Here is a 115,343-nt window from a genome sequence, read left to right as displayed (position 1 = left end):
ACAGAGTTGGGCAAGTCTCAGAAAGAAGTTGGGCAACGTGTCAGTCAGAGATTGGATACTATCTGTTACAAAGGATTTTCAGAGGAAGAAATTCGCCAATTTGAAGCTTTTCAAGAAAGAATTTTGGCTAATCTGAAAGAGCAGGAAAATGAGGTTTAGAATGGGGTAAATTAGTTATTAAAAGTTTGGTAACTTGACCAACCGAGGAAAATTTTAAATTGAGGACAAAGAATGATTGAATACAAAAATGTAGCGCTACGCTATACAGAAAAAGATGTCTTGAGAGATGTCAATTTACAGATTGAGAATGGGGAGTTCATGGTTTTAGTTGGGCCTTCTGGGTCAGGTAAGACGACCATGATTAAGATGATTAACCGTCTCTTGGAACCAACTGATGGAAATATTTATATGGATGGCAAGCGTATCAAAGACTATGATGAACGTGAACTTCGTCTTTCTACTGGATATGTTTTACAGGCTATTGCTCTCTTTCCAAATCTAACGGTTGAGGAGAATATTGCTCTGATTCCTGAAATGAAGGGTTGGACTAAGGAAAAAATTGCTCAGAAAACAGAAGAGCTTTTGGCAAAAGTTGGATTGCCAGTAGCAGAGTATGGGCATCGACTTCCTAGTGAATTATCTGGTGGAGAACAGCAGCGAGTTGGTATTGTTCGAGCTATGATTGGTCAGCCTAAGATTTTGCTCATGGATGAACCCTTTTCAGCCTTGGATGCTATTTCGAGAAAACAGTTGCAGGTTCTGACTAAAGAATTGCATAAAGAGTTTGGGATGACAACGATATTTGTGACCCATGATACGGATGAAGCCTTGAAGTTGGCGGACCGTATTGCCGTTTTGCAGGATGGAGAGATTCGTCAGGTGGCGAATTCTGAGACTATTTTAAAAGCTCCTGCAACAGACTTTGTTGCAGACTTGTTTGGAGGTAGTATTCATGACTAATTTAATTGCAACTTTTCAGGATCGTTTTGGTGATTGGTTGACAGCCCTATCTCAACATTTGCAGTTGTCACTTTTGACCCTGTTACTAGCTATTTTTATCGCGATTCCTTTGGCTGTTTATCTTCGCTATCATGAGAAATTGGCGGATTGGGTCTTACAGATTGCAGGGATTTTCCAGACCATCCCGTCTATGGCCTTGTTGGGGCTCTTTATCCCCTTGATGGGAATTGGAACCTTGCCGGCTTTGACAGCACTAGTGATTTATGCGATCTTTCCGATTTTACAGAATACCATCACTGGGCTGAAGGGAATTGATCCGAGTCTGCAAGAGGCTGGGATTGCCTTTGGGATGACTAAGTGGGAGCGTCTCAAGAAGTTTGAAATTCCACTTGCCATGCCTGTTATCATGTCTGGGATTCGGACGGCAGCGGTCTTAATTATCGGTACAGCTACCTTGGCGGCCTTGATTGGGGCAGGGGGACTCGGTTCCTTTATCCTTTTGGGGATTGACCGTCATAATGCCAGTCTGATTTTGATTGGGGCCCTTTCTTCTGCAGTGCTGGCCATTGGCTTTAACTTCCTACTAAAAGTAATGGAAAAAGCGAAATTGCGGACGATTTTCTCTGGTTTTGCCTTGGTTACGCTATTGCTTGGTCTGTCTTATAGTCCAGCCCTTTTGGCTCAAAAAGAGAAAGAGAACCTGGTTATTGCTGGGAAAATAGGTCCAGAACCAGAAATTTTGGCCAATATGTATAAATTGCTGATTGAAGAAAATACCAGCATGACTGCGACTGTTAAACCAAATTTTGGGAAAACAAGCTTTCTTTATGAAGCTTTGAAAAAAGGCGATATTGACATCTATCCTGAATTTACAGGAACGGTGACTGAAAGTTTGCTTCAGCCATCACCGAAAGTGAGTCATGAGCCAGAGCAGGTTTATGATGTAGCGCGTGATGGCATTGCCAAACAGGATCATCTAGCCTATCTCAAACCCATGTCTTATCAAAATACCTACGCTGTAGCTGTTCCGAAAAAAATTGCTCAAGAATATGGCTTGAAGACCATTTCGGACTTGAAAAAAGTGGAAGGGCAGCTGAAGGCAGGTTTTACACTTGAGTTCAATGACCGTGAAGATGGAAATAAGGGCTTGCAGTCAATGTATGGTCTCAATCTCAATGTGGCGACCATGGAACCAGCCCTTCGCTATCAGGCAATTCAGTCAGGTGATATTCAAATCACGGACGCTTATTCGACTGATGCAGAGTTGGCGCGTTATGATTTGCAGGTCTTGGAAGATGACAAGCAACTCTTCCCACCTTATCAAGGGGCTCCACTAATGAAAGAAGCTCTTCTCAAGAAACGTCCAGAGTTGGAAACAGTTCTCAATAAATTGGCTGGTAAAATTACTGAAAGCCAGATGAGCCAGCTCAACTACCAAGTCGGTGTTGAAGGCAAGTCAGCAGAGCAAGTAGCCAAGGAGTTTCTACAAGAACAAGGTTTGTTGAAGAAATAGTTTGAAAATGTCAAACTCAACTTTGTTAAACTACTATATAAAATAATGCTCAGACAATGCCGTCTGGGCTTTTTTGATTGTTGAAGAGATAAAAAACTCAGTAACCTAGAAATAAGGTAGCTGAGTTCTACTCTGTATTCAATTTTTAGGAATAAGAAGGTCTAGATAAAATTGCACAACTTCCTGGTCTGTGAAGTCTTGCCCTTTTTTGAGCCACCAGGTCAATGTCTCGATAAAGTTTGTTACGACCAAGTGTTGGAGGTAAGAAGTAGGCAGACTTGGGTGAGCTTCTCTTAAATCATCAGCCATCACGGAATAGACATGGTGTTCTAGCTCTCTCTGGAGTTGACGGAGGAAGTAGTCATTTTTGGAAAATAGCAGACTGGTGATATGGTCTTGATTCTTCTGAAAATGGAGAAAGAGGTGGGCGAGGTAATTGTCGGTTGAAATGGACTCCTCTCTTTCAAAGAGGTGATGGAAGAGGTAGCGGCAAAGCTCGTCCAGAAGTAGTTCCTTACTCTCATAGTGACAGTAAAAGGTGGAACGTCCCACATCTGCGAGGTCAATGATATCCTGAACTGTAGTGGATTCGTAGCCCTTATCGTTCAAAAGTTGTAGAAAAGCTTGATAGATGGCTTTTTTTGTTTTGCTGATACGGCGGTCAATGTTAGTCATATGGACACTTGAGGCAAATTGTTCAGAACTGAATAAAGCTGACGTTTTGCTTCTATCCTTTCTTTGAGTTTTAGTGGATAATGATAATGAACAAGGTGTTCATAAATCTATTATAACAAAGGAATGAGAAAGATGAAGGCAAAATATACTGTTTGGGTAGCTTTTTTCTTAAATTTAAGCTATGCTATTGTTGAGTTTATCGCAGGAGGAATCTTTGGTTCGAGTGCTGTTCTTGCTGATTCTGTCCATGACTTGGGAGATGCTATAGCTATTGGCATATCGGCCTTTTTAGAAATAATCTCAAATAGAGAAGAAGATAGGCAGTACACCTTGGGTTACAAGCGATTTAGTCTTTTAGGAGCACTAGTGACTGCTGTGATTCTTATCACAGGATCCATTCTAGTGATCTTGGAAAATATAACTAAACTTTTTAATCCACAGCCCGTTAATGACGAAGGCGTCCTCTGGCTAGGAATTATTGCAGTCAGTATCAATGTGCTAGCTAGTCTAGTAGTTCGTAAGGGAAAGACAAAGAACGAGTCAATTCTGAGCCTGCACTTTTTGGAAGATACTCTAGGTTGGTTGGCTGTCATTCTAATGGCGATTATCCTCCGATTTACAGATTGGTATATCCTTGATCCGCTCTTATCGCTTGTCATTTCCATCTTCATTCTAACAAAAGCTATTCCTCGATTTTGGAGCGCACTCAAGATTTTCCTGGATGCTGTGCCAGAAGGACTAGAGACAGGTGATTTGGAGAAGGATTTGGAGGCTCTGGCCAATGTCAAAAGTGTCAATCAACTTAGCATTTGGTCCATGGATGGTCTGGAAAATAATGCTATTATCCATCTCTGTTTAGAAGATTGGGATCAGATGACGGAAACAAAGAATTAAGTACGTCAGCTCTTAGAAGAAAGAGGAATTCAGAATATTACCATTGAAGTGGACACCAGTCAAAGCAATCATGCGCAACATAAACGTAGGGTAACAGCCTTAGAGCAACCCTATGGGCATCAACATTAGAAAAGAGGTTGGGACAAAACTTAATTTCAAGAGAAAATGAAGTAATTCTTCACAAAAAACGCATAGTATCAAGGATTTTCAGTGCCTGATACTATGCGAGTTTTGCTTTTAAAGACACTTTTCCCAACCTCTTTGTTTAAACGATGAAAAGGTATGCTAATAAGAGAACTGATAATGATAAAAATTTTTTCGATTATGTGCAAAATGCTTGACTTGGAGTCAACTCAAAGTTATATAATAAGATAAGTGAGTTAAAGTAGCGTAAACTCAGTGAATAAAATGAGAGGAGATTAGCCTATGAATATTAAATCTGCTAGTGATTTGTTGGGAATTTCAGCGGATACGATTCGGTACTATGAACGGGTTGGTCTTGTGCCACCGATTACTCGTACCGCTACTGGGATTCGTGATTTTCAAGACCAGGATATAGAAGCGCTGGAATTTATTAAGTGTTTTCGTTCGGCGGGGGTCTCTGTAGACAGTTTAGTTGACTATATGTCGCTCTACCAAAAGGGGGATGAAACGAGAGAAGAAAGGCTTGGTATTTTAGAAAAGGAACAGAAAAAATTAGAGGAACGCTTGTCTCAGTTGCAGACAGCTTTAAATCGCTTAAATCTCAAAATTAAACTTTATAAGGAAGGAAAATATTAAATGAAATCAGCAGTATATACAAAAGCAGGCCAGGTTGGACTTGCTACAATTGAACGTCCGCAAATTATAGAAGCAGATGATGCTATTATCAAGATAGTACGTACTTGCGTTTGTGGTTCGGATCTCTGGAGTTACCGTAACCCAGACATTGAAGGAGGACATAGAAATAGTGGTCATGAGGCAATCGGGATTGTCGAAGAAGTTGGTGAGAACGTTACTACAGTAAAATCTGGTGACTTTGTCATAGCTCCGTTTACACATGGTTGTGGTCAGTGTGATGCCTGTCGTGCCGGTTTTGATGGCTCGTGTGATAATCATCCAGGAAATAACTGGTCGGGTGGTGTTCAGGCGGAATATATCCGATTCCACTATGCAAACTGGGCGCTGGTTAAAATCCCTGGGCAACCTTCAGATTATAGCGAAGGTATGCTCAAATCCCTATTGACTCTTGCTGATGTTATGCCAACAGGCTATCATGCGGCGCGTGTTGCTAATGTTCAAAAAGGGGATAAGGTTGTGGTCATTGGTGATGGAGCTGTTGGTCAATGTGCTGTCATCGCAGCTAAAATGCGTGGAGCATCGCAAATTATCCTTATGAGCCGTCATGAAGACCGTCAAAAGATGGCTATGGAGTCAGGTGCAACAGCTGTTGTTGCAGAACGTGGTCAAGAAGGAATTACCAAGGTGCGTGAAATCCTCGGTGGAGGAGCAGACGCAGCACTTGAATGTGTTGGAACAGAAGCAGCGATTGATCAAGCACTTGGTGTTCTCCATAATGGAGGGCGCATGGGCTTTGTTGGTGTACCGCACTATGAAAATCGAGCCATTGGCTCAACCTTTGGTCAAAATACAATAATCGGTGGTGGCCCAGCTTCTGTCACAACCTACGATAAGCAATTTTTACTAAAAGCCGTTCTTGATGGCGATATCAACCCAGGCCGTGTCTTTACTTCAAGTTATAAACTGGAAGATATCGACCAGGCTTATAAAGACATGGATGAACGTAAGACCATTAAGTCTATGATTGTGATGGACTAAAAAAGAGAATCCTAATGGAGATTTGAGACTCTCTATTAGGATTTTTTGTCATGTTTAATTTGTGGAGTTATGGCAGAGTACTCTCTCTCAATGTCAGTCTGGTTCCCAGCATAGTCAGGCTAGGTATTTTGCGACCATGGAGGACTTCCTTGTTAAGAATATCCATACCTGCTCGGCCCATTTCTTCAGTATAGACGGTGATGCTAGAGAGGGGAGGATAGACCTGTTTGGTCAGACTAGTGTCGTTAAAGGAAATGAGGCTGACGCTGTCTGGTAGACTGATTCCAGCTTCTTGGAGGGCACGGAGGGCACCAATGGCTAAACTATCACTAGCAGCAAAAAATGCTGGTGGCAGTTGGTCTCCTAAGCTCTGAATGGCCTCCTTCATCAAGTCATAGCCAGATTGGGCAGTAAAGCTTCCTTGAAAGACCAGTTCATCATGATAGATTCCCTTTGTTTGACTGTAGTTCCTAAAATTTTCAAGTCGCTTGTCCTGAATGATTTCTTCTTGGTCAGTTGTCTCCTCAAGACCTGTTAGAATCCCGATACGGTCCATTCCTTGGCTGAGGAAATAATCGACAACCTGTTTCATAGCAGTGAAAAAGTCTGTAATAATGCAGGTATGTCCCATGGAAAGTGTATCACTGTCCAGAAAGACCAGGGGTTTTTGGTATTCTTCAAAGGCAGAAATCTGAGCTCGACTAAACTTTCCGATACAGAGAATCCCAATCACTTCCTCGCTTAATGTAAAAGGATGGTCATTGAAATAGCGCAAGATATCATAGTCCAGTTCTTGGGCTCTTTTTTCAATACCTAGACGAATCTGGTAGTAGTAGAGGTCGTCTAGCTCCCCCTGTTCGCTGACCCATTGGATAATGGCAATCTTTTGCTTGGGTTTGTGAGACTCGCCTGTCTTGAGGTGCTTGGTGTAGCCCAACTCTTCAGCAACGGTTAAAATACGGTGTCTGGTTTCTTCTGTAACAGATAGGCTCTGGTCGCGGTTTAGAACACGGGATACGGTCGCGATAGAGACAGAGGCTAGCTGTGCAATGTCTTTTAAGGTAGCCATAAATCCTCCTTGATTAGATTAGTATATCATATTTTTCTGCTTTTTACTGATAGTTTAGTAAAAGTTTAGTAAAAAGGATTGACCTTGGGAAATCCCTTGGATACAATAGAAGAAAACGATTACACGTTAAGGTGACTTAACGGACAGTCAAAGGAGAAATCATATGACACAACATCTTACTGCAGAAGCACTTCGTAAAGACTTTCTTGCCGTTTTTGGTCAAGAAGCAGACCAAACCTTCTTTTCACCAGGTCGTATCAACTTGATTGGTGAACACACGGACTACAACGGTGGACATGTTTTCCCAGCAGCTATTTCTTTGGGAACTTATGGGGCAGCTCGCAAGCGTGACGACCAAGTCTTGCGTTTCTACTCAGCCAACTTTGAAGACAAGGGCATCATTGAAGTTCCTCTTGCTGACCTCAAGTTTGAAAAAGAGCACAACTGGACCAACTATCCAAAAGGAGTTCTTCATTTCTTGCAAGAAGCAGACCATGTGATTGACAAAGGTTTTGATTTTTATGTTTATGGGAATATCCCAAATGGTGCTGGTTTGTCTTCTTCAGCATCCTTGGAACTTTTGACAGGAGTCGTGGCAGAGCATCTCTTTGATTTAAAATTAGAGCGTCTCGATTTGGTTAAAATCGGTAAACAAACAGAAAACAACTTTATCGGCGTAAATTCTGGTATCATGGATCAGTTTGCTATCGGTATGGGGGCTGACCAACGTGCTATTTACCTAGATACTAATACTCTAGAATACGACTTGGTGCCACTTGATTTGAAGGACAATGTCGTTGTTATCATGAACACCAACAAACGCCGTGAATTGGCGGACTCTAAATACAATGAACGCCGTGCTGAGTGTGAAAAAGCAGTAGAAGAACTACAAATGGCTTTGGACATTCAAACCCTGGGTGAATTGGACGAGTGGGCCTTTGATCAATATAGCTACCTGATTAAAGATGAAAATCGTTTGAAACGTGCTCGTCATGCTGTGCTTGAAAATCAACGTACCCTTAAAGCGCAAGTAGCCCTTCAAGCAGGAGATTTGGAAACATTTGGTCGTTTGATGAATGCGTCACACGTTTCCCTAGAGCATGACTATGAAGTAACTGGTTTGGAATTGGATACTCTTGTTCATACAGCTTGGGCACAAGAAGGAGTTCTCGGTGCACGTATGACAGGGGCTGGTTTTGGCGGCTGTGCCATTGCCTTGGTGCAAAAAGATACTGTTGAGGCCTTTAAAGAAGCTGTAGGCAAACACTACGAGGAAGTAGTTGGATATGCTCCAAGCTTCTATATCGCTGAAGTAGCAGGTGGCACTCGAGTCCTTGACTAGTCAAAAGGAGACTCTATAGTGACCTTAGTAGATGAATTTGTAACACATATCATTTCTGAAAGTTCATTTGAGGAAATGGATCGAATCTACCTGACCAATCGTGTCTTGGCACGAGTGGGAGACGGTGTTTTGGAAGTTGAGACTAATCTGGATAAAGTGATTGACCTCAAGGACCAGCTGGTTGAGGAAGCCGTTCGATTAGAAACAATTGAGGATGGTCAGACTGCACGTGAAATCCTCGGTGCTGAACTGATGGACTTGGCGACCCCTTGTCCAAGTCAGGTTAATCGTGACTTCTGGGCAACCTATGCCCAATCTCCTGAGCAAGCGATAGCGGATTTCTACCAACTCAGTCAGAAAAATGACTACATCAAACTCAAGGCCATTGCTAAAAATATCGCTTATCGTGTTTCTTCTGATTACGGAGAACTTGAAATTACCATCAATCTCTCTAAGCCTGAAAAGGATCCCAAAGAGATTGCGGCAGCCAAGTTGGTGCAAGCTAGTAATTATCCCCAGTGTCAGCTTTGTCTAGAGAATGAAGGCTACCATGGTCGGGTCAACCACCCAGCTCGTAGCAACCACCGTATTATCCGTTTTGAAATGGCTGGTCAGGAGTGGGGCTTCCAGTATTCGCCCTATGCCTACTTTAATGAGCACTGTATTTTCTTAGATGGTCAGCATCATCCCATGGCCATTAGTCGTCAGAGTTTTGAACGTCTTCTGGCTATCGTAGAGCAGTTTCCAGGATATTTTGCAGGCTCTAATGCCGATCTGCCGATTGTGGGGGGCTCTATTCTAACTCATGATCACTATCAGGGGGGACGACATGTTTTCCCTATGGAATTAGCTCCTCTGCAAAAGACATTCCGCTTTGCTGATTTTGAGCAGGTTAAGGCTGGTATTGTCAAGTGGCCAATGTCAGTGTTGCGTTTGACTTCGGATTCCAAAGAAGATTTGCTCAACTTGGCTGATAAGATTTTGCGAGAATGGCGCCAGTATTCAGATCCTAGTGTGCAGATTTTGGCAGAGACAGACGGGACACCGCATCACACCATTACACCCATTGCCCGCAAACGCGATGGCCAGTTTGAGTTGGACTTGGTCTTGCGGGACAATCAGACTTCTGCAGAACATCCTGATGGCATCTATCATCCTCACAAGGATGTCCAACATATCAAGAAGGAAAATATCGGCTTGATTGAGGTCATGGGCTTGGCAATCTTGCCACCACGTCTGAAAGAAGAAGTAGAGCAAGTCGCTAGCTATCTTGTAGGAGAAGCTGATACAGTTGCCGCTTATCATCAGGAATGGGTAGACCAACTAAAATCCCACCATCCAGACCTAACAGATAAAGAAAAAGCCCTTGAAATCGTCAAGGACTCTGTTGGTGCTATCTTTGCACGTGTGCTGGAGGATGCAGGAGTTTATAAGCAGACGGATCAAGGACAAGCATCCTTTATGCGCTTTGTGGAGCAGGTCGGAATTTTGCCAGACTAGGAGCTTTCTCCTTGCACAGTCCTATAAAAAGTAGTATCATAGTGTCGTTTGAAATATCAGGAGGAAACGATGAAAGATTTTCATTTTGACGCTATATCTGCCTTTGAAAATTACGAAATTGAACAAATGAGAGATGGTCACGTTGTGGTGACGACCAAAGTAGTGGACTCGTCGCTCAACTACTATGGCAATGCCCATGGTGGCTATCTCTTTACCCTTTGCGACCAGATCAGTGGTTTGGTGGTCATATCTCTGGGACTTGATGGAGTGACACTCCAATCCTCTATCAACTACCTTAAGGCAGGAAAACTCGACGATGTGCTGACTATTAAAGGAGAATGCGTCCATCAAGGTCGCACAACCTGTGTCGTGGATGTCGATATCACCAATCAAGAGGGCAGAAATGTCTGTAAAGCAACCTTTACCATGTTTGTCACAGGCCAGCGGTCAGAAGAAAGACAGGTAAGGATATAGAGAAAGGTGAGTGGGATAAATTTATCTCACTCATTTTTAATTTATGAGATATGTTAGAAGGAAATATAAAAGAGAGTGGTGAAATACAAATGTAATAGGTACATATTGTGGTATACTAGTTATAGTAGATTTTAATTGATTATATCGAGTGAATTCTCATATTAGTGAGGAATTTTTAAATGGAATTACACTTTAATTTAGAATTAGTAGAAACCTATAAAAGTAATAGCCAAAAGGCACGTATCTTAACGGAGGATTGGGTTTATCGTCAGTCTTATTGCCCTAATTGTGGGAACAATCCCTTAAATCATTTTGAAAATAATCGGCCTGTAGCAGATTTTTACTGTAATCATTGTAGTGAGGAGTTTGAACTAAAGAGCAAAAAAGGAAATTTTTCATCAACAATCAATGATGGTGCTTATGCAACGATGATGGAGCGTGTTCAGGCAGATAATAATCCTAATTTCTTTTTTTTAACTTATACAAAAAATTTTGAGGTAAATAATTTTCTGGTTCTTCCAAAGCAATTTGTTACACCGAAATCAATTATTCAAAGGAAGCCACTTGCGCCAACTGCTAGACGAGCAGGTTGGATTGGTTGTAACATTGATTTATCACAAGTACCTTCTAAAGGAAGGATATTTCTTGTGAAAAATGGACAAGTTAGGGATCCAGAAAAAGTTACAAAAGAATTTAAGCAAAGTTTATTTTTAAGGAAGAACTCTCTTTCAGTAAGAGGTTGGACAATAGAAATTCTAAATTGTATAGATAAGATAGAGGGTTCAGAATTTACCCTTGAAGATATGTATCGTTTTGAAAGTGACCTAAAAAATATCTTTGTTAAGAACAATCATATCAAAGAAAAGATTAGGCAACAGCTTCAAATATTAAGAGACAAAGAAATAATAGAATTTAAAGGTAGAGGAAAGTATCGGAAATTATGAAAACGAAACAATTTGTTGCATCAGAAGAGGTGTATGATTTCTTAAAAGTCATCTGGCCTGATTATGAAACAGAGAGTAATTATGAAAACTTGTGTGTAATGGTTTATACTTTATCAGACCCTGATTGTGTGAGGTGGTTATCTGAAAATATGGAGTTTGGTGATGAGAAACAACTTTCTTTATTGAATAAAAAATATAGCTGGGAATATGGAGATGAATTACCAGAGTGGTTGGAAAGTACAAAACATAGATTATTGCTAATAAGTGAGTTATTGGAGAGAAACTTAAGATGAAAAAGTATACAGTAGAAATTACAGAAACTCTAACCCGTTTAGTAAGCATAGAGGCTGAAAATCCAGATGAAGCCGAACGACTTGTAAGAGAAAAGTATAAGAGTTGTGAAATTGTTCTTGATGCAGATGATTTTCAGGACTATGAGACTAATATATATGAGTAGATGTTTTTATTTTGTCACACAAAAAAGAGGCTCACACCTCTTTTTTGTTTCAGATAAATCAATCACAATCAATTTCTTTAATAAAATTAGCAATTTGTTTTACAATCTCAGTAACTAAAGCATTTCCCATAAAAAACATTCTCATTTTATCAGATACCTCTACAATAGAACCGTCAGATAGTTTCTTTTTAGCTGTCCAATCATCTGGGAAATCCTGAAGGCGTTCAGCTTCAATGGGGGTAATTAATCTATATTTATTGTTTACAAATAATAAATGTGTGGAACGATTAACAGTTCCTTCGGATGTAAGCATTGTTCGTCCTGGAAGGTTTAAATCATCATAAGGGGACATTCCTCCTTCTGAATAGATGTATTGATGTCCGTCAGAGGATGTTCGCTCAATTTTTTTAGGTCCTCTAAGATATTGAAATTTTTCTAGTTTAGCCTGATCAGTTAAAAAATATTTTTCAGGTACTTCGGATTCATCTTGAAGAATTTCTCCTAGAGTAATCGGATTACCATTGTAGTTAGGTTCTGTATCAATAGAATAGTATTTTCCATGTCTCATAATTCCTGTATTCCAAACAGTACCAGTAAAAGTATCTGAAACTTCAACTATATCATTTGGTAACTCATAAAATACATGACGATTTTTAATTGCTATAGGTTTAATAGGAAATTGTTTCGCAAATAGACCTTGATTGAAAATATAGTCATCATACCTATTATCTTCAAAGATTTCTTCATTTTTTTCGTAAAGATTGTCAATTTTTTGGGCAAAGACGGTATCATTTCGATATACGAAAAAGAATACACGACGTCTTCGTTGGCTTCTGCCATACTCAGCAGCATTAATAACTCTCCACTCAACAGAATATCCGAGATTATTAAAAGCTGTGAGCATGATTGCAAAATCGCGTCCTCTTTGTTTTGAAGGTGCTTTTAAAAGTCTATCTACATTTTCTAGAATTAAGTATTTGGGTTTAATGATTTCTGTTGCTCTAATAATCTCCCAAAATAAAACTCCTTTTTTTCCTTCAATACCTTTCTCATTTTTCTTGCTACGTGCAACAGAGTAATCTTGGCAAGGAAAACCACCGACAATCATATCGGCATCCATTTTGGAAAATTGTTCGTCTGTTATATCAGAGATACTAATATTGATGTTTTCGCTATTGGGGAAGTGATAGTCATAGACCTCAAATGCGTCTTGAGATTTACGAGATGGTTCCCATTGGTTTGCCCATTTTGTTTTAAAGAGTTGCTTATCGGCATTTTCTAATCCTATCCGAAAACCGCCAACTCCAGCAAATAGTTCGAGAACTTTCATCTTTTCTCCTTCATTTTTTTACAGTTTAATCCATTATATACTATTTTCAATGATTGATCAAGTATTAATGTTTGCTTTAGTTTAATTTGATATAATATAAAAGATAGGAGAAGAAAATGGATCAAAACTTATTTAACTATAACGATGAAGATATCGATAGTGTTATTGAATATTCTCACAAACTATTAAATAGAAAATTTTCCGATGTTATGGAAGAGTATAATCGTTCGCTTTATAAATCATATGACGATTATAATGATAGAGTAGTCTCTGAGGTACAAGATAAAGCAATTAGTATGAAGTCAAAAGGGCAATATGGAAATTATATTGAAAAATATTTCTATGGCTACCAGCCAAATAGTGATTCGGAAGCTGACTTTGAAAAAATAGGTGTAGAATTAAAAGTTACTCCTTTTAAGATAAACAAAAATGGGACACTTAGTGCAAAAGAACGACTTGTATTAACAATACTAAACTATATGGAGGAAAATTTAGAGGATTTTTACTCCACTCATTTATGGAAAAAATGTGCAAAGATTTTGTTATTGTTTTACAATGGCTTAATTCCTAATCAAACAATGAAGGACTATGTCATTGAAAAAATATTTTTATATGAATGGTTTGAGGAGGATATGGCAGTCATCCTTGAAGACTATCAGAAAATTACAGATAAAATTAAAAATGGAAGGGCGCATGAATTATCAGAATCAGATGGAAACTATTTATCAACTTGTACAAAAGGAGCAGGTAAAGGAAAGGATTTAAGACAACAACCTTTTAGTCATGAATTAGCCAAACAAAGAGCTTGGGAATTAAAATCAAGTTATATGACCTATCTGATTAATCATAAAATCTTTAACCAATCAGATCAAGAAAGTGTTCTGGCTAATTTTAGGGGTGAGAAAAAATCATTTACTGAGGTTATTGCAGAGAAGATTCTTTCCTACAAAGGTTTTTCTGAACAAGAGTTATATGATAGATTTGAAGTGAATTCCAAAGCAAAAGGTAAGAATAGTACTCTGATTAGAAAAATTTTAGGCTTAACAGGGGATTTAGATAAGACAAAAGAATTTCAAAAAGCAAACATGAATTTGAGAGTTATTCGAGTAGATAAGAATAATTTACCTAAGGAAGACTCTCCATTTAAAACTTATTGTTTTAAAGAACTAGCAGCAACAGATAGTTGGGAATCATCACATGTTTATAATGAAATTTATAATAAACGATTCCTCTTCGTTATTTTTAAGGAAATTGAACCTAAGCTATTTGTATTAGATTCTATCAAATTTTGGGGATTTCAGGATAGACAATTAGAAGAAATCCAAAGAGTGTGGCAGGAAACTAGACAAATTATTTCTGACGGAGTTAAATTAACTCAAAATGGTAATAAAGTTTCAACTAATTTCCCTCAAAGTAAGATAAATAGAATCCTATTTACGAAATTACATGCTACCAATGCTTATTATGAAATTGAAAAAGGAAAATTTGTTGGGAAAGGCTCATTATCTGATACAGATGAACTTCCAGATGGACGTAGGATTACAAAACACTCCTTTTGGATGCCTAAGAAGTTTATAAAAGAAATATTAGATGGGAATTGGGATTGATTGTATTTATAATCAATTTGTGATAAACAAAAAAGAGGCTCGCACCTCTTTTTCTTATTTCTTTTTATGATTTAATATGGCATTGAGGACAATGGCGAGTAGGCTGGCTACGACGATTCCGTTTGAGAAGAACATTTGGAAGGCTGTCGGCATGCTGACAAAGAGATTACTGTTATTGAGTCCGACACCTGCAGCGATTGATACAGCTGCGATAAGGAAGTTGTGTTCATTGTTAGCAAAGTCAACACGGGCAAGGATTTGCATCCCTTGAATAGATACAAAACCAAACATCACCAGCATAGCACCACCGAGGACAGGGCTTGGAATGATTTGGGCAAGGGCACCAAACTTAGGAAGGAGTCCAAGGAGAACCAGGAAACCAGCCGCGTAGTAGATTGGCAGGCGAGTCTTGATACCTGATAATTTAACCAAACCAACGTTTTGTGAAAATCCTGTGTAAGGGAAGGTATTAAAGATTCCTCCGAGAAGTACGGCCAAGCCTTCTGCGCGGTAACCGTTGCGAAGGCGAGTGCTGTCGATTGGATCCTTTGTGATATCAGACAAGGCTAGATAAACACCAGTCGACTCAACCATAGACACCGTTGCGATGATACACATCATGACAATAGATGAGATTTCAAAGCTTGGCATCCCAAAGTAGAGTGGAGTTGGGACATGGACAAGCGGTGCTGCCGCAACTGGAGAGAAGTCAACCAAGCCCATGCTAGCAGCAATGGCAGTTCCAACAACCAGACCAATCAAAATGGAGATAGACTTGATAAATCCTTTGGTAAAGATGTTAATCAAGAGGATAATCAGAACAGTGATAGCTGCAAGCAAGAGACTTTGACCAGTTGGCTCTGGAACGTTATTTCCCATATTTCCAATAGCGACAGGAATCAAGGTTAAACCAATCGTGGTAATTACAGAACCTGTTACGATAGATGGGAAGAGATTGGCCACTTTTGAGAAGATGCCTGAAACAAGAACCACGTAAATCCCTGATGCAATAAGGGCACCAAACATAGCTCCACTACCATGGCTTTGTCCAATCATAATCAAGGGGGCTACCGACTGAAAGGCAACTCCAAGAACGACTGGGAGTCCAATCCCAAAGTATTTGTTGAGTTGAAGTTGGAGGAAGGTTGCCACCCCACACATGAAGATATCTGTAGAAATCAGGTAGGTTAACTGCTCAGCCGAATAGCCAAGGGCTGTCGCAATCATGATGGGAACCAGGATGGATCCTGAGTACATGGCTAGTAAGTGCTGCAAGCCAAGAACGGCTGCTTGCGAGTGTTTTTCTTGAGTTTGCATTAGAGATCTGCCTCCTTAAAAATAACTTGACCATTTTCAAAACGATCCAAACGAGCGAGTGATAGAACAGGGTAGCCTGCTTTTTCAAGCAAATCACGGCCATCTTGGAAGGATTTTTCAATCACAATACCGATAGCTTCGACTGTGGCTCCAGCCTGTTCGATGATTTGAATCAAGCCTTTGGCAGCTTGGCCATTAGCAAGGAAATCGTCGATAATCAAGACCTTGTCCTCTGGTGAGAGGAATTTTCCAGCGATAGAAACGGTGCTGGTTACCTGCTTGGTAAAGGAGTAAACTTCGGCAGTTAAGATTCCTTCGTTCATAGTGATGTTTTTAGCTTTTTTGGCGAAAATCATAGGGACATTTAAGGCTTCAGCTGTAAAAACAGCTGGGACAATACCCGACGCTTCAATGGTTACGACTTTGGTAATGCCAGCAGAAGCAAATTTTTCCGCAAAAACCTTACCAATTTCTCGCATCAGGCTAAAGTCAACTTGGTGGGTTAAAAAGGAATCCACCTTGAGAATGTTATCACCCAAGATATGCCCATCCTTGAGGATGCGCTCTTCTAATAATTTCATAAGACCTCCTAAAGTCTAAAAGCCAATCCATTTTCTTGTTTCAGATTTCTACCCAGTAAAACGGATAGAAAAAGGACCTACTTAATCTCTAAGTAAGTCCCCAAAATAGGCATGGCAAAAACGACCATACCTCACTCTGACTTACTTATTGTTAGGTGTTCCGGCACCTTGTAGAAACGTCGTGCCAATTCACGACATAAACAAGTAAAATGATATTCAATTTAACATAGGCTTGTGCTAATGTTTTTATTTTACACTAAATAGCTTTAAAAATCAAATGTTTTGTTAGTGTTTTACTTAAAAAACGAACATATATAATAAAAATGGGTAAAAAATCAGTTATTGGCTAACATTTAGAAGATTTTCCCATCATAAAAGGCATATTATCAAGATTTTTCAAGACCTGACAATATGCCTTTTTCTGATTTTAAAGACTTTACCCAGTCTCTATTATTCTACTCGCTAAATCTTAAAAAATAGCCATCTGGATCCAAAACTGCAAATTCATGGGGATATATAAAGCTATCTCCTACTCGAAATTCTCTTTTTGTCAGGGGACGATGGATGGGATAGTTAGCTGACAGCAGATTTTGGTAGAGCTGGGGGACATCTGCAATGCCAAAGGAAATATTGACACCGCACCCGAAAGGATAGGTCAGCTGAGCTAATTCTTCTGCGCTGCCTTCTTCTAGCATAAGTTGGCAGTCTTCAAGCGAGAGGAAGAGAAATTTCTCCTCGGGACGCTCGTATTCGACAGAGAATCCCAACAAGTCGCAGTAAAAGTGGCGCGACTGTTCGAGGTCAGATACCACAAATTCGGGAATGACAGGCTGATAGTCCATATAGAAAATCCTTACAGGTCAATTTCCAAGACAATCGGTGTGTGGTCTTGGCGAGCACCGGAGTCAATCATATCAGACTTAGTCACCTTGTCAGCGATGCGGTTACTTGTGAGCCAGTAGTCGATTCTCCAGCCTGTATTGTTGATTTTAGAAGTCTTGCTGCGTTGTGCCCACCAAGTGTAACGTTCCGGCACATCGCCGTGAATATGACGGAAGGTGTCTGTAAATCCAGTTGCCAAGAGATTGGTAAATCCAGCACGTTCCTCGTCTGTAAACCCTGGTGAACGGCGGTTGCTAGCAGGATTTGCAAGGTCGATTTCATTGTGGGCTACGTTGTAATCACCTGTTGCAAGGACTGGTTTGTCTTTGTCTAGTTCAGCCAAGTACTCTGCATATTTGACATCCCAGACTTGGCGTTCTTCCAAGCGTTTGAGTCCATCGCCAGCATTTGGTGTGTAAACTTGGGTTACGAAAAATTCATCAAATTCTAGAGTAATGATACGGCCTTCCAAGTCCATGGTAGAAGGGGCACCGATTTCTGGAAAAGTGACAGTGGGTGTGAGTTCTTTCTTATAGAGGAACATGGTACCAGCGTATCCTTTACGGGCAGGCTCTTGGGAAGAGCGCCAGGTGTTTTCGTAGCCTGGAAAGAGTTCTTCTAAAATTTCCAGATGTTTCTTTGTAGGCCCCTTGGCAGAAAGCTTTGTTTCTTGGATAGCGATAATATCAGCATTTTCAGCGACCAAGGTTTGTAGGACTTCTTGGGATAATTTGGCACGAGCTGAGTCACTCGTTAGGGCTGCGTTGAGGGAATCAATATTCCATGAGATAAGTTTCATAAAGTTACCTTTTTCATTCAGATTATAGATTTTATTATACCAAAAAAAGGTCTATTTCCCCAACGTATGGCTTGAAAAATCACTCTCTTTCGTTTATAATGAAGAATGATTTTATGAAAGGGAGTGAAAATAAATGAAATTTTACTCATATGACTATGTACTTAGCCAAATCAGTCAGCAAAATGGCATCATGATTGGCTTTGGGATTGTGCTCCTAGCTATCACAGGATTTTTTGCTTTTAAGGCTTATCGTGATAAAAAGGGAACTAAGTTTCGTGAATTGGTCATGATTTTGGCCTTGACTTTGGTAGCCATGCTTTTGGTAACAATCTCAAAATACCAGACCAATCAAGCCTCTAACAATCAATTTCAAACTTCCCTTCATTTCATAGAGGTCATTTCTAAAGACTTGGGAGTGGATAAATCAGAAGTTTATGTCAATACTTCAGCTGCCACTGATGGAGCACTTATCAAGGTAGGTTCAAATTTCTATCGTGCCATGAACGGGAGCCAACCAGACAAGTATCTTTTAGAGAAATTAGAATTGCATCAAACAGATGCTATTGAATTGGTGGAGGTAAACAAATGACACTCAACTACATGGAAATTTTAATCAAACTGGCCTTGGGTCTTTTCTCGCTTGTTTTTGTTATCAATGTGACAGGAAAGGGGAATCTAGCACCTAACTCTGCTACAGACCAAATTCAGAACTATGTTCTCGGTGGTATCATTGGTGGGGTGATTTACAATAGTTCTATCAGCATTCTCCAGTATGCAGTGATTTTGATGATGTGGACGATTTTGGTCTTGACCCTCAAATGGCTCAATAACAATGTTCGTTTTGTCAAACGCTTGATTGATGGGAAACCGACTCTGCTCATCAAAAATGGGCAGATTGACCCAGAAGCCTGTCGTTCAGTTGGTTTGTCTGCGGCAGATGTTGCTCTCAAACTTCGTAGCCAAGGAATTTTCCAGATGAAGCAAGTTAAACGAGCTGTGCAAGAGCAAAATGGCCAACTCATCGTGGTCCAAATGGGAGATGAAAATCCTAAGTATCCAGTTGTGACTGACGGTGTGATCCAAGTAGATGTTTTGGAATCGATTGGTCGTAGCGAAGAGTGGTTGCTTGATAACCTCAACAAGCAAGGACATGACAATGTAGCTAATATCTTTATCGCTGAGTATGACAAGGGTGCCGTTACAGTCGTAACCTATGAATAAGAAAAACCTGGGGTCTTGGCCTCAGGTTTCTATTTGCAATCAGAAAGGGATTTTATGTCCATTATTCAAAAACTTTGGTGGTTTTTCAAGTTAGAAAAACGCCGTTATCTAGTCGGAATTGTGGCCCTGGTCTTGGTTTCCGTCCTCAATCTCATTCCACCTATGGTTATGGGGCGGGTCATTGATGCTATCACATCGGGGCAATTAACCCAGCAGGACCTCCTTCTTGACCTATTTTATTTGCTGCTTGCGGCCTTTGGGATGTACTATCTGCGCTATGTTTGGCGTATGTATATCCTTGGAACTTCTTACCGTTTGGGGCAGATTATGCGGTCTCGCTTGTTTGAGCATTTCACAAAAATGTCTCCAGCCTTTTATCAGACTTATCGGACGGGGGACCTGATGGCGCACGCAACCAACGATATCAATGCTTTGACTCGTCTGGCAGGTGGTGGTGTCATGTCAGCGGTGGATGCCTCTATCACGGCTCTAGTGACTTTGCTGACCATGCTCTTTAGCATTTCCTGGCAGATGACTCTGGTTGCCATTTTGCCCCTACCTTTCATGGCTTATGCAACTAGTCGTTTAGGCAGAAAGAGTCACAAGGCTTTTGGCGAATCCCAAGCTGCCTTTTCCGAACTCAATAACAAGGTGCAGGAGTCTGTATCAGGTATCAAAGTGACCAAGTCTTTCGGTTATCAGTCGGATGAGCTTAAGTCCTTTCAGGCAGTCAATGAATTAACCTTCCAAAAGAACCTGCAAACCATGAAATACGATAGTCTCTTTGATCCCATGGTTCTCTTGTTTGTTGGTTCCTCCTATGTTTTAACGCTTTTGGTTGGTTCCTTGATGGTTCAGGAAGGGCAGATTACGGTTGGTAATCTGGTCACCTTTATCAGCTACTTGGATATGCTGGTTTGGCCTCTTATGGCTATTGGTTTCCTCTTTAATATTACTCAGCGAGGCAAGGTTTCCTACCAGCGGATTGAGGAACTGTTGTCTCAGAAATCACCTGTACAAGACCCCGAGTTTCCTTTAGATGGCATTGAAAATGGGCGCTTGGAGTACAATATTGATAGTTTTGCTTTTGAAGATGATGAAACATTGACGGATATCCACTTTAGTTTAGAAAAAGGGGAAACTTTGGGCTTGGTTGGTCAGACAGGCTCTGGAAAAACGTCCTTGATCAAGCTTCTCTTGCGTGAATACGATGTGGATAAGGGTGCTATTTACCTAAACGGTCACGATATTCGCGATTATCGTTTGACAGACCTTCGCAGTCTTATGGGCTATGTTCCTCAGGACCAGTTTCTCTTTGCGACATCGATTTTAGACAATATTCGCTTTGGAAATCCTGATTTGCCTCTTTCAGCAGTCGAGGAAGTGACCAAGTTAGCCCAAGTTTATCAAGATATTGTAGCCATGCCCCAAGGATTTGATACGTTGATTGGTGAAAAGGGAGTCAGTCTCTCAGGTGGTCAAAAGCAACGTCTGGCCATGAGTCGGGCCATGATTTTAGACCCTGATATCTTGATTTTAGATGATTCTTTGTCGGCTGTAGATGCTAAGACAGAGTATGCCATTATTGACAACCTCAAGGAGACGCGAAAGGACAAGACAACCATTATCACTGCCCATCGCCTCAGTGCGGTTGTTCATGCAGATCTGATCTTGGTTCTACAAAATGGTCAAATTATCGAACGGGGTACGCATGAAGATCTGCTAGCCATGGATGGCTGGTATGCCCAAACCTACCAGTCTCAGCAGTTGGAAATGAAAGGAGAAGAAGATGCAGAAGAAGATGCAGAATAAGAAAGAACAATGGGCTGTATTGAAGCGCTTGATGTCCTATCTTAAGCCCTATGGACTCCTGACCTTTTTAGCACTTAGTTTTCTCCTAGCGACTACGGTCATTAAAAGCGTTATTCCCCTTGTGGCTTCCCACTTCATTGACCAGTATCTGAGCAATCTCAACCAACTTGCTGTGACAGTTTTACTAGTCTACTACGGCCTTTATATCCTACAAACTCTGGTCCAGTATGTCGGTAATCTTCTCTTTGCACGGGTGTCCTACAGTATTGTTAGGGATATTCGTCGTGATGCCTTTGCCAATATGGAAAAACTGGGTATGTCTTATTTTGATAAGACGCCAGCAGGCTCTATCGTCTCTCGTTTGACAAATGACACCGAGACTATTAGTGATATGTTTTCGGGGATTTTATCTAGCTTTATCTCAGCAGTTTTCATCTTTCTGACAACTCTTTATACCATGTTGGTGTTGGATTTTCGTTTGACAGCATTAGTCTTGCTCTTTCTCCCCTTGATTTTCCTTTTGGTCAATCTCTATCGGAAAAAATCAGTGAAAATCATTGAGAAAACCAGAAGTCTTTTGTCGGATATCAATAGTAAGCTGGCCGAAAACATCGAGGGAATTAGGATTATCCAGGCCTTTAATCAAGAGAAGCGCCTAAAGTCAGAGTTTGATGAAATCAACCAAGAACACTTGGTCTATGCCAACCGTTCTGTAGCCTTGGATGCCCTCTTTTTGCGCCCTGCCATGAGTTTGCTGAAACTCCTAGGCTATGCAGTTTTAATGGCCTATTTTGGCTACCGTGGACTTTATCTGGGAATAACAGCAGGAACCATGTATGCCTTTATCCAGTACATCAATCGTCTCTTTGACCCCTTGATTGAAGTGACGCAAAACTTTTCAACCCTTCAAACATCCATGGTTTCTGCGGGCCGTGTCTTTGCCTTAATCGATGAGAGGAACTATGAACCCCTTCAAGAAAATGGGCAAGCTGAGATCAAAGAAGGCAATATCCGTTTTGAACACGTATGTTTCTCATATGATGGCAAACATCCGATTCTGGATGATATTTCTTTCTCTGTTAATAAGGGTGAAACCATTGCCTTTGTGGGTCATACAGGTTCTGGAAAATCGTCTATTATCAATGTTCTCATGCGCTTTTATGAATTCCAGTCAGGCCGAGTTCTCTTGGATGATGTGGATATTAGGAACTACAGTCAAGAAGAGCTGAGAAAGAACATAGGGCTGGTCTTGCAGGATCCCTTCCTCTATCATGGAACCATCAAATCCAATATCGCCATGTACCAAAATCTTAGTGATGAGCAGGTACAGGTTGCAGCTAGCTTCGTGGATGCAGATTCCTTTATTCAAGAACTTCCTCTGGGCTATGATGCTCCTGTGTCTGAGCGTGGTTCGAGCTTCTCTACTGGGCAACGCCAGCTTCTTGCCTTTGCTAGAACAGTCGCCAGTCAGCCTAAAATCTTGATTTTGGATGAAGCGACAGCTAATATTGACTCTGAAACAGAAAGTCTGGTTCAAGCTTCTCTGGCTAAGATGAGACAGGGGCGGACGACCATTGCTATCGCTCACCGCCTTTCTACCATCCAGGATGCCAACTGTATCTATGTTTTGGACAAGGGGCGCATCATCGAGAGCGGAACCCATGAGGAACTCTTGGCTCTGGGTGGAACCTACCACAAGATGTATAGCTTGCAGGCAGGGGCCATGTCTTAATATTCTTTGAAAATCTCTTAAAACCATGTCAGCTTTATCTGCAATCTCAAAGCTGTACATTGATCAGCCTGCGGCTAGCTCTTTGATTTTCATTGAGCATAAGAAGGAAATCCTTCAAATTACAGATTTCTTTCACCGCCTTTTCCATTTTGTGGTATAATGAAAAATGTTGACAAATAGTATAATAAAAACAAAGGAGAAACAGCATGCTGAAATGGGAAGACTTGCCCGTGGAAATGAAATCAAGCGAGGTTGAGTCTTACTACCAGCTTGTCTCTAAAAGGAAGGGTTCGCTGATTTTCAAGCGTTGCTTGGACTGGGTTCTAGCCTTGGTCTTACTAGTTCTAACCTCTCCTATCTTTCTCATCTTGAGCATTTGGATCAAGTTGGATAGCAAGGGGCCAGTGATTTACAAGCAAGAGCGCGTGACCCAGTACAATCGACCTTTCAAGATTTGGAAGTTCCGTACCATGGTGACGGATGCAGACAAAAAAGGAAGTTTAGTGACTTCTGCTAATGATAGTCGCATTACCAAGGTTGGCAATTTTATCCGCCGTGTGCGTTTGGACGAACTGCCTCAACTGGTCAATGTTCTTAAAGGCGAAATGTCCTTTGTCGGTACACGACCTGAAGTGCCACGCTACACAGAGCAGTATAGCCCTGAAATGATGGCGACCCTGCTCTTGCCAGCAGGAATTACCTCTCCAGCCAGCATCAACTATAAGGATGAGGATACTATCATCAGTCAAATGACCGAAAAAGGCCTGTCAGTTGACCAAGCCTATGTCGAACACGTTCTTCCTGAAAAGATGCGCTATAACCTTGCCTATCTCCGAGAATTTAGTTTCTTTGGAGACATCAAAATCATGTTTCAAACCGTGTTTGAAGTGCTAAAATAAAGTAGTCATGAGAAAATGAGTTCAGATAAAAGGAGCAAATAAATGCCAAATTACAATATTCCATTTTCACCACCCGATATTACGGAAGCAGAAATTGCTGAAGTAGCGGATACCCTGCGTTCTGGTTGGATCACAACAGGTCCTAAGACAAAAGAACTAGAGCGCCGCTTGTCTCAATATACACAGACACCTAAGACTGTCTGCCTCAATTCTGCAACTGCGGCTCTTGAGTTGATTTTGCGCGTCTTGGAAGTGGGACCTGGTGATGAAGTCATCGTTCCAGCCATGACTTATACAGCTTCATGTAGTGTCATCACTCACGTAGGGGCGACTCCTGTCATGGTGGATATCCAAGCAGATACGTTTGAGATGGACTATGACTTGCTTGAGCAAGCCATCACTGAAAATACTAAGGTTATCATCCCAGTAGAGCTTGCAGGGATTGTTTGCGACTATGACCGTTTGTTCCAAGTTGTGGAGAAGAAACGTGATCTCTTTACTGCTTCAAGCAAGTGGCAAAAGGCCTTTAACCGTATCGTGATAGTTTCTGATAGTGCTCATGCTTTGGGATCTACTTATAAAGGACAACCAGCTGGTTCTATCGCTGACTTTACTTCTTTCTCATTCCACGCAGTTAAGAATTTTACAACTGCAGAAGGTGGAAGTGCCACTTGGAAAGCCAATCTAGCGATTGATGACGAAGAGATGTACAAGGAATTTCAAATCCTTTCCCTTCACGGTCAAACTAAGGATGCTCTTGCCAAGATGCAACTAGGCTCATGGGAATACGATATCGTGACACCAGCCTACAAGTGCAACATGACCGATATCATGGCATCGCTTGGTTTGGTGCAATTGGACCGCTATCCAAGTTTGTTGCAACGTCGTAAGGACATTGTGGACCGCTATGATCGTGGTTTTGCAGGTTCTCGCATCCATCCTTTGGCACACAAGACTGAAACTGTCGAATCTTCACGTCACCTCTACATTACCCATGTAGAAGGAGCAAGCTTAGAAGAACGCAATCTTATCATCCAAGAATTGGCCAAAGCAGGCATTGCAAGTAACGTCCACTACAAACCGCTTCCGCTCTTGACAGCCTATAAGAATCTTGGTTTTGACATGGCGAACTATCCTAAGGCCTATGCCTTCTTTGAAAATGAAATTACCCTTCCTCTTCACACTAAATTAAGTGATGAAGAAGTGGACTATATCATTGAGACTTTCAAAACAGTTTCTGAAAAAGTTCTAACTTTATCAAAAAAATCGTAAAAAAGTCTTGACAAAGAAAAAACAAAGTATTAAAATAAGTTCAACAAATCAGAAAAGTAACTATTTTTGATCTCCAGGGAGCCTGTGGTTATTGTGAACAGGTGGTTGGGAGTAGTGAAAGTGGGCTGATTTTAAAAATGAATTTGAAACAATGAAAATTCGGTGCGCACACCTTACAGTGCAACTTGTTGTTAGACAAGGCAGAGATGTAAAGGGAAATAGTCCCTTTATAATTGAGGTGGCACCGCGTTACCAACGCCCTCACACGGAAGTAAATTCTGTGTGTGGGCCTTTTTCATATCTTGAAATCAATACAAAATGAGGAAAAAATTATGACAACTAAAGGATATTTTGGACAATTTGGTGGTAGTTTTGTACCAGAGCCTATTCAGGCTTTGTTGGATGAGTTGGAAGTGACATTTGACAAGTACAAGGATGATCCAGAGTTTTTGGCAGAATTTCGTCATTACTTGAAGGACTATTCAGGTCGCGAAACACCGCTTTATTTTGCAGAAAGTTTGACAGACCACTTAGGTGGAGCTAAGATTTATCTCAAGCGCGAAGACCTTAACCACCTTGGTTCTCACAAACTCAACAACGTTTTAGGGCAAATTCTTCTGGCTAAACGTATGGGCAAAAAACGGGTTATTGCAGAAACAGGAGCTGGTCAGCACGGGGTTGCGACTGCAGCTGCTGCAGCTAAGTTTGGTATGGCCTGTGATGTCTACATGGGGGCAGAAGATGTGGAGCGTCAACGTCTCAATGTTTTCCGTATGGAGATGATGGGAGCAACTGTTCATGCAGTTGAAACGGGGACACGAACTCTTAAAGATGCAGTTGATGCAGCCTTTGGAGCATGGATGAATGACCTTGAAGCCTTCTACGTTTTGGGATCTGCTGTGGGTCCTCACCCATATCCAACCATTGTCCACGAGTTCCAAAAGGTCATCAGTGAAGAGTCTCGTCGTCAAATCTTGGAAAAAGAAGGCCGTTTACCAGACTACGTTATTGCCTGTGTAGGTGGTGGTTCCAATGCCATCGGTGCTTTTTCTCAGTATGTGGCTGATGAAGAAGTCAAATTGGTTGGGGTTGAAGCTGCTGGTCACGGACTTGATACAGACAAGCACGCAGCTACTATGACAAAAGGCAGTATCGGAATTGTCGACGGCATGAAGACCTATGCAGTCTTTAAAGAAGATGGAGAGCTGGCTCCAGTTTACTCTATCTCAGCTGGTTTGGACTATCCAGGTGTTGGCCCAGAACACGCCTACTTCAAAGACTCAGGTCGCGTGGAATATGTCGCTGCGACGGATGAAGAAGCTGTTCAATCCCTGCTCCTTCTCAGCAAGACTGAAGGGATTATCCCAGCGATTGAAAGCTCACATGCTATCGCAGAAGCAGTTAAACGTGCACCGAAACTAAGTAAAGACGACATTATCATCATCAATGTCTCTGGTCGTGGAGATAAGGACGTAGCTGCGATTGCAGACTACCTAGAAGCTAAAAAATAAAAGATGGAAAAATTACAGTCCTTTCTCTCACAGAGAGCTTGTGGTTGCTGGAAACAAGCAGAGAAAGCTGTAAGGTTGGGTCCATCTGAAACGAGGGAAGAAAACATAATTCTCAAGGAAGTGCCCTTTATCGCACAGCCTGTTACAGGAGGTATCTGAGACAGGAATGAGAGATAGGAGAAATCCTATAATTGAGGTGGCACCGCGAATTTCGTCCTCACGCAAGTTGTTTTGCGTGGGGATTTTTTATACAGTCGCCACCAACTAGAATTAGAACTGAAAGGGAAATTACAATGGAACGAATCATTCATGGAGATGTCTTATCACCAATCTTGGCTTATATGCGCCTAAAGGGGCAACACAAGGTTATCTTAGAGAGTATTCCGAGAGACAAGGAAACAGCTCGTTTTTCTATCCTAGCCTATAATCCAGTTTTTGAGATTAAGTTTGAAAATGGGGTCCTTTATCAAAATGGGCAAGTGATTGATCGTGATCCTTTGGATTTCCTTTATGAAGTGACTCATAAGAGCAAACACTATTCAGAACTACCTTTTGGTGGAGGAGCCATTGGATTTGTGGGTTACGATATGATTTCGCTTTACGAAGAAATTGGTCAAATTCCTGAAGATACAATTGGAACGCCAGACATGCATTTCTTCGTCTATGAGAGTTACATGGTCTTTGACCACAAGAAGGAAAAAATCCATGTTATCGAGGATGCTCTTTATAGTGAGCGTAGTCAAGAAGACTTGGAAAAAGCCTTGAACCAAGTGCTTGAGGAATTACGCATTCCTGCTCCAAATGAATTTGAAGACTTGTATCTATCGCCGTTAGACTTCAAACCCCATATCGCTCCTCAGAAGTTTGAGGAAATGGTGGAAACAGCTCGTGACTTGATTCGTAACGGGGATATGTTCCAATGTGTACTTAGCCAGCGTTTCTCAGCAGAAGTGACTGGAAATCCATTTGACTTCTACAGAAATCTCCGCGTGACTAATCCTTCTAATTACCTTTATTTCTATGATTTTGGGGATTATCAAATCATCGGTGCCAGTCCAGAAAGTTTGGTTTCTGTCAAAAATGGCATCGTGACAACCAATCCGATTGCAGGGACACGACCAAGAGGCGCTACGGATGAAGAAGACAAGGCTTTGGCGACAGACCTACTTTCGGATGAGAAGGAAACAGCAGAGCATCGGATGTTAGTAGACTTGGGTCGTAACGATATTGGACGTATCTCTGAAACAGCCAGTGTCCAAGTCACCAAGTATATGGAAGTGGAGCTCTTCCGCTATGTTATGCATTTGACCAGTGTGGTCAAGGGGCGTTTGCTTCCAGAACTCACTGCTATGGATGCCTTGAAAGCAACACTTCCAGCTGGAACAGTTTCTGGAGCACCAAAGATTCGAGCTATGAGACGTATCTATGAACTGGAAACAGAAAAACGGGGCGTATACGCCGGAGCAATCGGCTACTTGTCTGCGACAGGTGATATGGATTTCGCCATTGCGATCCGAACCATGATTCTCAAAAATCAAACAGCCTATGTGCAGGCTGGGGCAGGGATTGTCTATGACTCTATCGCCCAAAACGAATACCAAGAAACCATTAACAAAGCAAAATCTATGACTAGAATTGGAGAACTAAGACCATGATTTTATTGATTGACAACTATGATTCTTTTACCTATAACTTGGCTCAATACATTGGAAATTTTGCAGAAGTTCAGGTCTTGAGAAATGATGATCCTAAGCTGTATGAAGAAGCTGAAAAAGCAGATGGTCTGGTCTTTTCTCCAGGTCCTGGTTGGCCGGTTGATGCTGGAAAGATGGAAGATATGATTCGTGATTTTGCTGGCAAAAAGCCGATTCTTGGGATTTGTTTGGGACACCAAGCCATTGCAGAAGTCTTTGGTGGTAAGTTGGGTTTGGCTCCAAAAGTCATGCATGGGAAACAGAGCAATATCAGCTTTGAAGCGCCATCTGTTTTGTATCAAGGCATTGAGGACGGCCGTGCGGTCATGCGTTACCACAGTATTTTGATTGAAGACATGCCAGAAGACTTTGAAGTGACAGCTCGTTCGACTGATGACCAAGCTATTATGGGGATTCAACACAAAACTCTTCCAATTTATGGCTTCCAGTACCATCCAGAAAGTATCGGAACGCCAGATGGCTTGTCTTCTATTCGGAATTTTATCGAGAAGGTTGTAAAGTGAGGAAACTAGGATGAAAGAGATTATTGAAAAACTAGCAAAATTTGAAAATTTATCAGGTGTGGAAATGACGGATGTCATTGAGCGTATCGTAACTGGCCGTGTAACCGAAGCGCAGATTGCTTCTCTCCTCTTGGCCCTTAAGATGAAGGGAGAAACACCTGAAGAACGCACAGCCATTGCCCAAGTCATGAGAGGACATGCCCAACATATTCCAACTGAGATTCATGATGCCATGGACAACTGTGGTACAGGTGGAGACAAATCCTTCAGCTTTAACATTTCCACAACCTCAGCCTTTGTCTTGGCTGGTGGTGGTGTTCATATGGCCAAACACGGTAACCGCTCGATTTCTTCTAAATCTGGTTCTGCAGATGTCCTTGAAGCCTTGGGTATCAACCTAGACCTCAAACCGACTGAACTAGGTAAGGTCTTTGATAAAACTGGCATCGTCTTTCTCTTTGCCAAAAATATGCATCCAGCTATGAAATACATCATGCCAGCTCGTTTGGAATTGGGAATTCCAACCATTATGAACTTGACTGGTCCCCTGATTCACCCAATGGCCTTGGAAACACAGCTTCTTGGAATTAGTCGTCCCGAACTTCTAGAAAGTACAGCTCAGGTTTTGAAAAATATGGGTCGCAAACGTGCCATCGTGGTTGCTGGGCCAGAAGGACTGGATGAAGCTGGTTTGAATGGAACAACCAAGATTGCTCTTCTTGAAAATGGCGAAATCACCTTGTCAAGCTTTACTCCAGAGGATTTGGGGATGGAAGGCTATGCTATCGAAGATATTCGTGGAGGAAATGCTCAGGAAAATGCAGAAATTTTGCTTAGTGTTCTGAAAAACGAACCAAGTCCATTCTTGGAAACTACAGTTTTAAATGCTGGTCTTGGTTTCTATGCTAATGGTAAGGTAGCTAGTATTAAAGAAGGAGTTGCCTTGGCTCGTCAAGTGATTGCTAGTGGCAAGGCCCTTGAAAAACTTAGACTGTTACAGGAGTACCAAAAATGAGTCAGGAATTTTTAGCACGAATCTTGGAGCAGAAGGCGCGTGAGGTCAAGCAGATGGAGCTGGAAGAAATCCAGCCCTTACGCCAGGCCTATCGCTTGGCTGACTTTTTGAAGAACCATCAAGATCGCTTGCAGGTAATCGCTGAAGTCAAGAAAGCTAGCCCTAGTCTGGGAGATATCAATCTCGATGTGGATATCGTACAACAGGCCCAGACTTATGAGGCTAACGGAGCAGTTATGATTTCTGTTCTGACAGATGAGGTTTTCTTTAAAGGTCATTTGGATTATCTGCGAGAGATTTCTAGTCAGGTACAGATCCCGACACTGAATAAGGATTTTATTATCGATGAAAAGCAAATCATCCGTGCTCGCAATGCAGGTGCAACAGTTATCTTGCTCATCGTGGCAGCCTTGTCCGAAGAACGCCTCAAGGAACTTTATGACTACGCGACAGAGCTTGGTCTGGAAGTTTTAGTGGAAACTCACAATCTAGCTGAACTAGAAGTAGCCCACAGACTTGGTGCCCAGATTATCGGGGTCAATAACCGCAACTTGACCACCTTTGAAGTTGACTTGCAGACCAGTGTAGATTTGGCTAAACATTTCAAAGATGATTGCTTGTATATTTCTGAATCTGCTATTTTCACAGGGCAGGATGCGGAACGAGTAGCACCATACTTTAACGGCATTTTAGTGGGGACAGCTCTCATGCAGGCAGAAGATGTAGCTCAGAGAATCAAGGAGTTGCAGATTGACAAAGGTTAAAATTTGCGGATTATCGACCAAGGAAGCGGTGGAAACAGCCGTTTCAGCAGGAGCGGACTACATCGGTTTTGTCTTTGCACCTAGTAAAAGACAAGTGACCTTGGATCAGGCTTCCGAGTTAGCTGAAATCATTCCTGCAGATGTAAAAAAGGTTGGGGTATTTGTTTCACCAAGTCGGGCAGAACTGCTAGAAGTCATTGATAAAGTTAGCTTGGACTTGGTTCAAGTTCACGGTCAGGTGGCGGATGATGTGTTTGAGGATTTGCCTTGTGCTAGCATTCAGGCTGTGCAGGTAGATGGAGAGGGTCATGTGCCCAATTCTCAGGCAGACTATCTACTCTTTGATGCCCCTGTGGCTGGGAGTGGACAGACCTTTGACTGGGCTCAACTGGATACGACTGGACTCGCTCAGCCCTTCTTTATCGCAGGTGGGCTTAAGGAAGACAATGTAGTACAAGCAATTCAACACTTTACTCCCTATGCAGTAGATGTATCGAGCGGAGTGGAGACAGATGGACAAAAAGATCATGAAAAGATTAGAAGATTTATAGAGAGGGTAAAGCATGGCATATCAGGAACCAAATAAAGATGGATTTTACGGAAAATTCGGAGGACGTTTCGTCCCAGAAACATTGATGACAGCAGTTTTGGAGTTGGAGAAGGCCTACCGTGAAAGTCAGGCAGATCCAAGTTTCCAAGAGGAATTAAACCAACTCTTGCGTCAGTACGTGGGACGTGAAACTCCTCTTTACTATGCAAAAAATTTGACCCAGCATATTGGCGGAGCCAAGATTTATCTCAAACGGGAAGACCTTAACCATACAGGAGCCCACAAGATTAACAATGCCTTGGGACAAGTTTTGCTTGCCAAACGCATGGGTAAAAAGAAAATTATCGCAGAAACAGGTGCTGGTCAGCACGGTGTGGCAACTGCAACAGCTGCAGCCCTCTTTAACATGGAATGTACTATCTATATGGGTGAAGAGGATGTTAAACGCCAAGCCCTTAATGTGTTCCGTATGGAGCTTTTGGGAGCAAAGGTTGAGTCAGTGACAGATGGTTCGCGCGTGCTCAAGGATGCGGTCAATGCAGCCCTTCGTTCATGGGTGGCCAATATCGATGATACTCACTATATCCTAGGTTCTGCCTTGGGGCCTCATCCTTTCCCAGAAATCGTTCGTGACTTCCAAAGTGTCATCGGTCGAGAAGCTAAACAACAGTACCGCGACTTGACAGGTCAAGATTTGCCAGATGCCCTAGTAGCCTGTGTTGGTGGTGGTTCTAATGCCATCGGTCTCTTCCATCCATTTGTGGAAGATGAGTCTGTAGCTATGTATGGAGCTGAAGCAGCAGGACTTGGTGTGGATACAGAGCACCACGCAGCAACCTTGACCAAGGGTCGTCCAGGTGTTCTTCACGGTTCCCTTATGGATGTGCTCCAAGATGCCCATGGTCAAATTCTTGAAGCCTTCTCTATCTCAGCAGGTTTGGACTATCCTGGTATCGGTCCAGAACATTCTCACTACCACGATATTAAACGTGCCAGCTATGTTCCTGTGACTGACGAAGAAGCCTTGGAAGGATTCCAACTCTTGTCTCGTGTGGAAGGAATTATCCCAGCCTTAGAATCTAGTCATGCTATCGCCTTTGCGGTGAAATTGGCCAAAGAACTGGGACCAGACAAATCCATGATTGTTTGTCTATCAGGTCGTGGAGACAAGGATGTGGTTCAAGTTAAAAATCGCTTGGAAGCAGACGCAGCAAAGAAGGGAGAAGATCATGCCTAAGACATTAACAGAAAAATTGAACGCTATTAAAGCAGCTGGGAAAGGAATTTTTGTTCCCTATATCATGGCTGGAGACCATGAGAAAGGTTTGGATGGACTCGGAGAAACAATCCACTTTTTAGAAGATTTGGGTGTCTCTGCCATTGAAGTGGGCATTCCCTTTTCAGATCCAGTTGCAGACGGACCTGTTATCGAAGAAGCTGGCTTGCGCAGTCTAGCTCATGGTACTTCGACACAAGCTTTGGTTGAAACCTTGAAAACCATTGAAACAGAAGTACCACTTGTCATCATGACCTACTTTAATCCCCTCTTTCAGTACGGTGTGGAGAATTTTGTCAAAGATTTGGCAGATACAGCGGTTAAGGGCTTGATTATCCCAGACCTGCCTCATGAGCATGCCAACTTTGTAGAACCATTTCTGGCAGACACAGACATCGCCTTGATTCCTTTAGTAAGCTTGACCACAGGGATTGAGCGCCAGAAAGAGTTGATTAAAGGGGCAGAAGGCTTTGTCTATGCCGTTGCTATCAATGGAGTGACAGGGAAATCTGGCAATTATCGCGCAGACTTGGACAAGCACTTGGCACAATTGCATCAAGTGGCCGATATCCCAGTCTTGACAGGTTTTGGCGTATCTAGTCAAGCCGATGTAGAACGCTTCAATGCGGTGTCAGATGGCGTTATCGTTGGTTCGAAAATTGTAAAAGCCCTCCACCAAGGAGAGCCGATTCAGGACTTTATCAAACAAGCAGTAGCTTACCAAAAATAATCACACAAGCAGCGAGCAAGAGGAAAGGCACGAAAGGAAGTCTTTCCTTTTTCTTTTTCAGGAGAAAGGCTAGAATCCCTGTCGCAGAAGCAAACTGAATCAAGATGAGTAATTCGGTTGCGCTAAAGACGAGAGCACAAGAAGCTAAAAAGAGGAAATCCCCTGCTCCCATGCGGATATCGATAAAATGAGCCAAAATTCCAAGAGCAAGGAAGAAGACCATGACTAGATTCCAGCCAGAAGAAGCCATGAGGATTAGGTGGAAAGTCATCCAGACCAGTAAGGGATATTCCTGATGGCGCAAGTCGTAGATACCCAAGGTCAAACCAGTAGTGATTAGGATGACTTGCTCCAAGGAAAGCAATTCCCAAGACCAAGTCAGAAAGATGAGTCCTAAGCCTAGTTCAAAGAGGACATACCAGACTGGATAAGGAGCCTTGCAGTAGCGACAGCGAAAGCGATTGAAGACCTGTGAGAGAATCGGAATCAAATCTAAGGGACGCAAGCGAGTCTGACAGGAATCGCAGTGACTAGCAGGTTGGATAATGGATTGCTCTGGAAAACGGTCAATGACCAAACCAAGAAAAGAAGCGAGAATGCTCCCGACAAGAAAAAAATAAAAATCAATCATACTTATCTATTCGTAAAAAATGGGAGAAGTAGTATAATGGAGAAACATAGATAAGATGGTGAGGCAAAGATGATAATTCGTTTTGAAGAAAAGGTGAGTACAGAAAACGCTCAGCTCGTATGCCAATGGTCCAACTTCCTTGGCAAATCCTTTCAAGAACAATGGATGGGAACAATGATTCCTTTTCCCTTGACAATTCAAGTTTTGCAAGATTTGGAAGGAATCTTTTCAATCTTTGAAGGACAAGAGTTTGTGGGGCTTATCCAGAAAATCAGGCAAGAAGACAGTAATCTTCATATTGGAAGATTTTTTATCAACCCCCAGAAACAGGGGCAAGGCTTAGGTAGCCAGGCTTTAAGGAAATTTGTTAGTTTGGCCTTTGAAAATGGAGACATAGATAGTATTTCTCTAAATGTCTACGAGGCAAATCAAAGAGCTCAGAATCTTTACCGAAAAGAAGGATTTGAAATCGTTCAGATGGTTGAAACACCTATACGAAAATACATCATGAAAAAGGGGAGATAGAAAGCAAAAAGCCTTGGTTCCCAAAGCTTTTTTAATCTTATAAACTCATTAAAATAACTCCCAGTTAGATTTGGAATATTTTTTATTCTGTGTCATATAAAAATAAATAAAATGAATGGCTATAGCTAGAGCTAAAATGGTTGTTATACTCACTACTATTATAGGATTAGAAGCAAAGATTAAAGAGAGAATCAAGGCAGCCAGATAGAGTGTCGCTTGGACATAGTAGTAACTTTTCGAATAGCGAAGATAATGTTTGTTATAGGGCCCATTTACTAGGACAGCAGCTTGAAAGAAGCCAAATCCGATATAAGAGAAGCTGGTTGCAAAGAGACGATTAGCTTCAGGATTCAGAAGAAAACTCATCGATACAGTCATCATCATAAGCCCAATGAAAATAGGATAGTGACTGTAAATTAGAAATAGCCCCTTTTGATTAGATTTTTCATCAATAGCATGGTCGAATTGACCAAAATAAAACAAGAACAGAGAAATCATAATAATGAAATAAAGAACCGAATAAATCGAGAAATTCTCGATTGTAAAGAAGTTAGCTAGCTCCGTAATCATCTCTCCAAACATAATAATGACAAGAAGGGAGATGCGCTCGATTAAATGGGGGAGATTTACCTGGTAATGCTTATCTTTATTAAGCAAGATACTTGGCATAATAAATGTTAGCAGAATACTAACAAATAAGATATAGACTCTAAGGTAAATAGGAAGAAGAGCTGTTAGATAGACTCCTAAACTTCCTAGACCTGTTATCCATAGAAAACCTTTGATACTTTCCCGATTAGCATCATCGGTTGATTTTCTAAAAAATTCAACCAAATATTGAAAAAATAAGGTAAGGGTTAATGTACCAATAGCCCAACAGAGATAATGAAAATATTGTTGCCAATCAGGTCCAATCATATTGGCTATAAAGAGTAAAATTCCCATTTTGATAAACATGATTACTATGTTAAATAAAGAGTTCTTTCCATAGCGATTGGTATAATCGGTTTGAATCATCCAGGAATCGATGAGAACCAAAGTAGCAATGAAAAAATCAAGGAAAGAATTCCAAGTCAAAATACCGTTATGAAGATGGTCAATTAAAGTAGTTACTTTTGAAATTGCAAAAACAAAAACTAAGTCATAAAAAAGTTCTGAAAATTCTACACGTTTATGTTTAATAAGAGTTGTCATCTTAAGACCTTTCTATTTTAGAAGTACAATTTATTATAACAGAAAATGGTAATGAGAGAAAAGGATATGCTTAAATAACTTTATGTGACGCGAATGAACTGCGCCACAAAAGTTAGGTTTTTTCTGTCTAACTTTTGGGGTGCAGTTCAGAAGGGGTGTTTTTTCTATCGTTTTTTAGTGCTAAGACTACACAAAAAAGCCTTGATTCCAAGGCTTTTTCCTGTTGTATTTAGATGCCCCCTACAGGGATTTGGAAAGGACTTTCATATTGAGAGCAATTAAAAATATTGAAATATAAGTGATTTTAGGTATTTTCAATGTCATGATTTAAAAATGGGACAAAAGTGGGGCAAAAACCATACAGATTCTAAACTGTATGGTTCTTTTTTTATCTAACCAAGAAAGGTTAAAACTTATTAAAACAAATGCAATCAACTGTTGAAAACTTTTTAGTCCGTGTAATATAAAAACAAGTAAAAAGTTGAACTATAGGGAATATTGTGTCATAATAGGTAATAGATGAATAATTAATAGATTGGAAATAATGCTTTCTTACCTTAACAAGTTGAATTGGTTATACATTTTTTCGTCGCAATTGTGTCTATCTCTCGAGTTTAGCTAGTTTTTATAAGCTCTGGTTTCTAATCAATATAACAAATTTTAGAAGTGCATAAGACAAGATGGTGACATTACTACAGTCATTTCTAGTCACCATATGTTGCTGGCACAGGCTGTTTGTAGTGTTGGCTATTTACTAGTCAGTTTAATCGGAGTGTTTAATTTTTATTGTTGAAAGGTTTTTATATGGCGAAAATTCTATCTTTAGGTCTGACAGGTAAGAAATTACTTGCTCAGGGGTTCTTGTTTGTTCTGCTAGGTCTCATCTTGATGGTCACGGGGACTTGGTTGCCAGTAACAGTTATTCGCCTGGTTCTGTTTTTAGCTTGGATAGCAACGGTCGTAGATTTGCTATTAAGAGTTTTCAAAAAAAGCCAGTCAACGGATACCTTGGGAGTTGCACTGGTTAAATTGTTAGTGCTGGGATATTTGCTAGGTTCTAATCTTGCGACTGATATACCGATTTATATTTTGGCTCTTGTGATTGGAGTTTATCAGATTTTTCATGCTAGTATTAACCTTGTCACCTATGTTCTCTACCGCAAAAACAAAATTCGACCTCGTTTTCGTCTCTTACTAGATGGTATTCTACTAGTTTTTCTTGGTGGAGCTAGTCTTTTGTCCTCTACGGGAAATTCTGTCTTTCAACTCTTTGTTTTAGGGGCTTATTTTTTCCTTTATGGTCTGTCCAATATCCGTGACGGTTTCTTATTTGAAGGGGAAATTGGGAAAAACCATCTCAAACGTCGCATTAGAATTAGCTTACCTATTGTCCTAGCCGCTCTCATCCCTGCAAGAACTTTAGCAAAAGTTAACAAATTTATGCAGGAAAATGCTGATGAGAGAGAGGATATCCATCTTGGAATGGTGAAGTCTGGTAAGACAGCGGAGCTTGAAATTTTTGTTCATACAGCTGAGACCTCTCTGTTTTCGGCAATTGGTCATGTGGATATCTGCTATCAAGGCCGTGTTATTTCTTATGGCAACTATGATCCGTCTTCTGAGACCTTATTTGGCATGGTAGGAGATGGTGTCTTATATTTCTGTGATCGTGACAAGTACATTGACCTATGTAAACGTGAGAGTCAAAAAACGCTTTTTGGTTATGGGATAGATTTGACGCCTGAAATGGAAAAAGCAGTTCAGAAAAAGTTGGCTGAATTGAAACAACTGACGATTCCATGGGAGCCAAGTGCAGATAAAATCATGACAGGTGATGGTAAGGAAGACTACACCTACGCTTATAAAATCAGACATGAGACAGATGGGGAACTTTATAAATTTATCAAATCTAAGTTTAAATCCTACTTTGTCTTATCTACAAACTGTGTGCTCTTGGCTGATACCATAGTCGGTCAGGCTGGCACCGATATCCTCTCACCCAAAGGATTTATCGCTCCAGGAACTTACCAAGCCTACCTTAATCGAGAGTTTGAAAAACCAAATAGTATAGTCGTATCTAAACATGTTTATTAAGGAGAATTTATGAACTTAGTAAAAAAATACACCCCGTTAATACTTTTTATAGGGCTGGTTGCTCTTGTAATTCTGAATGCATCGAGCTTTATATCAGGAGCAATCTCTCTCTTTGATGTAATATCAACCTTGATTTATGGTGCTGTTATTGCTTTTGTGCTTAATGTTCCTATGAAAAAAATTGAACAGTACTTAGTTAAATTGAAGGTAAAGGCAGAGTTGCGTCGTCCGATTGCCATGGTACTTGTTTTCCTAGCTCTTATCTTAATCGTGATTGCTCTTTTGGTTTTGGTGCTGCCAACCCTAGCCCAGACTATTAGTCAGCTGGGAACAGTCCTTTCAACAGTCCTTACTCAACTTGGGAAATTGCTAGGCAGCTCGGAATTTGTAACCAAAGACATGTTGTCAACTATCGTATCAGGCATACAGGGACAATCTAGTTCTATTAGCCAAGCTTTGATAGGTTTTTTATCAGGTCTGACTAGTAATATCGGCAATATTTTTTCAAGTTTGATGAATGCCTTTTTGATTATAGTCTTCACCTTTTTATTTTTATCCAGTAAGGAACATTTGGCAGCGATGACGAGTCGACTTCTAAAAGTTTTTCTTCCAGAGAAGGTGGTGATAAAGTTGACTTACATTGGACAAGTAGCACTAGAGACTTATGACCAATTTTTGATGAGTCAGCTGATTGAAGCAGTTATCATAGGAGTTATGATAGCGGTTGGTTACAGCGTGTTTGGGATACCCTATGGAGTAATGACAGGTATCTTTGCAGGAGTGCTATCGTTCATTCCTTATGTAGGGCCTATGATTGCTTGTGTTGTGGGAGCGATTTTTATCTTCACAGTGAGTCCTACTCAAGCCTTACTTTCTCTTCTTCTATATCAAGTTATACAGCTGATTGAAGGAAACCTTATTTATCCTAGAGTTGTAGGTCAGTCTATTGGTTTGCCAGCTATTTTCACGCTTGCGGCTGCTAGTATTGGAGGCAATCTCTTTGGCTTACTTGGGATGATATTCTTTACACCGATATTTGCTGTTATCTATCGACTGGTTAAAGAATTTGTCGTTGCAAAGGAAAATCAGGTAGATTAAGAAAAACTAAATTTAATAAGATATACTGAGAAGAGAGTGAGAGATTCTCTTCTCTTTTATTTTTAAATACTTTTCTACAAAAAGCTATTAGACGTTAAAAAAAGCCTTGGTTTCAAGGCTTATTTCTGTTGATTTAGATGCCCCCTGCAGGGCTCGAACCTGCGCCCCATAGCTTAAGAGTCTAACTGAGCTAAGGAGGCAACAGAAAAAGCTGAGAATGTAACTTCCCAGCTTTTTTAATATGCCCAAAATGGCAACTAGATTATTTACGAAAGGCATCAAGGATATAGGTGAAACCAACAATTAAAAATGCAAAGGCAACGACATAAACGACAAAGACACTTGTAGCTACTGGATTGAACAAAATCACTAGACCTAGTAAAAATGCAAGCAACGCTATCCACATGATATGGTTGCCAATAATAGGGAAAATCAAACCCAGACGATTGCCTTTAAAGAAAGCTATAATGGCTTCTACAATTAACCAAATTCCTAAAATAGTTGGAATGACAACTGGTAGCGTCACAAAGCCATAGGCAACGAGGTAAAGAGCCAAGAGAAGATTAACAATCCCTTGGAAAAGATGAGCTGGTGAGCGAAGCTCTTTTGGTGCAGAGAAATAGCCTAAAATAGCTGCTATAGAAGAAACCAGTAAACCAAATGCAATCCACCAGCTGTAAACAACAAGATTAGCTACTGGGTTTGTAAATAGGAAAAGTCCTAAAAGGACAAAAACAACTCCTGCAAGGAATAGCAGTAAACGATTAGAAAATTTCATTTCAATACCCCCTATATAGTATAGTATAGTTTGATAATAAAAATATTATACACCTTTTTAGAGGAAATGTCAATAAAATAAATAAACAATTTGGAAGTTTCAGTTTTTATCATTTTGAAAATAAAAAGAGAAGATAAAATTTGTCTTCTCTACATGAAAATATTGTATGGCATCAAAGCAAAAGTAACTGGCTTTACACTATTTGTTAAGATGTAATTTGATTCAAAAAGAAAAGATAGATTTAAAATGTGGGACAAATGATGGGGTAAATCAGTTATAGACAAGCAAAAAAAGCCTTGATTTACAAGGCTTTTTCCTGTTGTATTTAGATGCCCCCTACAGGGATCGAACCTGTGACCCACGGATTAAGAGTCCGCTGCTCTGCCAGCTGAGCTAAGGAGGCAAAGAAAAAAGCTGTATTGGTGCCGAAACTTCACGGTTTGTATTGAACCCGCGCAATTAAGCAGGTGGGCAACTCGCTCTAACTGAAGCTGTTTCCGTGTGAGACGGCCTACATGCTGTTAGAAGACTTTTGTTTCCCTAATAATACAAAAAATAGTCGGTCAACACTTAAGTGTGAAGTCGTACACCACAGCGTTTCTATGTTTATATGATACCACTTTTTCAAAAAAAATCAAGAGGAAAGTGCAATTTTTTGAAAAGGATTTCAGATTTTTCGCAAACGGTCGATAGCTTCCTTTCTTTGAGCCAAAGCCCGTTCATATTTACCAGTATCTTTTGCTTGGAAATAGTGATGATTACGAATTTTTTCTGGTAGATAGTCTTGCTTGACCCAATTTCCAGGATAGTTGTGTGGATAGAGATAGTCTTGGGCATTCCCCAGTTCCTTGCTTCCGCTGTAGTGCCCATCACGCAGGTGTCGCGGAATAGGCAAGTGCCCTGATGTTTTGAGGTCGGCAAGAGCCTTGTCCATAGCCACATAGGCTGAGTTGGATTTTGGAGAAAGGGCCAAATCAATCACGACATTGGCAATGAGAATACGGGCTTCTGGGAAACCAATCTTCTGGGCAGCATCCAGAGCAGTCACGGTGTGAATCTGGGCTTCAGGATTGGCCAAACCGATATCTTCATAAGCGATAACAGTCAAACGACGAGCGAGACTTGGCAAATCACCAGCCTCAATCAAGCGGGCAGCATAGTGAAGACTGGCATCAACATCTGAGCCACGGATAGACTTTTGCAGGGCTGAGAGGACATCGTAGTGGCCATCTCCATCCTTATCCATAGTGATGTAGCTTCGCTGCAGGCTATTTTCCATGATGTCTAGAGTGATATGGCGGATGCCCTTGTCATTTTCGGGAGTAGAAAGAACAGCCAAGTCAAGTGAGTTGAAGGCAGAGCGAAGGTCTCCGTTTGTAGAGGTAGCAATGAAATCCAGCGCATCCTCATCTAGTTCTACTGGAAAATCAAAACCACGCTCAGGGTTACTTAGAGCTATCTGCAGGGCCTCTTTGACGTCTTGGTTAGACAGAGGTTCCAACTCAAAAATTTGAACACGGCTACGAATGGCAGGAGTGACAGAAAAGAAAGGATTTTCAGTTGTAGCCCCAATCATGATGACTAGTCCACTTTCCAAAAGAGGCAAGAGGAAATCTTGCTTGGTTTTATCTAGTCTATGAATCTCGTCTAGTAATAGGACGAGACCACCAGAGAATTTCGCCTCTTCCGCGATTTCTTGGAGTCTTTTTTTACTATCTACTGTCGCATTGAAAGTTCGAAAGGTATACTTGGTCGTCCCTGCGATGGCAGAGGCAATACTGGTCTTGCCGATTCCCGGAGGTCCATAAAGAATCATGGAGGACAGGCGGTTGGCTTCCACCATGCGGCGGATAATTTTTCCAGGTCCGACCAGATGCTCCTGACCGATGACCTGGTCAATAGTTTTAGGGCGCATGCGAAGCGCGAGATTATCTGGCATAGCAGTCCTTTCTAACGTGGATTTTCTGATGTATATGTGGTAAGATGGTAGTATCTATTTTAGCATATTTCCGAGCAATCGGGGCGATTAAAGAGTCGCATAGAAAGAGGACAAAATGGCAACATACGGATTTTTAGATGTTTTAGAGGAAGAGTTGGAGAAGAATTTTCCTTTTGACTTTGAGATTAGTTGGGATAAGCGCAACCACGCGGTTGAAGTGAGTTTTTTGTTAGAAGCGCAAAATGCTGCAGGCGTGGAGATGGTGGATGAAGACGGAGAGGTTTCATCAGAAGATATCCTCTTTGAAGAAGCAGTGCTTTTTTACAATCCTGCTAAATCAACAGTCAATGAGGAAGACTATTTGACTGTCATTCCTTACTTGCCTAAAAAAGGATTTTCCCGCGAATTCTTAGCTTATTTTGCGCTATTCCTTAAAGATACTGCCGAGGTTGGACTAGATGCCCTCATGGACTTTTTGGAAGACCCAGAAGCAGAAGAATTTGTCATGGAATGGAACCAAGAAGTCTTTGAAGAAGGAAAAGTAGGCTTGGAAGAGGGAGAGTTTTATCCATATCCGAGATACTAGGAGTTTGACATGGAAATAGAGATTTCTGATTTCACAGGCTGTAAGATTGCATTGTTTTGTGGGGATAAGCTCTTGACTATCTTACGCGATGATAAGGCAAGCATTCCCTGGCCCAATATGTGGGAACTGCCCGGTGGGGGACGCGAGGAGGATGAAAGTCCTTTTGAGTGCGTGGCGCGTGAAGTTTATGAAGAACTGGGAATTCATTTGACTGAGGATTGTCTGCTTTGGAGTAAGGTTTATCCAAGTATGCTTTTTGCGGATAAACAATCTGTATTTCTAGTCGGTCAGTTAACACAGAACCAGTTTGACAATATCACCTTTGGTGATGAAGGGCAGGGCTATCAGCTCATGAATGTCAAGGAATTTCTTAGCTCCAGTCAAGTTGTACCTCATTTGCAAGAGAGATTAAAAGATTATTTAAAAGTAAGTGATTAGAAAGGATGGTTCGGTTAAATTTCTAAACTGAACCCGCCCTAAACACTGTGCCAAAAAGATAAACTTCTCATAGACACAAGCGTCTTCAGAGAAGTTTCTATTTTGGCTTTGTGTTTTACGGGCTTGGTATCTTAAATATGGAAACATGGCAAGAGTTAAAAGTAACGGTTAAGCGTGAGGGAGAGGAGTTGGTTTCCAATCTCTTGATTGAGCTGGGAGCGCAAGGTGTTGCGATCGAAGATAGTATGGACTATGTGGGAAATGTTGACCGCTTCGGCGAGATTTTCCCAGAGGTTGAGCAGCAAGAAGAAATCGTAGTGACAGCCTACTACCCTGATACGGTTGATGTAGCAACGGTTGAGGCAGACTTGCAGGCCCGTCTCGCGGAACTAACTGATTTTATGGACTTGGGAGAGGTCAAGATGGGGACGACTGCCTTGGCTGAGGAAGACTGGGCAGACAACTGGAAGAAATACTATGAACCAGCTCGTATCACTCATGATTTGACCATCGTGCCGTCTTGGACGGACTATGAGGCGACTGCTGGGGAAAAGATTATCAAGCTGGATCCAGGTATGGCTTTTGGTACGGGGACCCATCCAACCACTAAGATGAGCCTCTTTGCCTTGGAGCAGGTTCTTCGTGGTGGGGAAACAGTGCTAGATGTGGGGACTGGTTCAGGGGTTCTCTCTATTGCCAGCTCGCTACTTGGTGCCAAGGAAATCTTTGCCTACGACCTGGATGATGTGGCAGTTCGTGTTGCTCAGGAAAATATTGAGCTCAACCCTGGTATGGAAAACATTCATGTAGCAGCAGGAGACTTGCTTAAGGGAGTTGAGATTGAGGCAGATGTGATTGTGGCTAATATCTTGGCGGATATCCTTATTCATTTGACGGATGATGCTTACCGCTTGGTCAAGGATGAAGGCTACCTCATCATGAGTGGCATTATCAAGGACAAGTGGGACATGGTGCGCGAGTCGGCTGAGTCAGCTGGATTTTTCCTCGAAACTCACATGGTTCAAGGGGAATGGAATGCCTGTGTCTTCAAGAAAACCAAGGATATTTCTGGTGTGATTGGAGGCTAGCATGCAGCAGTATTTTGTCAAAGGCAGTGCTATCTCTCCTGTCACCATCGAGGACAAGGAGACCAGCAAACATATGTTTCAAGTTATGCGCTTGAAAGAAGATGATGAGGTGACCTTAGTCTTTGATGATAGAATTAAGCGTTTGGCGCGTGTGCTGGATGTGGAAGCTCGTCAGTTTGAATTGGTAGAAGAACTAGATGACAATGTGGAACTGCCAGTCCAAGTGACCATTGCATCCGGCTTTCCCAAGGGGGACAAGCTGGAGTTTATCACTCAAAAAGTAACCGAACTGGGTGCCAGCCAAATCTGGGCCTTTCCTGCAGATTGGTCGGTCGCCAAATGGGATGGCAAAAAATTGGGTAAAAAGGTTGAAAAACTAGAAAAAATTGCCCTTGGAGCAGCAGAACAAAGCAAGCGAAATCGTGTCCCAAGTATCCAGCTTTTCGAGAAAAAATCAGACTTTCTAGCTCAACTTGACCAATTTGACCGAATCGTAGTGGCTTATGAAAAGTCGGCAAAAGAAGGAGAATCCGCTGCGCTTTTACAAGCAGTCGCTGGTCTTGAAAAAGGAGCAAAACTGCTCTTTATCTTTGGTCCAGAAGGTGGCCTGTCACCTGCAGAAATTGAGAGTTTCGAAACTAAGGGAGCAGTCTTAGCAGGACTTGGTCCTCGTATTTTGCGAGCAGAAACAGCACCACTTTACGCTTTATCAGCCCTTAGTGTTTTATTAGAATTAGAGAAATAAGAGGAAGAAAATGGAACAAAAACACCGTTCAGAATTTCCAGAAAAGGAACTCTGGGACTTAACAGCCCTATACCAAGACCGTGAGGATTTCTTGCGTGCAATCGAGAAAGCTCGCGAAGACATCAACCAATTTAGCCGTGACTACAAGGGTAATCTTCATACTTTTGAGGATTTTGAAAAGGCCTTTGGGGAATTGGAGCAAATCTACATCCAGATGAGCCATATTGGTAACTATGGTTTTATGCCTCAGACGACAGACTATAGCAATGACGAATTTGCTAATATTGCCCAAGCTGGGATGGAATTTGAAACAGACGCCAGCGTAGCCTTGACCTTCTTTGACGATGCTCTGGTGGCAGCAGAAGAGGAAGTCTTAGAACGTTTGGGTGAATTGCCTCACTTGACGGCAGCCATTCGTCAGGCCAAAATCAAAAAAGCCCATTACCTTGGGGCGGATGTGGAGAAGGCCTTGACCAATCTGGGTGAAGTTTTCTACAGTCCGCAGGATATTTACACTAAGATGCGAGCTGGGGATTTTGAAATGGCTGACTTTGAAGTCAATGGCAAAACCTACAAAAACAGCTTTGTCACCTATGAGAATTTCTACCAAAACCACGAGGATGCTGAAGTTCGTGAGAAATCCTTCCGTTCCTTCTCAGAGGGACTTCGTAAGCACCAAAATACGGCTGCGGCAGCCTATTTAGCCCAAGTCAAGTCTGAAAAACTATTGGCAGATATGAAGGGATATGATTCCGTTTTTGATTATCTTCTAGCCGAACAAGAAGTGGACCGTGCCATGTTTGACCGTCAGATTGACCTTATCATGAAGGATTTTGCCCCAGTTGCTCAGAGATACCTCAAGCATGTTGCCAAGGTCAATGGTCTTGAAAAGATGACTTTTGCAGACTGGAAATTGGACTTGGATAGCGCTCTTAATCCTCAAGTGACCATTGACGACGCCTATGATTTAGTCATGAAGTCAGTAGAACCTTTGGGACAAGAATATTGTCAGGAAGTTGCTCGCTATCAAGAAGAGCGCTGGGTGGACTTTGCTGCTAATAGTGGCAAGGATTCTGGCGGTTATGCGGCGGATCCATATCGTGTCCACCCTTATGTCCTTATGAGCTGGACAGGTCGTTTGAGCGATGTCTATACCTTGATTCATGAAATCGGTCATTCTGGTCAATTCATCTTTTCTGACAATCACCAAAGCTATTTCAACGCCCACATGTCTACCTACTATGTTGAAGCACCGTCAACCTTCAATGAACTGCTTTTAAGTGATTATTTGGAACACCAATCTGACGACCTACGTCAAAAACGCTTCGCTCTTGCCCATCGATTGACAGACACCTACTTCCATAACTTTATCACTCATCTCCTGGAAGCAGCCTTCCAGCGTAAGGTTTATACACTGATTGAAGAAGGAGAAACCTTCGGAGCAAGCAAACTCAATAGTATTATGAAGGAAGTATTGACGGATTTTTGGGGAGATGCCATTGAAATTGACGACGATGCGGCCTTGACTTGGATGCGCCAAGCTCACTACTACATGGGCTTGTATAGTTATACTTACTCAGCAGGCCTTGTGATTTCGACAGCTGGTTACCTCCATCTTAAAAACTCAGAAACCGGAGCTGAAGACTGGCTCAATCTCCTCAAATCAGGTGGTAGCAAGACACCACTTGAGTCAGCTATGATTATCGGTGCTGATATTTCAACAGACAAACCACTCCGTGATACCATCCAGTTCTTATCAGATACAGTTGACCAGATTATCTCCTACAGCGCCCAGTTGGGAGAGTAAGGGGAATAGAAAGGTTGTTCTAGAATGATGTTTATGAGTTTGTTAAGCGTCATTCTATTTAGCTTAACTATAGCTATTTTCAAAAATGTCGTTGAAGGTCGTGATGTTAAATTTGAACTTGCTATAGAACTAGTATTGATAGTTAATTACTTCATTTTCTATCAGATTGTATTTAATTGAGAGAGCAAGCTATAAAGAAAATTGAATCTATTTATGGCTAGAGAAGATTATTTGTAAAATATAAATAATATGATTTGTATAGATAAGGTAAATATTTTAAAGAAAGGGTGATTTTATGAAAAAGGAACAAGTGTTGATTGGTTTGGGCGTTGCAACTGCAATGGTAACTGCTTTTAATGGTCATGCACAAGCTGATGAGGTTGTAAATAAACATTCGACTAAGTCAACTGTTAACCAATCAGAAACTAAAAAGGATGCTGACGTTTCAGAATCTGATGTAAAAAATGCGGAAATAAAACTGAATCAAACAATTGAGGAAGAAAAAAATGCTCAGAAGCTTGTTGATAAAATGCAACAAGAGTATACATCTACTGTCACAAATAAGAACAAAGCTGATGATGCTTTGAAACAAGCACAAAAATTTGCTAAACAAGCTAGTCCTGAAAAAATTAAAAATGTAGAAAAGGATCTTGTAGCCAAACAAGTAACTGTCAAGAAAACTGAAGATAGGTTGGCAGGGGCAAAACAAGATGAGAAACAAGCCCAAGCAAGTGTTGAAAAACAAGAAACAGTTGTTAATAAGGCAAAAACTCAAGTTGCTCAGAGAGCAGTTGATGTAAAAAAAGCACAAAATAAAGTAACAGAAGCAGAGAAAGCTTTTGATTGGAATACACTACGCGAGATTCAACAAGCAACTGAGAAATTGGATGCGAAAGTGAAAGCCAACCAAAATAAAGTAAGTTCTTTAGCGAGTTCAGTATCAAAAACAGAGCAAGAACGAAAAGCGCTTATAGAAAGAGGAAATAAGACACGTTCTACTCTTGAAAAGAATTTAAAATCTGCTGGGGATGAGTTCCATACAGTAACGGTTTCTCATGAGATTAAATCAAATTCTGTTAGTGAAAGTGAGTCTAAGACTCCTCCACTTGATGAAAAAACTTTCGTAGGAAGAGATGGTAAGACCAATTATGTTGCTGCGAACGAAGATGTGAATTTTAGTGGTGAAAGAACAGAAACAATTGTTGTAAAATCTAAGGATGATATCCATACTCCTCATGTGGTTGATTATAAGAAAGTTTCTGAATACGTTCGTAACTACTTAATCGAGTTGCGGAGAATAAATGGCATTGATATTCCAGTGCCACCTGTGACTGAAAAGGCTTTGAAATATGGAAAAGCTAGGGCAGATGAAATGGTGGCAAATGATAAACTGTCACATGATACAAAACTAAAAAATCAAGATTTTGGTTTTAAGGATGCAACAGAAAATGCTACAGCTGGTTCAGTTCCAGAAAAGAGTCGATTGAGTGAAAAAGAACTTGCTTATAAAGAGCTTCTATCTTACTTTAATGATTATAGTAATGCATCATTATATGGCGCATCAACTCCGAAAGAAGCAAATACTTTTAACTATGGCCATAGAATTCCCTTGCTTGCTGCATCAGGGACTGGATTTGCTCTTGGAGCATCGTCAAGTAAAAAAACAACTTTTGGAAATTATGGTGTAATGACTTTCATTAGTGAAGCAAAAGGTGTTTATGATACATTACCAACAGTGATTAGCCCATCTGAAAAAAGAAGCTATGTTTATAACGGTAAGACCTATTATTATAATCCAAGCAGTTCATATTTTTTAGCAAGAGCAGAAAATAAAGATGGTGATCCAGACCATAGTGAATTTTATTTTAATGGCAAACGTGTAAAATTCTTACCGAAGACAACTTTCCGTTATGTTTGGAATGAAATCACATATCCTAAAAATCCAGCTTATACAAAAGCTAAAGAGGCTCTGGATAGTTTCAATCGAAAACAAAAAAACGAAGAAACTTTAATGAGGGATAAAATTTCATCACTAAACAAAAATCTTACAATTGCTAAAACAACATTGAATACAGATCAAAAAAATCTGGATAAAACTAAAAAACGTCTTGCAGACTTAACAAAACAAAATCAGTCTAAGTTAAACGTTTTAAAATCTGCTCAATCTGAGTTGAGTAAACAACAAACTGCGTTAAATATTGCTAAATCTGAACTTTCGAAGCAAGAATCTCAATTAAATCGATTGAAAGCAATCAAAAATAATAAATCTCATGCTAGTAAGAATGCGGAACAGTCATTAGTCAATGCTAAAAATGATTTGTTGAAGGCGAAACAACATGTCCTTGCTCTCAAAAATGCTCCAAGAAAACTCGAGGAAGCTAAAAAAAGTTTGATGATCGCTAAACAGAAGCTTGAGGAATTTAAAAAAGCACTTGAAAATGCAAATGCTAAACTAAAAAATGCAAAAGTTAAAAAGGAAAATGCTAAGAAAGAATACATCAAAGTATCTGAAGCATTAAAAGTAAGACTTGCTTCCAAAGGAAGTTGGATTCAATCATCTGGTCGTTGGTGGTATAGACATAACAATGGTTCCTATACATCCAATGGATGGGAACTAATTAATGGAAAATGGTATCATTTTGATCGCTCGGGCTGGATGCAGACTGGATGGGTTCAATCAGGTAGTTCGTGGTATTATCTCAGTGGTTCAGGGGATATGCAAACAGGATGGGTCAAATCAAGTGGCTCATGGTACTATTTGAATAACTCAGGCTCTATGCAAACAGGATGGTTCGCTGTTTCAGGGAAATGGTATTATGCTTACAGTTCTGGTGCTTTAGCAGTCAATACAACTACACCTGATGGATATCATGTCAATTACAATGGGGAATGGATTAAATAGAGAGTTCTGTGCTTTTTAAAAAGATTAATATAAACTCCTATTTTATTCAGTATAGTATAACCATCAAATATAGAGATTTACAACTAATTGCAATACATTAAAAATATACAATTTTTGAAAACAGTATTGCAACTGATACGAAATTTCCAATCAATTTTCTTGAAACCCTTTCCCTCTTTTGATAGACTAGTATCTAGTTTTGAAAAAAGGAGAAAGAGAATGAAAAAATTTGTCGCTGAGTTAATCGGTACGTTCATGCTTGTGTTCATTGGGACAGGAGCCGTTGTTTTTGGAAATGGCCTTGGTCACCTAGGGATTGCCTTTGCCTTTGGTCTGGCAATCGTGGTTGCAGCTTTCTCAATCGGAACTGTTTCAGGGGCTCACTTGAACCCAGCTGTTTCGATTGCTATGTTTGTAAACAAACGCTTGTCATCAAAAGACCTTGTCAACTACATCCTTGGACAAGTTGTTGGAGCCTTCATCGCTTCTGGCGCGGTATTCTTCCTCTTGGCTAACTCAGGTATGTCAACTGATAGTCTTGGTGAAAATGCCTTGGCAAACGGTGTCACTGTCTTTGGTGGTTTCTTGTTTGAAGTAATCGCAACTTTCTTGTTTGTCTTGGTTATCATGACTGTGACATCAGCAAGCAAGGGCAATGGTGCGATTGCTGGTTTGGTAATCGGTTTGTCCTTGATGGCGATGATTCTTGTGGGATTGAACATTACTGGACTTTCAGTAAACCCAGCTCGTAGCTTGGCACCAGCTGTCTTGGTAGGTGGCGCAGCCCTTCAACAAGTTTGGATTTTCATCCTTGCCCCAATCGTTGGTGGAGTTCTTGCAGCCCTTGTTGCGAAAAACTTCCTTGGAACAGAAGAATAATTGAAACTCAAAAAGCCTTGCTCCTCATGATGAGGAACAGGGCTTTTTCGTATCTGTTTATATTCAATGAAAATCAAAGAGCAAACTAGGAAACTAGCCGCAGGCTATACTTGAGTACAGCAAAGCGATGTTGACGTGGTTTAAAGAGTATTAACGGTTGTCAATTTTTTCTGGATAGAGATCGTGTTGGAAGAGGCGTTGTTCTGCCAAGCCTTCATATTTAGTTCCTGGCTTACCGTAGTTGTAGTAGGGGTCGATTGAAATGCCACCGCGAGGAGTGAATTTTCCCCAAACCTCCAAATAGCGAGGGTCTAGCAAGTTGACCAAGTCTTTCCCAATGGTGTTGATACAGTTTTCGTGGAAATCTCCGTGGTTTCGGTAGCTAAAGAGGTAGAGTTTGAGGGATTTTGACTCGACACAGAGCTTGTCAGGGATGTAGGAAATATAGATAGTTGCAAAGTCTGGCTGAGCAGTGATTGGGCAAAGTGAGGTGAATTCAGGACAGTTAAATTTGATAAAATAGTCATTTTCCACATGACGATTGTCAAAGGATTCCAGGACTTCTGGTTGATATTCGAAAATGTAGTTGGTTTCTTTGTTGCCGAGGAGGCTTAGGTTTTTCATTTCTTCTTGTTGTGACATGATTTTTTCTTTCTAATTTTAAACACCACGTTGGTTATCGTAGAGGAGTGTATGGAGTTGAGGAAGGACGCGGACATTGCCCCAGCTATCGTCAGCAGCAACGCGTTCCCAGAGTTCTTTGAGGCGGTCCAGTTGATCTTGGACAATATTGCCTGTAGCCTTGGGCTCAGGATTTCCTGCTGATAAGAAGAGAACATCTGGTTGGTAGCGTTCTTGAATTCCTTTGGCAAAGGCCAAATCGGCATCGTCAAAGACAGGGATTTTAAAGGTGACCTTGTCTGGATCCAATTGGGAAACGATAAAGTCCAAGGTCTCAAAGTTGACTTCCATTTTGGATGAAGGAGGTTTGGGGCTCAGAGTGACTTGGTCGATATCTTTTAACCAATTTTGCCAGCGAGAGCCTTGGGTCTCAACAGCAAGGGTGACACCACGTTCCTTGAGCTTGGTGACCAGTTCAGCCATGTTGGCTGCTAGGATAGCAGGATTTCCGCCAGACAAGGTAACGTAGTCGTAGCTCCCCAATTTATCTAACTCAGCAATGACCTCGTCAGCTGTCATGCGAGTTGGTTTTTCAGAACCATCCCAAGTAAAGGCAGAATCGCACCAGTCGCAGTGGTAGTCACAACCAGCAGTGCGGACAAACATGGTTTTCTGACCAATTGCACGACCTTCACCTTGAAAAGTTGGGCCGAAAATTTCCAGAACTGGTAGTTTGAGGACACGTTCCCTAGTCATCTAACCACTCCCGTCTAAACTCTGCAAAGGCAGTCGGAGTTTCATAGAGGCGAACGTATTCCAAACGGAGACCACGTTCGTCTGGCAACTCTTGACTCATGGTTTGGAAAATCCAGTAAACCATATTTTCAGCAGTCGTGTTCATATAGGGAAGAGTTTCGTTTAGATAGCGATGATCCAAGTGGGGCTCTAAGTAGTTCTTGTAGATCGCTTTGATGTCTCCAAAATCGTAGGTCATACCACGTTCATCTAAAAATCCACTGACAGCAATCTGCAAATGATAGGTGTGACCATGAAGGGATTTGCATTTTCCATCATAGTGAAAGAGGTGGTGGGCAGCATCGAAAGTAAACTCTTTTGATACCAAGGTTCTGTGAGGATTGTAGACAAGAGACTCCCCGGTTTCCTGTTTGATTTCTTTGGGTGCAAAAAACATTAGTCCTCTCCTTTCTGTGAGAGATAAACATCTAAACCATGTTGACGTAGGTGGCAGGCTGGGCAATCTCCACAGCCACTTCCGATAATCCCGTTGTAGCAGGTTAAGGTCTTTTCACGAACATAGTCAAAGGCACCGAGTTGGTCGGATAATTCCCAAGTTTCAGCCTTATCTAGCCACATGAGAGGTGTTTGGATAACAAAGTCGTAATCCATGGCAAGGTTGAGGGTAACATTAAGGGATTTGACAAAGACATCTCGACAATCGGGGTAGCCTGAGAAGTCTGTCTCGCAGACACCTGTCACGATATCTTTAATGCCTCGTTGCTTAGCAAGAACTGCCGCAAAGGATAGAAAGAGGTGGTTGCGACCGTCAACAAAAGTATTGGGAACCTCTCCCTCTTTTTGCTCAATCTCTAGATCAGAAGTCAAGGCGTTTTCAGTGATTTGCCCCAGCAGAGACATATCTAGGATATGATGACGAATCCCCTGTTCCTTGGCGATTTCTCTAGCAACTTGAATTTCGAGATGATGGCGTTGGCCGTAGGCAAAGGTAACGGCTTCAACGGTTTCATAGTGTTCTTTAGCCCAAAAGAGGCAGGTTGTAGAATCTTGACCGCCACTAAAGACGACCAAGGCTGATTGACGTTTCATAGTACTCCTTCCAAAATGGGGAATGTTCAGAGCACGCAAAAAGCTCCCTTGAGGGAGCTAAAAAATACCAAGTAGAGGTTTTTTTTAGCGATGGCATGTCCCAAACATCGTAATATTCTATCTACAGTCTAGCATATTTTTTGAAAAATGGCAAAGGGCAAGAAAAAAGAGACCAAAGAAAGTACTTGGTCTCTCGTTTGATTAGCTCAATTCAGCAACGATGGCCTTGATTTGTTCTGCTGTGTGAACACCAGCAACTTGTTTCACAACTTGGCCGTCTTTTTTGAAGAGAAGAGTTGGGATAGACATGATTCCAAAAGCACGAGCTGTGTTTGGATTTTCATCAACGTCCATTTTAACGATTTTCAAGACATCTTCTGAAAGTTCTTCAGACAATTTGTCCAAGATTGGACCTTGCATACGACATGGACCACACCAAGTTGCCCAGAAGTCTACCAAGACCAAACCGTCTTTTGTTTCTTGTTCGAATGTTGCATCTGTAATTGCTTTTGCCATTGTATTTCTCCTTTTTTAGTTATATTGGCTTAAATCTTGTTTCATGAGATAGAAGAAGACATCTCCATAAGTCCCATGGTAGTCCAAATCATGACCGTTGTAAGTTAATTTTTGGACAGGGTAGTAGTCTGCGACGCCGATAAGGCAAGCTTGTTGTGAACGATCAAAGTCTTCATAAGATTCGAAAGTTACAGTTCTTTCGTTCTTGCTGGCATCTAGATAGGTAATTTCAATCATTTTAAAAACTCCTTTGTTTAATGATGACTTTATTTTACTCCTTGTAAAAGAGAATGTCAAGAAAAATGATTGCGCACGCAACTTTTTTCTAAAATCATCTTAAATCAAGAAATCTAAACCAGTTTCCAAGCTTGCTTCGACAGCCTTTTGTAGAGAGGCCAGTGTCTTTTGCCCATCACTTGTCAGGCAGATAAAGCTAGAGCGTCTATCTTGAACACAACACCTGCGACTAAGTAGACCGCAATTTTTGGCTTCCAAGCGAGCCACCATCCGAGAAACAGCGCTCGGGCTCAGATGAAGTTTATCTGGCAGGTCAATCTGGCGTAGAGATTTTTCTTGAGCCAAGTCCAGATAGTAGAGCAGGTAGAACTCTTTCAAGGTCAGACTTTGCTCGCTCTGCTGGGCAATAGTCTCTTCCAAGTGACTTTCAATTTCTTTCTGACGACGATTGAAGTCAAACCATTTTTCCAAATGGGTCATAGTATCTCCTTTCTTTTTAGAGTTGTAAATAGAAGAAAGTCCATTCACGGACAATCTCTGCATCATAAGATGATTGCGCATGCAATAATTATACTACTTTTCAAGAAAGCTGGCAAGAAGGACGCTGGCATCTCTTATCCTAAATCATGCCTGTTTTCACAAGTCAAGAATTGTTTGTATCCCCTTTCCTCTCTAATTTTTAATGACTCTTGTGCATTTCCTTGAAATTTTCTGAAAAAAGAGTAAACTGGTAAGCAAGAAGTCTATTTCGTGGAGTTTAGGATGAAATTATATGTTCAATTAATGATTCTCTTTGTGATTTCTCTAATCGGAGAGGGGATCTCTAGTTTCTTTCATTTGCCCATACCCGGCAGTATTATCGGTTTGATTATTCTTTTTCTAGCCCTACAATTCAAGTGGTTGAGAACCAGGCATGTCAACATGGTGGGGAATTTCTTGCTGGCCAATATGACCATTCTCTTTTTGCCGCCAGCAGTGGGAATCATGGAAAAGTTTGATGTGATTGCTCCCTATCTTTTGCCAATTGTTTTGATTGTCTTTTTTGCAGCAGTCATCAATATTATCCTCATAGCCTTGGTAGTTCAGTTTATCAAACGACGGTTTGAGGGAGATTATGAGAAAGGAGATGCCAAATGAGTGAATTTGTTTCCAATCCCCTATTTGGGCTGGCCCTGTCTATCTTAGACTATCTAGTGGGAATGCTGATTTACAGACGTTTTCCCCATCCATTGACAACGCCCTTGCTTTTGTCAGCTGTTTTCATTATCATCTTTCTAAAGGTGACAGGTATTTCTTACCAAGATTACTACCAAGGTGGTGTCTATCTGAACAACTTGATTGTCCCATCGACCGTGGCTCTAGGGATTCCGCTTTATAAGAGTTTTCACCTGATGAAGCACCATGCTCGGAGTATTCTCTTTGGTAGTCTGTTAGCAGTAGTGGTCAATACCTCTTTCACAGCCCTTGTGGCTAAGATTTTTGGCATGGACTTTTTCCTAGCCATTTCTCTCTTTCCCAAGTCAGTGACAACCGCCATGGCAGTGGGAATCACAGAAAAATTGCAAGGTTTGACGACTGTGACCTTGGTCGTTGTAGTCGCAACTGGTATTTTAACCAGTGTGATCGGACCAACCCTTTTGAAGTGGTTGAAAATTGACGACCCAGTAGCTGTTGGTCTTTCCCTTGGAGGAACAGGCCATGCAGTCGGAACAGGGACAGCCTTTCGATATGGCTCTGTAGCAGGAGCCATGGGTGGTTTGGCTATCGGTGTTACCGGTATTCTCTATGTCTTTGTCAGCCCTATCGTAGCCAGTTTGATATTGAGTTAAAAAGCAAGGAATTAGGGTTCCTTGCTTTTTCAAATCGTATGTTATAGACTATTACTTTTCTTTGCTTAAGTGAATGACTTGGTCATAGTGTTTTAAGTCTTCTTCCGTGTAGTGATGAATGACTTCAATGACTGTTTGAGGTAGGGAGAAGAGCAAGTTGCTAATTTTTCTGCTATTTTCCGAGTCAAGATTGGCCTTAATCTCATCTGCTAAGATGAGTTGGCTATCATGGTAGAGGGCGCGAGCGATTTCTAGGCGTTGTTTCTCGCCACCAGACAGACTATCATTTCTGAGCGTTCGATTTTTCAAATGTTCTAATCCTGTTTTTTGGAGGATATGATTTAAAGTCTCTTTATTTTTATTCAATCCCAGAAGGATATTGTCTTCCAGAGATAGCGTGTCAAAGTAATGGCTATCTTGGAGAATATAGGAACTAATACTTGTGATTTCTTGACGTGACAGGTTCTGACCAGCAAAGCTAACCTGTCCACTTGTCGGTGTCTCTTCTCCATGAATGATATTGAGCAGGGTTGTCTTACCAGAGCCACTTTCCCCGATAATGGCAATTTTTTCTCCTTGTTTGATGTGCATGGAAGTCGGAGACAGGAGGCTATTTCCATCTTTTTCAAGGGAGATGGTATCAAGTTGGATAGGGAAAATGTTTTCTATGCTTCTAGGCGAGATGAAGTTAGACTGGCCCAAAAGTTTTTGGTATTTATTGAGAAGAGTTCGATTCGCTTTTCGGGTGTTGGTAAAGTAAGCCAACTCTTGGAATTGATAGTCGATATTATGGGAAACTAGATAGATGGCCACAAAACTCGCCGCATCTAAATAATTATAGTAGGTCATAAAGCCACCGATGACGATTGGTGTGACAGAACAAAAGGCATCGATGCTATTGATCAAGAGACTGTTTAAAGTTCGTTGCTTTTCATAGTTAATTTCGGTATCTAGACTGGTTTGTAATTGCTTTTGATAGCGAGCAAAAAAGTAGTCTTGCCCCTGATAATGGCGAATTTGTTGGCTACCACCAATAAAATTTGTCAAGCTTGCTAAGTAGCTCTGGTTAACAGTGGACCGCTTTTCAGAAAGTGAATCCAAACGCTTTGATCCGATAGCACTGCAGAGGACAGGAAAGGAGTAGAAGAGGATGAAAATCAAGCCCAAGTAAAAATTGGTCCATAGGGCATAGAGAATGGACACAGTTGTGAAGCCAAGAGAAGAAATGATGATGACCGTTGGCTCAATATAGTTTTCTTCTAGTTGCTTGACGTCGTTTTCTAGGTCAGACAAAATATCCTTTTCATCAATCTCATAACTGTTTAAAAATCGCTTGAAAATAGCACTCTTGATTCCATATTTGAAGTCAGTAATCAAACGAGCGTAGTAATAGCGTTTCCCAGCCAAACCTAGTAAGAGAGTGAGATTACCAAGTATTCCTAGAATTAATACTTTCCAAAGAAGGCCTAGTTCTTGATTGGTAAAACTAGCAACAATATTTTGAACAAGGGCTGGTGTGATAATCGCTTCCAGCCAAGTAATGGCAATAGAAAAGAAGTAAAGTACGAGGTGCTTCTTAGTAACAAATCTTTTCAGCATAAAGAGTTGACCTCCTTATAGATATACATGTAATCAGTTTTAAAGTCATTATACTCCTTTTTATTAAATACTTCATATAAAAATGTAAATCTTGAGGTCGAAAAAAGCCTAGCGAGTTATTGTCGCTAGACTCTAAGATTATTGCAAATTAACCTTATTTTTCAAGATGTAGTAGGTTCCGAGGTAAAAAATAGCTATGAAAATGAGTTCTTCAACAATGCCTACGCTTGCTCCCATATAGAAATTATCATTGAATCCTGCAAGTGAATTGACATAGAAGTTAGTACTGGTATTGAAGAAGACTTCTACAAATCCAATGACGATTTGGATACCGATATAAGCTACAATGGCTAGTGCGGTACGGTATTCATTGAAAAGTTGTCCGATGGAAATAGCCAAGTAGATGCAGAGGATTCCTGAAATGGTATTTAGTAGGAAGGATACCCCCATAAGAGAGAGTTGAGGAAGGAATGTTCCTACAAGTGGAATCAACTCAGAATTTGATATCCATTCTGGAACCGTTATGGTAACAATAATAAAAGCGCTTAGAGCTAGTACAGTGGAGCTAAGGATAGACCAAATGAAGGCTCCAACTAATTTGGCTGTGATGATATGGTGTTCAGAAACTGGCAAGGTCAAAGTCAGATAGCCTTGTCGGTCATAGACACTACCTTTGAATCGTTTAATAATCAAGAAAATGGTTGAAATCCCAAGTGTAATCATCAATCCACCAAAGACGAGAGCCAGAAAGAAAAGTAAGACAGGTTGGCTATCTTTGAAAGATACATAATTATAGTAGTGTCCTTGCATTCCTATGAGGACGGAAAGAACTAGCACGGCGGCGTAAAGAGCTAAATACCACTTGTTAACATTTTTAAATTCGTAGCGAACTAAATTCCAAAACATAATAATCTCCTTTGCTTAGGCCTTAAATTCCTGACGGAAGAGCTGGTCAATGGATTCACCAGACTCATAGCGAATATCATCTACATTTCCTTGACGGACGACTTTTCCGTCCTTTAGGAAGACAATTTCATCCAAGATTGGCTCGATATCAGAAATCAAGTGGGTAGAAATCAAAACGCTAGAAGTTGGGGAATAGTTATTGATAATGGTATTGAGGATGTAATCACGGGCTGCTGGATCCACACCACCAATTGGTTCGTCTAAAACGTAGAGGCGGGCGTCACGGCTCATAACCAAAATCAGTTGGACCTTTTCCTTATTTCCTTTTGATAGTTTCTTGAGACGACTATTTTCATCAATGCCGAGGTCTGCAAGTAGATGATGGGCGCGTTCCAGATTGAAATCTTTATAGAAGGTCTTGAAGTAGGTTAGGGCTTCTTTGACCTTCATTTGTTCATTGAGATAGGTCGTATCCGGCAAATAAGCTACGATAGCTTTGGTTGCTGGGCTTGGATCCATGTCGTTGATGAGGACGCGTCCTTGGTCTGGTTGTAAGAGCCCATTGATTAGTTTGATCAAGGTTGTTTTTCCTGAGCCGTTTGGGCCAAGGAGACCGACAATTTTTCCAGCGGGGATGTCAAGAGAAACATTTTCAAGGGCTGGGGTTGCTCCATAAGATTTGGATACATTTTCAAATGCTAGTAATGACATAGGCTTAAACTCCTTTAATATAATCGCCGACTACGCCTGGTAGTTCTTCTTTTTCATAGCCAAAATGGGTCATGGAGGAAACGAAGTGTTCCAATTCTTCTTCTGATAGTTGTTTACGCGATTGGGTGATCAGCTCCTTATCCTCGGTCACAAATCGTCCAGTTGTGCGCTTGCTGTAGACAAATCCTTCTCGTTCAAGGTCTGACAAGGCTCTTTGGATGGTGTTGGGATTGACACCTGCCTCGCTAGCTAGCTCTCTCACGGTTGGAAGTTGTTGATTGGGTTCCAGTGTATGGGAAACAATCTGAAGCTTGATTTTTTCCATAATCTGTAAATAAATGGGTTTTTTATTGTCGAATGTCCAGGACATCTTGTTCTCCTTTCATTTATCCTTTTGTCTTAATCAAATAATACAACAAAACAAAAAACTTGTCAAGCAAAAAGAAGAATTGTTTTGGGAATCGCTTAAAAAATGGTATAATGAAAAGAAAACGATAAGGAGGGAAAGGATGCGTTGTCCAAAATGTGGGGCTACCAAGTCAAGTGTTATCGATAGTCGCCAAGCAGAAGAAGGGAACACCATTCGTAGAAGACGTGAGTGCGACGAATGCCAGCACCGTTTTACAACCTACGAACGGGTAGAAGAAAGAACCTTAGTGGTTGTTAAAAAAGATGGTACACGGGAACAATTCTCCAGAGATAAAATCTTTAATGGAATTATCCGCTCAGCCCAGAAACGTCCTGTGTCAAGTGATGAAATCAACATGGTAGTCAATCGTATCGAACAGAAACTCCGTGGTCGAAATGAAAATGAAATTCAAAGTGAGGACATTGGTTCACTCGTCATGGAGGAGTTAGCTGAACTGGACGAGATTACCTATGTACGTTTTGCCAGTGTCTATCGTAGCTTTAAGGATGTGAGTGAGTTAGAGAGTTTGCTCCAACAAATCACCCAGTCCTCTAAAAAGAAAAAGGAAAGATAAATGAAGCCAATTGACCGTTTTTCTTATCTAAAGAATAATCGGGTGTCGCAAGATACCTCATCTCTGGTACAGTGCTACCTCCCGATTATCGGTCAGGAGGCACTGAGCCTTTATCTTTATACGATTAGTTTTTGGGATAATGGTAGAAAGGAATACCTCTTTTCAAGTATTCTCAACCATCTTAACTTTGGGATGGATAGACTGATAAAATCCTTGAAAATCCTATCTGCTTTCAATCTCTTAACCCTCTATCAAAAGGGGGATACCTATCAGATAGTTATCCATGCTCCTCTGTCTAGTCAAGACTTCTTGGAGCATCCTGTTTATCGCAGACTTTTGGAGAAAAAGATTGGCGATGCAGCTGTGGAGGATTTGAAAGTTGAAAGTGCTGATGGTGAAGAAATACCTGTCTCACTCAATCAAGTCTTTCCAGACTTGGCAGAACTGGGAAGTCAAGAAGACCTTGGTCTCAAGAAGAAAGTGGCCAACGATTTTGACTTGGACCATTTTCGTCAGCTTATGGCTCGAGATGGGCTTCGCTTTGCGGATGAGCAGTCCGATGTCTTAAACCTCTTTGCCATCGCCGAGGAGAAGAAATGGACTTGGTTTGAAACTTATCAATTGGCCAAGTCAACAGCTGTTTCCCAGGTTATTTCAACCAAACGCATGCGGGAAAAAATAGCTCAAAAACCTGTTTCCTCTGACTTTAGTCCTAAGGAAGCAACCATTATCAAAGAAGCCAAAAGTAAAACTGCCCTGCAGTTCTTGGCAGAAATCAAGCAAACACGTAAGGGAACCATTACCCAAACAGAAAGAGAACTCTTGCAACAGATGGCTGGCTTGGGCTTGCTGGACGAAGTCATCAATATCATTCTCTTATTGACCTTTAATAAGGTGGACTCAGCAAACATCAACGAGAAATATGCCATGAAGGTAGCCAATGATTACGCCTATCAAAAGATTCATTCGGCAGAAGAGGCAGTTCTTCGGATCCGTGAGCGTGGGCAGAAGAATCAGGCTAAAAAAAGCAGTACCCCTAGTCCTGCCAAGTCCAATGTACCCAAGTGGAGCAATCCAGATTATAAGAATGAAACCAGCGAGGAAACTCGTTTGGAACTAGAACGTAAGAAACAAGAACTATTAGCTCGATTAGAAAAAGGAGGAGATTAGATGGAAAGTGTCGGAGACGTACTCAAACGTCAACCTAGCCGTTTTCATTATCAAGATTTGGTCCAGAAAATCACGAAGGACCCTGATGTTGCGGCCTTTATCCAGCAAGAATCCCTCAGCCCAGAGGAATTGAATCGCAGTATCTCCAAGTTTAATCAGTACATCACTGAGCGTGACAAATTTCTCCGTGGTGATACGGATTATATTGCCAAAGGCTACAAGCCTATTTTGGTTATGAATCATGGTTATGCGGATGTTTCATATGAAGAAACTCCAGAACTAATCGCGGCGAAAAAAGAAGCGGCTATTAAGAACCGTCTCAAGTTAATCAATCTGCCAGCCAGTCTCAGAAAAGCTAGTTTGGCTCAAGTAGACTTGGATGATTTGGGTCGCTTGCCAGTTTTTGAAAAGCTATTAGCCTTCGTGGAACAATATCCAACTATTCGAAAAGGTCTTTACTTATATGGAGACTTTGGTGTGGGTAAAAGTTTCATGGTGGCTGCCTTAGCCCATGATTTGTCAGAAAAACTTGGGGTTTCATCCACTCTCCTCCACTATCCTAGCTTTGTCATTGATGTCAAAAATGCTATTGGTGATGGTAATGTCAAGACCTTGGTGGATGAGATTAAGCTTTCTGAAGTCCTGATTTTAGATGATATTGGTGCCGAGCAATCAACACCTTGGGTGCGTGATGAAATCCTGCAAGTCATTCTCCAATATCGGATGCAGGAAAATTTACCGTCCTTTTTCACCTCCAACTTCAACTTTGAAGAATTGGAGCTGCATTTCGCTAAAGGGAAACATGGAAATGACGAAACCTGGGAAGCCAGACGCGTCATGGAACGCATCCGTTATTTGGCTGAGGAGACTCGTTTAGAAGGAGTAAACCGTCGATGACAGAAACGATTAAACTGATGAAAGCTCATAAGTCTGTTCGAAGATTTAAGGAGCAAGTCCTTCCTCAAGAAGATTTGACTGAAATCCTGACAGCAGCCCAGATGGCCTCGTCTTGGAAGAATTTCCAATCCTACTCTGTGATTGTGGTACGAAGTCAAGAAAAGAAAGATGCTCTGTATGAATTGGTGCCTCAAGAAGCCATTCGCCAGTCAGCTGTTTTCCTTCTTTTTGTCGGAGATTTGAACCGAGCGGAAAAAGGAGCCCGACTTCATACTGACTCATTCCAACCTCAAGGTGTGGAAGGCCTCTTGATTAGTTCGGTCGATGCGGCCCTTGCTGGTCAAAATGCCCTGCTGGCGGCTGAAAGCTTGGGCTATGGTGGTGTCATCATTGGCTTGGTTCGATACAAGTCAGAAGAAGTGGCAGAACTCTTTAACCTGCCTGACTACACCTATCCTGTCTTTGGGATGGCACTAGGTCTACCAAATGAAGAACATGAAGTCAAACCTCGCTTGCCATTGCATCAAGTGGTATTTGAGGAAGAATATCAGGAGCAAACAGTTGATGTGATTGAGGCTTACGACCGTGTACAGGCAGACTATGCTGGCGCGCGTGCAACCACAAGCTGGAGTCAACGCCTAGCAGAACAGTTTGGTCAAGCTGAACCAAGCTCAACTAGAAAAAATCTTGAACAGAAGAAGTTATTGTAGAAAGTGAGAAATTATGGCCCTACCAACTATTGCCATTGTAGGACGTCCCAATGTTGGGAAATCAACCCTATTTAATCGGATCGCTGGTGAGCGAATCTCCATTGTAGAAGATGTCGAAGGAGTGACACGTGACCGTATCTATGCGACGGGTGAGTGGCTCAATCGTTCTTTTAGCATGATTGATACAGGAGGAATCGATGATGTCGATGCTCCTTTCATGGAACAAATCAAGCACCAGGCAGAAATTGCTATGGAAGAAGCTGATGTTATCGTCTTTGTCGTGTCTGGTAAGGAAGGAATTACCGATGCGGACGAATACGTAGCCCGTAAGCTTTATAAGACCCATAAGCCAGTTATCCTCGCAGTGAACAAGGTGGACAACCCTGAGATGCGAAATGATATCTATGATTTTTATGCCCTCGGTTTGGGTGAACCACTACCTATCTCATCTGTCCATGGTATCGGTACAGGGGATGTGCTAGACGCGATCGTAGAAAATCTTCCAAATGAATATGAAGAAGAAAATCCAGATGTCATTAAGTTTAGCTTGATTGGTCGTCCTAACGTCGGAAAATCAAGCTTGATCAATGCCATCTTGGGAGAAGACCGTGTCATTGCCAGTCCAGTCGCTGGAACAACTCGTGACGCTATTGATACCCACTTTACAGATACAGATGGTCAAGAGTTTACCATGATTGATACGGCTGGTATGCGCAAATCTGGTAAGGTTTATGAAAATACTGAGAAATACTCTGTCATGCGTGCCATGCGTGCTATTGACCGTTCAGATGTGGTCTTAATGGTCATCAATGCGGAAGAAGGTATTCGTGAATACGACAAGCGTATCGCAGGATTTGCTCATGAAGCTGGTAAAGGAATGATTATCGTGGTCAACAAGTGGGATACGCTTGAAAAAGACAACCATACTATGAAAAACTGGGAAGAAGATATCCGTGAGCAGTTCCAATACCTGCCTTACGCACCGATTATCTTTGTATCCGCTTTGACCAAGCAACGTCTCCACAAACTTCCTGAGATGATTAAGCAAATCAGCGAAAGTCAAAATACACGTATTCCATCAGCCGTCTTGAACGATGTAATCATGGATGCTATTGCCATCAACCCAACACCGACAGACAAAGGAAAACGCCTCAAGATTTTCTATGCGACTCAAGTGGCAACCAAACCACCAACCTTTGTTATCTTTGTAAACGAAGAAGAACTCATGCACTTTTCTTACCTGCGTTTCTTGGAAAATCAAATCCGCAAGGCCTTTGTTTTTGAGGGGACTCCAATCCATCTCATCGCAAGAAAACGCAAATAAAAAAGTAGAATCTGGAATGACATTTCCAGATTTTTTTGATAGAATGAAGTTGAAGAAAACGTTATCAAAAGAGGTGCCGCTGATGGAACATTTATTTAAATTCTTACTTTTAGCACCGTACTTTTATTTTGATAACTGGATTGAAAAGGCCAACAGAAATAGTAAATTTTTCCCGATTTTTTACTATTTTTACTGGGTTTACATCCCTCTCTATTCTCTTTTTAGCCTTGCTTGGATACTTGTTTCAGTTCTGTTTTTCAATATCGTCTTGAGAAATGTGACAGATATCAAGTTTTGGGGCATTTGGTTTCTTTTTATTCTGCTAGCTATTGGTCTGAATTGGTCAACTTATTCCTGTTTCAGAAAAATGTTTCGCTTGAGACGGGAGCTAGGGAAGTCTAAAGGCGGCAAGCATTGATTTATATTGGTTTTTATTTGTAGGAGGTGGCTTATGGTAAATCTAAAATCATTTATTACACGCTATTCCAAGGTTTATATTGGTTTAGTTCTGCTGATCTGGCTTGCTTTCTTTCTTCTTTCTTCCTTGGGGTAGTCCGGTTCTGGGGATAACGATTGACATCTTCATTATGCAGAAAGTCTTGCTAGTTTTTGGAATTCTGTCCATTTTGATGGCCTTGCTATCCAAGAAAGTCAGTCTCTTTGTTTTTGGACTTATCGGTTGTCTTTCTCTTTGGATTAATCTATTTATCCTATTTGCTCTTTTGCCGATTTTTGGAAATTAAACACTTAAAAAATAGAGAGAGGTTAGCTTGGAAACTAGCCTCTTTTTCCTTTTCAAAATGGGGATTCTTCCTTGAAAATAATCAGTAATTGTGCTAAAATTAAAAGAACATTCTAAAATATTCGGAATTTAAAGTAAGGAAAAACATGGCTAATATTTTAAAAACAATTATCGAAAATGATAAAGGAGAAATCCGTCGTCTGGAAAAGATGGCCGACAAGGTTTTCAAATACGAAGACCAAATGGCTGCTTTGACTGACGACCAACTAAAAGCAAAAACAGTTGAATTTAAAGAACGTTATCAAAATGGAGAATCACTGGATTCATTACTTTATGAAGCTTTTGCGGTTGTCCGTGAGGGTGCCAAACGTGTCCTAGGTCTCTTCCCATATAAGGTTCAGGTCATGGGTGGAATCGTTCTTCACCATGGTGACGTGCCAGAAATGCGTACAGGGGAAGGTAAAACCTTGACTGCGACTATGCCAGTATACCTCAATGCTCTCTCAGGTAAAGGGGTTCACGTAGTTACGGTTAACGAATACCTATCAGAACGTGACGCGACTGAGATGGGAGAATTGTACTCATGGCTTGGTCTGTCAGTAGGGATTAACTTGGCTGCCAAATCTCCAATGGAGAAAAAAGAAGCCTATGAGTGTGATATTACCTACTCAACCAACTCAGAAATCGGATTTGACTACCTTCGTGATAACATGGTCGTTCGTGCTGAAAACATGGTACAACGTCCGCTTAACTATGCCTTGGTCGATGAGGTTGACTCAATCTTGATTGACGAGGCCCGTACACCTTTGATCGTATCAGGTGCTAACGCTGTTGAAACCAGTCAGTTGTATCACATGGCAGATCACTATGTAAAATCGTTGGACAAAGACGACTACATCATCGATGTGCAGTCTAAGACTATTGGTTTGTCTGATTCAGGGATTGACAAGGCTGAAAGCTACTTCAAACTTGACAATCTCTATGACATCGAAAACGTAGCTCTGACTCACTTTATCGATAACGCCCTTCGTGCCAACTACATCATGCTTCTCGATATTGACTATGTGGTGAGCGAAGAGCAAGAAATTCTGATCGTCGACCAATTTACGGGTCGTACTATGGAAGGTCGTCGTTATTCTGATGGCTTGCACCAAGCTATTGAAGCTAAAGAAGGTGTGCCAATTCAGGATGAAACTAAGACATCTGCCTCAATCACTTACCAAAACCTCTTCCGTATGTACAAAAAATTGTCTGGAATGACGGGTACAGGTAAGACTGAGGAAGAAGAATTCCGTGAAATTTACAACATTCGTGTTATTCCAATCCCAACCAATCGTCCTGTTCAGCGTATTGACCATCCAGACTTACTTTTTGCTAGTATTGAAGCTAAGTTTAAGGCTGTTGTCGAAGACGTTAAAGCTCGTTACCAAAAAGGTCAACCTGTCTTGGTTGGTACAGTAGCGGTTGAAACCAGTGACTACATTTCTAAGAAATTAGTCGCAGCTGGCGTTCCTCACGAAGTCTTGAATGCCAAAAACCACTATAAAGAAGCTCAAATCATCATGAATGCTGGTCAACGTGGTGCTGTTACTATCGCAACCAACATGGCCGGTCGTGGTACCGACATCAAGCTTGGTGAAGGGGTTCGCGAACTTGGAGGACTTTGTGTTATTGGTACAGAACGTCATGAAAGCCGTCGTATCGATAACCAGCTTCGTGGACGTTCAGGTCGTCAAGGAGACCCAGGTGAGTCACAATTCTACCTCTCTCTTGAAGATGATTTGATGAAACGTTTTGGTTCTGAGCGTCTGAAAGGTGTCTTCGAACGTCTCAATATGTCTGATGAAGCCATTGAGTCTCGTATGTTGACGCGTCAGGTTGAAGCAGCGCAAAAACGTGTTGAAGGAAATAACTACGATACTCGTAAACAAGTCCTTCAATACGATGACGTCATGCGTGAACAACGTGAAATTATCTACGCTCAACGTTACGATGTCATCACTGCAGACCGTGACTTGGCACCTGAAATTCAGGCTATGATCAAACGCACGATTGGTCGTGTCGCTGATGGTCATGCGCGTGCCAAACAAGATGAAAAACTAGAGGCAATTTTGAACTTTGCTAAGTACAACTTGCTTCCAGAAGATTCTATTTCAATCGAAGACTTGTCAGGCTTGTCTGATAAGGCTATTAAGGAAGAACTTTTCCAACGTGCCTTGCAAGTTTACGATAGTCAGGTTTCAAAACTACGCGATGAAGAAGCAGTTAAAGAATTCCAAAAAGTTTTGATTCTACGAGTGGTAGATAATAAGTGGACAGACCATATCGACGCCCTTGATCAATTGCGTAACGCGGTAGGACTTCGTGGCTATGCTCAGAACAACCCTGTTGTTGAGTATCAGGCAGAAGGTTTCCGTATGTTTAATGACATGATTGGTTCGATTGAGTTTGATGTGACACGTTTGATGATGAAAGCACAAATTCATGAACAAGAAAGACCACAAGCAGAACACCATATCAGTACAACAGCGACTCGTAATATCGCTGCCCACCAAGCAAATATGCCTGAAAATCTGGATTTGAGTCAGATTGGACGGAATGAACTTTGTCCATGTGGTTCTGGTAAGAAGTTTAAAAACTGTCACGGAAAAAGACAATAAAATGAGATAGTTTAGAGGCGGATACCTTGTGAAAAGTAAATTTTTACTTGGTATCCGTTTGCTTTATAAGGAGATGAGTTATGGTATTTACAGCAAAAAGTCCTAAAATTAATATTGAAGAAGTTCGTGCCTTATCAAAATTAGAAGGGCAAGCTTTAGAGAGAAAATCACAGCGCGATCAAGAGCTAGAAGCCATTATACGTGGAGAAGACCAGAGAATTCTCTTGGTCATCGGGCCATGCTCATCTGACAATGAAGAAGCTGTTCTTGAGTACGCTAAGCGTCTGGCAGTCCTACAAGAAGAAGTGGCAGACCGTATCTTTATGGTTATGCGCGTTTATACAGCCAAACCCCGTACCAACGGAGATGGCTATAAGGGCTTGATTCACCAGCCTAATGCGACAGAAGCGCCTAGCCTCATTAATGGAATCAAAGCTGTTCGCCATCTTCACTATCGTGTCATCACGGAAACAGGTATGACAACGGCTGATGAAATGCTTTATCCTGAAAATCTACCGCTTGTGGATGATTTGATTTCTTACATGGCGGTTGGTGCCCGTTCGGTTGAAGACCAGCAACATCGCTTTGTGGCAAGTGGGGCAGATTTTGCGACTGGTTTTAAAAATCCAACCTCTGGAAATCTCAATGTCATGTTTAATGGGATTTATGCTGCTCAAAACAAACAAAGCTTCCTTTTTCTAGGAAAAGAAGTGGAAACAACTGGGAACCCGCTTTCGCATGCGATTCTTCGTGGAGCAATCAATGAGTATGGTAAGAATATTCCTAACTACTACTATGATAATTTGATGGATACTATTGCCCAGTATGAGAAGATGGGCTTGGAAAATCCCTTTATCATTGTGGATACCAATCATGACAACTCTGGTAAGCAATACATGGACCAGATTCGAATTGTCCGCCAGACCTTGATTAATCGTGATTGGAATGAAAAAATCAAGCAGTACGTTCGTGGCTTCATGATTGAGTCTTATCTAGAAGACGGCCGTCAAAACGAACCAGAAGTATTTGGCAAGTCTATCACGGACCCTTGCCTTGGCTGGGAGAATACGGAAGCCCTCGTCAGAGAAATCTACCAAACGCTAGGAGAATAAGATGGCATTTATTGAAAAAGGTCAAGAAATCGATATTGAAGCAATCAAAGCAGAAACCCAATTGTCTGCGGAAGCCTTGCGACTAAAGGAGCGTCGTGATAGAGAATTGGCAGACATTATTTCAGGAGAAGATGACCGCATCCTTTTGGTGATTGGTCCTTGCTCGTCTGATAATGAAGAGGCTGTCTTGGAATATGCCCGCCGTTTATCAGCCTTGCAAAAGAAGGTGGCGGACAAGATTTTCATGGTTATGCGTGTTTATACAGCTAAACCTCGTACCAACGGAGACGGCTATAAAGGTTTGGTTCACCAACCAGATACTTCTAAGGCTCCAAGCCTGATTAACGGCTTGCAGGCTGTGCGCCAGTTGCACTACCGCGTAATTACAGAGACTGGTTTGACGACTGCAGATGAAATGCTTTATCCATCAAATCTGGTCTTGGTAGATGATTTGGTTAGCTACCATGCTGTTGGGGCTCGTTCTGTGGAAGACCAAGAGCACCGCTTTGTGGCCTCAGGGATTGATGCACCAGTCGGGATGAAAAATCCAACCTCAGGAAATTTGGGTGTTATGTTTAACGGTATCTATGCCGCTCAAAACAAACAAACCTTCCTCTTTCATGGTCAAGAAGTTGAGACTTCAGGAAATCCCTTGGCCCACGTCATCCTTCGTGGTGCAGTTAATGAATATGGGAAAAATGAGCCTAACTTTTACTATGAAACCTTGCTAAATGCTATTGAACGCTATGAAGCCATGGGACTTGAAAATCCCTTTATCCTCATTGACACCAACCATGATAATTCTGGCAAGCAATATATGGAGCAGATTCGAATTGTTCGCCAGACCTTGCAAAATCGTGATTGGAATGAGAAAATCAAAAAGACAGTTCGAGGCTTTATGATTGAATCTTACCTAGCAGATGGTCGTCAAAACCAACCAGAGGTCTTTGGTTGCTCTATTACCGACCCTTGCCTAGGTTGGGAAAATACAGAGGCCTTGGTAGAAGAGATTTATGCTACCTTGACAAAATAAGTGAAAAGGATGGAGTTGGGGAATCTCAACTCCTTTTGATGAGAATGATAGTTGGACATGGAATTGACATCGAAGAATTGGCTTCGATAGAAAGCGCAGTTATTCGACATGAAGGATTTGCTAAGCGCGTGCTGACCGCTAAGGAAATGGAGCGCTTCACTAGTCTTAAAGGGCGCAGGCAGATTGAATATTTGGCTGGTCGCTGGTCAGCTAAGGAGGCCTTTTCCAAGGCTATGGGAACTGGTATTGGCAAGCTCAGTTTTCAGGATTTGGAAGTCTTGAACAATGAACGCGGGGCGCCTTATTTTAGTCAGTCACCATTTTCAGGAAAGATTTGGCTGTCTATCAGCCATACAGATCAGTTTGTGACAGCCAGTGTCATTTTGGAGGAAAATCATGAAAGCTAGTCCACATAGACCAACCAAGGCTCTGATTCATCTGGGAGCTATTCGACAAAATATTCAGCAAATGGGGGCTCATATCCCTCAAGGAACGCTCAAATTTGCAGTAGTCAAGGCTAATGCCTATGGGCATGGGGCTGTTGCTGTTGCGACGGCTATTCAAGATGATGTTGATGGTTTTTGCGTTTCCAATATTGATGAAGCCATTGAACTTAGACAAGCTGGACTCAGCAAGCGAATCCTCATTTTAGGAGTTTCTGAAATCGAAGCTGTTGCTCTTGCTAAAGAATACGATATCACTTTGACTGTGGCTGGACTGGAGTGGATTCAAGCACTCTTAGTTAAGGAAGCTGATTTAGCTGGTTTGACAGTCCACCTCAAGATTGATTCAGGAATGGGACGGATTGGTTTTAGAGAGGCTCGTGAAGCTGAGCAGGCTCAAGACTTGCTCCAACAACATGGTGCTCGTGTTGAAGGGATTTTCACCCACTTTGCGACTGCAGACGAGGAATTAGACGACTACTTTAATGAGCAGTTAGAACGGTTTAAAACCATTCTGTCAAGTATGAAAGGTCTTCCAGAGCTGGTTCATGCCAGTAATTCGGCAACGACTCTTTGGCATGCAGAGACCATTTTTAACGCCGTCCGTATGGGAGATGCCATGTATGGTCTCAATCCTAGCGGAGAGGTTTTGGACTTACCCTATGACTTGAAACCAGCCTTGACCTTGGAATCTGCTCTAGTTCATGTCAAGACAGTTCCATCTGGAGCTTGCATGGGCTACGGAGCGACCTATCAGGCAGATAGCGAGCAAGTCATAGCGACGGTGCCAATTGGTTATGCGGATGGTTGGACACGAGACATGCAGAATTTTTCTGTCTTGGTAGATGGCCAAGCTTGCCCAATCGTTGGCAGGGTTTCGATGGACCAAATCACCATTCGTATGCCTAAGCTTTATCCGCTGGGAACCAAAGTCACCCTCATTGGTTCTAATGGGGGCAAGGAAATCACAGCTACTCAGGTAGCGACCTACCGTGGGACTATTAACTATGAGGTGGTTTGTCTTCTCAGCGACCGCATTCCGAGAGAATATTATTAAAAAGAAAGGAGTGGAGCATGAATCTACATCAACCCTTGCATGTCTTACCTGGTGTGGGACCAAAGTCAGCAGAAAAATACGCCAAACTAGGAATTGAAAATTTGCAAGACCTCTTGCTCTACTTTCCTTTCCGTTATGAAGATTTCAAGACCAAGCAAGTATTGGAACTAGAAGACGGTGAAAAGGCGGTTCTTTCTGGTCAAGTCGTGACTCCTGCCAGTGTCCAGTATTATGGATTCAAGCGGAATCGCCTGCGTTTTAGTCTCAAGCAGGGAGAAGTTGTTTTTGCGGTGAATTTCTTTAACCAGCCCTATCTTGCTGATAAGATAGAGTTGGGAGCAACTCTTGCTGTCTTTGGAAAATGGGATCGCGCCAAGGCTAGTTTGACAGGGATGAAGGTCCTGGCTCAGGTGGAAGATGACCTCCAACCTGTCTATCGACTGGCTCAGGGAATTAGTCAGGCCGGTCTGGTCAAGGTCATCAAGACAGCCTTTGATCAGGGACTGGACCTCTTGATTGAGGAAAATCTTCCCCAGTCTTTGCTGGACAAATACAAACTCATGTCCCGTTGTCAGGCGGTTCGTGCCATGCATTTTCCTAAGGATTTGGCAGAATACAAGCAGGCACTTCGGCGTATCAAGTTTGAGGAACTCTTTTATTTCCAAATGCAATTGCAGACGCTCAAGTCTGAAAATAGAGTTCAGGGAAGTGGTCTGGTTCTGAATTGGTCTCAGGAAAAAGTGACAGCTGTCAAAGAAAGCTTGCCTTTTGCCTTGACTCAAGCTCAGGAAAAGAGTTTGCAGGAAATTTTGATAGACATGAAGTCCGACCACCACATGAATCGACTCTTACAAGGAGATGTAGGAAGCGGGAAAACGGTAGTCGCTGGCTTGGCTATGTATGCGGCAGTGACGGCTGGCTACCAAGCAGCCCTTATGGTACCAACAGAAATCCTTGCAGAGCAACATTTTGAGAGTTTACAGAACCTCTTTCCAGACTTGAAACTGGCTCTCTTGACAGGTTCCTTGAAAGCTGCAGAAAAAAGAGAAGTCTTGGAGACCATAGCAAAGGGTGAGGCTGATTTGATTATCGGAACCCATGCTCTGATTCAGGATGGGGTGGATTATGCTCGTCTGGGCTTGATTATCATCGATGAGCAGCACCGCTTTGGTGTAGGGCAAAGGCGTGTTCTGAGAGAAAAAGGCGACAACCCAGATGTCCTCATGATGACGGCGACTCCCATACCACGAACCTTGGCGATCACAGCCTTTGGAGATATGGATGTTTCCATTATTGACCAGATGCCAGCAGGGCGAAAGCCTATTGTGACACGCTGGATCAAACATGAGCAACTGCCTCAGGTCTTGACTTGGTTAGAGGGGGAAATCCAAAAAGGTTCACAAGCCTATGTCATCTCTCCTTTGATTGAAGAATCAGAAGCTCTGGATTTGAAAAATGCCATTGCCTTATCAGAGGAATTGACGGCTCATTTTGCAGGTAAGGCAGAAGTGGCTCTTCTACATGGTAAGATGAAGAGTGACGAAAAAGACCAGATTATGCAGGAGTTCAAAGAGCAAAAAACGGCTATTCTAGTTTCGACAACGGTTATCGAGGTTGGAGTTAATGTTCCCAATGCGACAGTTATGATCATCATGGATGCCGATCGCTTCGGTCTCAGCCAGCTTCACCAGCTTAGAGGTCGTGTGGGTCGGGGAGATAAGCAGTCTTATGCAGTTCTCGTTGCCAATCCTAAGACGGATTCTGGGAAAGACCGCATGCGCATCATGACAGAAACCACTAATGGATTTGTCCTTGCAGAGGAAGATTTGAAAATGCGTGGTTCAGGTGAGATTTTTGGAACCAGACAGTCAGGTCTTCCAGAGTTCCAAGTGGCTGATATTATCGAGGATTTTCCGATTTTAGAAGAAGCCAGAAAGGTTGCTAGCTACATTAGTTCGATAGAAGCTTGGCAAGAGGATCCAGAGTGGCGGATGATTGCCCTTCATATGGAAAAGAAAGAACATTTAGATTAAGCTTTCTCTAAGGAAATCTTATACTCAATGAAAATCAAAGAGCAAACTAGGAAGCTAGCCGCAAGCTGTACTTGAGTACGGTAAGGCGACGCTGACGTGGTTTGAATTTGATTTTCGAAGAGTATTAAGCTAGCTTTCAGGTTTGCCCTTTATACTAGAGTCATCAAAAAGAAACGAGGACTCTCACATGACAGTAACGATTAAAGTAAATTACCAAACCACTTTCCAGAAGAAAGCAGCAACAAAATAATATAAATATAAGGAAGAAAGAGCGAAATGCTCTTTTTTGTCTTTAAAACTACTTTCAGTCGATAGGCTTGAAGGAAAAAAGCTAAATTCATTTTCTATTTACCCTTCTTTCTTGCATTGCTTTCTTAGATATGCTACAGTGGTGGTAGCGATTACAAAAAAAGGAGCATGTTATGAAAAATCCAGCTTTGTTAGAAGAAATCAAGACTTATAAAGGACGGGATGAGGTTCCAGAAGACTTTGATAATTTCTGGGATGAGGAAGTGAAAAAAGTTTCAACACTTCCAGCCTACCAGTTGGAGGAAAGAGATTTCCACATTCCTCAAATCAAGTGCTATGAGTTAACATTTGAAGGAACCAATGAAGGCAAGGTTTATGCACGAGTCGTTCTTCCAAAGAGTGATGAGAAGGTTCCGATAATCTTCCATTTCCATGGTTATATGGGACGTGGCTGGGACTGGGCCGACATGCTGGCCTTCACCGTGGCTGGTTACGGTGTTGTTTCCATGGATGTGCGGGGACAGTCAGGTTATTCACAGGACGGCTTGCGTTCTCCACTAGGAAATACGGTTAAAGGTCACATTATCCGTGGTGCCGTTGAAGGTCGGGAGCACCTCTTTTATAAGGATGTTTATCTGGACATTTACCAGTTAGTTGAAATTATTGCTAGTCTGCCTGAGGTGGATGAGAAGCGCCTTTCTAGCTATGGTGCCTCACAAGGAGGGGCTCTAGCCTTGGTTGCGGCAGCGCTCAATCCTCGGATTCAGAAAACAGTTGCCATCTATCCTTTCTTGTCAGACTTCAGACGAGTGCTTGAAATTGGGAATACTAGCGAGGCTTACGACGAACTTTTCCGTTATTTCAAGTTTCACGACCCCTTCCACGAAACTGAAGAGGAAATCATGGCGACCCTTGCCTATATCGATGTGAAAAATCTTGCCCATCGTATCAAGGGTGAGGTTAAGATGATTACGGGCTTGGACGATGATGTTTGCTATCCTATTACCCAGTTTGCGATTTACAACCGTCTGACCTGTGACAAGTCCTATCGTATCATGCCAGAGTATGCTCACGAAGCCATGAATGTATTTGTCAATGATCAAGTTTACAACTGGCTCTGTGGTAGTGAGATTTCTTTTAAGTATATAAAGTGATGAATGAGAGAGCCAGTAGCTCTCTTTTTTGTTATAAATGTTGAAAGTACTTTTAAAAATATTAAAATATTAAAATATTTCTGAAAGTAAAATCTATTCTATGACAAGCTTGAGATAAACCTATGACTTTATTGTATAATAAAGAAAAAGTCTCTAGGAAAGGAGTGAAAGAGCTACTGTTTGGATTACAGCTAGCTAAATGTTGAAAGAGAGAAGGAGAGGAACTCTCGTCCATTAATTACTTTCTTGTGTTTTCCTATGATGGGGAGTAAAAATTTTAAAACAAAAAGAAAGCGCTTTATTTTTGGTGATATTGAAAGGTAGAAAGATGAATCAGAAGAATTATGACAGAAAACAAAGATATGGTATTCGTAAATTTGCAGTGGGTGTAGCCTCTGTAACCATTGGTGCTGTGGTGTTTGGAGTAAACCCTGTATTTGCAAATGAACAAGGAAACTCAACTGTAACTGCAGCTGAAAATAATAATCAAGGTTTATCAGAATTACCAAAAGAAGCTTCTTCAGGAAGTCTTGCTCATTTAGATAGTGAATTAGCTGGAAAATTGGCAACAGCAAAAGACAATGGTGTGGAAGTTGATCAGGATAAGTTGAAGAAAAATGAGACTGCTGAAGCAGAGACAACCACTCCAACAAATACACCTGCAGCTGACAATACACCAGCTCCTGCTGATAAACCAGAAACAGATTCTGCAACTACAGAAGCAAGTAACAAGGACCAAGATAAAGAAGAAGAGGGAGTACTTCCTCGAGATTATTACGCTAGAGACATCGCAAATGCAACTCCAGTAGTGGAAAAAGAAGATATTGAAACAAATTCGAAAAATGGTCAGCGTGTAGACCTAGCCAGTGAGTTAGATACATTGAAGAAGCTTCAAAATGCGACCATTCATATGGAATTCAAGCCAGATGCAAAAGCTCCAGCATTTTATAATCTATTTTCAGTGTCTAGTGATAAGAAAAAAGATGAGTACTTCACAATGGCTGTTCTCAATAATACAGCCTTAATTGAGGGACGTGATGCCAATGGAGCACAATTTTATGATAAATATACGGATGCTCCATTACAAGTACGTCCTGGCCAGTGGAATTCAGTAACTTTCACAGTTGAAAAACCGACAGCAGAATTACCTCATGGTCGAGTGCGCCTCTACGTGAACGGGGTATTATCTCGAACAAGTCTGAAATCTGGTCATTTCATCAAAGATATGCCAGATGTAACACATGCTCAAATCGGAGCAACCAAGCGTGCTAGTAATACTGTTTGGGGAACCAATCTACAAGTTAGGAACCTGACTGTCTATGATCGTGCTTTAACACCAGATGAAGTTCAAACACGGAGTCAACTGTTTGAAAGAGGTGATTTGGAAAAGAAACTTCCTGAAGGTGCGAAAATATCAGAGAAAGAAGATGTTTTTGAAGGCGGAATGCATAACCAACCAAATAAAGATGGGATCAAGAGTTATCGTATTCCTGCACTTCTTAAGACAGATAAAGGTACTCTGATTGCTGGTGCAGATGAGCGTCGTCTTCATTCAAGTGACTGGGGCGATATCGGCATGGTCGTCAGACGAAGTGAAGATAAGGGTAAAACATGGAGCGACCGAGTAACGATTACAAATTTACGAGACAATCCAAAAGCCTCTGATCCATCAATCGGTTCACCGGTGAACATCGATATGGTTTTGGTTCAAGATCCTGAGACAAAACGAATTTTTTCTATCTATGATATGTTCCCAGAAGGGAAAGGAATCTTTGGGATGGCTGATCAAAGAGAAGAAGCCTATAAACAAATCGATGGCAAAACTTATCAAATTCTCTATAAAGAAGGCGAAGACGGCTCCTATACAATACGTGAAAATGGCACAGTTTATACCCCAGATGGGAAACCAACAGATTATCGTGTTGTAGTAGATCCGGTGAAACCATCTTATAGTGATAAGGGTGATTTATATCAAGGGGATCGACTATTAGGAAATATTTATTTCACAAGCAATAAAACGTCTCCATTTAGAGTTGCCAAGGATTCTTATCTATGGATGTCTTACAGTGATGATGATGGTAAGACTTGGTCAGCACCTCAAGATATTACTCCAATGGTCAAAGCTGATTGGATGAAATTCTTGGGTGTGGGTCCTGGAGTGGGGATAACTCTTCGTACCGGTCCAAATAAAGGTCGAATCGTCGTTCCTGTCTATACGACTAACCGTACCAACCACCTCAATGGTTCTCAATCATCTCGAATTATCTACTCAGATGACCATGGAAAGACTTGGCATATGGGAGGTGGTGTCAACGACAATCGTACGCTTTATGATGGTACAGTTGTTGATTCAAGCACTATGAACAATTATTATGCTCAAAATACGGAATCTTCTGTTGTTCAGTTAAACAATGGGGACCTCAAACTATTTATGCGTGGTTTGACAGGTGATCTACAGGTTGCGACAAGTCATGATGGTGGTCTAACTTGGGACAATAACGTTGATCGCTATGATGTGCCAGATGTTTATGTTCAAATGGCCGCGACTCATACGGTTCAAAATGGTAAAGAGTATATTCTCTTGGCGAATGCGAACGGTCCAGGTCGTAAAAATGGTTATATTCGAGTGGCTCGTGTTGAAGAAGATGGCCAGTTAACTTGGTTGCACCATCATTTGATTCAGGAAGGTGAATATGCATATAACTCTCTTCAACAAATTGGACCGGATGAATTTGGACTTTTATATGAGCACCATGCTCCAGGGGGGGTTCCATATACACTTTCCTTCAAGAAATTCAACTGGGATTTCTTGACCAAGGAAAGAATTTCTCCTAAAGAAGCAAAAGTAAAATATGCTATTCAAAAATGGCCAGGTATTATTGCGATGGAGTTTGATTCGGAAGTATTGGTAAATAAGGCTCCGACCCTTCAGTTGGCAAATGGTAAAACGGCAACCTTCATGACCCAGTATGATACAAAAACTCTCCTATTCACAGTGAATCCAGAGGATATGGGTCAAAGGATTACAGGTCTGGCAGACGGTGCAATTGAAAGTATGCACAATTTACCAGTCTCTTTAGCTGGATCTAAATTAAGCGATGGTATAAATGGAAGTGAAGCTGCGATAAATGAAGTTCCAGAATTTACAGGTGGAGTTAATGGCGTTGAGGCTGCAGTAACTGAAGAAGCTCCTGAATATACAGGTTCATTGGCAACAGTGGGAGAAGAACCAGCACCAACAGTAGAAAAACCAGAATTTACAGGTGGAGTTAATGGCGTTGAGCCTGCAGTAACTGAAGAAGCTCCTGAATATACAGGTCCATTGGCAACAGTGGGAGAAGAACCAGCGCCAACAGTAGAAAAACCGGAGTTTACAGGTGGAGTGAATGGAGTAGAAGCTCTTGTAACAGAAATTCCTGAATATACAGGTCCCTTAGCAACAGTGGGAGAAGAGCCAGCACCAACAGTAGAAAAACCGGAATTCAAAGGGGGCGTAAATTCAGTTCTAGCAGCTTCAAATGAGGTTCCGGAATATAGAGGTGGTGCTAACTTTGTCTTGGCAGCTTCAAATGCTCTTCCTGAGTATAAAGGAGGTGTCAATGGAGCTGAGGCAGCAATCCATGAAGTGCCAGAGTACAAGGGAGAAACCAAACCAGTCTTAGCAGCTGCAAACGAACGTCCAGCTAAGAAGTTATCTCTTGGACAAGGTGCTACTTATCAAGCACCAGCGGCTAAACAAAATGAGCTTCCAAATACTGGGAGCAAAGAAAACACAACCCTTATTTCTATAGGATTAGTGGCAGGTCTCTTATCCGTCTTTACATTAGGAAAGAAACGAAAAGAAAACTAGACTAGGTCTTGAATAAAATGAATTTAGCTCATCGTTAATGATAAAAGAGATGGCCCATTTGAAAGATGGCTATCTCTTTTTATCATTTTAGATACTGAGCGAATTGAAAATAAGACAGTGCTGAAACTACTTTCAGAAACTGCTGTTCTATAAAATACTTTTGAAACTGAAATCTATTCTACCACAAAGTATTGAAAGCGCTTTAAAAATAATATATAATGAACCCATAAGAACAAAGAAAAGGAGGAAAGAGGATGCCACAGATTACTAAAGAAGCCTTGATTGCACAAATCAAAGATGGAATCATCGTTTCTTGTCAGGCCCTTCCTCACGAACCGCTCTATACAGAAGCGGGAGGAGTCATTCCCTTGCTGGTCAAAGCGGCTGAGCAAGGTGGAGCAGTCGGTATCCGAGCAAACAGTGTTCGTGATATCAAGGAAATCAAGGAGGTCACAAAACTTCCAATCATTGGGATAATTAAACGAGATTATCCACCACAAGAACCCTTCATCACTGCTACTATGAAAGAGGTTGATGAATTGGCAGAACTTGATATAGAGGTGATTGCTCTGGATTGTACCAAGCGTGAACGCTATGATGGTTTAGAGATTCAAGACTTCATTCGTCAGGTTAAGGAGAAATATCCTAACCAGCTCTTGATGGCTGATACAAGTACTTTCGAAGAAGGATTGGCAGCTGTTGAAGCAGGAATTGACTTTGTCGGAACAACTTTATCAGGATACACATCTTACAGTCCAAAAGTGGATGGTCCCGATTTTGAATTAATTAAAAAACTCTGTGATGCTGGCGTGGATGTCATTGCAGAAGGGAAAATTCATACACCAGAACAAGCCAAACAAATCCTGGGATATGGAGTGCGAGGCATCGTTGTTGGTGGCGCTATTACTAGACCAAAAGAGATCACAGAACGCTTCGTTGCTGGTCTTAAATAACACAATCTCAAAAAAAGAGGAGAGTGGTGGATGCGTCGGATAAAATGAAAACGTATACAAGTTCAATCTTACTCATTATCCAATATGGATACGCTTATCAATTAGGAGAATACAAATGAAATTTAGAAAACTAGCTTGTACAGTACTTGCGGGTGCTGCGGTTCTTGGCCTTGCTGCATGTGGTAATTCTGGCGGAAGTAAAGATGCTGGAAAATCTGGTAGCGATAGCGGAAAAACAGAAATCACTTGGTGGGCATTCCCAGTCTTCACTCAAGAAAAAACTGGTGACGGTGTTGGAACATATGAAAAATCAATCATCGAAGCGTTTGAAAAAGCAAATCCAGATGTAAAAGTGAAATTGGAAACCATCGACTTCAAGTCAGGTCCTGAAAAAATCACAACAGCTATCGAAGCAGGAACAGCTCCAGATGTACTGTTTGACGCACCAGGACGTATCATCCAATACGGTAAAAACGGTAAATTGGCTGAGTTGAACGACCTCTTCACAGACGAATTCGTCAAAGATGTTAACAACGAAAATATCGTACAAGCAAGTAAAGCTGGAGACAAAGCTTACATGTATCCAATTAGTTCAGCTCCATTCTACATGGCTATGAACAAGAAAATGTTGGAAGAAGCTGGAGTTGCAAACCTTGTAAAAGAAGGTTGGACTACTGATGATTTTGAAAAAGTTTTGAAAGCACTTAAAGATAAAGGCTACACACCAGGTTCATTGTTCAGTTCTGGTCAAGGGGGAGACCAAGGAACACGTGCCTTCATTGCAAACCTTTATGGAGCTTCTGTAACAGATAAAGATGTAACAAAATATACAACTGATGATCCTAAATTCGTCAAAGGTCTTGAAAAAGCAGCTAGCTGGATTAAAGACGGTTTGTTGAACAATGGTTCACAATTTGACGGTGGAGCAGATATCCAAAACTTTGCCAACGGTCAAACATCTTACACAATCCTTTGGGCACCAGCTCAAAACGGTATCCAAGCTAAACTCTTGGAAGCAAGTAAAGTAGAAGTGGTAGAAGTACCATTCCCATCAGATTCAGGTAAACCAGCTCTTGAATACCTTGTAAATGGATTTGCAGTATTCAACAACAAAGACGACAAGAAAGTTGCAGCATCTAAGAAATTCGTTCAATTCATCGCGGATGACAAAGAATGGGGTCCAAAAGACGTTGTTCGTACAGGTGCCTTCCCAGTTCGTACATCATTTGGCAAACTTTATGAAGACAAACGTATGGAAACAATCAGTGGTTGGACTAAATACTACTCACCATACTACAACACTATCAATGGTTTTGCTGAAATGAGAACACTTTGGTTCCCAATGTTGCAATCTGTATCAAATGGTGACGAAAAACCAGCGGACGCTTTGAAAGCCTTCACTGAAAAAGCTAACGAAACAATTAAAAAAGCTACAAAACAATAAGCACTAAATCAGATTGACTCCTCCCTTTTCCCTGTGCAACGTCTATGTAAGAAAAGGGAGGATTTTATTTGAAATGTAAGGAACTGTCACGAAATTAAAATGAAGTTCTTACATAAGCGAATCTTAAAAAATTTCATTTTGATTTTAAAACAGATTAAAAAAATCCAAAATATTTTATTTGTGAAAGAGAGGTGCCGACTGTGAAAGTCAATAAAATTCGCATGCGGGAAACAGTGATTTCCTACGCTTTCCTAGCACCAGTATTATTCTTCTTTGTCATCTTTGTATTGGCTCCTATGATTATGGGATTCATTACAAGTTTCTTTAACTACTCAATGACTAAATTTGAGTTTGTAGGCTTGGACAACTACGTTCGTATGTTTAAAGACCCTGTCTTTATGAAGTCTTTGATCAATACCGTTATTCTGGTTATTGGATCTGTACCAGTTGTTGTTCTATTCTCACTCTTTGTAGCATCTCAGACCTATCATCAAAATGCCATTGCCAGATCTTTCTACCGTTTCGTCTTCTTCCTTCCTGTTGTAACAGGTAGTGTTGCCGTAACAGTTGTTTGGAAATGGATTTATGACCCACTATCAGGGATTCTAAACTTTGTCCTTAAGTCAAGCCATATCATCAGCCAAAACATTTCTTGGTTGGGAGATAAAAACTGGGCTTTGATGGCGATTATGATTATCCTTTTGACTACATCTGTTGGTCAGCCGATTATCCTCTATATCGCAGCGATGGGAAATATCGACAATTCATTGGTGGAAGCAGCTCGGGTTGACGGTGCGACAGAATTGCAAGTTTTCTGGAAGATTAAATGGCCTAGCCTCCTTCCAACAACTCTTTACATTGCAATCATTACAACAATCAACTCATTCCAGTGTTTCGCCTTGATTCAGCTTTTGACCTCAGGTGGTCCAAACTACTCAACAAGTACACTTATGTACTACCTTTACGAAAAAGCCTTCCAATTGACAGAATACGGCTATGCCAACACCATCGGTGTCTTCTTGGCAGTTATGATTGCTATCGTAAGCTTTGTTCAATTTAAAGTACTTGGAAATGACGTAGAATACTAAAGAAAGGAGACAGCTATGCAATCTACACAAAAGAAACCTTTAACAGCTTTCACTGTTATTTCAACGATTATCTTGCTCTTGTTGACCGTGCTGTTCATCTTTCCATTCTACTGGATTTTGACAGGTGCTTTCAAATCACAGCCTGATACCATTATGATTCCGCCACAATGGTTCCCTAAAATGCCAACCATGGAAAACTTCCAACAACTCATGGTGCAAAACCCTGCTATGCAGTGGATGTGGAACTCTGTGTTTATCTCATTGGTAACCATGTTCTTAGTCTGTGCAACCTCTTCTTTAGCAGGTTATGTATTGGCTAAAAAACGTTTCTATGGTCAACGTATTCTTTTTGCAATCTTCATTGCAGCCATGGCACTTCCAAAACAAGTTGTCCTTGTACCATTGGTACGTATCGTCAACTTCATGGGAATCCATGACACTCTTTGGGCAGTTATCTTGCCTTTGATTGGATGGCCATTCGGGGTCTTCCTCATGAAACAATTTAGTGAAAATATCCCAACAGAGTTACTTGAATCAGCTAAAATCGACGGTTGTGGTGAGATTCGTACTTTCTGGAGCGTAGCCTTCCCGATTGTCAAACCAGGATTTGCAGCCCTTGCAATCTTTACCTTCATCAATACATGGAACGACTACTTCATGCAGTTGGTTATGTTGACTTCACGTCAAAACTTGACCATCTCACTTGGGGTTGCAACTATGCAAGCTGAAATGGCAACCAACTATGGTTTGATCATGGCAGGTGCCGCTCTTGCAGCAGTTCCAATCGTAACAGTCTTCCTAGTCTTCCAAAAATCCTTCACTCAGGGTATTACTATGGGAGCGGTCAAAGGTTAAGAAAAGTAAACTGGTGTGTCAAGATTGCGGAAGTGGTCTTGACATGCTATGGAAATATAGAGGTTATAAGTGTCTACAAAATGTTGGGTATTTGCTTACCTTAGATATTTTGTTAGACACTTATCAACTTAAGAATGATTTTAGTTAACTATCAGAAACGAAGGAAAGAGTATGATTTTTGACGATTTGAAAAACATCACCTTTTACAAAGGGATTCATCCCAATCTAGACAAGGCTATCGACTATCTCTACCAGCATCGTAAAGATTCATTTGAATTAGGTAAGTATGAGATCAACGGGGACAAGGTCTTTCTAGTTGTTCAGGAAAATGTCCTCAATCAAGCTGAAAATGATCAATTTGAGCATCATAAAAACTATGCAGATTTGCATTTGCTGGTAGAAGGACATGAATATTCGAGCTACGGTTCACGTATCAAAGACGAGGCAGTAGCATTTGACGAAGCGAGTGACATTGGCTTTGTTCATTGTCATGAACACTACCCACTCTTGTTGGGTTATCACAATTTTGCGATTTTCTTCCCAGGAGAACCACACCAGCCAAATGGCTATGCAGGTATGGAAGAGAAGGTTCGCAAATATCTCTTTAAAATTTTGATTGACTAAAAAATCAGGAGGAGCAAACATGGCACAAAAAGGAGTAAGCCTTATCAAGGCAGCATTTGATACAGATAACTTTCTCATGCGTTTTAGTGAGAAGGTATTGGATATCGTGACAGCCAATCTTCTTTTTGTCGTCTCTTGTTTGCCCATTGTGACGATTGGAGTAGCTAAAATTAGCCTCTACGAGACTATGTTTGAGATTAAGAAGAGCAGACGTGTGCCTGTCTTTAGAATCTATTTAAGAGCTTTCAAGCAAAATCTGAAGCTAGGTCTTCAGTTAGGTCTGCTTGAGTTGGGCATTGTCTCATTAAGCCTTCTAGATCTCTATCTCTTCTGGGGTCAGACAGCTATGCCTTTCCAAATGGTGAAAGCTATTTGTCTAGGCGTTCTTATCTTCCTCACTATCGTGATGTTGGCTAGCTATCCCATCGCTGCACGCTATGATTTAACTTGGAAAGAAGTGCTGCAAAAAGGACTTATCTTGGCAAGTTTTAACTTTCCTTGGTTCTTCCTCATGTTAGCTATTCTCTTTCTTATTGTGATGGTTCTTTATCTGTCCGCCTTCAGCTTACTTTTAGGTGGTTCAGCCTTCCTGCTTTTTGGGTTTGGGCTCTTGGTCTTTCTCCAGACTGGATTGATGGAGAAAATTTTCGCAAAATACCAATAGGATGGCTTGTCTATGAAACTACTTTCAAGCCATAAACATTTCAAAATTCATATCGAAACTAAAATCTAAGTGTACACAAAATATTGAAAGCGTTTTTCATAAGGTGTATACTAAAAACGTAAAGAATAAATCCTGCTTTTAGCAGAAAAAAGAAATCTTAGGAGAAAATCTATGTCAGATTTAAAAAAATACGAAGGTGTCATTCCAGCCTTCTACGCATGTTATGATGATCAAGGAGAAGTAAGTCCAGAGCGTACGCGTGCTTTGGTTCAATACTTCATTGATAAAGGTGTTCAAGGTCTTTATGTCAATGGTTCTTCTGGTGAATGTATTTACCAGAGCGTTGAAGACCGCAAGTTGATTTTGGAAGAAGTTATGGCAGTTGCCAAAGGTAAATTGACTATCATTGTTCACGTAGCTTGCAACAATACCAAAGATAGTATGGAACTTGCTCGCCACGCAGAAAGTTTGGGTGTTGATGCCATTGCAACGATTCCACCGATTTACTTCCGCTTGCCAGAATACTCAGTTGCTAAATACTGGAACGATATCAGTGTTGCAGCTCCAAACACCGACTACGTTATCTACAACATTCCTCAGTTAGCAGGTGTTGCTTTGACTCCAAGTCTCTACACAGAAATGTTGAAGAATCCACGTGTTATCGGTGTTAAGAACTCTTCTATGCCAGTTCAAGATATCCAAACCTTTGTGAGCCTTGGTGGCGAAGACCATATCGTCTTCAACGGTCCAGATGAACAGTTCTTAGGTGGTCGTCTCATGGGAGCTAAAGCTGGTATCGGTGGTACATATGGTGCCATGCCAGAACTCTTCTTGAAACTCAACCAATTAATTGCTGACAAAGACTTGGAAACAGCACGTGAATTACAATACGCTATCAACGCTATCATTGGTAAACTCACTTCTGCACATGGAAATATGTATGGTGTGATTAAGGAAGTCTTGAAGATCAATGAAGGTTTGAATATTGGTTCTGTTCGTTCACCATTGACACCAGTGACTGAAGACGATCGTCCAGTTGTAGAAGCAGCTGCAGCCTTGATTCGTGAAACCAAGGAGCGCTTCCTCTAATTCATAAGGAGGTATTTATGACACACTACGTTGCAATTGATATCGGTGGAACCAACATCAAATATGGTTTGATCGACCAAGAAGGCCAACTTGTTGAATCGCATGAAATGCCAACAGAGGCGCATAAGGGTGGACCTCATATCTTACAAAAGACCAAAGATATCGTAGCCAGCTATTTAGAAAAAGGCCCAGTAGCAGGTGTTGCTATTTCTTCAGCAGGAATGGTGGATCCAGACAAGGGTGAGATTTTCTACGCTGGGCCTCAAATCCCTAACTACGCAGGCACCCAGTTCAAAAAGGAAATCGAGACTAGCTTTAATATTCCTTGTGAGATTGAAAATGATGTCAACTGTGCAGGTCTGGCTGAGGCGGTATCTGGTTCAGGCAAGGGAGCGAGTGTCACCCTTTGCTTGACTATTGGAACCGGTATCGGTGGTTGTTTGATTATGGATGGGAAAGTCTTCCATGGTTTTAGCAACTCAGCCTGCGAAGTTGGTTATATGCATATGCAGGATGGAGCGTTCCAAGATTTGGCTTCTACAACAGCTTTAGTGAAATATGTAGCTGAAGCACATGGAGAAGATGTTGATCAGTGGAATGGCCGACGTATCTTTAAGGAAGCTACAGAAGGAAATAAGATTTGCATGGCTGGTATTGACCGTATGGTAGACTATCTAGGAAAAGGTCTGGCAAATATTTGCTATGTGTCCAATCCAGAAGTGGTCATTCTCGGTGGCGGTATCATGGGACAAGAGGCTATCCTCAAACCCAAGATCCGTAAAGCCTTGAAAGAGGCTTTGGTGCCAAGCCTTGCTGAAAAAACACGATTAGAATTTGCCCATCATCAAAATACAGCAGGTATGTTGGGTGCCTACTATCATTTCAAAACAAAACAATCCTAGTTTGGCTCAGCCAAACTAGGATTTTCTTACACGTTTTTGTCTACGATAGCCATTGAGTTTTTTATTTTCCCAATAGCTATTAAAGATTTTCTCCTTGCTCTCACGATTGATTTCCAAAAAGTAGGCATAAATCAAATCGATAAAGAAGAGCATAGGAAGTTGAGCGGATATTCGTTGGATGTAGGATGGCTGGCTGTGTGTGGCTACAAGAACAGTCTCTGTATAGGCCTGACTATCTTTATTGGGAACACTTGAAAAAAGTACAGTCTTTGCCCCCATCTCCTTAGCATCTAATAGACTATCTAAAATAGAAGGAGTTGAGCCAGAAAGTGAGAAACCGAGTACGAGACAATTCTCATCCATAATACTGGTTGTCCAAGCAAAACCGTCTTGATCGGTCAAGGCCTCGCAGACCACACCTAGACGCATAAAGCGCAATTTCATTTCACGAGCGACAAGGCCAGAACTCCCTGTTCCAAAGAAGTAGACACGATCAGCATCTTCGATTAACTGGGCGATTCGTTCCAGTTGTTCTTCGTCAATCAAGCCCTGTGTTTGTTCTCGCATATTACTGTAGCTTCGAAGAACTCGGTTGGTTAAAGGACTATGTTTGTGAGAATGAGTGTCCTGTTTCTTTGCTTGGTGCAGGTATTGGAAAATAAATTCTCGATAGCCTGTAAAACCACATTTTTTAGAAAAGCGGGTCAGAGCAGCTTGAGAGATATGTAATTTTTGAGTGACCTGCTGAGAAGATAAATCATCTGCAATGGTTTCAGCTTGCAAAAAATAGCGAGCGATTTCTTGCTCTAGGTCTGTCATTTCTTCGAAGTGAGAATCAATGAGGGTTGCTATATCTGGTTTGTCCATAGGGAAGGCTCCTTTAAATGAGTCATATTGGAAAAAGACTGAGTCATCGAACTTTTACATTTATTATATCATATAATGTAGGGATGGATAAATAAAATCGTATTTTCCTGTAAAATGGGAAAAGCTCCCTTCTTTTCCAAAATTTCTTCTTAAATTATGGTACAATGAAGAGTAAGATTTTAAATAGAAATGAGACTGATTTGTATGAGGAAATTTAACAGCCATTCGATTCCGATTCGGCTTAATTTATTGTTTTCAATCATCATTTTACTCTTTATGACCATTATTGGTCGCCTGCTTTATATGCAGGTTTTGAACAAGGGTTTTTATGAGACAAAACTAGCATCGGCTAGTAAAACAAAGGTGACTACTAGTTCAGCTCGAGGTGAAATTTATGATGCCAGTGGCAAGCCCTTAGTTGAAAATACTGTGAAACAAGTTGTTTCCTTTACTCGAAACAACAAAATGACGGCTGCAGATTTAAAAGAAACAGCCAAGAAGTTGCTAGCCTATGTGGGAGTTTCTTCACCAACATTGACTGACCGACAGTTGGCGGACTATTATCTAGCAGATCAAGATGTTTATAAGAAAGCAGTGGAAAGTTTACCACGTGAGAAGCGACTGGATTCTGATGGGAATCAATTATCTGAATCCGAACTTTACAATAACACTGTTGAAAGTATCGATCCGAGTCAATTGACCTACTCGGATGACGAAAAGAAAGAAATTTATCTCTTTAGCCAACTCAATGCAGTTGGAAATTTTGCGACAGGAACCGTTGCGACAGATTCCTTGACAGATACACAGATTGCCTTGATAGCTTCGGCCTCTAAGAATTTACCTGGTATTAGTATTTCGACTTCGTGGGATCGAAAGGTTCTAGATACCTCACTTTCTTCTATAGTAGGTAGTGTATCCAGTGAAAAAGCTGGTCTCCCAGCTGAAGAAGCAGATGCTTATATTAAAAAGGGCTATTCTCTAAATGACCGTGTTGGAACCTCCTATTTGGAAAAGCAATATGAAGAGACCTTACAAGGGAAACGCTCGGTAAAAGAAATCCATCTGGATAAATATGGCAATATGGAAAGTGTGGATACAATTGAGGAAGGTAGTAAGGGAAACAATATCAAACTGACCATTGATTTGGCCTTCCAAGATAGCGTGGATGCTTTGCTGAAAAGTTATTTCAATTCCGAGCTAGGAAATGGTGGAGCTAAGTATTCTGAAGGCGTGTATGCAGTCGCCCTTAACCCCAAAACAGGTGCTGTTTTGTCTATGTCAGGACTCAAACATGACCTGAAAACGGGAGACTTGACGCCTGATTCCTTGGGAACGGTAACCAATGTCTTTGTCCCAGGGTCAGTAGTTAAGGCCGCTACCATCAGCTCAGGTTGGGAAAATGGTGTTTTATCAGGAAACCAAACCTTAACAGATCAGCCTATTGTTTTCCAAGGTTCAGCTCCAATTTATTCTTGGTATAAATTGGCATATGGATCTTTTCCTATTACAGCTGTGGAAGCCTTGGAGTATTCTTCTAATGCCTACGTGGTTCAAACCGCGTTAGGAATGATGGGTCAGACCTATCAACCTAATATGTTTGTCGGCACCAGCAATCTAGAGTCTGCTATGGGGAAATTGCGTTCAACCTTTGGCGAATATGGCTTGGGGTCTGCGACTGGGATTGACCTACCAGATGAGTCAACTGGTTTTATACCAAAAGAGTATAATTTTGCTAATTACATTACCAATGCCTTTGGTCAGTTTGATAACTACACTCCTATGCAATTGGCCCAGTACGTTGGAACCATTGCCAACAACGGTGTTCGGATTGCACCTCACATTGTCGAGGGGATTTATGGAAACAATGAACAAGGCGGCTTAGGGAACTTAATCCAATCTGTTGAATCCAAGGAAATGAATAAAATTAATATTTCTGAGTCTGATGTTTCCATCCTCCAACAAGGCTTTTATCAAGTGTCACATGGTGGTAGTGCTTTGACAACCGGTCGTGCCTTTTCAAATGGCGCAAGCGTATCGATTAGTGGTAAAACAGGTACTGCCGAAAGTTATGTTGAGGGTGGTCAAGAAGCTAATAATACCAATGCTGTGGCCTATGCACCATCAGATAATCCTCAAATTGCAGTTGCAGTAGTCTTTCCTCATAATACCAATTTAACCAAAAATGTTGGGCCAGCAATTGCTCGCGACATTATCAATCTATACAACCAACACCATCCAATGAATTAGAAAGGAAGCCATGCTTTATCCAACACCTATTGCTAAGTTGATTGACAGTTATTCCAAACTTCCTGGTATTGGGATTAAGACGGCTACACGTCTGGCCTTCTATACTATTGGAATGTCTGATGACGATGTCAATGAATTTGCTAAAAATCTCCTTTCTGCTAAGCGAGAGTTGACCTATTGTTCCATCTGCGGTCGTTTGACAGATGATGACCCTTGCTCCATTTGTACCGATCCGACTCGTGACCAGACAACGATTTTGGTGCTAGAGGATAGTCGTGATGTGGCAGCCATGGAGAATATTCAAGAATATCATGGACTCTATCATGTTCTGCATGGTCTCATTTCTCCTATGAATGGTATCAGTCCGGATGATATTAATCTCAAGAGCCTCATGGCTCGTCTTATGGATAGTGAAGTTTCAGAGGTAATCGTAGCAACCAATGCTACAGCAGATGGAGAAGCAACTTCCATGTATCTTTCACGTTTGCTCAAACCAGCTGGTATCAAGGTTACGCGCCTGGCACGTGGCCTCGCTGTGGGAGCAGATATCGAGTATGCGGACGAAGTAACCCTCTTACGAGCTATTGAAAATCGGACAGAGTTGTAAAAGTCAGTAAAAATTTAGCTCATTTTGACGTATAAGACAAGCCCTAGGAATTTTTCTAGGGTTTGTCTTTTTCGTTTTATAATGAGAGAAGGACAAATCTTGATAATAAGAATACTTCCCAGTAAACACAAAATATAAGGCATCAGAAAACGGATTTTCAAAAATCCTAGTAGCATCTCTATCAATATATTTTACTGAAGGATAAAGTTTTTTTAAAGGATAAGATTGCCCTTTAGTTCGTTATAATTTATTTTGAAATCGTACTATTTTTATGTTATGATATGGTCAATATATACTTAATAAGGGGAGTTTGAAGTATGGGTGGAAAGATAAAATCTAGCACGATAGCAGCAGAGGCGGCTATTAATGAGTTGGTCGGGTATGAAACGAGCGACAAGCAAAATCAGCAGGTGGAATTTTCATATACATCTGGAATCACTGGAATGGAAGCGGGACGTCAGACTTGCAATCAAATGCTTCAGGCGGTCAGTGATTTTAGTTCAGCTGTTTTGACCCAAGCAAATAAGTTTCCAGAAATTGCTCATAGGATTGAAAAACGTGATATAGAGCAAGCTAAGAGATGGAGTCACTAAGGCATGGCAGATAGAAATGAAGAAAAGCGCACAGAAATTTGGCGTAAGATTGTTAAGATAGAAGATAAGGAAGACAGACTCCGAGCAACTAAAAAGCAATATGAACAGCAGTTGACAAACTTTTACTCGGATATTCAGAGCATTCACCATCGCATGATAAATCTATTGTCTCTCTCACCCAGTTCTCGTCAGCTAATAGAGCAAATCGAAAGTGATAATAGAACCATTCAGCGACAGGTCAACTCTTATGTAGAGGAGGAACTGGATACGTTGGAAAAACAAACTAAAAAGGCTTGTCGCTCTTTCGATGAAGCCAGAGAAGAACTGATAGCGGAAAGGAATCGGCTACCATGGGAGTAAAATACAGCGCACAAGAATCCCAAGAATTGATTCAGGCCATGACGAACAACCTCCGAGTCGCAAATGAAGTCACAGACCGCTTATCTAGTGGCTGTGATCACCTGATTTCCTCTTTAGACTCAGGTGAGTTGACAGGAGCAGCCTACACAGCTGGTAAAGGTCTCTTTATAGAGATTATCATCCCCAGCATCAAAAAGCTCCAAGCAGCGATAGATGATATCCAACTAGAGTTGACCTCCTACAAAGATGCGGATGCTCAGGTCTCTGGATATGGTGATTTGGACCTAGACCAGCTTAAGGAATTGAAAAAGCTGAGAGAAGAGCAGTTAGCTATCGTAGAAGCTCAGATTCAAGTGAGGGAGAACTGGCTAAATCAAATCACAGACCTCTTTAGTCTCAATTGGGGGAAAGCCTTCTCTGAGAAGACCATCCTTTACAATACCAAGTTTCAAATCGAGTCGGGTATTCAGGATTTGAATGATAAGATTGAAAAACTAGAATTTTTTGTCTCACAGGTTTCCCAGTATTTCAACGATAGTCTAGAGGTCCTTGGCTTAGCTATCAAAGGAGCCATGCAACTGAGTAAAATCATTGTCGATAGCGATGGCAACTACTATGCGGACGGTCTGGACATGAGCTGGGTACAAAAGATGAAGGATGTGAAGATTGTTTCGCATGCTAAAAGAGATTTTCAAGACTCAGAAACTCGTGCCATCAATAAAGCTTCTAGGGATATGATGCTATCGGAATATGGAGATGCCTACTACCGTGCCGAATTAGAGAAGCGCTTAAAAGGTCACGACAAGTCCGAATGGGATAAAATAATCGACGACTACAATCACACTCTTAAGATTGATGAAACAGGGAATATCATTGACATTTATCCATTTGAACAAGGTTATGTCGTTTCAAAAAATGGGAAATACGATGCCGACTATACTCATTTGGTTAACAAAAAGTTTGATGAACTAAAAGCACAAAACTTTGAAGCAAATTCAGCCGAATTTTGGAGTGGAGTAGCTCAAATATTCTCTGGATTGGGAGTTTACTTTGCGAGTGGCGCCCTCGAAGTTTTTAGTATCATGGCTGGTCCGCCAACAGCAGGGACAAGTATCGTAGCTGGTACGGCAGCATCAGTAACAGGGGTACAATATGGGAATGTACTGATAGCTAGTGGAGCAGTAACTAGCTTATCAGCTATCACAAAGACGGCCTTACAAAATGGCGAAATTCAGGTTAATTATTCTAGCAACTATGACAGCTGGCAGGCTAATAAACCAACGAGTAAGACTTTTGGGACTGTTGAAGGAAAGATTGGAAGTAGAAAAGGGAATATTCGTGTGGATGCAGAACCAAATAGTGGTAAAATTCAGGTTCAATCTGGAAGTGGGAAAGCTGGCTATACATTGAATGAGGATATTCCTTATACCCAGATAACTGATCCTCAAAGCGCTAGAAATTGGCTTGATTCAATATCTAAGTTGAAAAAATTGTCAAATTATGAGAAAAATCAATTAGTTAGATTTATTTTGAGAGCTGCTGAATTCTTGAGAACGTAGGAGTAAAATATGAGATTATATATTAAAGGTGATTACACCAAAGAAATTCCGTTTGATTATATAGAACTAGCGAAGAGAATGTGGTTTGACACTAAAGATTGTAAGCCAGTAGATTTTTCTTACTTTGGGAATACTCGCCCATTTAAAACAGACCCAACTATTCACTTGAAATTGAATAAGTGGATGCATGATAATAGATGGAATAATGTTCAGTTGAAAGAAGGGATTACCAACAAATTTGGGAGTCATGTATATGAAAATCTTGAATTAGATTTTGAAGACAATCCAGCAACAGACTATCGAGAAAAAGGAGACTGTCTACGTTTAGCTTCTACCCACCTTGACCTTCTCACTGTTGATAAAAGAGCTATGTATATTATGGCCATTGAAATTGCGACTGCTATTGATGGTCAGATTAGCGAAGATGATAAAGAGAGCTGGTTAAGTGTGGAGGAATTTAAAAACCGACATGAGGATACCCTTTCGATGAGTTATGAAGAGGCTAATGAGCTGAGTTTGGAAGAAATTCCCTTTTTGGGCGATGTGAGAGACCCAGTTTGGGAAGAAGATGACCGTAGGAATGAAGAATACATCAAAATCCATGGTGACCCAGTTTATGACGATGAGGAAGACGAGTGATAATTTACAATAACACTTATTTGAAAGAGAGTGTTGAATAGGGGGAAGACTAATGCTAGATAAATTAAAACAGTTTAAATTGTTGATTGTATTGTCCTTGTTCCTATTAGCGATTCCTTTATATTTTACTTACAATCATTTCCAACAATCTAGTGTTTTAAAAGAAGCCTTTGAGAAAAATGAGAGAATTGAAGTTCTACATCGTTTGACGGCATCAGAAAAATATGCACCTGACATCCGTAAAGCGGGTTATGTCGTTCTTCCCGATGGAGCTATTCGCTTGGATGGAGGAATTGACTCCATAGAGATAAAAGGAGACATCGATTTCAAAATATCGCATCCTGGACGGAATGGGGTTACTGCTTATTTTGAAATAGAGATAGATGGTAAAATAACTAGTGCACTATATGAATTGGATAAGAACTTTGATATAACTTCTAGCACCTATTTTCAAATAAATGAAAAAAATATAAATGAGAGAGTAAACATCTCTCAATCCGAAGAAGATCGCCTATTAAAAATTATTAAAAAAGAGCTTGAGGATTTCATGAAAAAGATGTATCAGACTTTGTATGGATAGATTGTTATATTAGACTCCGGTGAGCTGACAGGAGCAGCCTACACAGCTGGTAAAGGTCTCTTTACAGAGATTATCATCCCCAGCATCAAAAAGCTCCAAGCAGCGATAGATGATATCCAACTAGAGTTGACATCCTACAAAGATGCGGATGCTCAGGTCTCTGGATATGGTGATTTGGACCTAGACCAGCTTAAGGAATTGAAAAAGCTGAGAGAAGAGCAGTTAGCTATCGTAGAAGCTCAGATTCAAGTGAGGGAGAACTGGCTAAATCAAATCACAGACCTCTTTAGTCTCAATTGGGGGAAAGCCTTCTCTGAGAAGACCATCCTCTACAATACCAAGTTTCAAATCGAGTCGGGTATTCAGGATTTGAATGATAAGATTGAAAAACTAGAATTTTTTGTCTCACAGGTATCCCAGTATTTCAACGATAGTCTAGAGGTCCTTGGCTTAGCCATCAAAGGAGCTACGCAACTAAGTAAAATCATTGTCAATAGCGATGGCAACTACTATGCGGACGGTCTGGACATGAGCTGGGTACAGAAGATGAAGGATGTGAAGATTGAGTCATTGGATTATAAAGCAGAGAATAAATCAGATAAATTTATAAATATGCTAGTTGAACAGTATGGCTTTAATAAAGAGATGAGTGGACTGATTACTGAAATATCCACATTGATTGATGAAAAATTCCCGTATTTATCTCAAACGGAACGGGAACAACTTTTGTTAGTGACACTAGGGAGTTTTATATATTCAGAAGGCTTTGAGAATGGTGAATCAATGGGAGATAAGGCTAAAGGATATATTAGTGATGTCAGTTGGATGGACGTTGCTGGCACACCTTCGGATAAAACTGGCCTCCCACTTGATGGTAAAACATTGTTGAAACATTTGGGATTAACTGATAATCAAATAACCAAGTTACGTTATAATATTCGATTACAAAGTCAAATTTCCTCAGGAATATATAGAAACTATGCTGGTATGAACGTTGATGAACGAAAAAAATATAAGTCAACTTATGAAAAAGTCTATGGTGTTCAATTGACCGACGAGATGTTCGAGGAAAAATGGAATGAAAAGTACTCTTCCTTTTATGGAAAAGGAGATTTTGCTCATTTCTCTATTACTACAGCATCGAACTTAAATAATAGACTTAGAGGAAGTGATTTAACAAAATTTGGACACGAGAATGTTAACGATTTTGCAGGTTGGTTAGGTGATGCGACGCTTACTGATAGTGATGATATTAGTTTTGGAAATGACGATTATAAAGCAGACTTAGATGCGGTAAATATCACACAAAAAATGAAACGTAAAAAAATATCATATATTGAAGCTTCAAACGAGTATTACTCAGAAATGAAACGAGGCGAATACACTCGTGCAGAAAAATTTGTAGAGTATAAATCGGTAGAAGAAATTAAACAAAAAATTTTCACAAAATTACTACCAGATAATATGAAATATGTGGAAGAATCGGGAATGCAATCGCATTTTGAATTACCTAATGAAGAACAGTGTATGGCCTACCTACAAAAAAATTACCCAAGTACTTATAATTTCATTCGAAATATTGAAGCAGGTAATCAAGACTTGATAGAGATGAGGTGATTAGATGAAGAAGAGGAAATTTGCAATTTTTTCGTTGCTAATAGTTCTATTATTATCTTTCTCTGGTTTTCAGTATTATAAATATCAGAGAGTTCACAATATTTTTGATGAAATATACTACGAAGAAAGTGATTATCACAATTATACATTTCTCTGGAAAGGACGAGCTTTTTATAAGTTAAAAGGGTTAAAAATTATCGATAATGGATCTCAAGATTTATATAAACATTCTATTGATTATAAAAGTGTAAATTTACCAAACACTATTCATTCTCTAGGTTATTATTTTTATTTTGGATTTCAGGAGATGACGAAAGTTGGGATAGAAATGCGTTTGAGACTGCCAGATACAGAGACAACCATAAATGTAGATTACCAGTACGATGTAAACAATCAGCAATTAGAACGGTTTATGTGGTACTATGATGATGAGAGTACAGGATATTTTCAGCAATCTCAAATAGAAGCCTTTCTAGTGGAGCATGGAAAGACTGTCGATGAGATTCGCAAGGAAGCAGATAATGTACTCCGTAATAAAGTCCTTAAAGACTGGACCACTATCTACTCTAGTCGTTTTGGCCCAGATAATTGGGGAGAAGTGAGCGTTAAAGATATATGGAGAACAGAATAACAAATGGAACGATGAGGTAATAGTTTTATAAAGGAAGGTTGGCATGAAACAATTCTTAAGAATATTTTGTTAAGAAGAAGTTGCTTTGGAGAAGTAAATGAGAAATAAAAACAAATTTATCTTTTGTTCACTCGTTTTGCTTGTTTATTTTTTATTGTTCATTTTGAAGCCGATCTACCAATATATTTCATTTTCTAAGATGGATGTGAATAGTAGTATGGTTCAATTGATTCAAGATAAAAATGATCAGGATTGGCATGCTCTTGATAAGCATATTCATCTAGTGCCCTCAAAAGAAAATGGAAAGAACATCGGCCTTATCTATGTGGTGGATGACTATAATCAAATTGAAAGTAAGATTTCTTCTGAGAATCAAGCGGTATCCATCAGTTACAATAATCGATTACAAGGAGACAAGAGTGTTGAAATTAGTTGGTTAAATGGGGAAAAGCGGTTGTATCATGCTGGGAGATATTTGAAATTAGCAAGTGAAAATCAAGCTGTGATTAAAAGTAACACAGGTTCTTCAGTGACCGTTTGGGAACAACGTTCGGAGAAAGCTAAAAAGCGATTATATGCGGTTGTAGAACAAATGAAAAAAACTGTTCTAGAGCATTTGTTCCAGCAAATAGTGTTCTGTTCGTTAGCTGTCATTCTCTTTCTTTTAGGGTGGAAAATATATTATCATTTAAGGAGGTATTGAAATTCGCAGGGGTTCTGAACTTCAATAAAGCTTCTAGGGATATGATGCTATCGGAAGATGGGGATGCCTACTATCGTGCCGACTTAGAGAAGCGCTTAAAAGGTCACGACAAGTCCGAATGGGATAAAATAATCGACGACTACAATCACACTCTTAAGATTGATGAAACAGGGAATATCATTGACATTTATCCATTTGAACAAGGTTATGTCGTTTCAAAAAATGGGAAATACGATGCCGACTATACTCATTTGGTTAACAAAAAGTTTGATGAACTAAAAGCACAAAACTTTGAAGCAAATTCAGCCGAATTTTGGAGTGGAGTAGCTCAAATATTCTCTGGATTGGGAGTTTACTTTGCGAGTGGCGCCCTCGAAGTTTTGAGTATCATGGCTGGTCCACCAACAGCAGGGACAAGTATCGTAGCTGGTACGGCAGCATCAGTAACAGGGGTACAATATGGAAATGTACTGATAGCTAGTGGAGCAGTAACTAGCTTATCAGCTATCACAAAGACGGCCTTACAAAATGGCGAAATTCAGGTTAATTATTCTAGCAACTACGACAGCTGGCAGGCAAATAGACCTACGAGTAAGACCATTTCTGGCAGGGGTGGTAAACTAATTGAAGCCCGAGTAGGAAATCGAAAAGTGAACCTTCGTGTGGATTGGGAGCCAAGCAGTGGTACTAATGGTGATGGAATTTTCCAGGTTCAATCTGGAAGTGGAAAGTCAGGCTATTCGCTTGATGAATATATTGAAGTAAATACAATTTCTGGAAGAAAATCTATAGAAGATTGGGTAAATACCAATCGCCAACTAAGGAAACTTGATACAAACACAAAGGAAGAGATAATTAATAGGATTTTTAAGGGTTATCGAATTTATTACGGGAACTAGGTGGACAATATGAGACTATACATCAAAGGTGATTATGCTAAAAAAATAACATTTACTACTAGAGAACTAGTTTGGAAGATGTGGTTTAAGGAACGGAATGGCAAGAAAATAAGTTACTCCAACGTTGGTGATGATGAGATGTTGCAAGATGATTTTTATTTCGGAGCAGAGTTGCGCAAATGGGCTTCAGTTGACGAAAGATGGGATAAGGCTCCTTTTATAATTCCGAGCAATCCTTGGTTATCCTTGCAATATGAAGATATTGAACTTGAATTTGAACATGCCTTTATTTCCGACGACCGCGAAAAGGGGGAGTTTCTTCGAATTGCCTCAACTCATGTAGATATTTTGACGGTTGACAAGCGCGCTTTATACGTTATGGCTATTGAAGTAGCATCTGCCATTGATGGTCAGATTAGCGAAGACGACAAGCAAAGTTGGCTAAGTGTAGAAGAATTTAAGGAATATCATAAGGATGTTCTTTCACTAACTTATGATGAAGCTGTTGACATCAGTTTGGAAGAATTAAAGACAATTGTACCGGTAAGAGATCCTCTATGGGAAGAGGAAGAAAGGCTTCGAGAAGAGTACATAAAAATTCATGGCGAACGTGTGTATGACGATGAGGACGATGAGTGAGACTATATCTTAAAGGCAACTACGAAACTAGTATATACCAAACCTGTATGGAATTTCCTTGGAAAATGTGGTTCAAAGAACGCAAAGGTGTGGAAGTTGGTTTTTCTTACGCATTTAATGAAAATTTTTATTTGAGTTTAACTCTAGATAAATTTTCTTCAAATGATGAGCGTTGGGGAATGGCTGATTTTAGAATAGGAAAAGACTCTTGGGCGACTTTTAAGCGTGAAAATTTAAATTTAAATTTTGAAAATTCTTATGAAAGTGATGGGCGAGAAAAAGGAGACTGTCTTCGAATAATCACGACTCATAAGGATATTCTAACGGCTGACAAGCGAGCTCTCTATATCATGGCGATTGAGGTAGCATCTGTCATTGACGGTCAAATCAGCGAAGACGACAAAGAAACATGGCTGAGTGTTGAAAAATTCAAAACGAAACATAAAGACCTACTGAATATGACCTACGACGAAGCAGTCGATATTAGTTTAGAAGAGATAAAGGTTTTGAAAGCCATAGACGAGCCTCTTTGGGAAGAATTGGATAGGAAGCGCGAGGAGTATATCCGAATCCATGGAGAGGTGGAGTTGGACGACGATGAGGAAGACGAGTGAGACTATATATAAAAGGTGACTATACTAGAAAATTGCCATTTGGCTACAGAGAACTCGCATGGAAGATGTGGTTTAAAGAAAGAAATGGTCAAAAAATAAGTTTCTCAAATGTCGGGGATGATGAAATGTTGCAAAATGACTTCTATTTATCTTTGCGGTTAGATAAGTGGGGAGCAAGTGGCTCTCGTTGGAAAGATGCCAAGGTTAAAGGAAGCAGTGCAATAAATTCCCAAATGTATGAAAATATTGATTTGGATTATGAAGGAAGTTACGAAAGCGACGGTAGAGAAAAGGGAAAATACCTAAGAATCGCTTCTAATTATTTGGATGTTTTAACAGTTGATAAACGTGCTATGTATATTATGGCGCTTGAAATTGCGATTGCTATTGATGGACAAATCAGTGAAGATGATAAGAACACATGGCTAACAATCGAGGAATTCAAGGAAAAGCACCAAGATATCTTATCTCTAACTTTTGATGAAGCAAATGAGATGAGTTTGGAAGAAATTCAGACGATTGACGCTATTGACGAACCCATCTGGGAAGAATTGGATAAGAAGCGTGAAGAATACATAGCTATCCATGGCGAACGTGTTTATGACGATGAGGAAGACGAGTGAGACTATATCTTAAAGGCAACTACGAAACTAGTATATACCAAACCTGTATGGAATTTCCTTGGAAAATGTGGTTCAAAGAACGCAAAGGTGTGGAAGTTGGTTTTTCTTACGCACGTGATGATGATTTTTATTTTAGCGTTAGTCTGGATAAATTTTCTTCGAATGATGAGCGTTGGGGGGTGACTGATTTTAAAATAGGAGATAATCCGTGGAATTCATTTAAATATGAGTATCTAATATTGGATTTTGAAGATTCCTATGAAAGCGATGGGCGTGAGAAAGGTGATTATTTGCGAATTATTTCCACTCATCTAGATATTTTGACGGTTGACAAGCGTGCGATGTATATCATGGCGATTGAGGTGGCATCTGCTATTGACGGTCAAATCAGCGAAGACGACAAAGAAACATGGCTGAGTATTGAAGAATTTAAAACGAAACATGCAGAACTGTTGCATTAGACCTACGACGAAGCGGTCGATATTAGTTTAGAAGAGATAAAGGTTATGAAAGCGATAGACGAGCCCCTCTGGGAAGAATTGGATAGGAAGCGCGAGGAGTATATCCGAATTCATGGAGAAGTGGAGTTGGATGACGATGAGGAAGACGAGTGAGACTATATATCAAAAGTGATTTTAAGAAAAAAATAGACTTCACAACTAGAGAGCTTGTTTGGAAGATGTGGTTTAAGGAACAGAAAGGCAAGAAAATAAGTTTCTCCAATGTTGGTGACGATGCTATGTTACAGGATGATTTTTACTTTGGTGTTCGGTTACACAAATGGTCTTCAGTTGACGAAAGATGGGATAAGGCTCCTTTTATAATTCCTAGTAATCCTTGGTTGTCTTTGGAATATGAGAGTGTAACACTTGAATTTGAAAAAACTTTCATTACAGAGTGGAGAGAACGTGGAGATTATCTACGTATCGCAACATCTCATATAGATGTTTTAACAGTAGATAAACGTGCTTTATACATTATGGCGGTCGAGGTTGCGAGTGCAATAGATGGTAATATCAGCGAGGATGACAAAGAGACATGGTTAGATGTAGAGACTTTTAAGGAGCTACATAAGGATGTTCTTTCGCTGACTTATGATGAAGCGGTTGAAATTAGTTTGGAAGAATTAAAAACAATGATACCAGTAAGAGACCCTCTATGGGAAGAGGAAGAACGCCTTCGTGAAGAATATATCAAAATCCATGGAGAACGTGTTTATGACGATGAGGAAGACGAGTGAGAATTTATATTAAAGGCGATTATACAAAAAGAGTACCTTATGGTTATTTGGAACTAGCTGGAAAAATGTGGTTTCCAGAAGATGAGCAAATTTCTTACTCAAATGCTGGGAACAATGATGCATTACAAGAAGATTTTTTCTCAAATTTATCCTTGAGGAAAGGCACTGCTGATAAGCGATGGTCTAGTGTCCCCCTAAAGGAAGGGGTACGAAGCCTCTTTTCACATATTAAAGAATGTATTGAAATTAATTTTGAAGATGCATTCGCTACGGATTATAATGAAAAGGGAGACTATCTCCGTATTTTAACCACCCATCTAGAAATTTTGACAGTTGATAGACGCGCCATGTACATTATGGCGCTTGAGATTGCAAAGGTCATTGACGGGCAAATTAGCGAGGATAATAAGAAGACATGGCTAACAGTCGAGGAATTTAAGAAAAAGCACGAGGCTATTCTATCTCTGACTTTTGATGAAGCAAATGAACGAAGTTTGATTGAAATTCAAACGATGGATGTTGTAGACGACCCTCTTTGGGAGGAAGAGGCCACTCGTCGAAAAGAATATATACTAGCACATGGAGGCGATATCTCAGATTTATGAGACTATATATCAAAGGCGATTACACCAAAGAAATTCCATTTGATTACATGGAACTAGCGAAAAGGATGTGGTTTGAGGAAAAAGATGGAATAGAGCCAGATTTATCGTATGCTGGGTATCTAGATTTACCAATCGATAAACTTTCTATTCACTTAGAATTAGACAAGGGAACTCATGATGTTAGATGGAGGAGTGTTCAAATAAAGGAAGGGATAAAATATGATTTTTTATCCCATAAATGTGAATATATACAGCTAGATTACGAAGATGCTATGATGTCGGACTTTCGTGAGAAAGGCGAATGTTTAAGAATCGCTTCTACCCACCTTGACCTTCTTACTGTTGATAAACGTGCTTTCTATATTATGGCCATTGAAATTGCGACTGCTATTGATGGTCAGATTAGCGAAGATGATAAAGAGAGCTGGTTAAGTGTGGAGGGATTTAAAAAACGGCATGAGGATATCCTTTCGATGAGTTATGAAGAAGCTAATGAGCTGAGTTTGGAAGAAATTCCGTTTATGGATGATGTGAGAGACCCAGTTTGGGAAGAAGACGACCGCAGGAATGAAGAATACATCAAAAACCATGGCGAGCCAGTTTATGACGACGAGGAAGACGAGTGATAATTTACAATAACACTTATTTGAAAGAGAGTGTTGAATAGGGGGAAGACTAATGTCAGATAAATTAAAACAGTTTAAATGGTTAATTGTATTGTTTTTGTTTCTGTTAGCAATTCCTTCATATTTTGCATACAATCATTTCCGACAATCTAGTACTTTAAAAGAAGCCTTTGAGAAAAATGAAAGAATTGAAGTTCTTCATCGTTTGACGGCATCAGGAAAATATGCGTCTGACATCCGTAAAGCAGGCTATGTCGTTCCTCCCGATGGTGCTATTCGATTGGATGGAGGAATTGACTCCATAGGGATAAAAGGAGACATTGATTTGAAAATATCAAATCCTGGAAGGAATGAAGTCACTGTTTTATTTGAAACAACAGCAAAAGAGGAAAAAATAGATGTTTACTATATTTTAGATAACCAGTTAACCATAAAACGTAGTTACTATTCTAATATTAGTAATCAAAAAATAAAAGAGAGTGTGGAGATCTCTCAAGCCGAAGAAGAGCGACTATTAAAAATTGTTCAAAAAGAGCTTGAGGCTTTCATGGAAAAGATGTATCAGACTTTGTATGGATAGTTTACCAGAGAAAGTGGCTTCTTGCTCAACACAATGCCGTATGAACAACTGGTTGTGTTGAGGAATTTTACTAGAAAAAGATACCGTAGACGACAAACCAGCACGCTTTGAAGCTCAAGTGGTGGATAGGTAAAATTTCAGCTCTCAAATGAGGGCTTTTTTAGATACAAGTTTCAAAAAAGAAGCAAATATGATATACTAAAGAACGAGTATTCTATTAGAATTGGAACAAGTAATATGAAACAAACGATTATTCTTTTATACGGTGGGCGTAGTGCAGAGCGTGAAGTCTCTGTTCTTTCAGCTGAAAGTGTCATGCGTGCGGTCAACTACGATCGTTTTACAGTCAAGACTTTTTTCATCAGCCAGTCAGGTGACTTTATTAAAACGCAAGAATTTAGCCAGACTCCAGGTCAAGAGGATCGTCTTATGACCAATGAAACCATTGATTGGGATAAGCAAGTTGCACCAAGTGCTATCTACGAAGAGGGAGCAGTGGTCTTTCCAGTCCTTCACGGTCCGATGGGAGAAGATGGCTCAGTTCAAGGATTCTTGGAAGTTTTGAAAATGCCTTATGTTGGTTGCAACATCTTGTCATCTAGTCTTGCCATGGATAAAATCACGACCAAGCGTGTCTTAGAATCTGTCGGGATTGCTCAAGTTCCTTATGTGGCCATTGTCGAAGGCGATGATGTGACTGCTAAAATTGCCGAAGTTGAAGAAAAATTGACTTACCCAGTCTTCACAAAACCATCAAACATGGGTTCAAGTGTCGGTATTTCTAAGTCTGAAAATCAAGAGGAACTCCGTCAAGCTTTGAAACTTGCCTTTCAATATGACAGCCGTGTCTTGGTAGAGCAAGGGGTAAATGCTCGTGAAATCGAGGTTGGTCTCTTGGGCAACTACGATGTCAAGAGTACGCTACCAGGAGAAGTAGTCAAGGATGTTGACTTTTATGACTACGATGCCAAGTATATTGACAACAAGATTACCATGGATATCCCAGCTAAAATCAGTGATGATGTGGTAGCTGTCATGCGTCAGAATGCAGAAACAGCCTTCCGTGCCATTGGTGGCCTCGGTCTCTCTCGTTGCGATTTCTTCTATACAGACAAGGGAGAGATTTTCCTAAACGAGCTTAATACCATGCCAGGTTTTACCCAGTGGTCTATGTACCCACTACTTTGGGACAATATGGGAATCAGCTACCCAGACTTAATCGAACGTTTGGTTGACCTTGCCAAGGAAAGTTTTGACAAGCGCGAAGCGCATTTGCTATAAAATGAAAGAGGGGGTAGAAGCCAGAACCATCACTGCAAGGTGACTAGAGTTCTCGAGTTTCGACCCTTTTTAAAGGAGTAGAAATGAAATTAACAATTCATGAAGTGGCTCAAGTTGTAGGAGCTAAAAATGATATCAGCCTCTTTGAGGACACCCAGTTAGAAAAAGCTGAGTTTGATAGTCGTTTGATTGCTGCAGGGGATTTGTTTGTGCCCCTCAAAGGTGCTCGTGACGGTCATGACTTTATCGAAACAGCCTTTGAAAATGGTGCCGCAGTAACCTTGTCTGAGAAAGAAATCGCAAATCATCCCTACATTTTAGTAGCTGATGTTTTGACGGCCTTTCAAACCCTAGCTGCCTACTATCTTGAAAAAACAGGAGTTGATGTCTTTGCTGTTACAGGTTCAAATGGCAAGACAACGACCAAAGATATGTTAGCGCACTTGCTATCAACAACCTACAAGACCTACAAAACACAAGGCAATTATAATAACGAGATTGGTCTTCCTTACACAGTTCTCCACATGCCAGAAGGAACAGAAAAGTTGGTCTTGGAGATGGGACAGGATCACTTGGGAGATATTCATCTCTTGTCAGAATTGGCTCGTCCAAAAACAGCCATCGTGACCTTGGTTGGAGAAGCCCATTTGGCCTTTTTCAAAGACCGTTCTGAGATTGCTAAAGGAAAAATGCAAATTGCTGATGGCATGGCACCTGGTTCCTTGCTTTTAGTACCAGCAGATCCGATTGTAGAGGACTTCTTGCCTACTGATAAAAAGGTGATTCGTTTTGGCTCAGGAGCAGAGTTAGAAATTACCGACTTGGTAGAACGTAAGGATAGTCTGACCTTTAAGGCTAATTTCTTGGAACAAGCTCTCGATTTGCCAGTGACTGGTAAGTACAATGCCACTAATGCCATGATTGCGTCTTATGTTGCCCTACAAGAAGGGGTTTCAGAGGAGCAAATTCATAAGGCTTTCCAAAATCTTGAATTGACGCGTAACCGTACCGAATGGAAGAAAGCAGCCAATGGTGCAGATATTCTATCAGATGTGTATAATGCCAATCCAACTGCTATGAAGTTGATTTTAGAGACTTTTTCGGCTATTCCAGCCAACGAAGGTGGCAAAAAAATCGCTGTCTTGGCGGACATGAAGGAACTCGGTGACCAGTCTGTTCAGCTCCATAACCAGATGATTTTGAGCCTCTCACCAGATGTGCTTGATACTGTTATTTTATATGGAGAAGACATTGCTGAATTAGCCCAATTGGCTAGTCAAATGTTCCCAATCGGTCACGTTTACTACTTCAAGAAAACAGAAGATCAAGACCAATTTGAAGTCCTAGTTAAGCAGGTCAAGGAAAGTCTAGGAGCTAATGACCAAATCTTGCTCAAAGGCTCTAACTCTATGAACCTAGCCAAGTTGGTAGAAAGTTTAGAAAATGAAGACAAGTGATTTTGTTAAACATTTACGTATTTCTAAATTCATTTTTGACAAATAGCATGGTATAATAATATTCAGGAAAATTTTGAATCATGAGGAAGACTAGATGAATTTATGGGATATTTTCTTTACGACCCAAGCAACAGAACCACCCAAATTTGACCTTTTTTGGTATGTCAGTATATTTACACTTTTAGCCTTAACTTTTTATACAGCCTATCGCTATCGTGAAAAGAAGGCTTATCAACGATTTTTCCAGAGTTTACAGGCAGTTCAGTTAATCCTCCTTTACGGTTGGTACTGGATCAATCATATGCCGCTATCAGAAAGTTTACCTTTTTACCATTGCCGTATGGCTATGTTTGTGGTGCTTTTGCTTCCTGGTCAGTCTAAATATAGGCAGTATTTTGCATTACTAGGAACATTTGGGACATTAGCAGCCTTTGTTTATCCAGTGCCAGATGCCTATCCTTTCCCACATATTGCGATTTTATCCTTTATATTTGGCCACTTAGCTCTCTTGGGGAACTCTCTAGTTTATCTATTGAGACAGTATAACGCGCGATTGCTGGATGTGAAGGGAATTTTTCTCATGACCTTTGCACTAAATGCCTTGATTTTTGTGGTCAATTTGGTAACTGGTGGAGATTACGGATTCTTGACAAAACCGCCATTGGTTGGAGATCACGGCTTAGTAGCTAATTATTTAATCGTTTCTCTGGCCCTGTCAGCAGCGATTACGTTGACAAAGAAAATCTTGGAACTATTTTTAGAACAAGAAGCAGAAAAAATGATTGCAAAGAAAGCTTAAAATCAAGCTTTCTTTTTTCATAAATCTAATTTTTTATAACTTGTTTGGAAAATACAAAAATATGATGAGCGAATGTAAAAAAATGGTAAGTAAATTTAGGAAAAACTAAGCACGATTGGATTTTTTGTGTTATAATATTCTGTGAATAGCTATGCCCTATTTTAGCTATATTGAATAGAAGTTTGAAACTTGGAAGAGAGAGGATGCGATGTAATGGCTAGAGATGGTTTTTTTACAGGCTTAGATATCGGAACTAATTCGATTAAAGTACTGGTTGCCGAGCTTAGAAATGGTGAACTTAATGTAATTGGTGTAAGTAATGCCAAGAGTAAAGGTGTAAAGGATGGGATTATCGTTGATATTGAAGCAGCAGCAACTGCTATCAAGTCAGCTATTTCCCAAGCAGAAGAGAAAGCTGGCATTTCAATCAAATCAGTGAATGTTGGCTTGCCTGGAAATCTTTTGCAGGTAGAACCAACTCAAGGAATGATTCCAGTTACATCTGATACAAAAGAAATTACAGATCAAGATGTTGAAAATGTTGTTAAATCAGCCTTGACAAAGAGTATGACACCAGATCGTGAAGTCATTACGTTTATTCCAGAAGAATTTATCGTAGATGGTTTCCAAGGTATTCGTGACCCACGTGGTATGATGGGGGTTCGTCTTGAAATGCGTGGTTTACTTTACACAGGTCCACGTACTATTCTTCACAATTTACGCAAGACAGTTGAGCGCTCAGGTGTTCAGGTTGAAAATATTATTATTTCACCATTGGCTTTGGTTCGTTCAGTCTTGAACGAAGGAGAGCGTGAATTTGGAGCTACTGTGATTGATATGGGAGCAGGTCAAACAACTGTTGCTACAATCCGTAATCAAGAACTCCAGTTTACAAATATTCTTCAAGAAGGTGGAGATTATGTCACAAAAGATATCTCTAAAGTCTTGAAGACTTCACAAAAACTAGCTGAAGGATTGAAATTGAACTATGGTGAAGCCTACCCTTCACTTGCAAGCAATGAAACCTTCCAAGTTGAAGTGATTGGTGAAGTAGAGCCTGTAGAAGTTACAGAAAGCTACCTAGCAGAGATTATTTCAGCTCGCATTAAACACATTTTTGAACAAATCAAACAAGAGTTGGAAAGAAGACATTTGTTGGATCTTCCAGGTGGGATTGTTCTGATTGGTGGAAATGCTATTTTACCAGGTATTGTAGAACTTGCACAGGAAGTATTTGGCGTTGGTGTCAAACTTTACGTTCCAAATCAAGTTGGAATCCGTAATCCTGCCTTCGCTCATGTGATTAGCTTGTCTGAATTTGCTGGTCAATTGACTGAGGTGCATTTATTAGCACAACGAGCAGTTAAGGGTGAGGATACTTTGCGTCACCAACCAATTAATTTTGGTGGGATGATTCAACGTGTTACGCAGGTAGCACAACCGACCCCTATTCAACCAGTTCAAAATACTGAGGTAGAGCAGTCAGCTTCTACGAACGTAGTTGCTCCGAAAGAAGATAAAGTATCTTCTCAAAATAAACCAAAAATCGCAGATCGTTTCCGTGGCTTAATCGGAAGCATGTTTGATGAATAAAAGAGGAAAAATAAACTATGACATTTTCATTTGATACAGCGGCTGCTCAAGGTGCAGTGATTAAAGTAATCGGTGTTGGTGGAGGTGGCGGTAACGCCATTAACCGCATGGTTGACGAAGGTGTTGCAGGCGTAGAATTTATCGCAGCAAACACAGATGTACAAGCTTTGAGTAGTACAAAAGCTGAGACTGTAATTCAGTTAGGCCCTAAATTGACTCGTGGTTTGGGTGCTGGCGGTCGACCTGAAGTTGGTCAAAAGGCTGCTGAAGAAAGCGAAGAAGCCTTGACTCAAGCTATTACTGGAGCAGATATGGTCTTCATTACTGCAGGTATGGGAGGTGGCTCAGGTACTGGTGCAGCTCCTGTTATTGCCCGCATTGCTAAAGATCTAGGTGCTCTTACAGTTGGTGTTGTGACACGTCCTTTCGGTTTCGAAGGAAGCAAACGTGGTCAGTACGCTGTAGAAGGAATCAATCAACTTCGTGAGCATGTAGATACTCTATTGATTATTTCAAACAACAACTTGCTTGAAATTGTTGATAAGAAAACGCCACTTCTTGAAGCTCTTAGCGAAGCAGATAACGTACTTCGCCAAGGTGTTCAAGGAATTACGGACTTGATCACAAATCCTGGTTTGATTAACCTTGACTTTGCCGATGTGAAAACAGTTATGGCAAATAAAGGAAACGCCCTAATGGGTATCGGTATCGGTAGTGGTGAAGAACGTGTGGTAGAAGCAGCTCGTAAGGCAATCTACTCACCACTTCTTGAAACAACTATTGACGGTGCCGAGGATGTCATCGTCAACGTTACTGGTGGACTTGACTTGACTTTGATTGAAGCAGAAGAAGCTTCAGAAATCGTCAACCAAGCGGCTGGTCAAGGAGTGAACATCTGGCTCGGAACATCTATCGATGAAAACATGAAAGATGAAATTCGTGTTACAGTCGTTGCAACTGGTGTTCGTCAAGATCGTGTGGAAAAAGTTGTGGGCCATGCACCAAGACAAGCTGTCCGTCATGAACAAGTAAGTCCTAGTCATGCACATAATCATAATCGTCAGTTTGATATGGCTGAAACTGCAGAAATTCCAAGTCCAGCACCTCGCCGTACAGAAACTTCTCAAACTTCAGCATTTGGTGATTGGGATTTGCGTCGTGAGACAATTGTTCGTCCGACTGATTCAGTTGTATCACCAGTTGAACGTTTCGAAGCGCCATCTTTACACGATGAGGATGAATTAGACACTCCTCCATTCTTCAAAAATCGTTAAGTACATGAATTTGAAAGAAAATACAGAACGTGTTTTTCAACAAATAAAAGATGCAAGTCAGCAGTCAGGAAGAGAAGTCAATTCTGTTTCGGTTGTTGCTGTTACAAAATATGTAGACGTACCGACAGCGGAGGCTTTGCTTCCGCTAGGTGTGCATCATATTGGTGAAAATCGTGTAGATAAATTTCTTGAGAAATATGAAGCTTTAAAAGATAGAAATATTACCTGGCATTTGATTGGAACCTTGCAAAGACGCAAGGTCAAAGATGTCATTCAGTATGTTGATTATTTCCACGCTTTGGATTCATTAAAGCTAGCAGAGGAAATTCAAAAAAGAAGTGACCGAGTTGTTAAGTGTTTCTTACAAGTAAATATCTCAAGGGAAGAGAGCAAACATGGTTTTTCAAGGGAAGAACTATTGGAGCTCTTACCAGAATTGGCCACCTTAGATAAAATTGAATATGTCGGCTTGATGACCATGGCTCCTTTTGAAGCTAGTAGTGATGAGTTGAAAGAAATTTTTAAAGCTACGCAGGATTTGCAACTAGAAATTAGAGAAAAACAAATTCCCAATATGCCAATGACGGACTTGAGTATGGGTATGAGTCGTGACTACAAGGAAGCGATTGAATTTGGCTCAACATTTGTCAGAATTGGTACAGCATTTTTTAAATAGGAAAGAAATATGTCTTTAAAAGATAGATTTGATAAATTTATAGATTATTTTACAGAAGATGGAGAAGATGTTAGTACTGCATATCAGCCTAAAGCTGAAGAGCCGATTGTGACTCCAGTCCCTTCTGTTCAAGAGTTGCCTCAACAAGCTGCTAGCACGCCATCTAAAGATAAAAACATCACTCGTCTTCATGCCCGTCAACAAGAGTTGGCTATGCAAAGTCAACGTTCTACTGATAAGGTGACAATTGATGTTCGTTATCCACGTAAATACGAAGATGCCACAGATATTGTTGATTTATTAGCTGGTAACGAAAGTATTTTGATTGATTTCCAATATATGACAGAAGTTCAAGCTCGTCGTTGTTTGGACTATCTGGATGGTGCGCGCCACGTTTTAGCTGGTAACATGAAAAAGGTAGCATCTACTATGTACCTGCTGACACCAGTTGATGTTGTTGTCAATATTGAAGATATCAAAATTCCAGATGAATCACAAAATGGTGAATTTGGCTTTGATATGAAACGTACGAGAGTAAGATAATGATCTTTCTCATTCGTTTTGTTCAAAATGCAGTGGATATCTATTCACTGATTTTAATCGTGTTTGCTCTGATGTCTTGGTTTCCCAATGCTTATGAATCACGTCTTGGACGCTTGATTATTAGTTTAGTGAAACCGATAGTAGCTCCCTTGCAACGTTTACCCCTCCAGATTGCAGGTCTTGACTTGTCTGTCTGGATTGCGGTATTACTAGTTCACTTCCTAGGGGAACAGTTGATTCGACTTTTAGTGATCTTTCTATGAACAAGATAATTTATCAACACTTTTCTAAGAATGATTCGTCTTTTATTGATAAGGGAGTAGAATGGATAAAAAAGGTAGAAGATTCTTATTCTCCTTTTTTAACACCCTTTGTAAATCCCCATCAAGAAAAGATTTTAAAGGTGCTAGCATCAACCAACGGCATCTCCTACATGAGCAGTCGGCAGTTTCTTGAAACTGAATATGTACGAGTTCTCCTGTATCCTGATTATTTTGAGCCAGAATTCACTGATTTTGAACTTTCCTTGCAAGAAATTGTCTACCCTAATAAGTTTGAACGCTTAACGCATGCAAAAATATTAGGGACTGTTTTAAACAAGCTGGGAATTGATAGGAAGCTATTTGGTGATATCTTAGTCAACGAAGAGAGGGCACAGATTATCATTAATCGACAGTTTATGCTCCTTTTTCAAGACGGCATTACGAAAATTGCTCGGTTACCGGTTCGTCTAGAAGAACGGAATTTTGCTGAGAAAATTGCTACAGTAGAAAATTATCAAGAATTAGATATTTGTATCGCTAGTTCTAGATTAGATGGTTTTCTAGCAGGTGTCTTCAAGCTATCTAGAAATCAGGCAAGTCAGTTAATTGAAAAACAGGCAGTCCAAGTTAATTACCATTTAGTTGAAAAATCAGATTATGCAGTTCAAGTTGGTGATTTGATTAGTGTGAGGAAATTTGGTCGATTGAAACTTGTTAGAGATAATGGGCAAACAAAAAAAGATAAAAAGAAATTAACGGTCCAATTATTATTAAGTAAGTGAGGAATAATATGCCAATTACATCATTAGAAATTAAAGATAAAACCTTTGGTACAAGATTTAGAGGTTTTGATCCAGAAGAAGTTGAAGAATTTCTTGAAATTGTTGTTCGTGATTATGAAGATTTAGTTCGAAGCAATCATGATAAAGAGTTGCATATCAAGAGCTTGGAAGAACGTTTGTCTTACTTTGATGAGATGAAAGATTCTTTGAGTCAATCAGTATTGATTGCTCAAGATACGGCAGAGCGTGTGAAACAAGCTGCTCAAGATCGTTCTAATAATATTATCCAACAGGCAGAGCAAGATGCCCAACGTTTGCTTGAAGAAGCAAAATATAAGGCTAATGAGATCTTGCGTCAAGCTACTGATAATGCTAAGAAAGTTGCTGTTGAGACTGAAGAATTGAAGAACAAGAGCCGTGTCTTCCACCAACGTCTCAAATCTACAATTGAGAGTCAGTTAGCAATTGTTGAATCATCAGATTGGGAAGATATTCTGCGCCCAACAGCTACCTATCTTCAGACAAGTGATGAAGCATTTAAAGAAGTTGTTGGTGAAGTTCTTGGTGAATCGGTATATTCACAACCAGAAGAAGAACCAATCGATATGACTCGTCAATTTACACCTGAAGAAATGGCTGAGTTACAAGCTCGAATTGAGGCTGGTAATAGAGAATTAGCTGAATTTGAAGCTCAACAAGATCATTATGTAGAAGAACATTTAGAGCCAGTTGAAGTCGAAGGCCCTTCATCGAATGAGGAAGATACAAATAAAGAATCTGTCCTAATCTTATAATGAATAGTGATATGTGAGAACAATATTTTATCCTTATATTTCCAGCGAGCAGGAGATGGTGTGAGTCCTGCATTCCCTAATGATAAGATTATCCTCTCAAAAACTCAAGTCTGAAGTTAGTAGGATTTGACGTTTCCCACGTTACGGGATAAGAGGGAGAAAGACTAAATCTTTTTCCGAATAAAGGTGGTACCACGATTTTCGTCCTTTTTGGCAGTCGTGGTTTTTAATTTGTTATTATTTATAAAGGAGATACCATGAAACTCAAAGATACCCTTAACCTTGGGAAAACAGCTTTCCCAATGCGTGCAGGACTTCCTACCAAAGAGCCAGTTTGGCAAAAGGAATGGGAAGATGCAAAACTTTACCAACGTCGTCAAGAATTGAACCAAGGAAAACCTCATTTCACCTTGCATGATGGCCCTCCATACGCGAACGGAAATATCCACGTTGGACACGCTATGAACAAGATTTCAAAAGATATCATTGTTCGTTCAAAATCAATGTCAGGATTTTATGCTCCTTATATTCCAGGTTGGGATACTCATGGTCTGCCAATCGAGCAAGTTTTGGCAAAACAAGGTATCAAACGTAAAGAAATGGACTTGGTTGAGTACTTGAAACTTTGTCGTGAATATGCTCTTTCTCAAGTAGATAAACAACGTGAAGATTTTAAACGTTTGGGGGTTTCTGGTGACTGGGAAAATCCATATGTGACTTTGACTCCTGACTATGAGGCAGCCCAAATCCGTGTATTTGGTGAGATGGCTAATAAAGGTTATATCTACCGTGGTGCCAAGCCAGTTTACTGGTCTTGGTCATCTGAGTCGGCTCTTGCTGAAGCGGAGATTGAATACCATGACTTGGTTTCAACTTCCCTTTACTATGCCAATAAGGTAAAAGATGGCAAAGGCGTTCTAGATACAGATACCTACATCGTTGTCTGGACAACTACTCCATTCACCATCACAGCTTCTCGTGGTTTGACTGTTGGTGCAGATATTGATTACGTTTTGGTTCAACCTGCTGGTGAAGCTCGTAAGTTTGTGGTTGCTGCAGAATTGTTGACTAGCTTGTCTGAGAAATTTGGCTGGGTTGATGTTCAAGTTTTAGCAACTTACCGTGGTCAAGAATTGAACCACATTGTAACCGAACACCCATGGGATACAGCCGTAGATGAGTTGGTGATCCTTGGTGACCACGTTACGACTGACTCTGGTACTGGTATTGTCCATACAGCCCCTGGTTTTGGTGAGGATGACTACAATGTCGGTATTGCTAATGGTCTTGAAGTCGCAGTGACTGTTGACGAACGTGGTATCATGATGGCTAATGCTGGTCCTGAGTTTGAAGGTCAATTCTATGAAAAGGTAGTTCCAACTGTTATCGAGAAACTTGGTAACCTCCTTCTTGCCCAAGAAGAAATCTCTCACTCATACCCATTTGACTGGCGTACTAAGAAACCAATCATCTGGCGTGCAGTACCACAATGGTTTGCCTCAGTTTCTAAATTCCGTCAAGAAATCTTGGATGAAATTGAAAAGGTTAAGTTCCACTCAGAATGGGGTAAAGTCCGTCTTTACAATATGATTCGTGACCGTGGCGACTGGGTTATCTCTCGTCAACGTGCTTGGGGTGTTCCACTTCCTATCTTCTACGCTGAAGACGGTACAGCTATTATGACTGCTGAAACTATTGAACACGTGGCTCAACTCTTTGAGGAACATGGTTCAAGCATTTGGTGGGAACGTGATGCTAAAGACCTCTTACCAGAAGGATTTACTCATCCAGGTTCACCAAATGGTGAGTTCAAAAAAGAAACCGATATCATGGACGTTTGGTTTGACTCAGGTTCATCATGGAATGGTGTTGTGGTAAACCGTCCTGAGTTGACTTACCCAGCAGACCTTTACCTGGAAGGTTCTGACCAATACCGTGGTTGGTTTAACTCATCACTCATCACATCTGTTGCCAATCATGGCGTAGCACCTTACAAACAAATTCTGTCACAAGGATTTGCCCTTGATGGTAAAGGTGAGAAGATGTCTAAATCTCTTGGAAATACCATTGCTCCAAGTGATGTTGAAAAACAATTTGGTGCTGAAATCTTGCGTCTTTGGGTAACGAGTGTAGACTCAAGTAACGACGTGCGTATCTCTATGGATATCTTGAGCCAAGTCTCTGAAACTTACCGTAAGATCCGTAATACTCTTCGTTTCTTGATTGCTAATACATCTGACTTTAACCCAGCTCAAGATACAGTAGCTTACGATGAGCTTCGTTCAGTTGATAAGTACATGACGATTCGCTTTAACCAACTTGTCAAGACCATTCGTGATGCTTACGCAAACTTTGAATTCTTGACAATCTACAAGGCCTTGGTGAACTTTATCAACGTTGACTTGTCAGCTTTTTACCTTGATTTTGCTAAAGATGTTGTTTACATCGAAGGTGCTAAATCATTGGAACGCCGTCAAATGCAGACTGTCTTCTATGACATTCTTGTGAAAATCACCAAACTCTTGACACCAATCCTTCCTCACACTGCTGAAGAAATCTGGTCATACCTTGAGTTTGAAACAGAAGACTTCGTTCAATTGTCAGAATTGCCAGAAGCAGAAACTTTTGCTAATCAAGAAGAAATCTTGGATACATGGGCAGCCTTCATGGACTTCCGTGGACAAGCTCAAAAAGCCTTGGAAGAAGCGCGTAATGCCAAAGTAATCGGTAAATCACTTGAAGCTCACTTGACAGTTTATCCAAATGAAGTGGTGAAAACTCTACTCGAAGCAGTAAACAGCAATGTAGCTCAACTTTTAATCGTATCTGAATTGACCATCGTAGAAGGACCAGCTCCAGAAGCTGCTGTTAGCTTCGAAGATGTAGCCTTCACAGTAGAACGTGCTGAAGGTGAAGTATGTGACCGTTGCCGTCGTATCGACCCAACAACAGCAGAACGTAGCTACCGCGCAGTCATTTGTGACCACTGTGCAAGCATCGTAGAAGAAAACTTTGCGGAAGCAGTCGCAGAAGGATTTGAAGAGAAATAATCGAATTATAGATTAAAAAAGTTTTCTGCGTGTGTTTTTTAGTTTGATATAAAAGAAAATATTAAACAAAATTAATGTATAATATTAATTTTTAATGAAAAGGAAATATTGATGAAAAAGAAAACACTTGCTCAATTAGATGGTATCATTGGTTTAGTTACAGGAACTATTCTAACCATTTTGCCAATTATTATAATTATGATTGCCTCTATATTTGATAATGAAGAAGTTGTTGGTGTCATCTTAGGAATTATTTTTATTGTTTTTAGTTTAGTAAAAATTGGAATTTTAATTCTAGGTATTCTCTCACTAATATACTATAAAGATGATAATAGAATTTCTATTGCACCCTCAGTCTTATTAATTGTTGGCTCTGCACTTGCATTGGTTCCATTCTTAGGATGGATAGGGGGAATCGTCATTATTGTTGGTGCTTCATTATTTTTAGGAAGCCTCAAAAAATTTAAAGTTGAACTATAAATAGAGTTTTTGTCAAGTAGAGTAAATGGAGAAACTCTAAAATTGGTTCTTTGTCAGCAGTAGTGGATTAAAGAAAAGCTAAGATAGAGAAAGGACAAATTTCGTCCTTTCTTTTTTGATGTTCAGAGCGATAAAAATCGTTTTTTGAAGTTTTCAAAGTTTCGAAAACCAAAGGCATTTCGTTCGATAAGTTTGATGAGATTATTGGTCGCTTCTGATTTGGAGTTAGAATAGGGTAATTGAAGGGCGTTGACGATTTTTCAATGATTTCATGATTGATGAAAGTTACTATTTTAGTTTTAAGAATTGTGGCTATTGTGTATTTCAAGGACGATGAGCTTGTGACTCCTGCACTGTCTGTATTGTTTATCGTAGGTAGTTCTGTTGGATTGATCCCATTCGTGGACTAGATAGGAGAAATTATGACAATTATTGGCAATTCCTATACTTTGAAATTTTGAAAAAATTTGAAATTGAAGAATCATATCTTTCGAACTGAGGTGGAACGAATTGAATCTTTGTTAGAAATACTTATTACAGTATGAAGGCGGTTAACCTTATTTTTGTTACCAATTGACGGAAAATTTTACAGGATAAATAAGCTATTTCATTCGTAAAATCTAAAGCATTTATTTGAGACAAGGAACTCTTTTTATAGTATAATGATGGTTGTAGATTAAATATATCAAAATATATATAGAAGTATTTTTGTTTCTTGTAAGTTTATCATAGTGAGGAAGCAAAATGCTTCTTCTATTTTGAAATGGATAAAATAATAGAGAGGATATAGAATGAAAAAATTTTTTGGAGAGAAGCAGCATCGTTTTTCCTTACGAAAGTTGGCGATTGGTCTTGTGTCTGCTTCAATTTCGAGCTTATTTTTTGTGTCCATTGCTAGCAGTGGGACCGTATTTGCTCAAGAAAATGTATCTATTCACTACAAATATGTGACAGAT

General features: G+C 40.7%; 110 protein-coding genes, 1 tRNA gene, 7 pseudogenes, 1 riboswitch and 3 other annotated features (2 of these 122 cut by a window edge). Of the genes and pseudogenes, 93 read left to right on the top strand and 25 right to left on the bottom strand.

Annotated features, from left to right (window positions below):
- The 3 genes from KUA57_RS04100 to KUA57_RS04090 all read left to right on the top strand — a co-directional run.
- Window positions 1-159: the end of a MarR family winged helix-turn-helix transcriptional regulator gene (locus KUA57_RS04100; RefSeq protein ID WP_020901622.1), read on the top strand. Its footprint begins 285 nt before the window's first position; only the last 159 of its 444 coding nucleotides appear in the window; the start codon falls outside the window, past its left edge; its stop codon occupies window positions 157-159.
- Window positions 160-231: 72 nt separating this feature from the next.
- A complete protein-coding gene (locus KUA57_RS04095; protein WP_218493682.1) occupies window positions 232-960 on the top strand; it encodes an ATP-binding cassette domain-containing protein in 729 nt (242 codons plus the stop codon).
- A complete protein-coding gene (locus KUA57_RS04090) occupies window positions 953-2,473 on the top strand; it encodes an ABC transporter permease/substrate-binding protein (protein WP_218493681.1) in 1,521 nt (506 codons plus the stop codon). The genes KUA57_RS04095 and KUA57_RS04090 overlap by 8 nt, the downstream gene beginning before the upstream one ends.
- Window positions 2,474-2,611: 138 nt before the next feature.
- Here the strand turns inward: KUA57_RS04090 and KUA57_RS04085 are convergent, their stop codons facing one another.
- Window positions 2,612-3,148, bottom strand: coding sequence for a TetR/AcrR family transcriptional regulator (locus KUA57_RS04085; RefSeq protein WP_218493680.1), 537 nt, complete (start codon window positions 3,146-3,148; stop codon window positions 2,612-2,614).
- Between the two features lie 132 nt (window positions 3,149-3,280).
- Between KUA57_RS04085 and KUA57_RS04080 the strand changes: the two are divergent.
- The 3 genes and pseudogenes from KUA57_RS04080 (at window position 3,281) to KUA57_RS04070 (ending at window position 5,860) form a co-directional block, all read left to right on the top strand.
- A pseudogene (locus KUA57_RS04080) lies at window positions 3,281-4,171 on the top strand (cation diffusion facilitator family transporter).
- Window positions 4,172-4,468: 297 nt separating this feature from the next.
- Window positions 4,469-4,822, top strand: a complete 354-nt coding sequence (nmlR, locus tag KUA57_RS04075) for a stress response transcriptional regulator NmlR (RefSeq protein ID WP_218493679.1) — start codon at window positions 4,469-4,471, stop codon at window positions 4,820-4,822.
- The gene (locus tag KUA57_RS04070) at window positions 4,823-5,860 is read left to right on the top strand and encodes a zinc-binding dehydrogenase (RefSeq protein WP_218493678.1); all 1,038 of its coding nucleotides are present in this window, start codon (window positions 4,823-4,825) and stop codon (window positions 5,858-5,860) included.
- A 67-nt stretch (window positions 5,861-5,927) separates the two neighbouring features.
- Here the strand turns inward: KUA57_RS04070 and galR are convergent, their stop codons facing one another.
- Window positions 5,928-6,929 carry a DNA-binding transcriptional regulator GalR gene (gene galR, locus KUA57_RS04065; protein WP_218493677.1) on the bottom strand — a complete coding sequence of 334 codons (1,002 nt, stop codon included), beginning with the start codon at window positions 6,927-6,929 and terminating at the stop codon, window positions 5,928-5,930.
- Window positions 6,930-7,092: 163 nt separating this feature from the next.
- Here galR and KUA57_RS04060 point away from each other — a divergent pair, with 163 nt between their 5' ends.
- From KUA57_RS04060 to KUA57_RS09580, 5 genes and pseudogenes are all read left to right on the top strand, one after another.
- Complete coding sequence (locus KUA57_RS04060; protein ID WP_218493676.1) at window positions 7,093-8,271, top strand: galactokinase; 1,179 nt, start codon at window positions 7,093-7,095, stop codon at window positions 8,269-8,271.
- A gap of 18 nt (window positions 8,272-8,289) precedes the next feature.
- The gene (locus tag KUA57_RS04055) at window positions 8,290-9,771 is read left to right on the top strand and encodes a UDP-glucose--hexose-1-phosphate uridylyltransferase (RefSeq protein WP_218493675.1); all 1,482 of its coding nucleotides are present in this window, start codon (window positions 8,290-8,292) and stop codon (window positions 9,769-9,771) included.
- Window positions 9,772-9,840: 69 nt separating this feature from the next.
- Window positions 9,841-10,245 (top strand): PaaI family thioesterase, encoded by a 405-nt coding sequence (locus KUA57_RS04050; protein ID WP_000651224.1) that lies wholly within the window; start codon window positions 9,841-9,843, stop codon window positions 10,243-10,245.
- Window positions 10,246-10,424: 179 nt separating this feature from the next.
- Entirely contained in the window at window positions 10,425-11,189 is a 765-nt protein-coding gene (locus KUA57_RS04045) for a DpnI domain-containing protein (RefSeq protein WP_061453317.1), read from the top strand.
- A pseudogene (locus KUA57_RS09580) lies at window positions 11,186-11,646 on the top strand (DpnD/PcfM family protein). Before KUA57_RS04045 ends, KUA57_RS09580 begins: the two are co-directional and overlap by 4 nt.
- A 58-nt stretch (window positions 11,647-11,704) precedes the next feature.
- Here KUA57_RS09580 and KUA57_RS04030 read toward each other — a convergent pair.
- Entirely contained in the window at window positions 11,705-12,976 is a 1,272-nt protein-coding gene (locus tag KUA57_RS04030) for a DNA cytosine methyltransferase (RefSeq protein WP_218493674.1), read from the bottom strand.
- A gap of 116 nt (window positions 12,977-13,092) precedes the next feature.
- On the opposite strand from KUA57_RS04030, the gene KUA57_RS04025 reads away from it, so the two are divergent.
- The gene (locus tag KUA57_RS04025; RefSeq protein WP_218493673.1) at window positions 13,093-14,583 is read left to right on the top strand and encodes a Sau3AI family type II restriction endonuclease; all 1,491 of its coding nucleotides are present in this window, start codon (window positions 13,093-13,095) and stop codon (window positions 14,581-14,583) included.
- Between the two features lie 54 nt (window positions 14,584-14,637).
- Here KUA57_RS04025 and KUA57_RS04020 read toward each other — a convergent pair whose 3' ends face one another.
- The 4 genes from KUA57_RS04020 to KUA57_RS04005 form a co-directional block, all read right to left on the bottom strand.
- Window positions 14,638-15,900: a nucleobase:cation symporter-2 family protein gene (locus KUA57_RS04020; protein ID WP_218493672.1), complete on the bottom strand. Its 1,263-nt coding sequence runs from the start codon at window positions 15,898-15,900 to the stop codon at window positions 14,638-14,640.
- A complete protein-coding gene (locus KUA57_RS04015) occupies window positions 15,900-16,481 on the bottom strand; it encodes a xanthine phosphoribosyltransferase (RefSeq protein ID WP_218493671.1) in 582 nt (193 codons plus the stop codon). Before KUA57_RS04015 ends, KUA57_RS04020 begins: the two co-directional genes overlap by 1 nt.
- A 128-nt stretch (window positions 16,482-16,609) precedes the next feature.
- Window positions 16,610-16,705, bottom strand: a riboswitch (purine riboswitch).
- A gap of 231 nt (window positions 16,706-16,936) precedes the next feature.
- Window positions 16,937-17,323 carry a bleomycin resistance protein gene (locus KUA57_RS04010; RefSeq protein WP_218493670.1) on the bottom strand — a complete coding sequence of 129 codons (387 nt, stop codon included), beginning with the start codon at window positions 17,321-17,323 and terminating at the stop codon, window positions 16,937-16,939.
- An 11-nt stretch (window positions 17,324-17,334) separates the two neighbouring features.
- Window positions 17,335-18,162 (bottom strand): exodeoxyribonuclease III, encoded by an 828-nt coding sequence (locus KUA57_RS04005; RefSeq protein ID WP_218493669.1) that lies wholly within the window; start codon window positions 18,160-18,162, stop codon window positions 17,335-17,337.
- Window positions 18,163-18,295: 133 nt separating this feature from the next.
- Here KUA57_RS04005 and KUA57_RS04000 point away from each other — a divergent pair, with 133 nt between their 5' ends.
- The 14 genes from KUA57_RS04000 (at window position 18,296) to trpA (ending at window position 33,162) form a co-directional block, all read left to right on the top strand.
- Window positions 18,296-18,751 carry a DUF3290 family protein gene (locus tag KUA57_RS04000; RefSeq protein WP_000675328.1) on the top strand — a complete coding sequence of 152 codons (456 nt, stop codon included), beginning with the start codon at window positions 18,296-18,298 and terminating at the stop codon, window positions 18,749-18,751.
- Window positions 18,748-19,383 (top strand): DUF421 domain-containing protein, encoded by a 636-nt coding sequence (locus KUA57_RS03995; protein ID WP_000174447.1) that lies wholly within the window; start codon window positions 18,748-18,750, stop codon window positions 19,381-19,383. The genes KUA57_RS04000 and KUA57_RS03995 overlap by 4 nt, the downstream gene beginning before the upstream one ends.
- Window positions 19,384-19,437: 54 nt before the next feature.
- On the top strand, window positions 19,438-21,195 hold the full coding sequence (locus KUA57_RS03990) for an ABC transporter ATP-binding protein (protein ID WP_218493668.1): 1,758 nt from the start codon (window positions 19,438-19,440) through the stop codon (window positions 21,193-21,195).
- The gene (locus KUA57_RS03985) at window positions 21,185-22,927 is read left to right on the top strand and encodes an ABC transporter ATP-binding protein (protein ID WP_218493688.1); all 1,743 of its coding nucleotides are present in this window, start codon (window positions 21,185-21,187) and stop codon (window positions 22,925-22,927) included. The genes KUA57_RS03990 and KUA57_RS03985 overlap by 11 nt, the downstream gene beginning before the upstream one ends.
- 206 nt (window positions 22,928-23,133) lie before the next feature.
- Window positions 23,134-23,826: a sugar transferase gene (locus tag KUA57_RS03980; protein WP_218493667.1), complete on the top strand. Its 693-nt coding sequence runs from the start codon at window positions 23,134-23,136 to the stop codon at window positions 23,824-23,826.
- Between the two features lie 42 nt (window positions 23,827-23,868).
- On the top strand, window positions 23,869-25,098 hold the full coding sequence (locus KUA57_RS03975) for a DegT/DnrJ/EryC1/StrS family aminotransferase (protein WP_218493666.1): 1,230 nt from the start codon (window positions 23,869-23,871) through the stop codon (window positions 25,096-25,098).
- A 40-nt stretch (window positions 25,099-25,138) separates the two neighbouring features.
- Window positions 25,139-25,364, top strand: a binding site (T-box leader).
- A 63-nt stretch (window positions 25,365-25,427) separates the two neighbouring features.
- A complete protein-coding gene (gene trpB / locus KUA57_RS03970; RefSeq protein WP_218493687.1) occupies window positions 25,428-26,609 on the top strand; it encodes a tryptophan synthase subunit beta in 1,182 nt (393 codons plus the stop codon).
- Window positions 26,606-26,831 (top strand) — a binding site (T-box leader). Its footprint overlaps the gene before it by 4 nt.
- 71 nt (window positions 26,832-26,902) lie before the next feature.
- Window positions 26,903-28,264, top strand: a complete 1,362-nt coding sequence (gene trpE / locus KUA57_RS03965; RefSeq protein ID WP_218493665.1) for an anthranilate synthase component I — start codon at window positions 26,903-26,905, stop codon at window positions 28,262-28,264.
- Complete coding sequence (locus tag KUA57_RS03960; protein WP_218493664.1) at window positions 28,261-28,827, top strand: aminodeoxychorismate/anthranilate synthase component II; 567 nt, start codon at window positions 28,261-28,263, stop codon at window positions 28,825-28,827. Before trpE ends, KUA57_RS03960 begins: the two co-directional genes overlap by 4 nt.
- Window positions 28,828-28,837: 10 nt before the next feature.
- The gene (gene trpD / locus KUA57_RS03955) at window positions 28,838-29,842 is read left to right on the top strand and encodes an anthranilate phosphoribosyltransferase (protein ID WP_218493663.1); all 1,005 of its coding nucleotides are present in this window, start codon (window positions 28,838-28,840) and stop codon (window positions 29,840-29,842) included.
- A complete protein-coding gene (gene trpC / locus KUA57_RS03950; protein ID WP_218493662.1) occupies window positions 29,839-30,606 on the top strand; it encodes an indole-3-glycerol phosphate synthase TrpC in 768 nt (255 codons plus the stop codon). Before trpD ends, trpC begins: the two co-directional genes overlap by 4 nt.
- A complete protein-coding gene (locus KUA57_RS03945) occupies window positions 30,593-31,192 on the top strand; it encodes a phosphoribosylanthranilate isomerase (protein ID WP_218493661.1) in 600 nt (199 codons plus the stop codon). Before trpC ends, KUA57_RS03945 begins: the two co-directional genes overlap by 14 nt.
- Window positions 31,170-32,393, top strand: a complete 1,224-nt coding sequence (gene trpB, locus KUA57_RS03940; protein WP_218493660.1) for a tryptophan synthase subunit beta — start codon at window positions 31,170-31,172, stop codon at window positions 32,391-32,393. Before KUA57_RS03945 ends, trpB (KUA57_RS03940) begins: the two co-directional genes overlap by 23 nt.
- A complete protein-coding gene (gene trpA, locus KUA57_RS03935) occupies window positions 32,386-33,162 on the top strand; it encodes a tryptophan synthase subunit alpha (protein WP_050975798.1) in 777 nt (258 codons plus the stop codon). Before trpB (KUA57_RS03940) ends, trpA begins: the two co-directional genes overlap by 8 nt.
- Here trpA and KUA57_RS03930 read toward each other — a convergent pair.
- Entirely contained in the window at window positions 33,134-33,793 is a 660-nt protein-coding gene (locus tag KUA57_RS03930) for a prepilin peptidase (protein WP_218493659.1), read from the bottom strand. The genes trpA and KUA57_RS03930 overlap by 29 nt on opposite strands.
- Window positions 33,794-33,862: 69 nt before the next feature.
- Here KUA57_RS03930 and KUA57_RS03925 point away from each other — a divergent pair, with 69 nt between their 5' ends.
- A complete protein-coding gene (locus KUA57_RS03925) occupies window positions 33,863-34,318 on the top strand; it encodes a GNAT family N-acetyltransferase (protein ID WP_218493658.1) in 456 nt (151 codons plus the stop codon).
- A 48-nt stretch (window positions 34,319-34,366) separates the two neighbouring features.
- On the opposite strand, the gene KUA57_RS03920 is transcribed toward KUA57_RS03925, so the two are convergent.
- On the bottom strand, window positions 34,367-35,512 hold the full coding sequence (locus KUA57_RS03920; RefSeq protein ID WP_218493657.1) for a low temperature requirement protein A: 1,146 nt from the start codon (window positions 35,510-35,512) through the stop codon (window positions 34,367-34,369).
- An 804-nt stretch (window positions 35,513-36,316) separates the two neighbouring features.
- On the opposite strand from KUA57_RS03920, the gene KUA57_RS03915 reads away from it, so the two are divergent.
- Window positions 36,317-37,606: a DUF308 domain-containing protein gene (locus KUA57_RS03915; RefSeq protein WP_218493656.1), complete on the top strand. Its 1,290-nt coding sequence runs from the start codon at window positions 36,317-36,319 to the stop codon at window positions 37,604-37,606.
- Window positions 37,607-37,615: 9 nt separating this feature from the next.
- Window positions 37,616-38,704 (top strand): AI-2E family transporter, encoded by a 1,089-nt coding sequence (locus tag KUA57_RS03910; RefSeq protein WP_049551477.1) that lies wholly within the window; start codon window positions 37,616-37,618, stop codon window positions 38,702-38,704.
- 262 nt (window positions 38,705-38,966) lie between these two features.
- On the opposite strand, the gene KUA57_RS03905 is transcribed toward KUA57_RS03910, so the two are convergent.
- The 3 genes from KUA57_RS03905 to KUA57_RS03895 form a co-directional block, all read right to left on the bottom strand.
- A complete protein-coding gene (locus tag KUA57_RS03905) occupies window positions 38,967-39,482 on the bottom strand; it encodes a DUF308 domain-containing protein (RefSeq protein ID WP_218493655.1) in 516 nt (171 codons plus the stop codon).
- Between the two features lie 330 nt (window positions 39,483-39,812).
- Window positions 39,813-39,885, bottom strand: a tRNA-Lys gene (locus KUA57_RS03900).
- A gap of 264 nt (window positions 39,886-40,149) precedes the next feature.
- On the bottom strand, window positions 40,150-41,421 hold the full coding sequence (locus KUA57_RS03895) for a replication-associated recombination protein A (RefSeq protein ID WP_218493654.1): 1,272 nt from the start codon (window positions 41,419-41,421) through the stop codon (window positions 40,150-40,152).
- A gap of 115 nt (window positions 41,422-41,536) precedes the next feature.
- Between KUA57_RS03895 and KUA57_RS03890 the strand changes: the two genes are divergently transcribed.
- The 7 genes and pseudogenes from KUA57_RS03890 (at window position 41,537) to KUA57_RS03860 (ending at window position 49,866) form a co-directional block, all read left to right on the top strand.
- A complete protein-coding gene (locus KUA57_RS03890; RefSeq protein WP_000257127.1) occupies window positions 41,537-42,007 on the top strand; it encodes a DUF3013 family protein in 471 nt (156 codons plus the stop codon).
- Between the two features lie 9 nt (window positions 42,008-42,016).
- Window positions 42,017-42,445, top strand: a complete 429-nt coding sequence (locus KUA57_RS03885; RefSeq protein WP_218493653.1) for an NUDIX hydrolase — start codon at window positions 42,017-42,019, stop codon at window positions 42,443-42,445.
- A 137-nt stretch (window positions 42,446-42,582) separates the two neighbouring features.
- The gene (gene prmA, locus KUA57_RS03880; RefSeq protein ID WP_045605872.1) at window positions 42,583-43,533 is read left to right on the top strand and encodes a 50S ribosomal protein L11 methyltransferase; all 951 of its coding nucleotides are present in this window, start codon (window positions 42,583-42,585) and stop codon (window positions 43,531-43,533) included.
- 1 nt (window position 43,534) lies between these two features.
- On the top strand, window positions 43,535-44,278 hold the full coding sequence (locus tag KUA57_RS03875) for a 16S rRNA (uracil(1498)-N(3))-methyltransferase (protein WP_218493652.1): 744 nt from the start codon (window positions 43,535-43,537) through the stop codon (window positions 44,276-44,278).
- A 10-nt stretch (window positions 44,279-44,288) separates the two neighbouring features.
- Window positions 44,289-46,085 (top strand): oligoendopeptidase F, encoded by a 1,797-nt coding sequence (gene pepF / locus KUA57_RS03870; RefSeq protein ID WP_218493651.1) that lies wholly within the window; start codon window positions 44,289-44,291, stop codon window positions 46,083-46,085.
- Window positions 46,086-48,636: 2,551 nt separating this feature from the next.
- A pseudogene (locus KUA57_RS09715) lies at window positions 48,637-48,987 on the top strand (hypothetical protein); the annotation flags it as partial.
- Window positions 48,988-49,206: 219 nt separating this feature from the next.
- Window positions 49,207-49,866 carry an MIP/aquaporin family protein gene (locus KUA57_RS03860; RefSeq protein ID WP_049551721.1) on the top strand — a complete coding sequence of 220 codons (660 nt, stop codon included), beginning with the start codon at window positions 49,207-49,209 and terminating at the stop codon, window positions 49,864-49,866.
- Between the two features lie 150 nt (window positions 49,867-50,016).
- On the opposite strand, the gene queF is transcribed toward KUA57_RS03860, so the two are convergent.
- From queF to KUA57_RS03825, 7 genes are all read right to left on the bottom strand, one after another.
- Window positions 50,017-50,508 (bottom strand): preQ(1) synthase, encoded by a 492-nt coding sequence (gene queF / locus KUA57_RS03855; RefSeq protein ID WP_000082587.1) that lies wholly within the window; start codon window positions 50,506-50,508, stop codon window positions 50,017-50,019.
- Window positions 50,509-50,526: 18 nt separating this feature from the next.
- A complete protein-coding gene (queE, locus tag KUA57_RS03850; protein WP_000196475.1) occupies window positions 50,527-51,243 on the bottom strand; it encodes a 7-carboxy-7-deazaguanine synthase QueE in 717 nt (238 codons plus the stop codon).
- Entirely contained in the window at window positions 51,236-51,679 is a 444-nt protein-coding gene (gene queD / locus KUA57_RS03845) for a 6-carboxytetrahydropterin synthase QueD (RefSeq protein WP_218493650.1), read from the bottom strand. Before queD ends, queE begins: the two co-directional genes overlap by 8 nt.
- Entirely contained in the window at window positions 51,679-52,332 is a 654-nt protein-coding gene (gene queC / locus KUA57_RS03840; RefSeq protein ID WP_218493649.1) for a 7-cyano-7-deazaguanine synthase QueC, read from the bottom strand. Before queC ends, queD begins: the two co-directional genes overlap by 1 nt.
- A gap of 201 nt (window positions 52,333-52,533) precedes the next feature.
- A complete protein-coding gene (gene trxA, locus KUA57_RS03835) occupies window positions 52,534-52,848 on the bottom strand; it encodes a thioredoxin (protein ID WP_001029581.1) in 315 nt (104 codons plus the stop codon).
- A 15-nt stretch (window positions 52,849-52,863) separates the two neighbouring features.
- Window positions 52,864-53,085, bottom strand: coding sequence for a DUF4649 family protein (locus KUA57_RS03830; protein WP_000570256.1), 222 nt, complete (start codon window positions 53,083-53,085; stop codon window positions 52,864-52,866).
- Window positions 53,086-53,184: 99 nt separating this feature from the next.
- The gene (locus KUA57_RS03825; protein ID WP_218493648.1) at window positions 53,185-53,565 is read right to left on the bottom strand and encodes a MarR family winged helix-turn-helix transcriptional regulator; all 381 of its coding nucleotides are present in this window, start codon (window positions 53,563-53,565) and stop codon (window positions 53,185-53,187) included.
- Between the two features lie 282 nt (window positions 53,566-53,847).
- Here KUA57_RS03825 and KUA57_RS03820 point away from each other — a divergent pair, with 282 nt between their 5' ends.
- Together KUA57_RS03820 and KUA57_RS03815 are read left to right on the top strand one after the other, a co-directional pair.
- The gene (locus KUA57_RS03820) at window positions 53,848-54,222 is read left to right on the top strand and encodes a CidA/LrgA family protein (protein ID WP_000781325.1); all 375 of its coding nucleotides are present in this window, start codon (window positions 53,848-53,850) and stop codon (window positions 54,220-54,222) included.
- On the top strand, window positions 54,219-54,914 hold the full coding sequence (locus tag KUA57_RS03815) for an LrgB family protein (protein ID WP_218493647.1): 696 nt from the start codon (window positions 54,219-54,221) through the stop codon (window positions 54,912-54,914). Before KUA57_RS03820 ends, KUA57_RS03815 begins: the two co-directional genes overlap by 4 nt.
- A 51-nt stretch (window positions 54,915-54,965) precedes the next feature.
- Here the strand turns inward: KUA57_RS03815 and gggC are convergent, their stop codons facing one another.
- The 4 genes from gggC to KUA57_RS03795 all read right to left on the bottom strand — a co-directional run bounded on the left by gggC (window position 54,966) and on the right by KUA57_RS03795 (window position 58,500).
- Window positions 54,966-56,513: a streptosactin export ABC transporter GggC gene (gene gggC, locus KUA57_RS03810; RefSeq protein WP_218493646.1), complete on the bottom strand. Its 1,548-nt coding sequence runs from the start codon at window positions 56,511-56,513 to the stop codon at window positions 54,966-54,968.
- Between the two features lie 138 nt (window positions 56,514-56,651).
- Window positions 56,652-57,419 (bottom strand): hypothetical protein, encoded by a 768-nt coding sequence (locus KUA57_RS03805; RefSeq protein ID WP_218493645.1) that lies wholly within the window; start codon window positions 57,417-57,419, stop codon window positions 56,652-56,654.
- 15 nt (window positions 57,420-57,434) lie between these two features.
- A complete protein-coding gene (locus KUA57_RS03800; protein ID WP_061864434.1) occupies window positions 57,435-58,130 on the bottom strand; it encodes an ABC transporter ATP-binding protein in 696 nt (231 codons plus the stop codon).
- 4 nt (window positions 58,131-58,134) lie between these two features.
- Window positions 58,135-58,500, bottom strand: coding sequence for a GntR family transcriptional regulator (locus tag KUA57_RS03795; protein WP_020901665.1), 366 nt, complete (start codon window positions 58,498-58,500; stop codon window positions 58,135-58,137).
- Between the two features lie 139 nt (window positions 58,501-58,639).
- On the opposite strand from KUA57_RS03795, the gene nrdR reads away from it, so the two are divergent.
- The 23 genes and pseudogenes from nrdR (at window position 58,640) to KUA57_RS03680 (ending at window position 85,166) form a co-directional block, all read left to right on the top strand.
- Window positions 58,640-59,113, top strand: a complete 474-nt coding sequence (gene nrdR / locus KUA57_RS03790; RefSeq protein WP_001203672.1) for a transcriptional regulator NrdR — start codon at window positions 58,640-58,642, stop codon at window positions 59,111-59,113.
- Window positions 59,114-60,283 (top strand): DnaD domain protein, encoded by a 1,170-nt coding sequence (locus KUA57_RS03785; RefSeq protein ID WP_218493644.1) that lies wholly within the window; start codon window positions 59,114-59,116, stop codon window positions 60,281-60,283.
- Window positions 60,284-61,180: a primosomal protein DnaI gene (gene dnaI / locus KUA57_RS03780; protein ID WP_218493643.1), complete on the top strand. Its 897-nt coding sequence runs from the start codon at window positions 60,284-60,286 to the stop codon at window positions 61,178-61,180.
- A complete protein-coding gene (locus KUA57_RS03775; RefSeq protein ID WP_218493642.1) occupies window positions 61,177-61,890 on the top strand; it encodes an NADPH-dependent oxidoreductase in 714 nt (237 codons plus the stop codon). The genes dnaI and KUA57_RS03775 overlap by 4 nt, the downstream gene beginning before the upstream one ends.
- 13 nt (window positions 61,891-61,903) lie before the next feature.
- Window positions 61,904-63,214 (top strand): ribosome biogenesis GTPase Der, encoded by a 1,311-nt coding sequence (gene der / locus KUA57_RS03770; protein WP_001207696.1) that lies wholly within the window; start codon window positions 61,904-61,906, stop codon window positions 63,212-63,214.
- 82 nt (window positions 63,215-63,296) lie between these two features.
- Entirely contained in the window at window positions 63,297-63,632 is a 336-nt protein-coding gene (locus KUA57_RS03765) for a hypothetical protein (protein WP_218493686.1), read from the top strand.
- A 33-nt stretch (window positions 63,633-63,665) separates the two neighbouring features.
- Window positions 63,666-63,957: pseudogene (locus tag KUA57_RS03760) on the top strand (hypothetical protein).
- Window positions 63,958-64,102: 145 nt separating this feature from the next.
- Window positions 64,103-66,616 carry a preprotein translocase subunit SecA gene (gene secA, locus KUA57_RS03755; RefSeq protein ID WP_218493641.1) on the top strand — a complete coding sequence of 838 codons (2,514 nt, stop codon included), beginning with the start codon at window positions 64,103-64,105 and terminating at the stop codon, window positions 66,614-66,616.
- Between the two features lie 80 nt (window positions 66,617-66,696).
- Window positions 66,697-67,728, top strand: coding sequence for a 3-deoxy-7-phosphoheptulonate synthase (locus KUA57_RS03750; protein WP_153195752.1), 1,032 nt, complete (start codon window positions 66,697-66,699; stop codon window positions 67,726-67,728).
- A 1-nt stretch (window position 67,729) separates the two neighbouring features.
- On the top strand, window positions 67,730-68,761 hold the full coding sequence (locus KUA57_RS03745; RefSeq protein ID WP_000864041.1) for a 3-deoxy-7-phosphoheptulonate synthase: 1,032 nt from the start codon (window positions 67,730-67,732) through the stop codon (window positions 68,759-68,761).
- 44 nt (window positions 68,762-68,805) lie between these two features.
- On the top strand, window positions 68,806-69,168 hold the full coding sequence (gene acpS / locus KUA57_RS03740) for a holo-ACP synthase (protein WP_218493685.1): 363 nt from the start codon (window positions 68,806-68,808) through the stop codon (window positions 69,166-69,168).
- Entirely contained in the window at window positions 69,158-70,261 is a 1,104-nt protein-coding gene (gene alr, locus KUA57_RS03735; RefSeq protein ID WP_218493640.1) for an alanine racemase, read from the top strand. Before acpS ends, alr begins: the two co-directional genes overlap by 11 nt.
- Complete coding sequence (gene recG / locus KUA57_RS03730) at window positions 70,252-72,294, top strand: ATP-dependent DNA helicase RecG (protein WP_348982510.1); 2,043 nt, start codon at window positions 70,252-70,254, stop codon at window positions 72,292-72,294. The genes alr and recG overlap by 10 nt, the downstream gene beginning before the upstream one ends.
- Before the next feature lie 422 nt (window positions 72,295-72,716).
- Window positions 72,717-73,697, top strand: a complete 981-nt coding sequence (locus tag KUA57_RS03725) for an acetylxylan esterase (RefSeq protein ID WP_218493638.1) — start codon at window positions 72,717-72,719, stop codon at window positions 73,695-73,697.
- A gap of 328 nt (window positions 73,698-74,025) precedes the next feature.
- Window positions 74,026-77,547: an SIALI-17 repeat-containing surface protein gene (locus KUA57_RS03720; RefSeq protein ID WP_218493637.1), complete on the top strand. Its 3,522-nt coding sequence runs from the start codon at window positions 74,026-74,028 to the stop codon at window positions 77,545-77,547.
- A gap of 254 nt (window positions 77,548-77,801) precedes the next feature.
- Window positions 77,802-78,500: an N-acetylmannosamine-6-phosphate 2-epimerase gene (locus tag KUA57_RS03715; protein ID WP_049487328.1), complete on the top strand. Its 699-nt coding sequence runs from the start codon at window positions 77,802-77,804 to the stop codon at window positions 78,498-78,500.
- Window positions 78,501-78,615: 115 nt separating this feature from the next.
- The gene (locus KUA57_RS03710) at window positions 78,616-79,944 is read left to right on the top strand and encodes an ABC transporter substrate-binding protein (protein WP_049492184.1); all 1,329 of its coding nucleotides are present in this window, start codon (window positions 78,616-78,618) and stop codon (window positions 79,942-79,944) included.
- 221 nt (window positions 79,945-80,165) lie between these two features.
- Window positions 80,166-81,032 carry a carbohydrate ABC transporter permease gene (locus KUA57_RS03705; protein ID WP_153198773.1) on the top strand — a complete coding sequence of 289 codons (867 nt, stop codon included), beginning with the start codon at window positions 80,166-80,168 and terminating at the stop codon, window positions 81,030-81,032.
- A gap of 15 nt (window positions 81,033-81,047) precedes the next feature.
- On the top strand, window positions 81,048-81,887 hold the full coding sequence (locus tag KUA57_RS03700) for a carbohydrate ABC transporter permease (RefSeq protein ID WP_020901679.1): 840 nt from the start codon (window positions 81,048-81,050) through the stop codon (window positions 81,885-81,887).
- A 171-nt stretch (window positions 81,888-82,058) separates the two neighbouring features.
- Complete coding sequence (locus tag KUA57_RS03695; RefSeq protein ID WP_218493636.1) at window positions 82,059-82,511, top strand: NanQ anomerase/TabA/YiaL family protein; 453 nt, start codon at window positions 82,059-82,061, stop codon at window positions 82,509-82,511.
- A 19-nt stretch (window positions 82,512-82,530) separates the two neighbouring features.
- Entirely contained in the window at window positions 82,531-83,175 is a 645-nt protein-coding gene (locus KUA57_RS03690; RefSeq protein ID WP_049500907.1) for a YesL family protein, read from the top strand.
- A 171-nt stretch (window positions 83,176-83,346) separates the two neighbouring features.
- Window positions 83,347-84,264 (top strand): dihydrodipicolinate synthase family protein, encoded by a 918-nt coding sequence (locus KUA57_RS03685; protein WP_218493635.1) that lies wholly within the window; start codon window positions 83,347-83,349, stop codon window positions 84,262-84,264.
- A gap of 17 nt (window positions 84,265-84,281) precedes the next feature.
- Window positions 84,282-85,166: an ROK family protein gene (locus tag KUA57_RS03680; protein WP_218493634.1), complete on the top strand. Its 885-nt coding sequence runs from the start codon at window positions 84,282-84,284 to the stop codon at window positions 85,164-85,166.
- A gap of 15 nt (window positions 85,167-85,181) precedes the next feature.
- Here KUA57_RS03680 and KUA57_RS03675 read toward each other — a convergent pair whose 3' ends face one another.
- The gene (locus KUA57_RS03675) at window positions 85,182-86,033 is read right to left on the bottom strand and encodes a MurR/RpiR family transcriptional regulator (RefSeq protein ID WP_064275998.1); all 852 of its coding nucleotides are present in this window, start codon (window positions 86,031-86,033) and stop codon (window positions 85,182-85,184) included.
- A 189-nt stretch (window positions 86,034-86,222) separates the two neighbouring features.
- On the opposite strand from KUA57_RS03675, the gene pbp2b reads away from it, so the two are divergent.
- The 31 genes and pseudogenes from pbp2b to KUA57_RS03520 all read left to right on the top strand — a co-directional run bounded on the left by pbp2b (window position 86,223) and on the right by KUA57_RS03520 (window position 114,387).
- Window positions 86,223-88,280: a penicillin-binding protein PBP2B gene (pbp2b, locus tag KUA57_RS03670; protein WP_218493633.1), complete on the top strand. Its 2,058-nt coding sequence runs from the start codon at window positions 86,223-86,225 to the stop codon at window positions 88,278-88,280.
- A gap of 10 nt (window positions 88,281-88,290) precedes the next feature.
- Entirely contained in the window at window positions 88,291-88,887 is a 597-nt protein-coding gene (gene recR / locus KUA57_RS03665; RefSeq protein WP_218493632.1) for a recombination mediator RecR, read from the top strand.
- A 317-nt stretch (window positions 88,888-89,204) separates the two neighbouring features.
- A complete protein-coding gene (locus KUA57_RS03660) occupies window positions 89,205-89,480 on the top strand; it encodes a hypothetical protein (RefSeq protein WP_049491527.1) in 276 nt (91 codons plus the stop codon).
- Between the two features lie 3 nt (window positions 89,481-89,483).
- On the top strand, window positions 89,484-89,840 hold the full coding sequence (locus KUA57_RS03655) for a hypothetical protein (RefSeq protein ID WP_042750678.1): 357 nt from the start codon (window positions 89,484-89,486) through the stop codon (window positions 89,838-89,840).
- Window positions 89,831-91,399: an LXG domain-containing protein gene (locus KUA57_RS03650; RefSeq protein WP_218493631.1), complete on the top strand. Its 1,569-nt coding sequence runs from the start codon at window positions 89,831-89,833 to the stop codon at window positions 91,397-91,399. The genes KUA57_RS03655 and KUA57_RS03650 overlap by 10 nt, the downstream gene beginning before the upstream one ends.
- 9 nt (window positions 91,400-91,408) lie before the next feature.
- Entirely contained in the window at window positions 91,409-92,038 is a 630-nt protein-coding gene (locus KUA57_RS03645; protein ID WP_125447929.1) for a hypothetical protein, read from the top strand.
- A gap of 52 nt (window positions 92,039-92,090) precedes the next feature.
- Entirely contained in the window at window positions 92,091-92,618 is a 528-nt protein-coding gene (locus KUA57_RS03640) for a thiol-disulfide isomerase (RefSeq protein WP_218493630.1), read from the top strand.
- 126 nt (window positions 92,619-92,744) lie between these two features.
- Window positions 92,745-94,235, top strand: coding sequence for an ATP-binding protein (locus tag KUA57_RS09575; RefSeq protein ID WP_250646310.1), 1,491 nt, complete (start codon window positions 92,745-92,747; stop codon window positions 94,233-94,235).
- A gap of 4 nt (window positions 94,236-94,239) precedes the next feature.
- Window positions 94,240-94,866, top strand: a complete 627-nt coding sequence (locus tag KUA57_RS03630; RefSeq protein WP_061590373.1) for a TipC family immunity protein — start codon at window positions 94,240-94,242, stop codon at window positions 94,864-94,866.
- Window positions 94,867-94,963: 97 nt separating this feature from the next.
- The gene (locus KUA57_RS03625) at window positions 94,964-95,569 is read left to right on the top strand and encodes a hypothetical protein (RefSeq protein ID WP_151381937.1); all 606 of its coding nucleotides are present in this window, start codon (window positions 94,964-94,966) and stop codon (window positions 95,567-95,569) included.
- A gap of 23 nt (window positions 95,570-95,592) precedes the next feature.
- Window positions 95,593-96,468 (top strand): annotated as a pseudogene (locus KUA57_RS03620) (virulence protein); the annotation flags it as partial.
- 9 nt (window positions 96,469-96,477) lie between these two features.
- Window positions 96,478-97,107, top strand: a complete 630-nt coding sequence (locus KUA57_RS03615; RefSeq protein WP_061590542.1) for a hypothetical protein — start codon at window positions 96,478-96,480, stop codon at window positions 97,105-97,107.
- Window positions 97,104-97,721 (top strand): hypothetical protein, encoded by a 618-nt coding sequence (locus KUA57_RS03610; protein ID WP_042750694.1) that lies wholly within the window; start codon window positions 97,104-97,106, stop codon window positions 97,719-97,721. Before KUA57_RS03615 ends, KUA57_RS03610 begins: the two co-directional genes overlap by 4 nt.
- Complete coding sequence (locus tag KUA57_RS03605) at window positions 97,718-98,344, top strand: hypothetical protein (protein ID WP_061590544.1); 627 nt, start codon at window positions 97,718-97,720, stop codon at window positions 98,342-98,344. The genes KUA57_RS03610 and KUA57_RS03605 overlap by 4 nt, the downstream gene beginning before the upstream one ends.
- A pseudogene (locus KUA57_RS03600) lies at window positions 98,341-98,958 on the top strand (hypothetical protein). The gene KUA57_RS03605 and the pseudogene KUA57_RS03600 overlap by 4 nt, the downstream one beginning before the upstream one ends.
- Complete coding sequence (locus KUA57_RS03595) at window positions 98,955-99,584, top strand: hypothetical protein (RefSeq protein WP_061590546.1); 630 nt, start codon at window positions 98,955-98,957, stop codon at window positions 99,582-99,584. The pseudogene KUA57_RS03600 and the gene KUA57_RS03595 overlap by 4 nt, the downstream one beginning before the upstream one ends.
- A complete protein-coding gene (locus KUA57_RS03590) occupies window positions 99,581-100,189 on the top strand; it encodes a hypothetical protein (RefSeq protein ID WP_125448192.1) in 609 nt (202 codons plus the stop codon). Before KUA57_RS03595 ends, KUA57_RS03590 begins: the two co-directional genes overlap by 4 nt.
- The gene (locus tag KUA57_RS03585) at window positions 100,186-100,815 is read left to right on the top strand and encodes a hypothetical protein (protein WP_125448191.1); all 630 of its coding nucleotides are present in this window, start codon (window positions 100,186-100,188) and stop codon (window positions 100,813-100,815) included. Before KUA57_RS03590 ends, KUA57_RS03585 begins: the two co-directional genes overlap by 4 nt.
- Before the next feature lie 52 nt (window positions 100,816-100,867).
- Complete coding sequence (locus KUA57_RS03580) at window positions 100,868-101,395, top strand: thiol-disulfide isomerase (protein WP_125448190.1); 528 nt, start codon at window positions 100,868-100,870, stop codon at window positions 101,393-101,395.
- A gap of 237 nt (window positions 101,396-101,632) precedes the next feature.
- Complete coding sequence (locus KUA57_RS03575; RefSeq protein WP_042750711.1) at window positions 101,633-102,676, top strand: D-alanine--D-alanine ligase; 1,044 nt, start codon at window positions 101,633-101,635, stop codon at window positions 102,674-102,676.
- Between the two features lie 83 nt (window positions 102,677-102,759).
- Window positions 102,760-104,133: a UDP-N-acetylmuramoyl-tripeptide--D-alanyl-D-alanine ligase gene (locus KUA57_RS03570; RefSeq protein WP_218493629.1), complete on the top strand. Its 1,374-nt coding sequence runs from the start codon at window positions 102,760-102,762 to the stop codon at window positions 104,131-104,133.
- 94 nt (window positions 104,134-104,227) lie between these two features.
- On the top strand, window positions 104,228-104,932 hold the full coding sequence (locus tag KUA57_RS03565; RefSeq protein WP_115904069.1) for a YwaF family protein: 705 nt from the start codon (window positions 104,228-104,230) through the stop codon (window positions 104,930-104,932).
- A 213-nt stretch (window positions 104,933-105,145) separates the two neighbouring features.
- Complete coding sequence (gene ftsA / locus KUA57_RS03560) at window positions 105,146-106,525, top strand: cell division protein FtsA (RefSeq protein ID WP_033688313.1); 1,380 nt, start codon at window positions 105,146-105,148, stop codon at window positions 106,523-106,525.
- 17 nt (window positions 106,526-106,542) lie between these two features.
- On the top strand, window positions 106,543-107,799 hold the full coding sequence (gene ftsZ, locus KUA57_RS03555) for a cell division protein FtsZ (RefSeq protein WP_049511014.1): 1,257 nt from the start codon (window positions 106,543-106,545) through the stop codon (window positions 107,797-107,799).
- Window positions 107,800-107,803: 4 nt separating this feature from the next.
- The gene (locus tag KUA57_RS03550) at window positions 107,804-108,475 is read left to right on the top strand and encodes a YggS family pyridoxal phosphate-dependent enzyme (RefSeq protein ID WP_049511013.1); all 672 of its coding nucleotides are present in this window, start codon (window positions 107,804-107,806) and stop codon (window positions 108,473-108,475) included.
- Between the two features lie 9 nt (window positions 108,476-108,484).
- Window positions 108,485-109,018: a cell division protein SepF gene (locus KUA57_RS03545; RefSeq protein ID WP_049487344.1), complete on the top strand. Its 534-nt coding sequence runs from the start codon at window positions 108,485-108,487 to the stop codon at window positions 109,016-109,018.
- The gene (locus tag KUA57_RS03540; protein ID WP_000576496.1) at window positions 109,018-109,281 is read left to right on the top strand and encodes a YggT family protein; all 264 of its coding nucleotides are present in this window, start codon (window positions 109,018-109,020) and stop codon (window positions 109,279-109,281) included. The genes KUA57_RS03545 and KUA57_RS03540 overlap by 1 nt, the downstream gene beginning before the upstream one ends.
- A complete protein-coding gene (locus KUA57_RS03535; RefSeq protein WP_125409607.1) occupies window positions 109,278-110,063 on the top strand; it encodes a YlmH family RNA-binding protein in 786 nt (261 codons plus the stop codon). The genes KUA57_RS03540 and KUA57_RS03535 overlap by 4 nt, the downstream gene beginning before the upstream one ends.
- An 8-nt stretch (window positions 110,064-110,071) precedes the next feature.
- Window positions 110,072-110,857 (top strand): DivIVA domain-containing protein, encoded by a 786-nt coding sequence (locus KUA57_RS03530; RefSeq protein ID WP_042750728.1) that lies wholly within the window; start codon window positions 110,072-110,074, stop codon window positions 110,855-110,857.
- Window positions 110,858-111,069, top strand: a binding site (T-box leader).
- Between the two features lie 45 nt (window positions 111,070-111,114).
- Window positions 111,115-113,907 (top strand): isoleucine--tRNA ligase, encoded by a 2,793-nt coding sequence (gene ileS, locus KUA57_RS03525; protein ID WP_125448188.1) that lies wholly within the window; start codon window positions 111,115-111,117, stop codon window positions 113,905-113,907.
- Window positions 113,908-114,018: 111 nt separating this feature from the next.
- Window positions 114,019-114,387, top strand: coding sequence for a hypothetical protein (locus tag KUA57_RS03520; protein WP_125448187.1), 369 nt, complete (start codon window positions 114,019-114,021; stop codon window positions 114,385-114,387).
- 78 nt (window positions 114,388-114,465) lie between these two features.
- On the opposite strand, the pseudogene KUA57_RS03515 reads toward KUA57_RS03520, so the two are convergent.
- A pseudogene (locus KUA57_RS03515) lies at window positions 114,466-114,647 on the bottom strand (transposase); the annotation flags it as partial.
- Between the two features lie 531 nt (window positions 114,648-115,178).
- On the opposite strand from KUA57_RS03515, the gene KUA57_RS03510 reads away from it, so the two are divergent.
- On the top strand, window positions 115,179-115,343 hold the beginning of the coding sequence (locus KUA57_RS03510) for a ZmpA/ZmpB/ZmpC family metallo-endopeptidase (RefSeq protein ID WP_218493628.1). 5,706 nt of this gene lie beyond the right edge of the window; only the first 165 of its 5,871 coding nucleotides appear in the window; its start codon is at window positions 115,179-115,181; its stop codon lies off the right edge, out of view.

The organism is Streptococcus vulneris, from assembly GCF_019218685.1.
Taxonomy (GTDB): Bacteria; Bacillota; Bacilli; order Lactobacillales; family Streptococcaceae; genus Streptococcus; species Streptococcus vulneris.
Note: the sequence above shows the minus strand (reverse complement) of the source record. Positions and strands in the feature narration are given on the sequence as shown.

Excerpts from the sequence above, each read along its gene's own strand:
- KUA57_RS04095 (WP_218493682.1), top strand. The coding sequence starts at position 232 with ATGATTGAATACAAAAATGTAGCGCTACGCTATACAGAAAAAGATGTC.
- KUA57_RS04090 (WP_218493681.1), top strand. The coding sequence starts at position 953 with ATGACTAATTTAATTGCAACTTTTCAGGATCGTTTTGGTGATTGGTTG.
- KUA57_RS04085 (WP_218493680.1), bottom strand. The coding sequence starts at position 3,148 with ATGACTAACATTGACCGCCGTATCAGCAAAACAAAAAAAGCCATCTAT.
- nmlR (WP_218493679.1), top strand. The coding sequence starts at position 4,469 with ATGAATATTAAATCTGCTAGTGATTTGTTGGGAATTTCAGCGGATACG.
- KUA57_RS04070 (WP_218493678.1), top strand. The coding sequence starts at position 4,823 with ATGAAATCAGCAGTATATACAAAAGCAGGCCAGGTTGGACTTGCTACA.
- galR (WP_218493677.1), bottom strand. The coding sequence starts at position 6,929 with ATGGCTACCTTAAAAGACATTGCACAGCTAGCCTCTGTCTCTATCGCG.
- KUA57_RS04060 (WP_218493676.1), top strand. The coding sequence starts at position 7,093 with ATGACACAACATCTTACTGCAGAAGCACTTCGTAAAGACTTTCTTGCC.
- KUA57_RS04050 (WP_000651224.1), top strand. The coding sequence starts at position 9,841 with ATGAAAGATTTTCATTTTGACGCTATATCTGCCTTTGAAAATTACGAA.
- KUA57_RS04045 (WP_061453317.1), top strand. The coding sequence starts at position 10,425 with ATGGAATTACACTTTAATTTAGAATTAGTAGAAACCTATAAAAGTAAT.
- KUA57_RS04030 (WP_218493674.1), bottom strand. The coding sequence starts at position 12,976 with ATGAAAGTTCTCGAACTATTTGCTGGAGTTGGCGGTTTTCGGATAGGA.
- KUA57_RS04025 (WP_218493673.1), top strand. The coding sequence starts at position 13,093 with ATGGATCAAAACTTATTTAACTATAACGATGAAGATATCGATAGTGTT.
- KUA57_RS04020 (WP_218493672.1), bottom strand. The coding sequence starts at position 15,900 with ATGCAAACTCAAGAAAAACACTCGCAAGCAGCCGTTCTTGGCTTGCAG.
- KUA57_RS04015 (WP_218493671.1), bottom strand. The coding sequence starts at position 16,481 with ATGAAATTATTAGAAGAGCGCATCCTCAAGGATGGGCATATCTTGGGT.
- KUA57_RS04010 (WP_218493670.1), bottom strand. The coding sequence starts at position 17,323 with ATGGACTATCAGCCTGTCATTCCCGAATTTGTGGTATCTGACCTCGAA.
- KUA57_RS04005 (WP_218493669.1), bottom strand. The coding sequence starts at position 18,162 with ATGAAACTTATCTCATGGAATATTGATTCCCTCAACGCAGCCCTAACG.
- KUA57_RS04000 (WP_000675328.1), top strand. The coding sequence starts at position 18,296 with ATGAAATTTTACTCATATGACTATGTACTTAGCCAAATCAGTCAGCAA.
- KUA57_RS03995 (WP_000174447.1), top strand. The coding sequence starts at position 18,748 with ATGACACTCAACTACATGGAAATTTTAATCAAACTGGCCTTGGGTCTT.
- KUA57_RS03990 (WP_218493668.1), top strand. The coding sequence starts at position 19,438 with ATGTCCATTATTCAAAAACTTTGGTGGTTTTTCAAGTTAGAAAAACGC.
- KUA57_RS03985 (WP_218493688.1), top strand. The coding sequence starts at position 21,185 with ATGCAGAATAAGAAAGAACAATGGGCTGTATTGAAGCGCTTGATGTCC.
- KUA57_RS03980 (WP_218493667.1), top strand. The coding sequence starts at position 23,134 with ATGCTGAAATGGGAAGACTTGCCCGTGGAAATGAAATCAAGCGAGGTT.
- KUA57_RS03975 (WP_218493666.1), top strand. The coding sequence starts at position 23,869 with ATGCCAAATTACAATATTCCATTTTCACCACCCGATATTACGGAAGCA.
- trpE (WP_218493665.1), top strand. The coding sequence starts at position 26,903 with ATGGAACGAATCATTCATGGAGATGTCTTATCACCAATCTTGGCTTAT.
- KUA57_RS03960 (WP_218493664.1), top strand. The coding sequence starts at position 28,261 with ATGATTTTATTGATTGACAACTATGATTCTTTTACCTATAACTTGGCT.
- trpD (WP_218493663.1), top strand. The coding sequence starts at position 28,838 with ATGAAAGAGATTATTGAAAAACTAGCAAAATTTGAAAATTTATCAGGT.
- trpC (WP_218493662.1), top strand. The coding sequence starts at position 29,839 with ATGAGTCAGGAATTTTTAGCACGAATCTTGGAGCAGAAGGCGCGTGAG.
- trpB (WP_218493660.1), top strand. The coding sequence starts at position 31,170 with ATGGCATATCAGGAACCAAATAAAGATGGATTTTACGGAAAATTCGGA.
- trpA (WP_050975798.1), top strand. The coding sequence starts at position 32,386 with ATGCCTAAGACATTAACAGAAAAATTGAACGCTATTAAAGCAGCTGGG.
- KUA57_RS03930 (WP_218493659.1), bottom strand. The coding sequence starts at position 33,793 with ATGATTGATTTTTATTTTTTTCTTGTCGGGAGCATTCTCGCTTCTTTT.
- KUA57_RS03925 (WP_218493658.1), top strand. The coding sequence starts at position 33,863 with ATGATAATTCGTTTTGAAGAAAAGGTGAGTACAGAAAACGCTCAGCTC.
- KUA57_RS03920 (WP_218493657.1), bottom strand. The coding sequence starts at position 35,512 with ATGACAACTCTTATTAAACATAAACGTGTAGAATTTTCAGAACTTTTT.
- KUA57_RS03915 (WP_218493656.1), top strand. The coding sequence starts at position 36,317 with ATGGCGAAAATTCTATCTTTAGGTCTGACAGGTAAGAAATTACTTGCT.
- KUA57_RS03910 (WP_049551477.1), top strand. The coding sequence starts at position 37,616 with ATGAACTTAGTAAAAAAATACACCCCGTTAATACTTTTTATAGGGCTG.
- KUA57_RS03905 (WP_218493655.1), bottom strand. The coding sequence starts at position 39,482 with ATGAAATTTTCTAATCGTTTACTGCTATTCCTTGCAGGAGTTGTTTTT.
- KUA57_RS03895 (WP_218493654.1), bottom strand. The coding sequence starts at position 41,421 with ATGCCAGATAATCTCGCGCTTCGCATGCGCCCTAAAACTATTGACCAG.
- KUA57_RS03890 (WP_000257127.1), top strand. The coding sequence starts at position 41,537 with ATGGCAACATACGGATTTTTAGATGTTTTAGAGGAAGAGTTGGAGAAG.
- KUA57_RS03885 (WP_218493653.1), top strand. The coding sequence starts at position 42,017 with ATGGAAATAGAGATTTCTGATTTCACAGGCTGTAAGATTGCATTGTTT.
- prmA (WP_045605872.1), top strand. The coding sequence starts at position 42,583 with ATGGAAACATGGCAAGAGTTAAAAGTAACGGTTAAGCGTGAGGGAGAG.
- KUA57_RS03875 (WP_218493652.1), top strand. The coding sequence starts at position 43,535 with ATGCAGCAGTATTTTGTCAAAGGCAGTGCTATCTCTCCTGTCACCATC.
- pepF (WP_218493651.1), top strand. The coding sequence starts at position 44,289 with ATGGAACAAAAACACCGTTCAGAATTTCCAGAAAAGGAACTCTGGGAC.
- KUA57_RS03860 (WP_049551721.1), top strand. The coding sequence starts at position 49,207 with ATGAAAAAATTTGTCGCTGAGTTAATCGGTACGTTCATGCTTGTGTTC.
- queF (WP_000082587.1), bottom strand. The coding sequence starts at position 50,508 with ATGTCACAACAAGAAGAAATGAAAAACCTAAGCCTCCTCGGCAACAAA.
- queE (WP_000196475.1), bottom strand. The coding sequence starts at position 51,243 with ATGACTAGGGAACGTGTCCTCAAACTACCAGTTCTGGAAATTTTCGGC.
- queD (WP_218493650.1), bottom strand. The coding sequence starts at position 51,679 with ATGTTTTTTGCACCCAAAGAAATCAAACAGGAAACCGGGGAGTCTCTT.
- queC (WP_218493649.1), bottom strand. The coding sequence starts at position 52,332 with ATGAAACGTCAATCAGCCTTGGTCGTCTTTAGTGGCGGTCAAGATTCT.
- trxA (WP_001029581.1), bottom strand. The coding sequence starts at position 52,848 with ATGGCAAAAGCAATTACAGATGCAACATTCGAACAAGAAACAAAAGAC.
- KUA57_RS03830 (WP_000570256.1), bottom strand. The coding sequence starts at position 53,085 with ATGATTGAAATTACCTATCTAGATGCCAGCAAGAACGAAAGAACTGTA.
- KUA57_RS03825 (WP_218493648.1), bottom strand. The coding sequence starts at position 53,565 with ATGACCCATTTGGAAAAATGGTTTGACTTCAATCGTCGTCAGAAAGAA.
- KUA57_RS03820 (WP_000781325.1), top strand. The coding sequence starts at position 53,848 with ATGAAATTATATGTTCAATTAATGATTCTCTTTGTGATTTCTCTAATC.
- KUA57_RS03815 (WP_218493647.1), top strand. The coding sequence starts at position 54,219 with ATGAGTGAATTTGTTTCCAATCCCCTATTTGGGCTGGCCCTGTCTATC.
- gggC (WP_218493646.1), bottom strand. The coding sequence starts at position 56,513 with ATGCTGAAAAGATTTGTTACTAAGAAGCACCTCGTACTTTACTTCTTT.
- KUA57_RS03805 (WP_218493645.1), bottom strand. The coding sequence starts at position 57,419 with ATGTTTTGGAATTTAGTTCGCTACGAATTTAAAAATGTTAACAAGTGG.
- KUA57_RS03800 (WP_061864434.1), bottom strand. The coding sequence starts at position 58,130 with ATGTCATTACTAGCATTTGAAAATGTATCCAAATCTTATGGAGCAACC.
- KUA57_RS03795 (WP_020901665.1), bottom strand. The coding sequence starts at position 58,500 with ATGTCCTGGACATTCGACAATAAAAAACCCATTTATTTACAGATTATG.
- nrdR (WP_001203672.1), top strand. The coding sequence starts at position 58,640 with ATGCGTTGTCCAAAATGTGGGGCTACCAAGTCAAGTGTTATCGATAGT.
- KUA57_RS03785 (WP_218493644.1), top strand. The coding sequence starts at position 59,114 with ATGAAGCCAATTGACCGTTTTTCTTATCTAAAGAATAATCGGGTGTCG.
- dnaI (WP_218493643.1), top strand. The coding sequence starts at position 60,284 with ATGGAAAGTGTCGGAGACGTACTCAAACGTCAACCTAGCCGTTTTCAT.
- KUA57_RS03775 (WP_218493642.1), top strand. The coding sequence starts at position 61,177 with ATGACAGAAACGATTAAACTGATGAAAGCTCATAAGTCTGTTCGAAGA.
- der (WP_001207696.1), top strand. The coding sequence starts at position 61,904 with ATGGCCCTACCAACTATTGCCATTGTAGGACGTCCCAATGTTGGGAAA.
- KUA57_RS03765 (WP_218493686.1), top strand. The coding sequence starts at position 63,297 with ATGGAACATTTATTTAAATTCTTACTTTTAGCACCGTACTTTTATTTT.
- secA (WP_218493641.1), top strand. The coding sequence starts at position 64,103 with ATGGCTAATATTTTAAAAACAATTATCGAAAATGATAAAGGAGAAATC.
- KUA57_RS03750 (WP_153195752.1), top strand. The coding sequence starts at position 66,697 with ATGGTATTTACAGCAAAAAGTCCTAAAATTAATATTGAAGAAGTTCGT.
- KUA57_RS03745 (WP_000864041.1), top strand. The coding sequence starts at position 67,730 with ATGGCATTTATTGAAAAAGGTCAAGAAATCGATATTGAAGCAATCAAA.
- acpS (WP_218493685.1), top strand. The coding sequence starts at position 68,806 with ATGATAGTTGGACATGGAATTGACATCGAAGAATTGGCTTCGATAGAA.
- alr (WP_218493640.1), top strand. The coding sequence starts at position 69,158 with ATGAAAGCTAGTCCACATAGACCAACCAAGGCTCTGATTCATCTGGGA.
- KUA57_RS03725 (WP_218493638.1), top strand. The coding sequence starts at position 72,717 with ATGAAAAATCCAGCTTTGTTAGAAGAAATCAAGACTTATAAAGGACGG.
- KUA57_RS03720 (WP_218493637.1), top strand. The coding sequence starts at position 74,026 with ATGAATCAGAAGAATTATGACAGAAAACAAAGATATGGTATTCGTAAA.
- KUA57_RS03715 (WP_049487328.1), top strand. The coding sequence starts at position 77,802 with ATGCCACAGATTACTAAAGAAGCCTTGATTGCACAAATCAAAGATGGA.
- KUA57_RS03710 (WP_049492184.1), top strand. The coding sequence starts at position 78,616 with ATGAAATTTAGAAAACTAGCTTGTACAGTACTTGCGGGTGCTGCGGTT.
- KUA57_RS03705 (WP_153198773.1), top strand. The coding sequence starts at position 80,166 with ATGCGGGAAACAGTGATTTCCTACGCTTTCCTAGCACCAGTATTATTC.
- KUA57_RS03700 (WP_020901679.1), top strand. The coding sequence starts at position 81,048 with ATGCAATCTACACAAAAGAAACCTTTAACAGCTTTCACTGTTATTTCA.
- KUA57_RS03695 (WP_218493636.1), top strand. The coding sequence starts at position 82,059 with ATGATTTTTGACGATTTGAAAAACATCACCTTTTACAAAGGGATTCAT.
- KUA57_RS03690 (WP_049500907.1), top strand. The coding sequence starts at position 82,531 with ATGGCACAAAAAGGAGTAAGCCTTATCAAGGCAGCATTTGATACAGAT.
- KUA57_RS03685 (WP_218493635.1), top strand. The coding sequence starts at position 83,347 with ATGTCAGATTTAAAAAAATACGAAGGTGTCATTCCAGCCTTCTACGCA.
- KUA57_RS03680 (WP_218493634.1), top strand. The coding sequence starts at position 84,282 with ATGACACACTACGTTGCAATTGATATCGGTGGAACCAACATCAAATAT.
- KUA57_RS03675 (WP_064275998.1), bottom strand. The coding sequence starts at position 86,033 with ATGGACAAACCAGATATAGCAACCCTCATTGATTCTCACTTCGAAGAA.
- pbp2b (WP_218493633.1), top strand. The coding sequence starts at position 86,223 with ATGAGACTGATTTGTATGAGGAAATTTAACAGCCATTCGATTCCGATT.
- recR (WP_218493632.1), top strand. The coding sequence starts at position 88,291 with ATGCTTTATCCAACACCTATTGCTAAGTTGATTGACAGTTATTCCAAA.
- KUA57_RS03660 (WP_049491527.1), top strand. The coding sequence starts at position 89,205 with ATGGGTGGAAAGATAAAATCTAGCACGATAGCAGCAGAGGCGGCTATT.
- KUA57_RS03655 (WP_042750678.1), top strand. The coding sequence starts at position 89,484 with ATGGCAGATAGAAATGAAGAAAAGCGCACAGAAATTTGGCGTAAGATT.
- KUA57_RS03650 (WP_218493631.1), top strand. The coding sequence starts at position 89,831 with ATGGGAGTAAAATACAGCGCACAAGAATCCCAAGAATTGATTCAGGCC.
- KUA57_RS03645 (WP_125447929.1), top strand. The coding sequence starts at position 91,409 with ATGAGATTATATATTAAAGGTGATTACACCAAAGAAATTCCGTTTGAT.
- KUA57_RS03640 (WP_218493630.1), top strand. The coding sequence starts at position 92,091 with ATGCTAGATAAATTAAAACAGTTTAAATTGTTGATTGTATTGTCCTTG.
- KUA57_RS03630 (WP_061590373.1), top strand. The coding sequence starts at position 94,240 with ATGAAGAAGAGGAAATTTGCAATTTTTTCGTTGCTAATAGTTCTATTA.
- KUA57_RS03625 (WP_151381937.1), top strand. The coding sequence starts at position 94,964 with ATGAGAAATAAAAACAAATTTATCTTTTGTTCACTCGTTTTGCTTGTT.
- KUA57_RS03615 (WP_061590542.1), top strand. The coding sequence starts at position 96,478 with ATGAGACTATACATCAAAGGTGATTATGCTAAAAAAATAACATTTACT.
- KUA57_RS03585 (WP_125448191.1), top strand. The coding sequence starts at position 100,186 with ATGAGACTATATATCAAAGGCGATTACACCAAAGAAATTCCATTTGAT.
- KUA57_RS03580 (WP_125448190.1), top strand. The coding sequence starts at position 100,868 with ATGTCAGATAAATTAAAACAGTTTAAATGGTTAATTGTATTGTTTTTG.
- KUA57_RS03575 (WP_042750711.1), top strand. The coding sequence starts at position 101,633 with ATGAAACAAACGATTATTCTTTTATACGGTGGGCGTAGTGCAGAGCGT.
- KUA57_RS03570 (WP_218493629.1), top strand. The coding sequence starts at position 102,760 with ATGAAATTAACAATTCATGAAGTGGCTCAAGTTGTAGGAGCTAAAAAT.
- KUA57_RS03565 (WP_115904069.1), top strand. The coding sequence starts at position 104,228 with ATGAATTTATGGGATATTTTCTTTACGACCCAAGCAACAGAACCACCC.
- ftsA (WP_033688313.1), top strand. The coding sequence starts at position 105,146 with ATGGCTAGAGATGGTTTTTTTACAGGCTTAGATATCGGAACTAATTCG.
- ftsZ (WP_049511014.1), top strand. The coding sequence starts at position 106,543 with ATGACATTTTCATTTGATACAGCGGCTGCTCAAGGTGCAGTGATTAAA.
- KUA57_RS03550 (WP_049511013.1), top strand. The coding sequence starts at position 107,804 with ATGAATTTGAAAGAAAATACAGAACGTGTTTTTCAACAAATAAAAGAT.
- KUA57_RS03545 (WP_049487344.1), top strand. The coding sequence starts at position 108,485 with ATGTCTTTAAAAGATAGATTTGATAAATTTATAGATTATTTTACAGAA.
- KUA57_RS03540 (WP_000576496.1), top strand. The coding sequence starts at position 109,018 with ATGATCTTTCTCATTCGTTTTGTTCAAAATGCAGTGGATATCTATTCA.
- KUA57_RS03535 (WP_125409607.1), top strand. The coding sequence starts at position 109,278 with ATGAACAAGATAATTTATCAACACTTTTCTAAGAATGATTCGTCTTTT.
- KUA57_RS03530 (WP_042750728.1), top strand. The coding sequence starts at position 110,072 with ATGCCAATTACATCATTAGAAATTAAAGATAAAACCTTTGGTACAAGA.
- ileS (WP_125448188.1), top strand. The coding sequence starts at position 111,115 with ATGAAACTCAAAGATACCCTTAACCTTGGGAAAACAGCTTTCCCAATG.
- KUA57_RS03520 (WP_125448187.1), top strand. The coding sequence starts at position 114,019 with ATGAAAAAGAAAACACTTGCTCAATTAGATGGTATCATTGGTTTAGTT.